Annotated in this window: 81 protein-coding genes; 47 read left to right on the forward strand and 34 right to left on the reverse strand. The window is 72.7% G+C overall.

Annotated elements, in window-relative coordinates; translation table 11 throughout:
- Both ABD671_RS20350 and ABD671_RS20355 read left to right on the forward strand, forming a co-directional pair.
- On the forward strand, nucleotides 1-719 hold a 719-nt coding region (locus ABD671_RS20350), incomplete at its 5' end, for an HNH endonuclease (protein ID WP_344735319.1).
- A gap of 112 nt (nucleotides 720-831) precedes the next feature.
- Nucleotides 832-1,191: a hypothetical protein gene (locus ABD671_RS20355; protein ID WP_344735320.1), complete on the forward strand. Its 360-nt coding sequence runs from the start codon at nucleotides 832-834 to the stop codon at nucleotides 1,189-1,191.
- Between the two features lie 28 nt (nucleotides 1,192-1,219).
- On the opposite strand, the gene ABD671_RS20360 is transcribed toward ABD671_RS20355, so the two are convergent.
- Nucleotides 1,220-2,194, reverse strand: a complete 975-nt coding sequence (locus tag ABD671_RS20360; RefSeq protein WP_344735321.1) for a hypothetical protein — start codon at nucleotides 2,192-2,194, stop codon at nucleotides 1,220-1,222.
- A 140-nt stretch (nucleotides 2,195-2,334) separates the two neighbouring features.
- Here ABD671_RS20360 and ABD671_RS20365 point away from each other — a divergent pair, with 140 nt between their 5' ends.
- The gene (locus ABD671_RS20365) at nucleotides 2,335-2,631 is read left to right on the forward strand and encodes a hypothetical protein (protein WP_344735322.1); all 297 of its coding nucleotides are present in this window, start codon (nucleotides 2,335-2,337) and stop codon (nucleotides 2,629-2,631) included.
- Nucleotides 2,632-2,692: 61 nt separating this feature from the next.
- Here ABD671_RS20365 and ABD671_RS20370 read toward each other — a convergent pair whose 3' ends face one another.
- On the reverse strand, nucleotides 2,693-3,436 hold the full coding sequence (locus tag ABD671_RS20370) for a DinB family protein (RefSeq protein ID WP_344735323.1): 744 nt from the start codon (nucleotides 3,434-3,436) through the stop codon (nucleotides 2,693-2,695).
- Nucleotides 3,437-3,488: 52 nt separating this feature from the next.
- On the reverse strand, nucleotides 3,489-3,725 hold the full coding sequence (locus ABD671_RS20375; protein ID WP_344735324.1) for a hypothetical protein: 237 nt from the start codon (nucleotides 3,723-3,725) through the stop codon (nucleotides 3,489-3,491).
- A gap of 82 nt (nucleotides 3,726-3,807) precedes the next feature.
- Between ABD671_RS20375 and ABD671_RS20380 the strand changes: the two genes are divergently transcribed.
- Nucleotides 3,808-4,677, forward strand: coding sequence for a sigma-70 family RNA polymerase sigma factor (locus ABD671_RS20380; protein ID WP_344735408.1), 870 nt, complete (start codon nucleotides 3,808-3,810; stop codon nucleotides 4,675-4,677).
- Nucleotides 4,678-4,873: 196 nt separating this feature from the next.
- Entirely contained in the window at nucleotides 4,874-5,167 is a 294-nt protein-coding gene (locus ABD671_RS20385; RefSeq protein ID WP_344735325.1) for a hypothetical protein, read from the forward strand.
- A 12-nt stretch (nucleotides 5,168-5,179) separates the two neighbouring features.
- Here the strand turns inward: ABD671_RS20385 and ABD671_RS20390 are convergent, their stop codons facing one another.
- The 3 genes from ABD671_RS20390 to ABD671_RS20400 all read right to left on the reverse strand — a co-directional run bounded on the left by ABD671_RS20390 (nucleotide 5,180) and on the right by ABD671_RS20400 (nucleotide 9,242).
- Nucleotides 5,180-6,049: a class I SAM-dependent methyltransferase gene (locus ABD671_RS20390; protein WP_344735326.1), complete on the reverse strand. Its 870-nt coding sequence runs from the start codon at nucleotides 6,047-6,049 to the stop codon at nucleotides 5,180-5,182.
- Nucleotides 6,046-6,951, reverse strand: a complete 906-nt coding sequence (locus tag ABD671_RS20395; RefSeq protein WP_344735327.1) for a hypothetical protein — start codon at nucleotides 6,949-6,951, stop codon at nucleotides 6,046-6,048. Before ABD671_RS20395 ends, ABD671_RS20390 begins: the two co-directional genes overlap by 4 nt.
- 137 nt (nucleotides 6,952-7,088) lie before the next feature.
- The gene (locus ABD671_RS20400) at nucleotides 7,089-9,242 is read right to left on the reverse strand and encodes a hypothetical protein (protein ID WP_344735328.1); all 2,154 of its coding nucleotides are present in this window, start codon (nucleotides 9,240-9,242) and stop codon (nucleotides 7,089-7,091) included.
- A gap of 351 nt (nucleotides 9,243-9,593) precedes the next feature.
- Between ABD671_RS20400 and rpsA the strand changes: the two genes are divergently transcribed.
- Nucleotides 9,594-11,051 (forward strand): 30S ribosomal protein S1, encoded by a 1,458-nt coding sequence (gene rpsA, locus ABD671_RS20405; RefSeq protein WP_344735329.1) that lies wholly within the window; start codon nucleotides 9,594-9,596, stop codon nucleotides 11,049-11,051.
- On the opposite strand, the gene ABD671_RS20410 is transcribed toward rpsA, so the two are convergent.
- Complete coding sequence (locus ABD671_RS20410; RefSeq protein WP_344735330.1) at nucleotides 11,035-11,250, reverse strand: hypothetical protein; 216 nt, start codon at nucleotides 11,248-11,250, stop codon at nucleotides 11,035-11,037. The two genes, rpsA and ABD671_RS20410, sit on opposite strands and share 17 nt — an antisense overlap.
- Nucleotides 11,251-11,345: 95 nt before the next feature.
- On the opposite strand from ABD671_RS20410, the gene ABD671_RS20415 reads away from it, so the two are divergent.
- Complete coding sequence (locus ABD671_RS20415; RefSeq protein ID WP_344735331.1) at nucleotides 11,346-12,293, forward strand: helix-turn-helix domain-containing protein; 948 nt, start codon at nucleotides 11,346-11,348, stop codon at nucleotides 12,291-12,293.
- Here ABD671_RS20415 and ABD671_RS20420 read toward each other — a convergent pair.
- Entirely contained in the window at nucleotides 12,278-13,573 is a 1,296-nt protein-coding gene (locus ABD671_RS20420) for a class I adenylate-forming enzyme family protein (protein WP_344735333.1), read from the reverse strand. The genes ABD671_RS20415 and ABD671_RS20420 overlap by 16 nt on opposite strands.
- Before the next feature lie 43 nt (nucleotides 13,574-13,616).
- On the opposite strand from ABD671_RS20420, the gene coaE reads away from it, so the two are divergent.
- On the forward strand, nucleotides 13,617-14,201 hold the full coding sequence (gene coaE, locus ABD671_RS20425; RefSeq protein ID WP_344735335.1) for a dephospho-CoA kinase: 585 nt from the start codon (nucleotides 13,617-13,619) through the stop codon (nucleotides 14,199-14,201).
- A gap of 72 nt (nucleotides 14,202-14,273) precedes the next feature.
- Here coaE and ABD671_RS20430 read toward each other — a convergent pair whose 3' ends face one another.
- Nucleotides 14,274-15,239, reverse strand: coding sequence for a sigma-70 family RNA polymerase sigma factor (locus ABD671_RS20430; RefSeq protein ID WP_344735337.1), 966 nt, complete (start codon nucleotides 15,237-15,239; stop codon nucleotides 14,274-14,276).
- A gap of 300 nt (nucleotides 15,240-15,539) precedes the next feature.
- Entirely contained in the window at nucleotides 15,540-17,684 is a 2,145-nt protein-coding gene (locus ABD671_RS20435; protein WP_344735340.1) for a S9 family peptidase, read from the reverse strand.
- A 37-nt stretch (nucleotides 17,685-17,721) separates the two neighbouring features.
- On the opposite strand from ABD671_RS20435, the gene ABD671_RS20440 reads away from it, so the two are divergent.
- The 3 genes from ABD671_RS20440 to ABD671_RS20450 are packed head-to-tail and all read left to right on the forward strand — an operon-like array spanning nucleotide 17,722 to nucleotide 19,849.
- On the forward strand, nucleotides 17,722-18,402 hold the full coding sequence (locus tag ABD671_RS20440) for a LamB/YcsF family protein (protein ID WP_425574943.1): 681 nt from the start codon (nucleotides 17,722-17,724) through the stop codon (nucleotides 18,400-18,402).
- Nucleotides 18,402-19,010 (forward strand): 5-oxoprolinase subunit B family protein, encoded by a 609-nt coding sequence (locus ABD671_RS20445; protein WP_344735344.1) that lies wholly within the window; start codon nucleotides 18,402-18,404, stop codon nucleotides 19,008-19,010. The genes ABD671_RS20440 and ABD671_RS20445 overlap by 1 nt, the downstream gene beginning before the upstream one ends.
- A complete protein-coding gene (locus ABD671_RS20450; protein WP_344735346.1) occupies nucleotides 19,007-19,849 on the forward strand; it encodes a 5-oxoprolinase subunit C family protein in 843 nt (280 codons plus the stop codon). The genes ABD671_RS20445 and ABD671_RS20450 overlap by 4 nt, the downstream gene beginning before the upstream one ends.
- 5 nt (nucleotides 19,850-19,854) lie before the next feature.
- On the opposite strand, the gene ABD671_RS20455 is transcribed toward ABD671_RS20450, so the two are convergent.
- The gene (locus ABD671_RS20455) at nucleotides 19,855-21,255 is read right to left on the reverse strand and encodes a DNA polymerase IV (RefSeq protein WP_344735348.1); all 1,401 of its coding nucleotides are present in this window, start codon (nucleotides 21,253-21,255) and stop codon (nucleotides 19,855-19,857) included.
- Nucleotides 21,256-21,440: 185 nt separating this feature from the next.
- Here ABD671_RS20455 and ABD671_RS20460 point away from each other — a divergent pair, with 185 nt between their 5' ends.
- Complete coding sequence (locus tag ABD671_RS20460) at nucleotides 21,441-22,412, forward strand: DUF4192 domain-containing protein (protein ID WP_344735350.1); 972 nt, start codon at nucleotides 21,441-21,443, stop codon at nucleotides 22,410-22,412.
- Between the two features lie 89 nt (nucleotides 22,413-22,501).
- Nucleotides 22,502-23,965, forward strand: coding sequence for a glutamate-cysteine ligase family protein (locus ABD671_RS20465; protein WP_344735351.1), 1,464 nt, complete (start codon nucleotides 22,502-22,504; stop codon nucleotides 23,963-23,965).
- A gap of 47 nt (nucleotides 23,966-24,012) precedes the next feature.
- Here ABD671_RS20465 and ABD671_RS20470 read toward each other — a convergent pair whose 3' ends face one another.
- Nucleotides 24,013-24,489 carry a hypothetical protein gene (locus ABD671_RS20470; RefSeq protein WP_344735352.1) on the reverse strand — a complete coding sequence of 159 codons (477 nt, stop codon included), beginning with the start codon at nucleotides 24,487-24,489 and terminating at the stop codon, nucleotides 24,013-24,015.
- An 85-nt stretch (nucleotides 24,490-24,574) separates the two neighbouring features.
- Here ABD671_RS20470 and ABD671_RS20475 point away from each other — a divergent pair, with 85 nt between their 5' ends.
- The 3 genes from ABD671_RS20475 to ABD671_RS20485 all read left to right on the forward strand — a co-directional run bounded on the left by ABD671_RS20475 (nucleotide 24,575) and on the right by ABD671_RS20485 (nucleotide 27,519).
- Nucleotides 24,575-24,949, forward strand: a complete 375-nt coding sequence (locus tag ABD671_RS20475) for a universal stress protein (protein WP_344735353.1) — start codon at nucleotides 24,575-24,577, stop codon at nucleotides 24,947-24,949.
- 37 nt (nucleotides 24,950-24,986) lie between these two features.
- Nucleotides 24,987-25,556 carry an HhH-GPD-type base excision DNA repair protein gene (locus ABD671_RS20480; protein WP_344735354.1) on the forward strand — a complete coding sequence of 190 codons (570 nt, stop codon included), beginning with the start codon at nucleotides 24,987-24,989 and terminating at the stop codon, nucleotides 25,554-25,556.
- A 343-nt stretch (nucleotides 25,557-25,899) separates the two neighbouring features.
- A complete protein-coding gene (locus ABD671_RS20485) occupies nucleotides 25,900-27,519 on the forward strand; it encodes an RNA polymerase sigma factor (RefSeq protein WP_344735355.1) in 1,620 nt (539 codons plus the stop codon).
- A gap of 79 nt (nucleotides 27,520-27,598) precedes the next feature.
- Here ABD671_RS20485 and ABD671_RS20490 read toward each other — a convergent pair whose 3' ends face one another.
- The 4 genes from ABD671_RS20490 to ABD671_RS20505 form a co-directional block, all read right to left on the reverse strand.
- Entirely contained in the window at nucleotides 27,599-27,835 is a 237-nt protein-coding gene (locus ABD671_RS20490) for an NINE protein (protein WP_344735356.1), read from the reverse strand.
- A 141-nt stretch (nucleotides 27,836-27,976) separates the two neighbouring features.
- Nucleotides 27,977-28,813 (reverse strand): EamA family transporter, encoded by an 837-nt coding sequence (locus ABD671_RS20495; RefSeq protein WP_344735357.1) that lies wholly within the window; start codon nucleotides 28,811-28,813, stop codon nucleotides 27,977-27,979.
- Entirely contained in the window at nucleotides 28,810-29,286 is a 477-nt protein-coding gene (locus ABD671_RS20500) for a DUF456 domain-containing protein (protein WP_344735358.1), read from the reverse strand. Before ABD671_RS20500 ends, ABD671_RS20495 begins: the two co-directional genes overlap by 4 nt.
- 87 nt (nucleotides 29,287-29,373) lie before the next feature.
- Nucleotides 29,374-29,607 (reverse strand): DUF7455 domain-containing protein, encoded by a 234-nt coding sequence (locus ABD671_RS20505; RefSeq protein WP_344735359.1) that lies wholly within the window; start codon nucleotides 29,605-29,607, stop codon nucleotides 29,374-29,376.
- Between the two features lie 534 nt (nucleotides 29,608-30,141).
- Between ABD671_RS20505 and ABD671_RS20510 the strand changes: the two genes are divergently transcribed.
- A complete protein-coding gene (locus ABD671_RS20510) occupies nucleotides 30,142-32,235 on the forward strand; it encodes a DNA gyrase/topoisomerase IV subunit B (RefSeq protein WP_344735360.1) in 2,094 nt (697 codons plus the stop codon).
- Nucleotides 32,232-32,621 carry a hypothetical protein gene (locus tag ABD671_RS20515; RefSeq protein ID WP_344735361.1) on the forward strand — a complete coding sequence of 130 codons (390 nt, stop codon included), beginning with the start codon at nucleotides 32,232-32,234 and terminating at the stop codon, nucleotides 32,619-32,621. The genes ABD671_RS20510 and ABD671_RS20515 overlap by 4 nt, the downstream gene beginning before the upstream one ends.
- A 25-nt stretch (nucleotides 32,622-32,646) precedes the next feature.
- Here the strand turns inward: ABD671_RS20515 and ABD671_RS20520 are convergent, their stop codons facing one another.
- The 4 genes from ABD671_RS20520 to ABD671_RS20535 are packed head-to-tail and all read right to left on the reverse strand — an operon-like array spanning nucleotide 32,647 to nucleotide 38,158.
- Nucleotides 32,647-33,144, reverse strand: a complete 498-nt coding sequence (locus ABD671_RS20520) for a beta-class carbonic anhydrase (RefSeq protein ID WP_344735362.1) — start codon at nucleotides 33,142-33,144, stop codon at nucleotides 32,647-32,649.
- Entirely contained in the window at nucleotides 33,141-34,943 is a 1,803-nt protein-coding gene (locus ABD671_RS20525) for an MFS transporter (protein WP_344735363.1), read from the reverse strand. The genes ABD671_RS20520 and ABD671_RS20525 overlap by 4 nt, the downstream gene beginning before the upstream one ends.
- A 10-nt stretch (nucleotides 34,944-34,953) precedes the next feature.
- Nucleotides 34,954-35,676 (reverse strand): LppX_LprAFG lipoprotein, encoded by a 723-nt coding sequence (locus tag ABD671_RS20530; RefSeq protein WP_344735364.1) that lies wholly within the window; start codon nucleotides 35,674-35,676, stop codon nucleotides 34,954-34,956.
- Nucleotides 35,677-35,680: 4 nt separating this feature from the next.
- Complete coding sequence (locus ABD671_RS20535; RefSeq protein ID WP_344735365.1) at nucleotides 35,681-38,158, reverse strand: DNA gyrase/topoisomerase IV subunit A; 2,478 nt, start codon at nucleotides 38,156-38,158, stop codon at nucleotides 35,681-35,683.
- Nucleotides 38,159-38,220: 62 nt separating this feature from the next.
- Between ABD671_RS20535 and ABD671_RS20540 the strand changes: the two genes are divergently transcribed.
- From ABD671_RS20540 to ABD671_RS20555, 4 genes are all read left to right on the forward strand, one after another.
- Nucleotides 38,221-40,935, forward strand: a complete 2,715-nt coding sequence (locus ABD671_RS20540) for a bifunctional acetate--CoA ligase family protein/GNAT family N-acetyltransferase (RefSeq protein WP_344735366.1) — start codon at nucleotides 38,221-38,223, stop codon at nucleotides 40,933-40,935.
- A gap of 26 nt (nucleotides 40,936-40,961) precedes the next feature.
- Complete coding sequence (locus ABD671_RS20545; protein ID WP_344735367.1) at nucleotides 40,962-41,561, forward strand: DUF5998 family protein; 600 nt, start codon at nucleotides 40,962-40,964, stop codon at nucleotides 41,559-41,561.
- A 4-nt stretch (nucleotides 41,562-41,565) separates the two neighbouring features.
- Entirely contained in the window at nucleotides 41,566-42,696 is a 1,131-nt protein-coding gene (locus ABD671_RS20550; RefSeq protein WP_344735368.1) for an alkaline phosphatase family protein, read from the forward strand.
- An 82-nt stretch (nucleotides 42,697-42,778) separates the two neighbouring features.
- Nucleotides 42,779-44,086 carry a phytase gene (locus ABD671_RS20555; protein ID WP_344735369.1) on the forward strand — a complete coding sequence of 436 codons (1,308 nt, stop codon included), beginning with the start codon at nucleotides 42,779-42,781 and terminating at the stop codon, nucleotides 44,084-44,086.
- Between the two features lie 14 nt (nucleotides 44,087-44,100).
- Here ABD671_RS20555 and ABD671_RS20560 read toward each other — a convergent pair whose 3' ends face one another.
- Complete coding sequence (locus tag ABD671_RS20560; protein ID WP_344735370.1) at nucleotides 44,101-44,784, reverse strand: thymidine kinase; 684 nt, start codon at nucleotides 44,782-44,784, stop codon at nucleotides 44,101-44,103.
- Nucleotides 44,785-44,836: 52 nt separating this feature from the next.
- Between ABD671_RS20560 and ABD671_RS20565 the strand changes: the two genes are divergently transcribed.
- Nucleotides 44,837-45,661 (forward strand): sulfurtransferase, encoded by an 825-nt coding sequence (locus ABD671_RS20565; RefSeq protein ID WP_344735371.1) that lies wholly within the window; start codon nucleotides 44,837-44,839, stop codon nucleotides 45,659-45,661.
- A 15-nt stretch (nucleotides 45,662-45,676) separates the two neighbouring features.
- On the opposite strand, the gene ABD671_RS20570 is transcribed toward ABD671_RS20565, so the two are convergent.
- Both ABD671_RS20570 and sepH read right to left on the reverse strand, forming a co-directional pair.
- Nucleotides 45,677-47,680, reverse strand: a complete 2,004-nt coding sequence (locus ABD671_RS20570; RefSeq protein WP_344735372.1) for an SDR family oxidoreductase — start codon at nucleotides 47,678-47,680, stop codon at nucleotides 45,677-45,679.
- Between the two features lie 95 nt (nucleotides 47,681-47,775).
- A complete protein-coding gene (gene sepH, locus ABD671_RS20575; RefSeq protein ID WP_344735373.1) occupies nucleotides 47,776-48,777 on the reverse strand; it encodes a septation protein SepH in 1,002 nt (333 codons plus the stop codon).
- A gap of 123 nt (nucleotides 48,778-48,900) precedes the next feature.
- Between sepH and ABD671_RS20580 the strand changes: the two genes are divergently transcribed.
- Entirely contained in the window at nucleotides 48,901-49,536 is a 636-nt protein-coding gene (locus ABD671_RS20580) for a trimeric intracellular cation channel family protein (protein ID WP_344735374.1), read from the forward strand.
- A 12-nt stretch (nucleotides 49,537-49,548) separates the two neighbouring features.
- Here ABD671_RS20580 and ABD671_RS20585 read toward each other — a convergent pair whose 3' ends face one another.
- From ABD671_RS20585 to ABD671_RS20595, 3 genes are read right to left on the reverse strand one after another with little or no spacing between them, the layout of a single operon-like run.
- Complete coding sequence (locus tag ABD671_RS20585; protein ID WP_344735375.1) at nucleotides 49,549-50,673, reverse strand: hypothetical protein; 1,125 nt, start codon at nucleotides 50,671-50,673, stop codon at nucleotides 49,549-49,551.
- Nucleotides 50,670-51,200: a SigE family RNA polymerase sigma factor gene (locus ABD671_RS20590; protein ID WP_344735376.1), complete on the reverse strand. Its 531-nt coding sequence runs from the start codon at nucleotides 51,198-51,200 to the stop codon at nucleotides 50,670-50,672. The genes ABD671_RS20585 and ABD671_RS20590 overlap by 4 nt, the downstream gene beginning before the upstream one ends.
- A 27-nt stretch (nucleotides 51,201-51,227) precedes the next feature.
- The gene (locus ABD671_RS20595) at nucleotides 51,228-52,445 is read right to left on the reverse strand and encodes an MFS transporter (protein ID WP_344735377.1); all 1,218 of its coding nucleotides are present in this window, start codon (nucleotides 52,443-52,445) and stop codon (nucleotides 51,228-51,230) included.
- A 64-nt stretch (nucleotides 52,446-52,509) separates the two neighbouring features.
- Here ABD671_RS20595 and ABD671_RS20600 point away from each other — a divergent pair, with 64 nt between their 5' ends.
- The 3 genes from ABD671_RS20600 (at nucleotide 52,510) to ABD671_RS20610 (ending at nucleotide 54,893) form a co-directional block, all read left to right on the forward strand.
- Nucleotides 52,510-53,628, forward strand: coding sequence for a ferrochelatase (locus ABD671_RS20600; RefSeq protein ID WP_344735378.1), 1,119 nt, complete (start codon nucleotides 52,510-52,512; stop codon nucleotides 53,626-53,628).
- Nucleotides 53,625-54,452, forward strand: a complete 828-nt coding sequence (locus tag ABD671_RS20605) for an inositol monophosphatase family protein (protein WP_344735379.1) — start codon at nucleotides 53,625-53,627, stop codon at nucleotides 54,450-54,452. Before ABD671_RS20600 ends, ABD671_RS20605 begins: the two co-directional genes overlap by 4 nt.
- Before the next feature lie 150 nt (nucleotides 54,453-54,602).
- Nucleotides 54,603-54,893: a DUF4193 domain-containing protein gene (locus tag ABD671_RS20610; RefSeq protein ID WP_344735380.1), complete on the forward strand. Its 291-nt coding sequence runs from the start codon at nucleotides 54,603-54,605 to the stop codon at nucleotides 54,891-54,893.
- A gap of 62 nt (nucleotides 54,894-54,955) precedes the next feature.
- Here the strand turns inward: ABD671_RS20610 and ABD671_RS20615 are convergent, their stop codons facing one another.
- Nucleotides 54,956-55,261: a DUF4235 domain-containing protein gene (locus ABD671_RS20615; RefSeq protein ID WP_344735381.1), complete on the reverse strand. Its 306-nt coding sequence runs from the start codon at nucleotides 55,259-55,261 to the stop codon at nucleotides 54,956-54,958.
- Between the two features lie 99 nt (nucleotides 55,262-55,360).
- Complete coding sequence (locus ABD671_RS20620) at nucleotides 55,361-55,867, reverse strand: DUF3093 domain-containing protein (RefSeq protein WP_344735382.1); 507 nt, start codon at nucleotides 55,865-55,867, stop codon at nucleotides 55,361-55,363.
- A 52-nt stretch (nucleotides 55,868-55,919) separates the two neighbouring features.
- On the opposite strand from ABD671_RS20620, the gene dut reads away from it, so the two are divergent.
- The 4 genes from dut to ABD671_RS20640 are packed head-to-tail and all read left to right on the forward strand — an operon-like array spanning nucleotide 55,920 to nucleotide 58,235.
- The gene (gene dut / locus ABD671_RS20625; protein WP_425574944.1) at nucleotides 55,920-56,414 is read left to right on the forward strand and encodes a dUTP diphosphatase; all 495 of its coding nucleotides are present in this window, start codon (nucleotides 55,920-55,922) and stop codon (nucleotides 56,412-56,414) included.
- Nucleotides 56,415-56,473: 59 nt separating this feature from the next.
- Complete coding sequence (locus ABD671_RS20630; RefSeq protein WP_344735383.1) at nucleotides 56,474-57,151, forward strand: DUF3710 domain-containing protein; 678 nt, start codon at nucleotides 56,474-56,476, stop codon at nucleotides 57,149-57,151.
- An 11-nt stretch (nucleotides 57,152-57,162) separates the two neighbouring features.
- On the forward strand, nucleotides 57,163-57,531 hold the full coding sequence (locus ABD671_RS20635) for an OB-fold nucleic acid binding domain-containing protein (protein ID WP_344735384.1): 369 nt from the start codon (nucleotides 57,163-57,165) through the stop codon (nucleotides 57,529-57,531).
- Nucleotides 57,528-58,235: a DUF3159 domain-containing protein gene (locus ABD671_RS20640; protein WP_344735385.1), complete on the forward strand. Its 708-nt coding sequence runs from the start codon at nucleotides 57,528-57,530 to the stop codon at nucleotides 58,233-58,235. The genes ABD671_RS20635 and ABD671_RS20640 overlap by 4 nt, the downstream gene beginning before the upstream one ends.
- On the opposite strand, the gene ABD671_RS20645 is transcribed toward ABD671_RS20640, so the two are convergent.
- A complete protein-coding gene (locus ABD671_RS20645) occupies nucleotides 58,208-58,705 on the reverse strand; it encodes a VOC family protein (RefSeq protein ID WP_344735386.1) in 498 nt (165 codons plus the stop codon). The genes ABD671_RS20640 and ABD671_RS20645 overlap by 28 nt on opposite strands.
- 100 nt (nucleotides 58,706-58,805) lie before the next feature.
- Here ABD671_RS20645 and galE point away from each other — a divergent pair, with 100 nt between their 5' ends.
- Complete coding sequence (gene galE / locus ABD671_RS20650; protein ID WP_344735387.1) at nucleotides 58,806-59,828, forward strand: UDP-glucose 4-epimerase GalE; 1,023 nt, start codon at nucleotides 58,806-58,808, stop codon at nucleotides 59,826-59,828.
- A 79-nt stretch (nucleotides 59,829-59,907) separates the two neighbouring features.
- Here the strand turns inward: galE and ABD671_RS20655 are convergent, their stop codons facing one another.
- Together ABD671_RS20655 and ABD671_RS20660 are read right to left on the reverse strand one after the other, a co-directional pair.
- Nucleotides 59,908-60,579, reverse strand: coding sequence for a potassium channel family protein (locus ABD671_RS20655; protein ID WP_344735388.1), 672 nt, complete (start codon nucleotides 60,577-60,579; stop codon nucleotides 59,908-59,910).
- Complete coding sequence (locus tag ABD671_RS20660; RefSeq protein ID WP_344735389.1) at nucleotides 60,579-61,241, reverse strand: potassium channel family protein; 663 nt, start codon at nucleotides 61,239-61,241, stop codon at nucleotides 60,579-60,581. Before ABD671_RS20660 ends, ABD671_RS20655 begins: the two co-directional genes overlap by 1 nt.
- A gap of 32 nt (nucleotides 61,242-61,273) precedes the next feature.
- Here ABD671_RS20660 and ABD671_RS20665 point away from each other — a divergent pair, with 32 nt between their 5' ends.
- The 3 genes from ABD671_RS20665 to ABD671_RS20675 all read left to right on the forward strand — a co-directional run bounded on the left by ABD671_RS20665 (nucleotide 61,274) and on the right by ABD671_RS20675 (nucleotide 65,605).
- Nucleotides 61,274-63,319: an APC family permease gene (locus ABD671_RS20665; RefSeq protein ID WP_344735390.1), complete on the forward strand. Its 2,046-nt coding sequence runs from the start codon at nucleotides 61,274-61,276 to the stop codon at nucleotides 63,317-63,319.
- Nucleotides 63,316-64,446, forward strand: a complete 1,131-nt coding sequence (locus ABD671_RS20670) for a class I SAM-dependent RNA methyltransferase (RefSeq protein ID WP_344735391.1) — start codon at nucleotides 63,316-63,318, stop codon at nucleotides 64,444-64,446. Before ABD671_RS20665 ends, ABD671_RS20670 begins: the two co-directional genes overlap by 4 nt.
- Nucleotides 64,447-64,690: 244 nt before the next feature.
- Nucleotides 64,691-65,605, forward strand: a complete 915-nt coding sequence (locus tag ABD671_RS20675) for a hypothetical protein (RefSeq protein ID WP_344735392.1) — start codon at nucleotides 64,691-64,693, stop codon at nucleotides 65,603-65,605.
- Between the two features lie 95 nt (nucleotides 65,606-65,700).
- On the opposite strand, the gene ABD671_RS20680 is transcribed toward ABD671_RS20675, so the two are convergent.
- The gene (locus tag ABD671_RS20680; protein WP_344735393.1) at nucleotides 65,701-67,203 is read right to left on the reverse strand and encodes a leucyl aminopeptidase; all 1,503 of its coding nucleotides are present in this window, start codon (nucleotides 67,201-67,203) and stop codon (nucleotides 65,701-65,703) included.
- 64 nt (nucleotides 67,204-67,267) lie between these two features.
- On the opposite strand from ABD671_RS20680, the gene gcvT reads away from it, so the two are divergent.
- The 8 genes from gcvT to treZ all read left to right on the forward strand — a co-directional run bounded on the left by gcvT (nucleotide 67,268) and on the right by treZ (nucleotide 77,459).
- Nucleotides 67,268-68,392 (forward strand): glycine cleavage system aminomethyltransferase GcvT, encoded by a 1,125-nt coding sequence (gene gcvT / locus ABD671_RS20685; protein ID WP_344735394.1) that lies wholly within the window; start codon nucleotides 67,268-67,270, stop codon nucleotides 68,390-68,392.
- 4 nt (nucleotides 68,393-68,396) lie between these two features.
- Complete coding sequence (locus tag ABD671_RS20690; protein ID WP_344735395.1) at nucleotides 68,397-68,654, forward strand: hypothetical protein; 258 nt, start codon at nucleotides 68,397-68,399, stop codon at nucleotides 68,652-68,654.
- 7 nt (nucleotides 68,655-68,661) lie between these two features.
- The gene (locus ABD671_RS20695) at nucleotides 68,662-69,516 is read left to right on the forward strand and encodes a PhzF family phenazine biosynthesis protein (protein ID WP_344735396.1); all 855 of its coding nucleotides are present in this window, start codon (nucleotides 68,662-68,664) and stop codon (nucleotides 69,514-69,516) included.
- A gap of 9 nt (nucleotides 69,517-69,525) precedes the next feature.
- Nucleotides 69,526-70,338, forward strand: a complete 813-nt coding sequence (locus ABD671_RS20700; protein WP_344735397.1) for a thymidylate synthase — start codon at nucleotides 69,526-69,528, stop codon at nucleotides 70,336-70,338.
- A gap of 22 nt (nucleotides 70,339-70,360) precedes the next feature.
- Nucleotides 70,361-70,840 (forward strand): dihydrofolate reductase, encoded by a 480-nt coding sequence (locus ABD671_RS20705; protein ID WP_344735398.1) that lies wholly within the window; start codon nucleotides 70,361-70,363, stop codon nucleotides 70,838-70,840.
- A gap of 129 nt (nucleotides 70,841-70,969) precedes the next feature.
- The gene (gene glgX / locus ABD671_RS20710; protein WP_344735399.1) at nucleotides 70,970-73,228 is read left to right on the forward strand and encodes a glycogen debranching protein GlgX; all 2,259 of its coding nucleotides are present in this window, start codon (nucleotides 70,970-70,972) and stop codon (nucleotides 73,226-73,228) included.
- Entirely contained in the window at nucleotides 73,225-75,615 is a 2,391-nt protein-coding gene (gene treY / locus ABD671_RS20715; RefSeq protein ID WP_344735400.1) for a malto-oligosyltrehalose synthase, read from the forward strand. The genes glgX and treY overlap by 4 nt, the downstream gene beginning before the upstream one ends.
- Entirely contained in the window at nucleotides 75,612-77,459 is a 1,848-nt protein-coding gene (gene treZ, locus ABD671_RS20720; RefSeq protein ID WP_344735401.1) for a malto-oligosyltrehalose trehalohydrolase, read from the forward strand. Before treY ends, treZ begins: the two co-directional genes overlap by 4 nt.
- Here treZ and ABD671_RS20725 read toward each other — a convergent pair.
- Entirely contained in the window at nucleotides 77,414-78,421 is a 1,008-nt protein-coding gene (locus tag ABD671_RS20725; protein ID WP_344735402.1) for a glycoside hydrolase family 26 protein, read from the reverse strand. The genes treZ and ABD671_RS20725 overlap by 46 nt on opposite strands.
- 215 nt (nucleotides 78,422-78,636) lie before the next feature.
- On the opposite strand from ABD671_RS20725, the gene ABD671_RS20730 reads away from it, so the two are divergent.
- Genes ABD671_RS20730 through ABD671_RS20740 form a run of 3 tightly spaced genes read left to right on the forward strand, consistent with a single transcriptional unit; the run spans nucleotide 78,637 to nucleotide 82,196 of the window.
- Nucleotides 78,637-79,590, forward strand: coding sequence for an LLM class F420-dependent oxidoreductase (locus ABD671_RS20730; RefSeq protein WP_344735403.1), 954 nt, complete (start codon nucleotides 78,637-78,639; stop codon nucleotides 79,588-79,590).
- Between the two features lie 24 nt (nucleotides 79,591-79,614).
- Nucleotides 79,615-80,514 carry a 4-hydroxy-tetrahydrodipicolinate synthase gene (gene dapA, locus ABD671_RS20735; protein ID WP_344735404.1) on the forward strand — a complete coding sequence of 300 codons (900 nt, stop codon included), beginning with the start codon at nucleotides 79,615-79,617 and terminating at the stop codon, nucleotides 80,512-80,514.
- Nucleotides 80,511-82,196, forward strand: a complete 1,686-nt coding sequence (locus tag ABD671_RS20740) for a ribonuclease J (protein WP_344735405.1) — start codon at nucleotides 80,511-80,513, stop codon at nucleotides 82,194-82,196. Before dapA ends, ABD671_RS20740 begins: the two co-directional genes overlap by 4 nt.
- Here ABD671_RS20740 and ABD671_RS20745 read toward each other — a convergent pair.
- Nucleotides 82,183-83,181: a beta-carotene 15,15'-dioxygenase, Brp/Blh family gene (locus ABD671_RS20745; RefSeq protein ID WP_344735406.1), complete on the reverse strand. Its 999-nt coding sequence runs from the start codon at nucleotides 83,179-83,181 to the stop codon at nucleotides 82,183-82,185. The genes ABD671_RS20740 and ABD671_RS20745 overlap by 14 nt on opposite strands.
- A gap of 222 nt (nucleotides 83,182-83,403) precedes the next feature.
- On the opposite strand from ABD671_RS20745, the gene ABD671_RS20750 reads away from it, so the two are divergent.
- Nucleotides 83,404-84,234 (forward strand): bacteriorhodopsin-like, encoded by an 831-nt coding sequence (locus tag ABD671_RS20750; protein WP_344735407.1) that lies wholly within the window; start codon nucleotides 83,404-83,406, stop codon nucleotides 84,232-84,234.
- Nucleotides 84,235-84,543: the final 309 nt, after the last annotated feature.

An 84,543-nucleotide genomic window follows, 5' to 3' on the forward strand; every position in this document is an offset into this window, starting at 1 on the left:
TGCGGCCGGGGCATGACCACATGACCCACCTCCATGCAGTGCTCCCGATCCGCGAGGGCGTGGCGTGTCTGGCGGCGTTGAAGTCTGCTGCGACCCACGCGGTCGGCACCGGTGAGGCCACCAGTCATTCCCAGGCGATGGCTGATGCCCTGGTGGGCCGGGTGACCGGCCGCCAGCCCCTGACCGAACCCGCGCCCGTCAGCCTGCGTCTGGTGATGACCGCCGAATCGCTCCTCGGCGACACGGACGAGCCGGCCACCCTGACCGATGGGGTCGACCACGCGACGTGGATCGACGCGATCCCCGCACCCGTTGCCCGCCAATGGGTGACCGATGCGATCAGTACCGCTACGGCGGCGGGGCAGCAGGTGCCGGTGAAGCGGTTGTTCACCGCACCGGGCACGCGTGATCTGGTCGCGATCGAGTCCACGGCGCGGTGCTTCCCGGCCGGGCTGGCCGAGTTGATCGCCACGCGGGATGGCTGGTGTCGTACCCCGTACTGCAACGCCCCGATCCGCCACCTCGACCACATCACCCCCCACGCCTGCGGCGGGCCCACGTCACTGACGAACGGTCAGGGCCTGTGTGTGCAGTGCAACCACGCCAAGGAAGCCCCCGGCTGGCACCACCACCCACCACCACCCGAGACACCCGGGGCACCGATCCGGATCACCACCCCCACCGGCCACCACCACACCGCCCGAGATCCCGCGCCCTGATCGTGATCACGATCCGACTCGATGCCGCAACGCGTGCATCCGAGGGTGCGACGAAGGTCAGACCTGTTCGAAACCAGCTGGCGGTGACGAAGACGTGTGCGACTGTTGCCCGATGAAGTGGTTCGGCAAGAAGAAGGCTCCAGCGGAACCTGAGCTGAGCACCGAAGACGCGGTGATCATTCACTACTCCCTCTCCGGCGACGAGTACGGAACTGTCGAGGAGCGGGAAGCGATCCGCGCCTTGGAGGGCCGAGTCGCTGCGATCCTCCAGGCACTTCAACTCGGTGTGCATGACGGGAATGAGTTCGGTGGAGGCGAAGCCATCATCTTTTGCTTCGGACCGGATGCCGGCCGATTGTTCGCAGCCATCGAGGCCGAGCTTCGAGCATTTCCCGCACGCCCCGCCGTCGCGCGCCTCGTCTACAAGGTCGGGTCCGACCGCGATGTGCGCGAGGAACGGGTCGAACTCTAGGCGGCCCGGCGGGCCATACCGCCCTGACCTAGATCGTGCGATGCGGTCGCCGATCTAGCGTCGCTATGACGCGTCCTGGATCGTCGATCAGGTCGAACAGGCCCGCCACTCGCATCGCCCATTGCTCCGGGTCGTCTCCTTCGTCAAACGATGCCGCTGAGGCGAATTGGTCGCGGAGATTGACCGGCAGACGCTCGGTCAACTCCCTGGCCAACTCGCGGCCCGCGTTTGCTCGCGGCGACGGCAGTCGTACAACGCGGGCGAGGTACCCATTCGTAGCGACTACGGCGTCCGAGGCAGCGAAGAGCGTCTCGGCTGCCCGGCCAACCCAGTCGTTGTGTCTGGTTCCCGTGAGCGGCACGGCGACCTGCTGGACGCTGGCGATCGCGTCTCTGCCAAGCGCCAAGGAGAGCCCGCCGGGATCTTCGTGATAGTTGAGGTAGCGAGCTACATCAACTCCTGATGGGCAGACGTCCTCAAGCATCACGTCACCGACGAAGTCACTGGGGTCAATCAGCCAGTCGGTCCGAACCACCACCGTGGGCGTCAGATGCACTCGATAGAGGAAGAACTGGCGCCCCCTGTCGTCCTGATCCGTGATTCGACGCAGCATGTTCTGAATTGCAGCCTCGTAGGTGCCGACGTGGAGGGCCCTCTTTCGCTGACGATCAGCCCATTCGGCGACCCTTTCGTCTCCGCCCATCAATCTTCGGACTGCTGCAGTCAGCTCAGATACTGTGTCGTAAGCCTTCGTCGGCCAGTCCTGCTGCGTGCTGGTGTGGTACCAGTGGAGACTTCCAACTGCTTCATCAGTGAGTGCCGCATCCGTCAGATCGACCGTCACGCGAGCAGAGCGCTCTCGCTCGCAGTTCGTGCCGCACCCAGGGCAGGTCTCCCCACCGTGATTCCAGCGATCAATCCAGTCGAGGTCGACCATCCACCGGTGCTCGCATTCTTCGCACAGCATCTGCCGCTCGCGCGAGAAGTCGATCTTCCGCTCCACGAGCCAATCCTCGGTAACCATGCTCCTTCAATCCAGAGCTCAAGGCCGACGTGCCACGACTTGGTCGTTCTGGCCCGCGCAGATACGCCTCGCTCGTCCAGCGGTGATTCCTACGAGAAGTTGTGCCCTACTCTCCTCCCGTGCCCGCCCGCCCCGAGGTCGTCTGCATCTGCGGATCGATGAGGTTCCGGGCAGAGATGCGCGCGGCGATCAGTGGGCTGACGATGGCCGGGGCCATCGTCCTCGCCCCGACGGAACTCGATTCCGCGCCGAGCGAGGAGGAGAAGGCAGTGCTCGACGCGCTCCATCTGCGGCGCATCGACCTGGCGGATCGGGTCGTCGTGGTAGCGCCGGACGGGTACATCGGTGAGTCGACGCGTCGCGAGATCGCCTACGCGCGTCGCCACGGGAAGCCGGTCGACGCCATCGACCGGTGAGTTGGATCGGTGGGTGAACTGCCTACCAGTCGGAGAACACGACGACGCGCGCCAGCGCCCCTCAGCCCCTGGCAGCGAGGTCGGTGCCGAGCGCGTCCAGGTCGCGCACCGCGAACCTCAGGTGCTCCCATTCCTCGCGCAGGATCGTGTGCAGGCAGTGCAGGACGTCGACGGTGTGCTCGCTCGACCAGGGGTGAGTGCGGCGGGTGGTCAGCTCCTCGGCCGTGACGTCGGCGATGAAGGCGCGCACCAGCTCCTGCCGGCTGGCCCGCGCCGCGAGGACGTCGGCCCAGGCCGGGATGCCGTCGGCGAAGACCGAGGTGTCGTAGCCGTCGGTGGCGAACTCGGCGTTCGGCTGCCCGAGCGGGTGGTAGGGCTGCTCGATGCCCAGGACGGCGCCGCGCAGCCACACGTCGGTGGCCATCACCAGGTGGCGCAGGGTCTGGGCGAAAGACCACTCCCCGTCGACCTGCCGATCGCGGGCCTCGGCCGGAAGGCCCTCCGCCCGCTCTACGGCCGCCGCCCAGGCCGCCTCGACGGCGTCCCAGGCGGCGAGGAGCCCGGCCGGGTCCGAGGCCGTGCGCAGCGAGCGGCCGGGGAAGCGGCGGTCGAGCTCGGCCTCGACGTAGGGGACGACGTCGACGCCGTTGACGAGCAGAGCTTCGCCCTCGTCGAGCCACGGGGAGTCGAGATCGAGTCCGGCGACGTCGACACCGCGCATGACGACACCGCTGAGGTCGCAGCGATCGAAGCGGGCGCCGCGCAGCGAACGGTCGAGGAACGTCTCGGGCTGGGTTTCGGTCACGGTCCGACCCTGCCATCTCCCGCCGACACTCGGCATCCGGCGACGGGGAGGATCAGCCCTCCGGCAGCGCCGCGAACCGCTCCTTCACGCCGCGGTACCAGTCCATCGAGCGCTTGGGGTGCTTCCAGCGCCCTTTCATCTCCTCCCGGGCCGGCACGTGCACGGCGTCGCCCGCCGCGACGGCGTCCTTGAGGTGCCGGTCCTGGGCCTTGATGACGTCGTCGGCCGTGGCGCCCACGAGGGCGAGGTCGCAGGGGCCGCCGAGGTCGTGGCAGGTCATCGTCTTCATGGATCCTCCGAAGGTGCGGTCACACACGCCGCTCGGCGTGCGTCACTCAGGTGACGGATCCCGAGATGGAAGTGTGACCGCCATGCCCGACGCCCCCGACCCGACGCTCCTCTTCGAGGCCGAACGCCCGCGCCTGCAGCGCATCGCCGCCCAGGTGCTCGGCGATCCCGCCGAGGCCGAGGACGTCGTCCAGCAGGCCTGGCTGCGCTGGGACGCCGCCCGCGCGACCACCGAGATCGCCAACCCCGCCGGCTGGCTGACCACCGTGACGACCCGGCTCTGCCTCGACCGGTTGCGCCAGCGGTTGCCGGTGCCGGAGGCCGACCTCGATGCCGAGCTCGCCGAGCTGGCGGGCGGCTCCGACCCGGCCGACGACGTCGCCCTCGCCGACACCGTCGGGATCGCGTTGCAGGTCGTGCTCGACCGGCTGAGCCCCCGCGAGCGCGTCGCCTTCGTGCTGCACGACACCTTCGGCTTCGACTTCGACACGATCGCCGACGTGCTCGGGGCCAACCCGGCCGCCGCTCGCAAGCTCGCCTCGCGGGCACGGGCGAAGGTGGCGCGCCCCGACGGCCACGACGCGCTGGCCGACTGGGAGATCGTCGACGCCTTCCTCGAGGCCGCGCGCGGTGGCGACCTCGGTCGGCTGCTGCAGCTGCTGGCACCCGACGCCGTCGTCACGGCCGATGCGGTCGCCCTCACGGTCGGCACCCCGGAGCGCATCGAGGGCCGCGACGCCGTCGCCGCGTTCTTCGACGGTGCCGCGAAGGCGGCCTTCCCCGCCTACCTCGGCGAGCGCCCCGGAGCGGCCTGGATCCAGCACGGCGAGGCCCGGGTGGCCTTCGACTTCACGATCATCGACGGCCGGGTCGCCCGGATCGTGTTCCGCGCCGATCCTGCGGTGCTCGCCGACGTCGTCCGGCGCGACGGCGCGACGCGGCGCGAGAGATGAGTTCGAATCTCATCTGACCCGACACCCCCGACCGCCCTACAGCGACGCGGTGACGACGGGATCGGTTGGCGCCGACTCCCACCCCACCGGCCCGACGCCGACGGTTACCGATCCGGACCACCGGCTCGTCTACAGGGAGATCCGACGGCGGCTGGTCTCGCTCCGTTAGCGCCTGAGCGCACGTACGGTGGTCGGCATGGACGAGGTGCGAGGGTCCGACGTCTACCGGGCTCGGATCGGCGAGATCGCGGACAGCCGCCTGGTCACGGCGATGCTGGTCCTCATCGAGGTGGCATCCGCCGTCGTCCAGCCCGATGCCTGGGAGGGACGCTATCGAGTCCTCGTCGGGCCGTTGGACGGATCGTGGGAGGTCGGAGTGAGGGAGGCGCGCACCCGGCGTGCGGCGAAGAGGGAGTTGGCTGAGGTGCAGACACTGCTCTCCCGCCTCAGCGCCGACGAGGCTCGTCGCGCATTGGAACTCACGGCCTGACTGCGCCCCGCCTCACCGGCCCGTCGACCCCAGCACGCTCCCGAAGATCGCGGTGCCCGGCCCGAACCGGCCACGCGTGCGCGACCAGCCGCCCCAGACGCGGTCGTGGTGCTCGGGCCACTCGGGTTCGAGCAGGTCGGTGATGACGAAGCCGTTGCCGGCGAGCAGGGCCACCCAGTCGCCGAGCGTGCGGTGGTGCTCGACGTAGGCGACCTCTCCGGTGGCGTCGTCCACCTCGACGTAGGGGGTGCGGTCCCAGTAGCTCTGGCTCATCGTCAGGCCGGGCTCACCGGGGTCGTCGGGGAACATCCACCGCGTCGGGTGGGTGATGGAGAAGACGAAGCGCCCTCCGGGCCGCAGCACCCGGGCGGTCTCGGCGACGGCGACGTCGATGTCGGCCACGAACTGCAGGGCGCCGAAGGAGGAGAAGACGATGTCGAAGGAGGCGTCGGCGAAGGGGAGCGCGGTCGCGGTCGCCCGAACGGTCGGGACGACGACGCCGGTGTTCTCGTCGATGCGCCGCGAGTGCTGGAGCTGCCGGTGTGAGACGTCGAGCCCGATCGAGCGACCGCCGTGCACCCGCACCCAGCGCGAGCACTGCCCGCCGCCCGAGCCGACCTCGAGCACGTCGCGGTCGGCGACCGGCCCGAGGATGCTGGCGACGTCCTCGGTGAGCCCCTCCGGCCCCCACACGAACCCGCAGTCGCCGAGGAACTCCCCGTGCGTGGCCTGGTACTCGTCGGCGTAGCGGTCCCAGTCGGCGGAGTTGGCGCGGCGCGATTCGTCCTCGCCGGCGCCACGGCGCTCCACCCGCACGGGCGCGGACGGCGTGTGGTCGCGCGAGTCGGGAGCCACCGGGGGAGTGGCGGGCGAGGAGCTCACGCCCCGGCCTCCGCGGCCTGCGTGCGACGACGTCCGCCGGGGATGCGTCCGGCGAGGTCGCCGAGCGGAGTCGCGGCCCGGCCGAGGGTGTCGGCGGCGGCCGCCAGCTGCGGGACGACGTCGGCGAGCTCCTCGAGCCGCGGCTTGATGTGCTCGAGCGTGGTGCCGAGCGAGACCAGCTGATCGAGCGTGCCGCCGTCGGCGAGCAGCTTCTCCAGGAACCCGTCGTCGGTGAGGATGCGGTCGGCGAGCCCGTTGGGCCGCAGCAGCTGCTCGAGGACGCCGCCGGGCTCGGTGAGCCGGTCGAGGGTGCCGCCGCTGCGCAGCAGCCGGTCGAGCAGCCCCTCCTCCTCGATGAGCCGGTCGAGCGCGCCGCCCTCGGCGAGCAGCCGCTCCAGCGCGCCGTCGGGGCGCAGCAGCCGGTCGACCGGCCCGTCCTCGGCGAGCAGCCGCTCGAGGTTGCCGTCGACGGCGGTCAGCCGCGCCAGCGGACCGTCCTCGCCCAGCAGCCGGTCGATGACGCCGTCCCGCTGGAGCATGCGGCCGAGCGGCCGTGCGGGGTCGAGCAGCTCGGCGGCGAACTCCGCCAGCCGCACCGGCCCGCCCTCGGCGAGCAGGATGTCGGCGAGCTGCTGCACGTAGCCGCCCTCGCCGATGACCCGCTGCACCATCTCGGCGTACCCGCCCGGACGCCGGATCGGCCCGTCGGGCGCGGCGAGGCGACCCACGGCCAGCGTGGCCTGGGTGCCGGCGACGGCCAGGCGCAGCGGCAGCAGCGCGGCATCGCGGACGACGGGCACGGCGAGTGCCAGCAGACCGGACGCCGGGCGCGGGGCCGGTGCGTCGAGGTCGGCCTCGTCGAGAGCGGGGAGCAGGGCGGAGTCGGACACGCGGGCGCTCACGGGAGAACGGTACGGGATCGGCCGGGAAGAAAACTCCCCCTGGACCCGGAGGTCCAGGGGGAGCCCGCCCCGCCAAGGTGCGGTCTTCTCAGGGGGAACGGGGCCGGAGCGGTGGCGGGACCGCCCGGCCCGTGGGGTCAGCCGCGCCGCGCCGCAGCGGTGCGCGGGTGGTTGGGTCCGCTCTTCGGGTCGAGCGGGTCGCTGCCCGCCTTCACCTCGCGACCGTCGGAGACGCCGCCGTCGTCGGTGTCGCGGTCGCAGGGGTTGGTGCGGTACTTGCGGATCTCGATGCCGTCGCCCAGGCCGTCACGGTCGGTGTCGAACCGGTTGGGGTTGGTGGGGCAGCGGTTGTAGCGGGTGTTGGCCGAACCGGTGAGCTCGACCTTGTCGTCGAGCCCGTCGCCGTCGGTGTCGGCCCGGGTCGGGTTGGTGCCGTAGGTCTTCACCTCGGCGCCGTCCTTGAGGCCCTCGTTGTCGGTGTCGGCGTCGGCGGGGTCGGTGCCGTAGGTCTTGACCTCCGCGCCGTCCTTCAGCTTGTCGCCGTCGGTGTCGGTCTTGAGCGGGTTCGAGCCGTAGGTGATCAGCTCGGGACCGTCCTTGAGGCCGTCGCCGTCGGTGTCGGGGTTCAGCGGGTCGGTCTTGGTGGTCTTGACCTCCTGGCCGTCGCCGAGCTTGTCGCCGTCGGTGTCGGCCTTGGTGGGGTCGGTGCCCAGCACCGCCTCCTCGGCGTCGGTGAGCCCGTCGCCGTCGGTGTCGGGCGAGGCCGCGGCCTTGTCGTCGCTGCCCTTGTTCGGGTCGGTGCCGGCGGTGATCTCCGCGCCGTCGCCGACACCGCCGTCGTCGCTGTCGGCGTCGAGGGGGTTGGTCGGCGCGTTGCCGAAGCCGCTGTTCGCCGAGCCGGTGACCTCCTGGAGGTTGGTCAGGCCGTCGACGTCGGGGTCCTCCTGGGCGTCGCCGGTGCCGTCGCCGTCGGTGTCGGCCTTGTTCGGGTCGGTGCCGGTGAGCTTGATCTCCTGGCTGTCGCTGAGCCCGTCGTTGTCGGTGTCGGCCTTCGTCGGGTCGGTCGGCTGGTTGCCGTAGCCGGTGTTCAGCGAACCGGAGAACTCCTGGAGGTTGGTCAGCCCGTCGCCGTCGAGGTCCTCGGCCGCGTCGCCGGTGCCGTCGCCGTCGGTGTCGGGGTTCGTCGGGTCGGTGCCGACGATGGCCTCCTGGCCGTTGGTCAGGCCGTCCTTGTCGTCATCGTCGTTCGGGCCGCTGACGGTGCCGCACTGGACGCCGCCCGCGGGCGCCGCCGCGGTGGCCGTCATCGGGAAGAGGTCGACCTCGGCGATGTCGACGACGCCGGCGAGGGTGACCTTGAGGTGGATGGCCGACACGCTGGCGCTGACGCCGAGTCCGTCGGCGGCGCGGGTGATCGTCGGGGTGCCGATCGAGAGCTCGATGAGCTGGCCGAGCGCGCCCGGCAGGCTCACCGGGTCGCCGGGCACGACGGTCTGGCCGCCGAGGGTGACGATCGGGGTCGTGTAGGTGACCTTCGTGCCGGCCTTCGTGCCGTCGGCCTCGGCCACCAGCAGCGGCTTGCTGGTGACCTCGAGGAGCTTGTTGCCGGCCAGTCGCAGGGACGCCGTCGAGCCGGTCACCGCGGAGACGACCGTGGCGCCGCCGTTGGGGGAGCCGTTGGGCGCGAAGGAGGTGCCCTGCTTGACCGACGCCGTGCCCGGCAGGTCGATCAGGCCGGGGCCGAGGTCGAGGGTGCTGAGCACGGAGACGTCGGCGGTGGAGACCTCCGAGGTGCTCAGCGGCACGGTCGTGAGGCAGGTCTGGTCGTCGCGGAACCGGGCGTGGGCGCTGACGTTGGAGACGCCGAGGTCGAGCACGCCGGGGATCGTCAGCGGCACGCTGCCCGCGATGAGGGAGGCCTGGGTGGCCTTCGGGTTGTCGGGGGCGGCCTGCTGCTCGGCGCTGGAGAGCAGGTCGAGCGGGATCGCCGTCAGCGCGGTGCCGTCGAGGTTCTTGGCGCTGGCCGTCACCCGCGGCGCGGTCGGCTTCAGCGCGCCGTCGGCCCGGCCGAGGATGACGTCGGCGGCGGCGACGCCCGCGGCGGGCACGTTGAGCGCCTTCACGTGCAGCACCTGGCCGGACGCCGCGGCGGTGGCGCCGGCGGGCACGGGCAGGGCCGCGGCCGACGCCGGGGCCGCCAACGGCACGCCGACCAGGCCGTAGAGGGCGAGGGTGGACAGGCCGACGGTGGCGGCGAGGTTGCGCCGACCCCGGGGGGAACGGGTCGTCATGGGGAGGGTCTCCTGCTGCTGGGCGGGGGGTCCTTGCACGCTAGCCGACCGGCCCCCGCCCGCCGACCTCACAGGCCCCTCTCAGCCTCAGCGGTCCAGACCACGGCCGGACCATGGCGCCCGTGCCCGCGCGGGCGTCCGCGAATGGACTCCGACGAGCGCGGAGGCGTACGCTGAAGCGTTGCGTCAGCAGTCCGTCGTGTCCCAGACCGAGCGGATATGGCTCGCTATCGATCCCGGTGGGAATCTCGCGCTCCTCGCGGGCGCCCCGGCGCCGGAGTCCGATGGATAGTGAAACAGGGCTCCCGGCGCGTTCGCACGACTTCTGCCCATCGAGGAACTACTTCCCTTATGACGAGCACCATCTCCGCAGCGACGGACTTCGACGCGCCCCAGGTGGCGGTCAACGACATCGGGTCCGAAGAGGACTTCCTGGCCGCTATCGACCAGACGATCAAGTACTTCAACGACGGCGACATCGTCGCCGGCACCATCGTCAAGGTCGACCGTGACGAGGTCCTGCTCGACATCGGCTACAAGACCGAGGGCGTCATCCCCTCGCGCGAGCTGTCGATCAAGCACGACGTCGACCCCTCCGAGGTCGTCGCTGTGGGCGACGAGGTCGAGGCCCTGGTCCTCCAGAAGGAGGACAAGGAAGGCCGCCTGATCCTGTCCAAGAAGCGCGCCCAGTACGAGCGCGCCTGGGGCACCATCGAGCAGGTCAAGGAGGAGGACGGCGTCGTCGAGGGCACCGTCATCGAGGTCGTCAAGGGCGGCCTCATCCTCGACATCGGCCTGCGCGGCTTCCTGCCCGCCTCGCTGGTGGAGATGCGCCGCGTGCGCGACCTGCAGCCCTACGTGGGCCAGAAGCTCGAGGCGAAGATCATCGAGCTCGACAAGAACCGCAACAACGTCGTCCTCTCGCGTCGTGCGTGGCTCGAGCAGACCCAGTCCGAGGTTCGCCACGGCTTCCTGACCCAGCTCCAGAAGGGCCAGATCCGCAAGGGCGTCGTCTCCTCGATCGTCAACTTCGGTGCGTTCGTCGACCTCGGCGGCGTCGACGGTCTGGTGCACGTCTCCGAGCTGTCCTGGAAGCACATCGACCACCCCTCGGAGGTCGTGGCCGTCGGTGACGAGGTCACCGTCGAGGTGCTCGACGTCGACATGGACCGCGAGCGCGTCTCGCTGTCGCTCAAGGCGACGCAGGAAGACCCGTGGCAGCACTTCGCCCGTACCCACCAGATCGGTCAGATCGTGCCGGGCAAGGTCACCAAGCTGGTGCCCTTCGGTTCGTTCGTCCGTGTCGAGGAGGGCATCGAGGGCCTGGTGCACATCTCCGAGCTGGCCGAGCGCCACGTGGAGATCCCCGAGCAGGTCGTCCAGGTCAACGACGACGTCATGGTCAAGATCATCGACATCGACCTCGAGCGTCGTCGCATCTCCCTCTCGCTCAAGCAGGCCAACGAGACCGCGGTGTCCACCGACATCGAGGAGTTCGACCCCACGCTCTACGGCATGGCGGCCACCTACGACGAGCAGGGCAACTACGTCTACCCCGAGGGCTTCGACCCCGAGACGGGCGAGTGGCTCGAGGGCTACGACGAGCAGCGCGCGATCTGGGAGGAGCAGTACGCCCAGGCCCACGCCCGCTGGGAGGCCCACGTCAAGCAGCAGGCCGAGGCCAAGCAGGCCGAGGTCGAGGCCGGCGAGGCCACCTCGTACTCCTCCAGCACCGCTGAGGAGGGTGGCAGCCTCGCCTCCGACGAGGCCCTGCAGGCCCTGCGCGAGAAGCTCACCGGCGGGAACTGACGCCGAGCTCGGCCACGGCCGAGCCCCTGATCGAGAGCCCGGTCGCCCCACGGCGGCCGGGCTCTCGGCGTTCCCGAGATCGGGTCGCGTGCTGGCGCGGCATCGAGGCGAAGGCGTCGGCACGGACCCACCGCACCAGGACGAGGGCGCCGACCCCGAGGACGGCGAGGGCGAGGAGGGAGACCAGGAGATCGCTCATGGCAGAGATTCTCCGCTCGTCCAGATCCTGCCACGAGTGGCAGAGATGCCGGTATTCGTCGATTTCCTGCCAGTGGGCGGCGTAGGCTGGCCAGCATGCTCCGAGACGTCGTCGCCCTGGCCTATCCCGGTATCGCCCCCTTCGAGCTCTCGGTGCTCTGCGAGGCCTTCGGACTCGACCGCAGCGACGACGGCGTCCCGCGGTTGAGCTTCGCGGTCTGCTCGCCCGAGCGTGGTCCGATGCCCACCACGGTGCCCGGCTTCTCGATCATGGCCGACGACGACCTCGACCGGCTCGCCGAGGCCGACCTGGTCGGCGTCCCGGCCCTCCCGCGCGAGGCACCCCTCGATCCGCGGGTCGTCGAGGCGGTCGCGGCGGCCCACGCGCGGGGGGCGCGCATCCTCTCGGTCTGCTCCGGTGCGTTCGTGCTCGGCGCCGCCGGCCTCCTGGACGGCCGCGAGTGCACCACCCACTGGAAGTACACCGACGAGCTCCAACGCCTCCACCCGACCGCGCGCGTGGTGCCCGAGGTGCTCTACGTCGACGCCGGCTCGGTGGTCACCAGCGCCGGCACCGCGGCCGGCCTCGACGCCTGCCTGCACGTGTGGCGGCAGGAGTTCGGCTCGGCGGTCGCGGCCATGGTCGCGCGCCGCATGGTCGTGCCGCCCCAGCGCGACGGCGGTCAGGCCCAGTTCATCGCCCGCCCCGTGCCCGACCGGGCCGCCGACACCTTCGCACCGCTGCTGGCCTGGATCGAGGAGCACCTCGACGACGACCTCGGGGTCGAGGTGCTCGCCCGCCGGGCCCACATGTCGCCGCGCACCTTCGCCCGCCGCTTCCGCGAGGAGGTCGGCACCACCCCGCACGCCTGGGTCACCGCCGCCCGCGTGCGGGTGGCCGAGGAGTTCCTCGAGCGCAGCGACCTGACCATCGACCTCATCGCCTCCCGCGTCGGCTTCGGGACGGCGGCCGCCCTGCGCCAGCACTTCACCCGCGCCCGCGGGGTCAGCCCCCAGGCCTACCGCCGTCAGTTCGCCTGCTGAGGCGGGCCCTCCAGCAACGCCCGCAGGTCGTCGCGGCGCACCTTGCCGGTGAGCGTGCGCGGCAGGTCGTCGACCAGCAGCCACGTCTTGGGCCGCTTCGGCGGCGCCAGCCGCTCGCGGGCGAAGGCGCCCAGCGACTCCGCGGTGGCGGCGTCGCTGCGCGGCACCACCGCGGCGCAGACCCGCTGACCCCACTGGGGGTCGTCGACGCCGAGCACCGCCACGTCGGCGACGTCGGGGTGCTCGCGCAGCGCCTCCTCGACCTCGAGGGGGTAGACGTTGACGCCGCCGGTGATGACGAGGTCCTCGCGGCGCCCGTCGAAATGGAGGTAGCCGTCGGCGTCCAGCCGCCCCAGGTCGCCGACGGTGAAGGCGGGTCCGGACGGCGTCTCCCGCCATGCCGCGGCCGTCTTCTCGGGAGCGCCCCAGTAGCTGAACCGGGCGTGCTCGGGCACCACGCACCAGATGAGGCCGTCGTCGTCGACGCTGAGCTCGCGGCCCGGCCGCGCCCGGCCGACGGTGCCCGGGCGCTGCTGCCACTCCTCGCTGCGGCAGGCGGTGAACTGTCCCTCGGTCGAGCCGTAGAACTCCCAGGTCGTGCCCGGCGGGAAGGTGGCGATGAGGCGCTCCTTCAGCTCGCGCGGGCAGGGGGCGCCCGCGTGCGCGACCAATCGGAAGCAGGAGAGGTCGGGCGTGCCGACGGCGTCCCAGTGCGCGAAGAGCCGCTGCAGATGCGTCGGCACGCAGAACATCGTCGTCGGCCGGTCGCGCTCGATGGCGGCGGTGACGGTGGCCGGGTCGAACGGCCCCGGGATCACCACCCGGCCGCCCACCAGCAAGGTGCCGGTGGCGAAGCGCAGCGGCGCGGAGTGGTAGAGCGGGCTGAGCACCAGGTTCACGTCGTCGGCCGCGAACCCCCACAGGTCGCGCTCCTCGGCCACCAGCGCGGCGGCCGCGGCGTCGTCGAGCAGACCCGACCACACGCCCTTCGGCACCCCGGTCGTTCCGCTCGTGCAGTGCATGGGCCGGGCGCGGGGGAGTCGCCCCGGCACCCGCGGGAACCGCTCGGCCACGGCGGCGAGCACCTCGTCGTCCTCCACGCGCAGGGCGGGGGAGAGCGGGCCGAGGATCCGCTCGCGCTCGACCGCGGTCAGGCGCGGGTCGAGCGGGATCGGGACGACGCCCTCGCCCAGCAGGCCGAGCACGACGTCGAGGTAGGTGGCCGACCCCGGCGTCAACAGCGCCACCCGGTCGCCGGGCCGCAGGTCGGGGAGCCTCACCCGTCCAGTATCGCGGAGCGGGCGACGCCGTAGGTTGTGCCCCATGCGCGTGGGACTCACCGGCGGGATCGCCTCAGGCAAGAGCTCCGTGGCGAGGATCCTCGCCGAGCAGGGGGCGGTCGTCATCGACGCCGACCAGTTGGCGCGCGAGGTCGTCGAGCGCGGCACACCCGGCCTCGCGCGAGTCGTCGAGGCGTTCGGCCCCGAGGTGCTCACCCCCGAGGGCGACCTCGACCGGCCCGCCGTGGGCCGCCTGGTCTTCGGCGACGAGGAGAAGCGCCGCGTGCTGGAGGGGATCGTCCACCCGCTCGTCTTCGAGCGCTATGCCGAGCTGGAGCAGAACGCGCCCGAGGGCGCCGTCGTCGTCCACGACATCCCGCTGCTCGCGGAGTCCGGACGCGCGGAGGGGTTCGACGCCGTCCTGGTGGTCGACGCGCCGCCGGAGCTCCAGATCGAGCGGATGCTGCGCGACCGCGGCATGACCCGTGAGGACGCCGAGGCCCGCATCGCGGCCCAGGCCACCCGCGAGCAGCGCCTGGCCATCGCCACCCACGTCATCGAGAACACCGGCACGCTGGCCGAGCTGGAGGCCCGGGTGCTCGAGGTGCTCGCCGACCTGCGCGACTGACCGGCCGCAGGACGCACGAAGGCCCGTCGCCCCTACGGAGAGGGCGACGGGCCTCGATCGTGTCGACCGGCGTCAGGCCGCCAGGTCGGGGTCGGCGAAGCGGCGCAGCTTCTGCAGCGCCTCCCGCTCGAGCTGGCGCACCCGCTCGGCGGAGATGCCGTGCTTGAGGCCGATGTCGGCCAGCTTGTGCTGGCGGCCGTCGACCAGGCCGTAGCGGCTGCGGATGATGTCGGCCGCCCGCTCGTCGAGCTGGCCGACCAGGCTGTTGAGCCGCTCGCGGGACTCGACGTCGAGCACCGTCAGGTCGGGACCGGGGGCGGTCTCCTGGGCCATCAGGTCGCCGAGCGAGGTGTCGCCGTCCTCGTCGACCGGGGTGTCGAGCGAGACGTGCTCGCGGCCCCACGAGAGCAGGTCGAGCACGCGCTCGAGCTCCATGCCGAGCTCGGCGGCGATCTCGGCCGGCTCGGGGTCGCGGCCCAGCTGGCGCTCCAGGGTGCGGCGGGCGCCGCCGACCTGGTTGAGCTCCTCGACCACGTGCACGGGGAGCCGGACGACGCGGGCCTGCTGGGCGATGCCGCGCGTGATCGCCTGGCGCACCCACCACGTGGCGTAGGTGGAGAACTTGTAGCCCTTGGTGTAGTCGAACTTCTCGACCGCCCGGATGAGGCCGGTGTTGCCCTCCTGGATCAGGTCGAGCATCGGCATCTGGGCCCGGCCGTACTTGCGGGCGATGGAGACGACGAGGCGGAGGTTGGCGGTGATGAACTGGTCGACCGCGCGGCGCCCCTCCTCGGCGAGCCACTCGAGCTCCTCCTGGGTGGCCTGACCCGGCGCGCCGCCCTTGCGACGGCCGATGCGGCCCTCGGCGAGCAGGTGCTCGGCCATCAGGCCGGCCTCGATGGTCTTCGACAGCTCGACCTCGGCGGCGGCGTCGAGGAGCGGGTTGCGTGCGATCTCGTCCAGGTACAGCCCGACGCTGTCGCGACCCTCGATCTCGCGGGTGGCCGAGCGCGTCGTCGTCGTTGCAGTGCTAGCCATGGGGGACCCTCCTCGTAGGCGGAGTCCGTTCTCCGGATTCCGTTCTCCTCAACGCCCTCCCTTGTCCTCCGATTCCCGATTCCGGAAACCATCGAAGGGGTGGGCCTTCAGTGGGGACCGACGAACCACGGCGGGCGGTAGTTTCCCGACGACCCGAATCTCAGGGACTTCTCAGGGCTCCCCCGTGGGGGATGCCGATCGGCGTCCGATCGAGACGTGCCGGCGAGGCGACAGTCCTGATCGTGCTTCGGTACGACGGCCCGGTCGGATGGGTGGAGGGCCCGGGTTGTGCTGCGGGTCTCAACCGGTCTGGGCCAGTCCCATCCGGTCGAGCATCCAGGCGAGGGTGAACGCTCGGTCGTGCCAGGCCTTGTACCGGCCCGAGACCCCGCCGTGTCCGGCCGCCATCTCGGTGCGCAGCAGCACGTCGGGACGCCGATCGGGGCGGCTGGCGCGCAGCCGGGCGACCCACTTCGCGGGCTCGACGTAGAGCACCCGGGTGTCGTTGAGGGAGGTCTCGGCCAGGATCGGCGGGTAGTCGCCGTCGGTGACGTTGTCGTAGGGCGCGTAGGAGGCGATGTAGTCGTAGACCTCGGGGTCGGCCTCCGGATTGCCCCACTCGTCGTACTCGGTGACCGTCAGCGGCAGCGAGGCGTCGAGCATGGTGGTGAGGTTGTCGACGAACGGCACCGCCGCCACGACCCCGCCGAAGAGGTGCGGCGCCATCGTGGCGACCGCGCCCATCAGCAGCCCGCCGGCGCTGCCGCCCTCGGCTACCAGCGTGGACGGCGTCGACCACCCGGTGGCCACGAGGTGCTCGGCGCAGGCGATGAAGTCGGTGAAGGTGTTGCGCTTGCGCAGCAGCTTGCCGTCGTCGTACCAGCGGCGTCCCATCTCGCCGCCGCCGCGCACGTGGGCGATGGCGAACGCGCCGCCGCGGTCGAGCAGGCTGAGCCGCGCCACCGAGAAGTACGGGTCGGTGCTCATCTCGTAGGAGCCGTAGGCGTAGAGGTGGGTGGGCACCGGGCCGCTCGCGGTGGCGCCGACCCGGGCGACGATCGAGATCGGCACCTGCTCGCCGTCGGGCGCGGTGGCCCACAGCCGGTGCTCCTCGTAGTCGGCGGGATCGAAGCCGCCGAGCACCTCCGACTGCTTGAGCAGCCGCAGCTCGCGGGTGCGCACGTCGTAGTCGTAGACCGAGGACGGCACCGCCATCGTCGTGTAGCCCAGCCGCACCGTGGGCTGGTGGAAGCCGGGGTTGCCGCCGGCGCCGATCGTGTAGATGTCGCGGTCGAACTCCACCCGGTAGTCGTCGGCGACCCCGTGCGGGCCCTCGCCGAGCTCGAGGATGCGCAGCTGGGTCAGGCCCTCGCTGCGCTGGTGCACCACGAGGTGGGTGGCGAACGCGTCGACGTCCTCGATGCGCACCGCCGGGTCGTGGGGGATCAGCGCCCGCCACCCGGACGCCGGGGTCGGGGCGATCGGCGCGAGCCCGACCTCGAAGTCGGGGCCGGTGGCGTTGTGGGTGACCACGAAGACGTCCTCGCCGCCGATGACCGCGTGGTCGAGGGAGTACTCCACGCCCTCGACGCGCTCGGCGAAGACCCGCCAACCGGCGTCGGGGTCGTCGGCGTCGAGGAAGCGGTACTCCGAGGTGTTCTTCGAGCCGGCGGCGATCACCAGGAAGCGGTCGCTGCGGGTGCGGCCGACGCCGACGAAGAAGCGGGCGTCGGGCTCGTGGAAGACCAGTTCGTCGTCGCTCTGCGGGGTGCCGAGCCGGTGCCGCCACACGCTGTCGGGGCGCCAGGACTCGTCGACCGTGGAGTAGTAGAGGTTCTCCCCGGCGCGGTCCCAGGTGCCGCCGCCGAGCACGCCGACCAGCTCGTCGGGGAGCAGGTCGCCGGTGGCGAGGTCCTTGACCCGCACGGTGTAGCGCTCGTCGCCGACCGTGTCGACGGCGTAGGCCAGCAGGGCGCCGTCCGGGCTGACGCTCGACCCGCCGAGGGAGAAGAAGTCGTGGCCCTCGGCCAGGGCGTCGAGGTCGAGCAGCACCTCCTCGCCCGGCAGCGCGGGCTGGTCGGGGGTGCAGTCCTCGGCCGGCACCGGCGGCGTCCAGTCGTCGGGGTCGAGCACCGGCACCCGGCAGCTCGCGCCGTACTCGCGGCCCGCGAAGCTGCGCCCGTAGTACCAGTGCCCGCGGCTGCGGGTGGGCACCGAGAGGTCGGTCTCGCGGGTGCGGCCCTTGATCTCCTCGAAGATCGCGGTGCGCAGGTCGGCGAGGTGCGCGGTCTGCTGCTGGGTCCAGGCGTTCTCGGCCTCGATGTAGGCGAGGACCTCGGGGGACTCCTTGTCGCGCAACCACTCGTAGTCGTCGGTGCGGACCCGGCCGTGGATCTCGCGGGTGGTCGGACGGCGTTCGGCGATCGGCGGCTGCTCGGACTGCATGCGGCGACCCTACGGCCCGGGCACTACCGTCAGGCCGGTGCAGGTCGATCTGAACGCCGACCTCGGTGAGGAGGTCACCGACGACGCCGCGCTGCTGGCGGTCGTCAGCAGCGCCAACGTGGCGTGCGGCTACCACGCGGGCTCGAACGCGATCATGCGCGAGGTGTGCGCCGAGGCCGCCGTCCGCGGGGTCTCGGTCGGGGCGCAGGTCTCTTACGCCGACCGCCCGAACTTCGGTCGCGTCGCGCTCGACGTCGCCTACGCCACGCTGCGCGAGCAGGTCGCCGACCAGGTCGGGCAGCTGCGCGACGCCGCGGCCGCCGCCGGTCTCGAGGTGCGCTACGTCAAGCCCCACGGCGCCCTCTACCACCGCACGCTGGACGACGAGGAGCAGGCGCGCGCCGTGCTCGACGGCTCCGACGACCTGCCCGTGCTGGGGATGCCGGGGCGGCTCCTCGAGTTCGCGGCGGCCGCGGGTCGCCTCGTGCACCGCGAGGGCTTCCCCGACCGCGCCGAGCTGCCGTCGGGCCGGCTCGTGCCCCGCGATCGGCCCGGGGCCGTCATCGAGGAGGGGGCGCTGATCTGCGCGCGGGCCGTCGAGCTCGCCGCCCGCGTCGACTCCGTGTGCGTGCACGGCGACCATCCCGGCGCCGTCGACCACGCGCGCGCCGTCCGTCGTGCCCTGGAGGCGGCCGGCTACCGGCTGCGAGGCCTCTGATGCGGCGCGCGGGTCCCCGCGGCGTCCTGCTCGACGTGCCGGACGCCGGCGCGGCCGCCGCCACCGCCGCCCGGGTGCGCGCGCTCGCGGAGGAGGGGCTGCTGCCCGAGGTCGCCGTCGTGCCCGGAGCCGCCAGCGTGCTGGTCGAGGCCGTCGAGACCGATCTCGCCGACGCCGTGCTCCCCGCGCTCGCCGCATGCGTGGTCGCGGGGGAGCCGAACGGCGCGGGGCCGCTCGTCGAGGTGCCGGTGAGCTGGGACGGGCCCGACCTCGACGCGGTCGCCGGCTACTGGGGCTGCTCGCCGACCGAGGTCGTCGCCCGGCTGGAGGCCCACGAGTTCCGCAGCGCGTTCTGCGGGTTCGCCCCCGGCTTCGCCTACCTCGCCGGCCTGCCCGAGGCCTGGGCGCTGCCCCGGCTGGCCAGCCCGCGGCCGCGGGTGCCGGCGGGATCGGTCGCGCTCGCGGGCACCTGGGCGGGCGTGTACCCGACGGCGTCCCCGGGCGGCTGGCAGCTGGTGGGGCGCACCGAGGTCGTGCTCTTCGACGCCGACGCCGACCCGCCGGCCCTGCTGGCCCCCGGCACGCGCGTGCGGTTCGTCGGCCGATGAACCGGCTGGAGGTGCTCGCCACCGGGCCGCTGACCACGGTGCAGGACCGCGGCCGCCCCGGGTTCGCCGCGATCGGCGTCCCGCGGGCCGGTGCCCTCGACCGTGGGGCGGCCGCCCAGGCGCTGCGGCTCGTCGGCGCCGCGCCGTCGGCCGCCGTCCTGGAGTCGCTGCTGGGCGGTCTCGAGGTGCGGGTGCGCGATGCCTGCTGGGCGGCGGTGACCGGAGCCGTCGCCGCGGTCGAGGTGGAGGGCCGACCCGTGCCGTGGGGCCGCGCCGTGCGGGTGCCCGCCGGCGCCCGGCTGCGTGTCGGGACGGCGTCCCACGGCCTGCGCACCTACCTTGCGATCGGCGGCGGCGTCGCGCTGCCGCCCGTGCTCGGCAGCCGCGCCACCGACACCCTCGCGTGGGTCGGTCCGCCCGCGATCGCGGTCGGCGACGTGCTGCCCCTCGACGCAGCGGCAGGTCCGCCCGGCATCGGCGACGCCCTCCCGCCCGTGACCGCCCCGATCCTGCGACTGCACCCGGGGCCGCACGCCGGGCGGTTCGCGGACGGCGTCCTCGACGGGCTGCTCGGGGCGGCCTACCGGGTCGCGTCGGACTCCGATCGCATCGGGTTGCGGCTGCACGGGCCGGCGATCGCGCGGACGGCTGCGGAGCTCCCGAGCGAGGGCATGGTGCTCGGCGCCGTGCAGGTGCCGCCCGACGGGCAGCCGGTGGTCTTCCTGGCCGACCACCCGACGACCGGCGGCTATCCGGTGGTCGGCGTCGTCGACCCCCGCGACGTCGACCGGTGCGCGCAGGTGCGTCCCGGCGACGTCGTCCGGTTCGCGCGGGCCTGAGACTCTCAGGTGTCGGAGGCCTCCTCGCCTCCGTCGTCCTGCGGGCGCCAGGGCGTGAGCTCCGGATCGTCGACGCGGAAGCTGCGCACCGGGCCGGCGGGGGAGTCGCGGGTCTCGAAGCGCACGGTGACGACGCCGCGGCCCGTGCCCCAGACCCAGCCGCGCCCCAGGGTCGTGTGCTCGACGTCGTGGCCCGGCGCCCAGGAACGTTCCGCGCGATCGGGCAGGACGACGTCGTCCGCCTCGGCGTCGGCAGGTTCGTCGCCGTCGTCGCCGTCGTCGGACGCCGCGGTGTCGGCCGTGCCCAGGAGGTCGGGGCCGAAGAGGTCCTCCTGCACCCAGTCGGCCAGCCCGGAGACGCCGACGCCGAGCAGCCGGACGCCGCCCACGGTCACCTGCTGGTCGATGAGGTCGCCGAGCAGGGTGCGGGCCAGTCGGGCGATGGTCGCGGCCTCGTCGGTGGGCGAGGGCAGGGTGGAGGAGCGGCTGAGGGTGGTGAAGTCGTGCAGGCGCACCTTGAGGGTCACCGTGCGGCCGGAGAGGCCGTTCTTCCGCAACCGGGCGGCGACCTCGGTGGCCTGACGGGTCACCAGCGCCTCGAGCAGGCGACGGTCGACGAGATCGGTGTCGTAGGTGCCCTCGACGCTCACCGACTTGGCCTCCCGCTCGGCCACGATCGGCCGGTCGTCCTCGGCGCGGGCGAGATGGAACAGGCCGGTGCCGTGCGCCCGCCCGACCAAGGAGGTCAGCTCGTCGAGGGTGACCGACTCGAGGTCGGCGACGGTGTGGATGCCCGCACGCCGCAGGCGTTCGGCCGTGGCCGGTCCGACGCCGGGGATCACCGAGACGTGCATCGGGCGCAGCAGGTCGCGCTCGGTGCCCGGTGCCACCACGACGAGCCCGTCGGGCTTGTCGAGGTCGCTGGCGACCTTGGCGATGAACTTGCTGGTGCCGACCCCGATCGAGGCCGTCAGGCCGCCGGTGGCCTCGTGCACGCGGCCTCGCAGCTCCTCGGCGAAGGCCGTGACCTCCTCGATGCCCAGGCCCCCCAGCGCCGGATCGGTGGCGACCGCGAGGTCGACGAAGGCCTCGTCGAGCGAGAGCGGCTCGACCAGCGGGGAGACCGCCCGCAGCACCTCCATCACCGCACGGCTCGTCGAGCGGTAGGCGTGGAAGCGACCCGAGAGGAACGCGGCGTGCGGGCAGCGGGAGCGGGCCTCGCGGGTCGACATGGCCGACCGGACGCCGTAGCGGCGGGCCTCGTAGGACGCCGTCGCCACCACGCCGCGACCGCCGACGCCCCCGACGACCACCGGCTTGCCGCGCAGCGAGGGCTTGTCGCGCTGCTCGACGGCCGCGAAGAAGGCGTCGAGGTCCAGATGCAGGACCGAGGCGTGGGCGCGCACGAGCGGAACCTACCCGCCGGCACCGACAGCGGGCGTCGGCCACCACCAGGCACCTCCAGCCGCCACCGGCCATCACCAGCCGGGGGAGGCCGCCGATCCTCCACAGGCACCCCCGCGGCACCGGCCCTCCACAGATCCCGATCACCGGCTGTCCCGCGACCCGTCCCGCGGCCGACGGTGGTCGCATGACCGAGACCACCGCCCCCACCCTGCGCCTGACCGCCCACGACCCGGCCGACCTCGTCGCCTGCTCGCTCGTGACCCTCGGGTTCGAGCCCACCGAGTCCCTCGTGATGCTGACCTTCGCCCCGGGCCGGCGCACCTTCCACGCCCGCCTCGACCTCCCTGACCCGCCCGACCGCGCAGCCGTCGAGGCCGTCACGCAGGTGCTGCGCCGCCCCGCGGTCCAGCACGGCGTCGAGCGGGTCGCGTTCCTCTACTTCAGCGCCGACGCCGCGCGCTGCCTGCCGCTCGTGCACCCGCTCATCGACGCCTTCCTCGAGGCGGGCATCGGGGTGATCGACGCCGTCCGCTACCACGACGGGCGGCTCCACGGCCTCACCGGCGACGATGACGACCTCCCACCCGACGGGCTGCCCATCGACCCGTGGGGTCACCGGTTCCTCGCCGAGGCGGTGCACGCCGGCCACGTGGTGCTGCCGCGGCGCACCGATCTGGTCGACTCCCTGCGCCCCGACGTCGACGCCTGGACCGCGCTGCGGCCGATCTGGAAGGACGCCCCGGCCGCGTTCAACCCGCTGCTCGGCCCCGCGCGCCTGCGCGAGGCGGTGCTGGCGGCCGTGGCCACCCTGGAGGCCGGGGAGGCGCTCGATCCGATCGTCGTCGTCCGGCTCATCCGCGCGGTGCGCTCCTACCGGGGGCGCCGGCACGCCTGGTGCGCACCCTCGCGCGCCGAGGCCCGGGCCCACCTCGACCTGTGGATCCACCTGGTGCGGTGCGCTCCGTCCGGCTGGGTGGTCGGCCCCGCCGCGCTCGCGGCGCTCGCCGCCGCCTACGTCGGCGACGGCGCCCTGGCCTGGTGCGCGGTCGACCGGGCGATCGAGGACGAGCCGGCCGACCCGGTGGCGGCGATGGTCGCCGAGGGCCTCGCTGCCGCCGTGCCGCCCGAGACCTACGCCCCGGTCACCGGTCCCTGAGCGGCAGGCCCGGGGAGCTGTCGGCCGGCTGGTCCGGACCTCACCTGAGAGGCTCCCCGGGTGGCGCCGATGCCCCCTAGGTTGTCGTCATGGGAGAAGAGGTCGAGGCGCAGGAGTTCACCCGGGCCGACCGCACGCGCCACCGCGAGAAGATCCGGCGTTGCCTCGACGTGCTGGCCCGCATGCTGCGCGAATCGCGGTTCGATACCGACCGACCGCTGACCGGGATGGAGGTCGAGCTCAACCTCATCGACGCCGCCGGCGACCCGGCACCGAAGAACGCCGAGGTGCTGCTCGCCATCGACGACCCGGACTTCCAGACCGAGTTGGGCCGGTTCAACGTCGAGATCAACGTCGCGCCGGCGGCGCTGGCCGACGGCGCGCTGACGGGGTTCGAGACGACGCTGCGCGACTCCCTCAACGCCGCCGAGGAGCACGCGGCCGGGGTCGGTGCCCACCTGGTGATGATCGGCATCCTCCCGACGCTCCAGGCCGAGCACCTGGGGGCCGAGTACCTGAGCGACAACCCCCGCTACCACCTGCTCAGCGAGCAGATCCTGGCCGCCCGCGGCGAGGACATCGCGATCCGCATCGCCGGGCCGGAGCGGCTGGAGACCACCGCCGACTCGATCCTGCCCGAGGCGGCCTGCACCAGCACCCAGTTCCACGTGCAGACCTCACCGGCGGAGTTCGCCGCCTACTGGAACGCCTCCCAGGCGATCGCCGCCGTGCAGGTGGCCGTGGCCGCCAACTCGCCGTACCTGCTGGGCCGCGAGCTGTGGCGCGAGACCCGGCTGCCGCTGTTCGAGCAGTCCACCGACACCCGCAGCGAGGAGCTCAAGGCGCAGGGCGTGCGGCCGCGGGTGTGGTTCGGCGAGCGCTGGATCACCTCGGTCTTCGACCTCTTCGAGGAGAACGTGCGCTACTTCCCGGCGCTGCTGCCGGTCGTGGAGGAGGAGGACCCGCTCGCCGAGCTCGAGGCCGGCCGCACGCCGTCCCTCGCCGAGCTGCGCCTGCACAACGGCACGATCTACCGCTGGAACCGCCCGGTCTACGACGTCGTCGACGACGTCCCGCACCTGCGTGTGGAGAACCGGGTGCTCGGTGCCGGCCCCACGGTGCTCGACACGGTGGCCAACGCGGCCTTCTACTTCGGTCTCGTGCGCGCCCTCGCCGAGAGCGAGCGCCCGCTGTGGTCGCAGATGTCGTTCAGCGCCGCCGAGGAGAACGTCCACACCGCCGCGCACCACGGCATCGACGCGCTGGTCTACTGGCCCGGCCTCGGGCACGTGCGCGCCACCGAGCTGACCCTGCGCCGGTTGCTGCCGCTCGCCCACGAGGGGCTGGAGCGGTGGGGTGTGGCCGCGGCCGAGCGCGACCGCTACCTCGGCGTCATCGAGCAGCGCTGCCTCACCGGCGTCAACGGCGCCGAGTGGTTCGTTCGGCAGGTGCGGGCCCGTGGCGGTGCCGACCGCACCCAGGTGCTGCGCGACGTGCTGCTCGACTACCGCGCCCGCATGCACACCAACGAGCCGGTGCACACCTGGCACTGACACCCGGCACCGACGCCCGGCACCGACGCCCGGTACCGACGCCGGGGCTAGGCCCGCATCCGTCGCCACGACCGTCCGGCGCCGGTGCACGGGTCGCGCCAGCCGTGCCGGGTGACGACGACGAACCGGTGCACCACGCCGGTCTCGGCCCGCGCCGCCCGGGAGGCGGCCGCCCACCGCACGTCGGCCTCGTGGAGGTCGAGCGGCCCCGGCCGGGTCAGCCACAGCAGGCGCTCGGGCACGTCGTGGGTCGCCCGCAGCAGCGCCTCGACGACGTCGGTGCGCAGGGCGTGGTCGAGGGGGCCGCCCGGGGAGTCGAGGCCGGCCAGCCCGAAGACCGTCTCCGGACCACCCGGCCGCCCGGCATGGAGAACCGGGCTGAAGACCCGACGCGGCTCCGAGCGGGCGTGCTGGGCGACGGCAGCGCGCAGCAGGGTGCGTTCGGCGTCCGTCGGCGGGCTGTCGGCTGTCAGTGCGATCGGCAGGGCGGCCGGCGGAACGGGCGAGGGGGGAGAGGCGGTCACGTCGGGAGCCTGCCCCGGTGCCGTCGGCCCGCCGCGCCCGTCCACAGCCGAGCCGCGCGCCCTCGACCTGGACTAGGTTGGTCGCATGGACGACGTGTTGGCGACGGTCGTGGTCGGCTACCTGGCCAAGCCCGAGGGCGAGGCCGCGCTCGAGGCGGCGATCGAGGAGACCCGTCGTCGCGGCGGCCGGCTCCTGGTCCTGTGGGCCACCCGCGAGACCGACGGCGATGTCGAGGCGCTGCGCGCACGGCTCGCGGCCACCGGGCTGCCCTTCGACCTCCACCCGCCGACCGGCGCCGAGCCGGCCGACGACCTGCTGGCCGCGGCGGAGGCGAACGCGGCGTCCCTGCTCGTCTTCGGCCTGCGACGCCGTTCGCCCGTCGGCAAGCTGATCCTGGGCAGCAACGCGCAGCGGCTCCTGCTCGACGCCACCTGCCCCGTGCTGACCGTGACGGCCTGACCCCGGCCCCTGCCCGCGCGTCCGGCAGGATGGGGCCATGGGCTTCCACATCACCGGCGACGCCGCGGCCGACCAGGTGCTCGACGACTCCCCGTTCGCGCTCCTCGCGGCGATGATGCTCGATCAGCAGTACCCCATGGAGCACGCCTTCCGCGGCCCCGCGAAGGTGCTCGAGCGGTTCGGCACCCTCGACCCGTCCGCCATCGCCGCGGCCGACCCCGAGGAGTTCGCCGCCCTGTGCTCGCAGCCGCCGGCGATCCACCGGTTCCCGGGGTCGATGGCCGCGCGGCTCCAGGAGCTCGCGCGCATCGTCGAGGAGCAGCACGGCGGCGACGCCAGCCGCATCTGGGACGAGGCGACCAGCGGCGCCGACCTCCTCAAGCGGGTGCAGGCCCTGCCCGGCTTCGGCCGTCAGAAGGCGCAGATCTTCGTCGCGCTGCTGGCCAAGCAGCTCGGCGTGCGGCCCGAGGGGTGGGAGAAGGCCACTGGCGACTACGCGCTCGAGGGCTACCGCTCCGTCGCGGACGTCGTCGACGCCGTCAGCCTGCAGAAGGTGCGCGACCACAAGAAGGAGATGAAGGCCGCCGCCAAGGCCGCGAAGGCCTGATCAGGGCCGCATCGGGCCCTCTCGGGAGTCGAGAGGGCACTCGATGCAGGAACCTGCGGTGTGCCGATTCCGAAGCGGCGCCGTCATGTGGCACTGTTGGTGAGGTCAGCCGGTCCGCCTTCCCCCATTGAAGGCGGGCCGGCTGACCCCTATCCGGCTTCGTCGCCCTCGCGGTTCCGGATGGGTCGGACCCCGCCACTGGTCTGGAGGTGTGCGATCCGGCCGGCGACGCGGCGACCGAAACCGGCGCTGGTGCACGGTCGCGCCCAGGGGCGTGGCAGAATGAGACCGCGGCCCTTGACGACTCCGGGATTCGCCGCGCCCATCAGCTGCTTCACGAGAGGTGTTCGTGTCCTCGAACGCGCGCAAGATCCCTGCCGAGGTGCTCTCCCACCCCGCCGTCGCCGACCTGATCGCGCGCGGCACGCCGTCCGGGAGCGTCACGCCCGAAGAGGTCCGACGGGCCAGTGAGGACGCATCGATCGAGCCCAAGCACCTCAAGCCACTGCTCGCGCACCTGAGCGGCCTGGGCATCTCGGTCGACCTCGGCGCGCCGGCCGCCCGTGCGGTCGCGGCCACGACCACCCGCAAGACCGCCACCGCGAAGACCACCGCCGCGGCCGCCAAGAAGGCGGCGGCCGCCGCCGAGGACGACGCACCGGCGCCGGCGAAGAAGGCCGCGGCCAAGAAGGCGCCGGCGAAGACCGCCGCCAAGCCGGCTGCGAAGACCGCCGCCACCAAGACGGCGGCGAAGGCCGCCCCCGCCGACGAGGCGGAGCTGGAGGAGGTCGAGCTCGAGGAGATCGAGATCGACGACCTCGAGGTCGTCGAGGTCGAGGACGACGCCGAGGAGACCGGCGACGAGGCCGTCGCGGCCGCCGCGCCCACGATCGGACCCGACGGCAAGAAGATCCTCCCCGACATCTCCGACGACCAGTTCGAGAAGGACGTCAAGTCCGACCCGACGATCGAGGAGGACGAGAAGGAGGCCTCCTTCGTCGTCTCCGCGGCCGATGACACCGACGAGCCCGAGCAGCAGGTCATGGTCGCGGGCGCGACCGCAGACCCGGTCAAGGACTACCTCAAGCAGATCGGCAAGGTCCCGCTCCTCAACGCCGAGATGGAGGTCGAGCTCGCCAAGCGCATCGAGGCGGGCCTCTTCGCCGAGGAGAAGCTGGGCAAGGGCGGCAAGATCACCGAGAAGCTCCGCGAGGAGCTGGAGTGGATCGCCGAGGACGGCCGCCGGGCCAAGAACCACCTCCTCGAGGCGAACCTCCGCCTGGTCGTCTCGCTGGCCAAGCGCTACACCGGCCGCGGGATGCTCTTCCTCGACCTCATCCAGGAGGGCAACCTCGGTCTGATCCGTGCGGTCGAGAAGTTCGACTACACCAAGGGCTACAAGTTCTCGACCTACGCCACCTGGTGGATCCGCCAGGCCATCACCCGTGCGATGGCCGACCAGGCCCGCACCATCCGCATCCCGGTGCACATGGTCGAGGTCATCAACAAGCTCGCCCGCGTCCAGCGCCAGATGCTGCAGGACCTCGGCCGCGAGCCCACGCCCGAGGAGCTCGCCAAGGAGCTCGACATGACCCCCGAGAAGGTCATCGAGGTCCAGAAGTACGGCCGCGAGCCCATCTCGCTGCACACCCCGCTCGGCGAGGACGGCGACTCGGAGTTCGGTGACCTGATCGAGGACTCCGAGGCGATCGTCCCGGCCGACGCCGTGTCCTTCACCCTGCTCCAGGAGCAGCTGCACGCCGTCCTCGACACGCTCTCCGAGCGCGAGGCGGGCGTGGTGAGCATGCGCTTCGGTCTCACCGACGGCCAGCCGAAGACCCTCGACGAGATCGGCAAGGTCTACGGCGTCACGCGTGAGCGCATCCGTCAGATCGAGTCGAAGACGATGTCGAAGCTGCGCCACCCGAGCCGCTCGCAGGTGCTGCGCGACTACCTCGACTGACGACCTGGACTGAGCGCGACCCCGAACAGCGCGAAGGCCCCCGACCGGATCGGTCGGGGGCCTTCGTACGTCTGGGACGTCAGGCGAGCGGATTGCCCGCCGCGTCGGTGTCGATCTTGCCGATGAGGATCAAGATGCCCTCGATGAAGCCCCACAGCGAGCCGGCGCCGAGGGTCACGACGCTGACGACGAGCTGGATGGCGCCCTTCTTGGCGTTGCCGAGGTAGAAGGAGTGGGCGCCGAGGCCGCCGAGGAAGATGCCGAGCAGGGCGGCCACGATCTTCGACTTGGCGGGCGCAGGGGTGGAGGTGGACATGGTGTCTCCGTCTCTGGGGGTGCTGGGTGGTCGGCCCGTGAGGTGGGCCAGGCGGGACTCTAAGTCGCGTGACGCGTGTTGCGGTGGCGTTTCGCGACCCGGTCTAGTCGTGAGGCACCTCGCCACGCCGAACGGGAACTTTCAGCCCGCGGCCACGCACACCACGGCGACGGCGCACAGGCCGAGGCCCAGGCCCTGGGAGCGATGGATCCGTTCGCGCAGCACGGTGGCCGCCAGCAGCACCGTCGCGGCGGGGTAGAGGGCCGCGATGACGGCGACGACGGTCAGATAGCCGTGGTGGGTGGCGGTGAGGAACAGGGCGACGGCGCTCGACCCGAGGAGCCCGCACCAGGCGCCGCCCAGCGCGGCTCGCCCGCGTGGCCGCCAGGCTGCCCCGGCTGCGAGCGCGCCGACGATGAGGACGAGGACGGCGACGGCCTGCATCGCCGCCAGCGGCAGCACGCCGGAGTCGGCGGGGATCTGCGCGGTCGTCGCGAAGAGCAGGCCGAAGCCGGCACCGGCGCCGAGGCCGTCGAGGAGACCGGAGGGTCGGGCGGCCTCCTCGGCCCCCGCGGGCGCGGCCGCGACCAGCCAGATGCCGGGCAGGGCGATGAGCATCCCGAGCAGGACGACGATCGAGGGGCGCTCGCCCTCGAACAGGCCGACGGCGACGGGGATGACGGCCGCGACCACCCCGGACGCCGGCGCGACCACGCCCATCCGGCCCCGGGACAGCCCCCGATAGAGGAACGCGACGCCGGCGCCGTTGCCCAGACCGGCCACCGCGCCCCATCCGGCGTCCTCCCAGCGCGGGTCACCGCCCAGCAGCAGCCCGAGGGCGACGATGAGCGCCATCCCCGAGGCCTGGCCGACCACGCCGACCGCCCACGGCGAGGTGCGGCGGGAGAGGACGCCGCCGAGGAAGTCCGAGAGCCCGTAGGCCGCGGCCGAGGCCAGGGCGAGGGCGATCGCGATCACGCGACGACCACCCCGACACCCCAGACGACGGCGGCGGCGACGCCGGCGAGCAGTTCGATGAGGATCGAGAGGCCGACCGCCCGCAGCGCGTGCACCGTGGAGGGCCACGCGTCGGCGGCGCCCAGCCGGCGGTACTCGGCGAGGTAGACCCCGACCGGGAAGCCGACGAAGATGCCCACCACCGGGATCACGAAGAAGCCGACGACCGCGCCCAGCGCCCCCCACCACTGGGTGGAGCCGGGGATGCCCGCGGCCTGGAGACGGCGTCCGGGGATCGTGTACTTCACGACGCTGCCCACGAGCATGATCACGAGCGCGAGGCCCGCCACGCTCCAGGCGGTGGCCCCGCCGGTGGCGATCGCCCACCCGATGACGGCCGCCGCGATGAGCAGCAGGCCCGGCAGCACGGGCACGAGCACGCCCGCGAGACCGACGGCGATGAGCAGCGCCACGAGGACGTCGACCAGGGTCACGCGTCCACCCTCTCATCCGCGTCCCCGGGGACGACGAAGGCCCCGGAGCGGGCGCTCCGGGGCCTTCGACGATGCTGGTGGTGGGACTCAGATCTCCGCGTCGGTCGCGCCGGCGGCAGGGGTCCCGGTGAGACGGTGGGTCTCGTCGACGACGTTGACGGCGAGCTCCTTGAGCTTGTCGCCGTGCTCGCGGGCGTGGTGGGCGCAGAACAGGAGCTCGCCACCGGTCCGGAGCTCGACACGGAGGTAGGCCTGAGCTCCGCAACGGTCACAGCGGTCCGCAGCGGTCAGCGCGGAGCTGGGGGCAACGGCAGTAGTCACATCGGCCTCATTTCTTCAGTGCTCGGTGTCGTGGTCAACGTAGCTGCGGGGTCCAAGATTCCCGGGGCCGTGTGGCGCATCTGACACCTCATCCCATCATGCTGGTGCTTCCCGGCACTGGCATTTCCCACACCCGTGATCAGGAGTTCTCGGGGTGGTAACGATGGCTACGGCCGGGAAACGGTGCTTCTGAGCGATCGATCGGACGAATTTCCGATCTCCTGCTCCTCCAGTGTGCGGGCGGCGCTGCCCGGCTGCCGGAGTTCGACCGACCCGTGGATCGATCGTGGCCGAGTCGTGACTCGCGAGTGCCCGGCATGAGTGCCGGCGGGCCCGCCGTCCGCGCTGCGACCGGGGCGGCGCGCGATGCGGCGCCGTCGTGTCGGTGGTGCATGGACTTGTCGAGCAGCGAGTGCGCCCAACCTAGACCGCCGCGTGCGCCCGGCCGCGCAGGCGCGCCTGCGCAGGGTGACGGCGTGTCGTCGATTAGATTGGAGGGGAGCCGAGCCTCCGCCCTGAGGAGCGGCTCGGTGCATGTCCCGACCCTCGCGCAGGAGCCCCACGATCGCCGACAACACCTACAACGCCGCGCACCTCCTCGTCCTGGAGGGGCTCGAGGCCGTCCGCAAGCGGCCCGGCATGTACATCGGCTCGACCGACACCCGCGGCCTCATGCACTGCCTGTGGGAGATCATCGACAACGGTGTCGACGAGGCGCTCGCCGGCGCGGCGACCCGGGTCGAGGTCACCCTGCACCCCGACGGGTCGGCCGAGGTGCACGACGACGGCCGTGGCATCCCGACCGACAAGGAGCCCAAGACCGGGTTGCCGGGTGTCGAGGTCGTGGCCACCAAGCTGCACGCGGGCGGCAAGTTCGGCGGCGGCTCCTACGTGGCCACCGGCGGTCTGCACGGCGTCGGCCTCTCGGTGGTCAACGCGCTGTCGTCCCGCATGGACATCGACGTCGAGCGCGCCCCCGCCGTCCAGGGACTCTCCTTCCAGCGCGGCGTCCCGGGCGTCTTCGACACCGACGGGCTCGGCGGCGCCTTCGCCCCGCAGTCGGGGCTGACCCGCAAGGGCGGCAAGGTCGCCAAGGGCCGCAGCGGCACCCGCATCCGGTTCTGGCCCGACCGGCAGATCTTCACCAAGGACGCCCGCTTCGTCTACGACGAGCTGGTCACCCGCGCCCGCCAGACCTCCTTCATCGTGCCGGGCCTCGAGCTCGTGCTGCGCGACCTGCGCGGCGAGGAGCCGGTCGAGGAGTCCTTCCGCCACGCCGGCGGCATCGGGGAGTTCGCGGAGTTCCTCGCACCCGACGAGGCCGTCACCTCGGTGCTGCGCCTCCAGGGCGTCGACACCTTCACCGAGACCGTGCCGATGCTCGACGACAAGGGCCACATGACGCCCCAGGAGGTCGAGCGCGAGCTCCACGTCGACGTCGCCGTCCGCTGGGGCCTGGGCTACGACACCGAGCTGCGCTCCTTCGTCAACGTCATCGCCACCCCCAAGGGCGGCACGCACGTGAGCGGCTTCGAGGCGGCCCTGACCAAGACCTTCAACGACGTCATGCGCACCGCCAAGGTGCTCAAGGCCGCCGACGCCGATGTCATCAAGGACGACGTCCTCGAGGGCCTCACCGGCGTCGTCACCGTGCGGCTCGCCGAGCCGCAGTTCGAGGGTCAGACCAAGGAGATCCTCGGCACGCCGGCCGCGCGCACCATCGTCCGCAAGGTCGTCGCGCAGGAGCTGAAGAAGTTCCTCACCTCCACCAAGCGCGAGGAGAAGGCCCAGGCCAAGCTGGTCATGGAGAAGGTCGCCGGCGCGGCCAAGACCCGCCTGGCCGCACGCCAGCACCGCGAGAACCAGCGTCGCAAGAACGCCCTGGAGTCCTCCAGCCTGCCCGCCAAGCTCGCCGACTGCCGCAGCTCGGACGCCGACCGCACCGAGCTGTTCATCGTCGAGGGCGACTCCGCGCTCGGCACCGCCAAGCTCGCGCGCAACTCGGAGTTCCAGGCCCTGCTGCCGATCCGCGGCAAGATCCTCAACGTCCAGAAGGCCTCGGTCGGCGACATGCTCAAGAACGCCGAGTGCGCCTCGATCATCCAGGTCGTCGGCGCCGGTTCGGGGCGCACCTTCGACCTCGACGCCGCCCGCTACGGCCGCATCATCTTCATGGCCGACGCCGACTCCGACGGAGCCCACATCCGCTGCCTGCTGGCCACCCTGTTCTTCAAGTACATGCCCGACCTGATCCGCGAGGGCCGGGTGTTCTCCGCGGTGCCGCCGCTGCACCGCATCGAGATCTCCAACCCCAAGAAGGGGCAGGAGAAGTACGTCTACACCTACTCCGACGACGAGCTGCAGCGGAAGCTCGCGGAGCTGCGCAAGAAGAACGTGCGGTGGAAGGACCCCATCCAGCGCTACAAGGGTCTGGGCGAGATGGACGCCGACCAGCTAGCCGAGACCACCATGGACCCGCGCCACCGCACCCTGCGCCGCATCACCATCGACGACGCCGACGCGGCCGCCTCGGTCTTCGAGCTGCTCATGGGCACCGATGTCGCTCCGCGCAAGGAGTTCATCGTCCAGGGCGCCTACGACGTCGACGTCGAAGCGCTCGACGCGTGATCTCGCCGCGCGACCGGGCCGCGGTCACCGCGCTGCTGAAGAAGCGCGGGGCCAAGGCGCGGCGCGGGCACCTGCGCCTGGCCGTCGGCGACCTGTACTGGTACGTCGTCCTGCGGGCCTCCGGGGCGGGGGCGGCCGCCTCCTGGACCCTCGAGATCGGCTGCTGGGTGCCCGAGCTCACCCCCGAGCCCGAGGGCGGGGCGATCGACTGTCCGCTGCTGCTCGACGTCGCGGTCGGCGGTGATCAGGACGTCGTCGCCGCCGCGGAGGCCGTCGTCGACGGCCTGGCCGCGGTGGGCACGCTCGGGGAGCTGCCGGCCTGGATCGCCGCCCACCCGTCCGCGCTGGTCGACCGCGTGCTGCGGGACCGGCTGGAGGCTCGCTGAGCCGACCGCCCCCCGAGCGGGTCGGTCAGTACTTCTGCTCGAGCAGACCCGTGTCGACGTCGTAGATGAAGCCACCGACCTTGATGTGACCGGGCACGAGGGGGTGGCTGGTGACGCGGTGGATGTCCAGGCCCAGGGTCGCGACCTGGTCGTCGATCACGTGGAAGTGCTGCCAGGTGGCGTCGACGCCGGCCGACGCGGTGACCTTCTCGCGCAGCGCCTCCTCGGAGTTGTTGGCGACCGCGCACCGGGTGTGGGGCACCACGAGCACCCGGTCGACGTTGAGCAGGTGCACGCCGAGGACGATGGCCTCGAGTGCCGCCTCGGTGACCCGGCCGCCGGGGTTGCGGAAGATCTTGGCGTCGCCGGGCTGCAGACCGATCATGCGCAGGGGATCGATGCGGGAGTCCATGCAGGTCACGATGGCCACGCCGGCGCGTGCGATGCCGTCGAACCCGCCGAAGGCGAAGTCGGTGGCGAACTCTTTGTTCGCCGTCAGCAGGTCGTCGAAGTCGGGAGTCACGAGAGGAACGGTAACGGTGCGGAAGCGTCGTCCGCACGCGTACGCGCGCCTTTGAACACCACCAGCGCCAAGACGGCGGCCGCGGCCGCGATGATCGCCGCGCCCGCGAAGACCGTCTGCTCCTGGGCGATCCCGGCCGCGCGCAGCAGGTCGCTGAAGGCGTCGCAGCGGCTGACGCCGTTGCAGACCTCCTGCACCGGCGGGATGTCGGCCTGCTCGGCGTAGTAGCGCCGCAGCCCCAGGGTGGTGAGCGCGGAGATGCCCACGAGCATGCCGACCATGCGGGCCACGACGACCATCGCGCTGGCGACCCCGTGCACCGCATCGTCGGTGCTGGCGAGCACCGCCGCGTTGACCGGGGCCAGCGCCAGCCCGAAGCCCAGGCCGCCGAGCACAAGCGGCACGGTGGCGAACCAGCCCTCCAGGCTCGTGACGTCCCAGCGGCTCATCAGCACGAAGGCGACCGAGGCCAGCGCCATGCCGATCGCGGTGACCACCCCGGCGGGCACGGTGCGGGTGAGGTAGCCGCCGACGACCGCGCCGACCGGCAGCGCGACCAGGAAGCGCACCAGCACGAGGGCGGCCATCAGCTGGGAGTCCTCGTAGACGGTGGTGCGGGCGAAGAGCGGCACGTCGATGAGGGCGGCGATCAGGGCGGCGCCGACGAGGAAGCTCACCGCGACCGCACCCCAGGCCGGCATGGCGGCGAGGGCGCCACGGGGGAGCAGCGGTGCGGGCGAGCGCCGCAGGTGGACGACGAACGCCGCCGCCGCCAGGACGGCCCCGCCGAGGTACCACCAGCCCTGGTCGGAGAAGACCTGGATCTTGGGGTCGGCGGTGGCGAACGCGAGGATCACCCCGCCCAGGGCGAGCGCGAGGTAGGTGGCGCCGAGCGCGTCGGCCTCGCGCAGGCTGCGGCCCCACCCGCACAGGTCGACCAGCGGCCGCGGCGCGGTGAGGCACCGCGCGACGAGCAGCACGAGGGCGCCGATGGTGGTCAGGCCGAGCGGCGTGACCCAGCGGCCGTCGCCCAGCACGCCGAGGGCGTCGACCGGGATGAACAGCTGGCCCCAGGTGATGTCGCGCAGCAGCTGGCTCGGTTCGACGAACACCAGGCCTCCGGCGCCGAGCAGCACGACCACCAGCAGGACGCCGATCGGGTCGGGCAGCCGCGCCCGGTCGCGCGAGCCGACCGCGGGGTCGGCCACGCCGGGGGTCGTGCGGGTGGCGACCCGCAGCGCAGCCGCGAGCACGAGACCGACGGCGAGGTTGAGCGCGAAGATGGCCCGCCAGTCGGCTACGGCGAGCACGACGGCGCCGTACAGCGGGCCGAGCACCGAGCCGATCTCCTGCACCGCGCTGACCAGCCCGAGCGGCACTCCGCGCCGCTCCCGGGGGTACAGGTCGGCGACCAGGGCGAGGGTGGCCGGCACGAGACCGCCGCCGCCCAGCCCCTGGAGGAAGCGACCGGCGACCATCGAGGTCATGTCGTAGGAGAGCGCGGTGACCAGGGAGCCGAACGCGAAGACCACGAGCGAGGCCACCAGCACCGGCGCCCGGCCGCGCAGGTCGGCGATCCGGCCGATGAGGGGCAGCATCGCGACGTAGCCGAGCAGGAACCCGGAGATGATCGGGGCCGCCCGCTGCAGCTGGTCGGGGGAGAGCCCGACGCCCTGCATCATGTCGACCAGCGCGAGGACGACGACGTAGGTGTCGGCCGCCGCGAAGGCCACCGCCCCGGCGGCGAGCCCGAGGAGGACCCGCGCCGTGCGCGGCACGGCCTCGACCGGAGTGCTCACCGCCGCCGGCTCACTTCGGCGCGGTGATGTCGGGGGTCGAGCCGTAGTCGCTGAACGCGATCGTGTAGGTGCTCGAGGTGCCCTTGTCGTAGAAGTCGCCGGTGACGACCATCTCCTGGAGCTGGTCGTCGTCGTCGATGGTGTAGGTGACCTCGAAGGTGCCCGTGGCGCTGGGGATGATCGCCTGCGCCGCGGTCTCGTCGATGGTGCCGGTGTACTCGGTGAGGATCTGCTTGTTGTCCTCGCCGCCGCGCACCTGGTCGCCCCGCTCCGGGTCGGTGGTGGCCGTGAGCAGCGAGGAGAACCCGCCGTCGGTTGAGAGCAGAGCGGCCGGGTCGGGCGCGCCGTAGTCGCCGGGGTCGATGGTCTGCCAGCCGGTGGTCAGCGGCAACTGCGCGTAGGTCTTCCCGTCGATGGCCACGACCGGCACGGTCGGCTCGAACCCGGCGTAGGCCACCTTGATCTCGCCCTTGAAGGCCGGCGCGTGCGTGCCGTCGCCGTCGGCCGAGATCAGCGCGGAGACGCCGTCGGGCAGGTCGCTGGAGGTGAGGGTGAGGTGGACGCCGCTGGTGTCGTCGAAGTTCTTCTTCGCCGCCGCCAGGACGTCGGCGGGCGAGGCGTCCGAGGCGCCGCCGCCGGAATCGCCGCTGCACGCCCCCAGGCTGAGGACGGCGGCGGCCAGCACGCTGGCGGTGAGTGGGAGTCGTCGGATCGTCGGCGTTGACGTCGGCATGCGGTCAGCCTTCCACAGGGGGTGTAGCGACCCGGACGGCGACGGGCCCGGCGACCGCCACGATCGGCTGTGCCGCCGGGATGCCGGAGCCGTCGCGGCGTCCGGTCGGCTCGGGCAGCGGCACGGGAGCGCCGCTGGCAGCGGCCGCCCGGGCCGGCGCCGGGCCGACCCAGGCCAGGACGAGGGTGTCCTCGCCCTTGAGGAAGCGGTGGCAGCGCACGCCGCCGGTGGCGCGACCCTTGCCGGGGTACTCCGAGAACGGGGCGACCTTCACCGCACCGGGCTCGGTGCCGGGCAGGGCGGTGGAGGAGCCGGAGGCGGTCACGACGACCACGCCCTCGGGGGCGTCGGGGGCGACGGCGCCGAACCAGCGCACCTTCTCCCCGGCGGCGACCCGGATGCCCGCGATGCCGCCGCCCGAGCGGCCCTGGGGGCGCACGGCGTCGGCGCCGAAGTGCAGCAGCTGGGCGTCGGTGGTGACGAAGCACAGCAGCTCGGAGCCGGTGGTCAGCTCGACCGCGCCGACGACCTCGTCGCCGTCGGCCAGGCGGATGACCTCCCAGTCGTCGCGACCGAGCACCTCGGGATTGACCCGCTTGACCACGCCCTGCGCGGTGCCGAGCGCGAGCCCGGGACCCTCGGTGGGCAGCGCGGAGAGCGCCAGCGCCCGCTCGCCGGCGTCGAGCGAGAGCAGCTCGGAGAGCGGCAGGCCGCCTTGGAGGTTGGGGTCGTTGGCCGAGGCGGGCAGGGCCGGCAGGTCGAGCACGGAGAGCTTGACGACGCGTCCGCGGTTGGTGACCACGCCGATCTCGCCGCGAGCGGTGGTGCGCACGACCGAGACGACCACGTCGTGGTTGGCGCGGTCGCCGCCCGAGCCCGGGGCCTCGTCGCTGCTGGAGCGGGCCAGCAGCCCGCTGGAGGAGAGGAAGGCGAAGCAGGGGTCGTCGGCGACCTCCAGGGCCTGGGCTGTGGCGGCCACCGCCGTGCCGGCCGACTCCAGCAGCACCGTGCGCCGCGGGGTGCCGAAGGTCTTCGCGACCTCGGCGAGCTCGTCTGCGACCACCTCGCGCAGCCTGTTCTCGTCGCTGAGGATGGCGTCGAGCTCCTCGATCTCGCGGCGCAGGGTCTCCTGCTCCTTCTCCAGCTCGATGCGGCTGAAGCGGGTGAGGCGGCGCAGCTGCATCTCGAGGATGTACTCGGCCTGCGGCTGGGAGAGGTCGAAGACCCCCATCAGGCGCTCGCGGGCCGCGCCGGAGTCGTCGCTGGAGCGGATGACCGCGATGACCTCGTCGATGTCGAGGAGCGCGATGAGCAGGCCGTCGACGAGGTGCAGCCGCTCGGCCTTGCGGTCGCGGCGGTACTGCGAGCGCCGGCGGACGACGTCGTAGCGGTGGGCGAGGAAGACCTCGAGCATCTCCTTGAGGCTCAGCGTGCGCGGCTGGCCCTCGACGAGCGCGACGGCGTTGATGCCGAAGGAGTCCTCCATCGGCGTCTGCTTGTAGAGCTGCTCGAGCAGCGCCTCGGGCACGAAGCCGTTCTTCACCTCGATGACCAGGCGCAGGCCGTTCTCGCGGTCGGTGAGGTCCTTGAGGTCGGCGATGCCCTGGAGCTTCTTGGACTGCACGAGGGTCTTGATGCGCTCGACGACCTTCTCGGTGCCGACGCCGTAGGGCAGCTCGGTGACCACGATCGCCTTGCGGCGTCCGAGCGTCTCGACGCGGGCGGTGGCGCGCATGCGGAAGCTGCCGCGGCCGGTCTCGTAGGCCTCGCGGATGCCGTCGAGGCCCACGATCTTGCCGCCGGTGGGCAGGTCGGGCCCCGGGATGAAGCGCATCAGGCCGTCGACGTCGGTGTTCGGGTGCTTGATGAGGTGGCGCAGCGCCTGCACGACCTCGACCAGGTTGTGCGGGGCGCAGTTGGTGGCCATGCCGACCGCGATGCCCGTGGTGCCGTTGACCACGAGGTTCGGGATGGCCGCGGGCAGCACCGACGGCTCCTCCTCGCGACCGTCGTAGTTGGGCCGGAAGTCGACGGTGTTCTCGTCGATGCCGGCCGTCATCGCCACCGCGGCCGGGGCCATGCGGCACTCGGTGTAGCGCATCGCGGCCGGCGGGTCGTCGGGGGAGCCGAAGTTGCCGTGGCCGTCGACCATCGTGACCCGCATCGACCACGGCTGGGCCAGGCGCACGAGGGCGTCGTAGATGGCGCCGTCGCCGTGGGGGTGCAGGCGGCCCATGACCTCGCCGACGACGCGGGCCGACTTCACGTGCCCGCGGTCGGGGCGCAGGCCCATGTCGTTCATCGTGTAGAGGATGCGGCGCTGCACCGGCTTGAGGCCGTCGCGCGCGTCGGGCAGCGCACGGGAGTAGATGACCGAGTAGGCGTACTCCAGGAAGGACGACCGCATCTCGTCGCCCACGTCGATGTCGAGGATGTGCTCCTCGAAGTCGTCGTCGATCGGAGGGGGAGTGCGGCGTGCCATGGCGGCATTGTGTCGCGAGCCGCCGACGAACCCGCAGGGGGCACGCCGTATAGATTCGCCCCGTGGACTCCACGGTGCAGCCGACCCCGCCCGACGCCCCGACGCCGCCGCGTCACTGGGAGGCCGACGTGCTGCTCCGCGACGGCGGCACCGCCCACATCCGTCCGATCACCCCGGACGACGCCGAGCTGCTCGTCGAGTTCTACGCCCGGGTCTCCGACACCTCGAAGTACTACCGGTTCTTCTCGCCGATGCCCGAGCTGTCCGACCGCGACGTGCGGCGCTTCACCACCGTCGACCACCACGACCGCGTCGCGCTGGTGCTGACCCTCCAGGGGCAGATGATCGCGGTCGGCCGCTACGACGTCGTCCGGCCCGGCGAGGCCGAGGTCGCCTTCCTCGTCGAGGACAAGCACCAGGGCCGCGGCATCGGCCAGCTGCTGCTGGAGCACCTGGCCCAGGCCGCCCGCGAGCGCGGCCTCGACCGGTTCATGGCCGAGGTGCTGCCCGACAACGTGCGGATGATCCAGACCTTCCGCGACGCCGGCTACCGCGTGGCCAGCGAGTACGAGGACGGCGTCCTGGTGCTCGAGTTCCCGATCACGCCCACCGACACCGCCATCGGCGTCATGCAGGACCGCGAGCACCGCGCCGAGGCGGCGTCCATCGAACGCTTCTTCAACCCGCGCAGCGTCGCGGTCATCGGCGCCTCGCGGCGCTCCGACACCATCGGCCAGACGCTGGTGCGCAACCTGGTCACCGGCGACTACACCGGCCGCGTCTACGCCGTGAACCCCTCGGCGCGCGCGGTCTCCGGGCTGCCGACCTACAGCTCGGTCAGCGAGATCCCCGACGAGGTCGACGTCGCGATCGTCGCCGTGCCCGCCGAGGCGGTGCAGGACGTCGTCCTCGACTGCGCGGCCAAGGGCGTGCACGGCCTGGTCGTCATCTCCTCCGGCTTCGCCGAGACCGGCGAGGAGGGCCGCCAGCGCCAGCGCCGCCTGGTCGGCCTGAGCCGCTCCTACGGCCTGCGGCTGATCGGTCCCAACTGCCTGGGCGTCATCAACACCGACCCCGCCGTCTCGATCAACGCCTCGCTCTCCTCGGTGATGCCGCCGCGCGGTCGCGCCGGGTTCTTCTGCCAGTCCGGTGCGCTCGGCTCGGCGATCCTGGAGAAGGTGCAGAACCGCGGCCTGGGCCTCTCGACCTTCGTCAGCGCCGGCAACCGCGCCGACGTCTCCGGCAACGACCTGCTGCAGTACTGGGAGGAGGACGACTCCACCGAGGTCGTGCTGCTCTACCTGGAGTCGATCGGCAACCCCCGCAAGTTCTCCCGCATCGCCCGCCGGGTCTCCCAGCGCAAGCCGATCATCGCCGTGCGCTCCGGCCGCACCACCCAGGGTGTGCCGATGGGCCACGCGGTGCGGCGCATCGCCGCCCCGCCGCAGGCCGTCGACGCGATGTTCCGCCAGGCCGGCATCATCCAGGTCGACACCCTGGAGGAGATGTTCGACGTGGCCCAGCTGGTGGCCCACCAGCCGCTGCCGCGCGGACGCCGGGTGGCCATCGTCGGCAACTCCGACGCCCTCGGCCTGCTGGCCGCCGACGCCGCTGCCGCCGTCGGGCTGGTCGTCAACCGCTCCGTCGCGCTCGGCGCCGACGCCACCGCCGAGGACTTCGAGGACGCCCTCGACGCCGCCATCGACTCACCCGACGTCGACTCCGTGGTGGCGGTCTACATCCCGCCCCTCAACGTCTCGGGCGAGGAGGTCGCCAACGTGCTCGCCGCGATCGGCGAGCAGTCCGACAAGCCGCTGGTCTCCACCTTCCTCGGGGTCGAGGGCGTTCCGGAGCTGCTGCGCGTGCCCGACGTCGCCGGCTCGACCGCCGGTCGCGGCTCGGTGCCGTCCTACCCGGCGGTCGAGGCCGCCGTCCGGGCGCTCGCGCGGGTCGTCGAGTACGCCGTGTGGCTGCGCACCCCCGACCCAGCCGACCTCGAGGAGGCCGAGGCCGACGAGGCCGCCGCCCGCGCGGTCATCTCCGACCTGCTCGCGCGCCACCCCGAGGGCGCCGAGATCCCGCACGACGAGCTCACCGCGCTGCTGAAGGCCTACGCCATCGACCTGTGGCCGACCTACCCGGTCACCGAGCTCGACGAGGCCGTCGCGGCCGCCGAGTCGCTCGGCTGGGACGTCGTCCTCAAGGCCACCGCCGAGCACCTGCGCGAGCGGCCCGACCTGGCCCACGTGTGGCGCAACATCGACGGCCCCGGGGCGATGAGCGATGCCTGGGGCGCGCTGCACGAGCTGGTCGGCGACCCCGAGCGCGCCGGCTTCGTGGTGCAGAAGAACGCCCCGCCGGGCGTGCCGATCACGATCCGCAGCATGGAGGACCCCCTCTTCGGGCCGGTCGTCAGCTTCGGCATCTCCGGCCCGGTCATCGAGCTGCTCGCCGACAAGGCCTACCGCATCCCGCCTTTGGGCCCGCGCGACGCCGCCGCGATGGTGCGCGAGATCAAGTCGGCGCCGATGCTCTTCGGCTACCGCGGCAGCGACGTCGTCGACGTCGCCGAGGTCGAGCGGCTCATCCTGCGCGTCGCCCAGCTCCAGAACGACCTGCCGCAGGTCAGCCAGCTCGAGCTCGGGCTGGTGCTCGCCGGTGCCGACGGCTCCAGCGTGCTCACCGCCACCGGCCGGGTCGACGCCGTCGCCGACGCCCGCTCGGACTGGTTCGTGCGCCGCATGCCGACGCCGGTGGGCGACACCCTGCCGACCTGAGCGGCGGGCCTGACAGACTCACCCCCATGCGTGCCAGCATCGACCGCGCCACCTCCGACGACCGCGACCGCAGCCGGGAGCTGCGATCGAGCATCGACCGCACCGGCTACTACCCCGAGGTCGTCGGGGACGCCGTCGAGTCGGCCGTCGCGGGCGAGGCCGTGGTCTCCTTCTTCGTCCAGCACGAGCCGACCTTCGAGCACGACGAGGTGCGCCGCCACCTGAGCGTCGTCGTCCTCACCCCGACCCGACTCGTGCTCACCCACACCGACGAGCACCCGGGCGACGACCTGCTGCCCGAGCCGTACACCTCCACCTCCACCGAGGCCATCCGGCTCTCGGCGGTGAAATCGGTGGTCGTGACCCGCATGGTCACCAATCCGACGAAGGGCCCGAGCCGCCCGGCCGAGGTCAACCTCACCGTTGGCTGGGGCGGGGTCAGCCGCCTCGACCTCGAGCCCGCGGGCTGCGCCGACCCCGACTGCGACGCCGACCACGGCTACACCGGCGTGCTGGCCTCCGACGACTTCACCCTGCGGGTCTCGGCCGCCGCCGACGGCCACGACGCCGTCGCCGGGGTGCTCGCGTTCGCCGAGGCCCTCTCGGCGCGCACCCACCTCGCGTGACGACGTGACCGATCTCGACCTTCCGGGGTTCCTCGGTCCCGGCTACGGCGCGCACTCGCTCGGCGACGTCGTCCCGGCGGTGGCCGCCGCCCTCGGGACGCCGCTCGGCGACGCGCCCACGGGGCTGAGCCTGCCGCCGGCGCCGTCGTACGTGGTCTTCCTCGTCGACGGCCTCGGCGCCCGCCTGCTCGACCGCTATGCGCACGCGGCGCCGTACCTCTCCTCATTGCGCCGGCTCGCCCCCGCCACCGCCGGCATCCCCTCGACGACGGCCACGAGCCTGACGTCGTTCGGCACCGCGCTGCCGCCGGGCACCCATGGCGTCGTCGGCTTCAGCTCGCGGATACCCGGCACCGAACGGCTGCTGCTCACGCTGCAGTGGGACAAGGGCGTCGACCCGCTCGAGTGGCAGCCGCACCCCACCGCCTTCGACCGGCTACGCGCCCTCGGGGTGGCCGTCACGGTGGTCAACAAGCGCGAGTTCGCCGGCAGCGGACTCACCGTCGCCGCCCACCGCGGCGCCGAGTTCGTGGGTGCCGACAAGGTCGGCGAGCGGATCGCCGCCGCCGTCACGGCGACCGGCACGACGCCGTCCCTCACCTACCTCTACGACGGCGACCTCGACTGGACCGGACACCGCTACGGCGTCTCCTCCAGCCAGTGGCTCCAACAGCTCGCGATGATCGACGCCGAGGCCGAGCAGCTGCGCGAGGCGCTGCCACCGCAGACCCGGCTGGTCGTCGTCGCCGACCACGGCATGGTCGACAGCCCCACCGAGGCCCGCACCGACATCGACGCCGTCCACGAGCTGCGCGACGGGCTCGCCCTCTTCGGCGGCGAGGCCCGCTTCCGGCAGCTCTACTGCCAGCGCGGGGCGATCGACGACGTCGTGACCACCTGGCGCACGGTGCTGGGGGAGCGGGCCACCGTGCTCACCCGCGACGAGGCGATCGACCTCGGCTGGTTCGGTGCGGTGGCGCCGTCCGTGCGACCGCGCATCGGCGACGTGCTCGTGGCCAGCCACGGCGACCACGCCGTCGTCTCCACCGTCGACTGGGCCTACGAGGCCGGCCTGGTCGGCCTGCACGGCTCGATGACGCCCGAGGAGATGCTCATCCCGGTGCTGGTCGACTGAGGCTCCCAGGTGTCGGGATCGTTCCATCACGGTCCACCCGCACGACGACGGAGGTCCACCCGCGCTGCCTAGCGTCGCGCGGGTGACCCGACCCCGCCTGCTCCCCACCGCCCTCTGCCTCGCCGGTCTGGCCGGCCTCGTCCCCTGCTCGCTCCTGGCGCCCGACGGCGCCACCGCCTCGACCAGCGCCTCGACCACCGCCTCGACCGCGGCCCGGACCGCCGAGATCCGGGCCTCGGCGCAGACGCGGGCCTTCGTCGACGACGCCAGCGGCACCCCCGCGAACGCCGACGCCGACGACCCCGCCATCTGGGTCGATCGGCGCCACCCCGAGCGCAGCGTCGTCCTCGGCACGCTCAAGGAGGGCGGCCTGGCCGCCTTCGACCTGCGCGCCCGCACGCTGCAACTCGTCGCCGCCCCCGCGGCGCCCACCGAGGACGCCGCCCCGGGACGCTTCAACAACGTCGACGTCGTCGGCGACCTCGCGATCGTCAGCGACCGCGGCCGCGACCGCATCCGGGTCTTCCGGATCGACCCCCGCGGGTCGCGGGCCGGCGATCAGGTGCTGACCGAGGTGACCGCCCCCGATGCGGCCCCGGTGTTCTCCGCTGACGAGGCGGCGGTCGACGACCAGCGCACCGCCTACGGGCTGGCCGCCGCCCGCGACCCGCGCTCCGGCGTCCGCTGGGTCGCGGTGACCCAGCGCCACGAGGCGCGCATCGCGCTCCTCGCCCTCACCGGAGCCGGGTCCGACAGCGTCGGCACGCGGAGCCTCGACACCCTCGAGCTGCCCTCGGCCTTCGACCTGCCCGACGGCACGCAGTGGAGCCCGTGCGAGGACCCGGGCGAGGACCCGCAGCTCGAGGGATCGGTGATCGACGCCGAGCGTCGCGTGCTCTTCACCGCGCAGGAGGACGTCGGCATCTGGCGCATCCCCCTGACCGACACCGGCTTCGGCACGCCCCGCCTCATCGAGAAGGTCACCTCGTTCGGGGTGCCCGCCACCTACGACGAGACCGCCGAGGAGTGCGTCGCCGACGGCACCGACCCCGGGTACGGCGGGCGCTGGCTCGTGGCGGACGCCGAGGGCCTGGCGCTGGCCGGTCGCACCCTGTTCGCCTCCAGTCAGGGCGACTCGCGCTTCGTGCTGTTCGGCGCCGACCGGACCCGCGACCTGCGGATCGTCGCCGGTGGCGGCCTGGACTCGGTGGAGCACTCCGACGGCTCGGCCATCACCCCCGCCGACCTCGGACCCCGCTTCCCCCAGGGCCTCCTCGTCGTCCACGACGGTGAGCGCGCGCCCGCGGCCACCGACGAGCAGGGCGAGGAGTTGGCCACCACCGGCTTCGCGTTCGTGCCGCTCCAGCGGGTGCTGCGGGTACTGCGCTAGCCGAACTCGCCGAGCTAGCCGAACGGCAGCGGCTCGGGCGCCAGGCTGACGGCCTTCGCCCGGGCCGCGGTGAGCCGACGGCGATGGTGCTGGCGGCAGAGCACCTCGTAGGCGACATCGGTCTCGGCCTCCGAGGCGGGGAGCTTCGGCTGGCCGGGGTCGTCGGTGCCCTCGACGTCGCCGACCACGATCACGTCGCCCTCGGTGACCATGACGCCGTTCTCGGTGCGCGCGTTGTGGGTGGCGCGCTTGCCGCACCAGCACAGCGCCTCGACCTGGAGGGTGTGCATGCGGTCGGCCAGCTCGACCAGCCGCGCGGAGCCCGGGAAGAGCTGGGTACGGAAGTCGGTGAGGATGCCGAAGGCGAAGACGTCGATCTGGAGCTCGTCGACGATCTTGGCGAGATCGTCGATCTGGGCGGCGGTGTAGAACTGCGCCTCGTCGCAGATGAGGTAGTCGACGCGCTGACCGCGGGTGAGCAGGTCGACCACGTGCCGCCAGAAGGCGAAGTCGCCGTCGACCTCGCGGGCCTCGTGCGTGAGTCCGAGTCGGCTGGACAGCAGGCCCTTCCCGGCACGGTCGCGGGTGACGAAGATCTGCCCCACCCGACCGCGGGCGGCGTGGTTGTGGTTGGTCTGCAGGGCCAGGGTGCTCTTGCCCGAGTCCATCGTGCCCGTGAAGAAGTGCAGTTCCGCCACGGGGCGTGATCCTGTCACGGACCGCTGACGATCGGCGCGGCAGGATGGGCCCATGACCGGACCGCTCGTCTCCGTCGCCGACCTCCGCGCCCTGCTCGCGGGGCCGGCCGACGCCGTCCCGACCGTGCTCGACGTGCGCTACCGCCTGGGCGGACCGCCCGGCGAGCGGGAGTACGCGCTGGGGCACGTGCCGGGCGCCGTCTACGTCGACCTCGACACCGCGCTGGCCGCGCCGCCGGGGGAGGGCGGGCGGCACCCGCTGCCCGATGCGGGCGTCTTCGAGGCCGCGATGCGGGCCGCCGGGGTGCGCGACGGGCACCCGGTCGTGGTCTACGACGACTGGTCGGGCCACGCCGCGGCCCGTGCCTGGTGGCTCCTGCGCTTCCACGGCCACACCGACGTGCGGGTGCTCGACGGTGGCTGGGGCGCCTGGACGGCGTCCGGGGGCGCCCGGCAGGCGGTCGCCCCGACCCCCGTGCCCGGCGACTTCACCGCCCGGCCCGGCGCGATGCCCGCGGTCGAGGCGGACGGCGTCCTGGAGGTGCCGGTGATCGTCGATGCCCGCGCCCCCGAGCGCTACCGCGGCGAGGTCGAACCGGTCGACCCCGTGGCCGGGCGCATCCCCGGGGCCGTCAACGTGCCCACGAGCACCAACCTGCGCGCCGACGGCACCTTCCGCGGCGCCGAGGAGCTGCGTGCCCTCTACGCCGCCGCCGGCGTCACCGGCGAGGACGACGTCGTCGTCTACTGCGGGTCGGGCGTCACCGCCGCCCACGACGTGCTGGCCCTCGAGGTCGCCGGCATCGGCGCCGCCCTCTACCCCGGCAGTTGGAGCGGCTGGATCACCGATCCGGAGCGGCCGGTGGAGCGGGGGTAGAGCGCCTGTTCCCGATCACCAGTGCACGCCCTTGAACACCCGGGCGAGCATGATCTGCTCGGACTCCCGGGCACCGCCCTCGGCGGTCGCGCCCTTGGCGGCGGCGGAGTCCGGGAAGACGTGGTAGGCCATGTTGAGCACCCGGAAGGCGAGCTTGGGGGCGACGGTGTGCGCGATGGCGCCGGCGTTGCCGAGCATCGTGTTGATCTCGTGGGGCCGGTCGACCATCGCCTTGATGAGCAGGTCGGCGGCCTGGGCCGGGCTGATCGTGGGGAACTTGTCGTAGATCTTGGTAGGCGCGATCATCGGCGTCCGCACGAGCGGCATGTGGATGCCGGTGAAGGTGATGCCCTCGCCGATCAGCTCCGAGGAGACGACGTTGCTCCAGGCGTCGAGGGCGGCCTTGGAGGCGATGTAGGCCGAGAACCGCGGCGGGTTGGTCTGGACGCCGATCGAGCTGACGTTGACCACGTGGCCGCCACCGCTCGCCCGCATCGCCGGGATGAGCCCGATGACGAGCCGGATCGCGCCGAAGTAGTTGAGCTGCATCGTGCGCTCGAAGTCGTGGAAGCGGTCGTGGGAGAGCTTGAGCGATCGACGGATCGACCGGCCGGCGTTGTTGACCACGAAGTCGACCGAGGGCAGGTCGGCGGTGAGCTGCTCGCACAGGGCGTCGATGGCCTCGAGGTCGGAGAGGTCGCAGGGGTACACCAGCGCCTTCCCGCCCCGCAGCTCGATGTCGGCGCGGGTCTCCTCCAGCTTGTCCTTGCCGCGCGCGACGAGCACCGGGATGCCGCCGGCCTGCGCGACCTTGAGCGCCGTCACCTGGCCGATGCCCGACGACGCACCCGTGATGACGACGTACTTGTCCTTCAGCGTGGCCCGCGCGTCGGCGTCGCGGCCGACGGAGTCGTCGAGGTACTCCTCCCAGTAGCCCCACAGGGTGCGCGCGTAGCTCTCCAGGTCGGGGACGCCGATCCCGGAGCCGGCCAGCGCCTTCTCGGTGGCGCGGGAGTCGAAGACGGCGGTGAAGGAGGTGTGCCCCAGCACCTCCGCCGGGACGCCGAAGCGCGAGGTCACCAGGTCGAGCGCCGACTGCACGCCGGGGTTCTTCAGCAGGCTGTTGAGCACGGTGAGCGGCCGCAGACGCCGGGGCACCAACGCCAGCGGCGCGGCGTAGCGGCGGTCGACGGGCGTGGCGAACCGGGGCGCTCCGGCGGCGCCGCAGAACGCGTTGATCATCTCCACGACCGGCTGCGGCTCGGGATTGACGAGGTGGAAGGCCTGCCCGTCGAGGTCGGGCACGTGCGCGAGGTGGTCCATCGCCTTGGCCACGTAGTCGACCGGGACGACGTTGGTGTCGCCGAGGTCGACCCCGACCAGCGGCAGCCACCCGGGCAGGCTGTCGCGCATCAGCTTCATGAGCGGGAAGAAGTAGTAGGGGCCGTCGACCTTGTCCATCGCCCCGGTCTCGGAGTGCCCCACGACGATCGCGGGCCGGTAGACCCGCCACGGCACCTCGGCCTCCTCGCGCACGATGCGCTCGGACTCGTACTTCGTGCGGTGGTAGGGCGAGGGGAGGTGCTGGCCCTCGGCGAACATGTCCTCGGTGAACCGGCCGGCGTACTCGCCGGCCGCCGCGACGGACGAGACCTGGTGGAAGCAGCCCGCGCCGAGCTCCTCGGCCAGCTCGAGCGCGTGCCGGGTGCCGCCGACGTTCATCGCCTCGTTGGTGGCGTCGTCGGCGGTCATGTCGTAGATCGCGGCGAGGTGGAAGAAGTGCTCGATCGAGCCGGCGTGCTCGGCCACCCAGTCGGGGTCGACGCCGAGGCCGGGGGAGGAGAGGTCGCCGACGACCGGGACGACGCGGTCGGAGCCCCAGCGGCGCAGCAGGGTCTGGATGCGGCCCAGCGACCCGGCCCGGACGAGCACGAAGATCTCGCCCTCGCGGTGGTCGACGAGCTCCTCGACGAGGTGACGTCCGATGAACCCTGTGGCGCCGGTCACGAAGTACGACATGGGCGGAGACTAGCCCGCCCGGGGCCGGGACATCAGCCCCTTCGCCGGACGGCCCGCGCCGCCGATACCGGCGGGGGTGTCACTCCCGCGCAGGGTCACTCCTGCTTGCCGCCGCCGAACATGATCTCGTCCCAGCTGGGCACCGAGGCGCGGCCGCGGCGGTTCTTGGCCGGACGGCGCACCGGCGTCGGCTCCTCGGCGGGCTCCTCGACGACCGGCTCGGACCGTTCCTGGACGACGTGCTCGGCAGCGGGCGCGGCCGGGGCCTCGGCCTGGGTCTCGGCAGCAGGCTCGGCCGGGGGCTCGGCGGCGGGCGCGGCCGGCTCCTCGATCCGCGGGGCGCTCGGGGCGTCGAGCAGGGTCTCGATCGGGTGGGAGTCGGCCTCCTCCAGCAGTCCCAGCGCGTCGTCGCCGAGCGGCAGCTCGTCATCGGAGGAGCGCGCGGTGGCGAGACGGCGCAGCCGGGCGTCCTCGAGGTCGTTGCGCGGCGCCGGGGCCTCCTCGAGCTGGTCGCCGATGAGCCAGCGGGCGTCGTCGTTCTCGACGACCACGAAGTTGCCGGGCAGGTCGAAGCCGAACTGGGCGGTGCCGGTGCGCTTGATGGTGGCGAAGCCGGCGGTGAGGGTCCAGCGGCCGTCCTCGCGACGCCAGGCGTCCCACTCGACCGAGTCGGGGGCGACCTGCTGGGCGCGCAGGTGGGCGGCGACGGCGTCGCCGAGCACCCGGGGCGCGCTCTGGGCCTCCGGCGAGCCCGGACGACGGCGCACCGAGGAACGCTGGGCGCGCTCGGCGACGTGCTGACGCTCGGCGAGCACGGGGCCGGCGTACGGCATGATCTTCTCGACGCTCGTCTGGGCGATGGCCGCGACCGCCTCCGGCGTCTCTCCGGCCCGGATGCGGGCCTGGATGTCGCGGGGTCGCAGGACGCTGTCCATCTCAATCTCCAACTGGCCGAGGCGTGAGGTCTCGCCGCGCAGGGCGGCGCGCAGCCGGTGGTCGACCGACAGGTGGTACTCGGTGCCGTGGTCGTCGACGAGCAGCAGGGCGCCGTCGGTGCTCCCGGCCAGGGTCAGGCGCACCGGGGCCACCTCCTGCACCGGTGCTGGTGTACCCGGGGGCAGGTTCCGGGCGGTCGACTCGTGTTCCACGGTGGGCCGAGCCTACGCCAGCCGGGCCCCGCATCCGCGCAGGCGAGGCGGGACGTCGTTAGGGTCGCGTCTGTGACGTCCGGCGAGCCCAGCGTGACCCTCGTGGTCCTCGACCTCGTGGGCATCGCGGTCTTCGCGATCTCCGGGGCGCTGGTCGCGGTGCGCAAGGAGCTCGACGTGTTCGGGGTGCTCGTGCTCGCGGGCGCCACCGGACTCGGCGGCGGCTTCCTGCGCGACGTCCTCATCGGCGCGACCCCACCCGCGGCACTCGCCGACTGGCGCTACCTGCTCGTGCCGGTGGCGGCCGGGCTGGCCACCTTCGTCTACCACCCGGCGTTCGGCCGGATGGAGCGGCTGGTCACGGTGTTCGACGCCGCGGGCCTCGCGCTCTTCTGCGTCGCCGGGGCGCTGAAGGCGGTCGACTACGGCCTCGGCCCGCTCCCCGCTGCGCTCATGGGCATGACCACCGGCATCGGCGGCGGCATCGTGCGCGACGTGCTGGCGGGCCGGGTGCCGGTGGTGTTCCGCGGCGAGCTCTACGCGATCCCCGCACTCGCCGGCGCCGGGGTCGCCGTCCTCGGCCTGCGGCTCGACCTGCCCACCCTGGCGGTGGCGGTCGGCGGGGCCGCGGTCTGCCTGGTCTGGCGGCTGCTCGCGGTCTGGCGAGGCTGGCAGGCCCCGATGCCCTCGGGGCCCGCCAGCGTGTAGGTCAGCGCCTGGTCAGCCGATCGGCGTGCCGACCGGCAGCTGGAGGCCGTCCGGGTCGGGCAGGGTCACCTCGGTCGAGCAGGCTCCCGGGCTGCCGCTGGTGACCGAGCAGCGCAGCAGCGCGTAGGGGCCCTCTCGCTTCTCGTCCGCGATGACGGCGACCGTGTCGTCGTCGAGCCAGCGGTAGACGGTGGAGAAGAAGGCGTAACGGCGCCCGACGTCGGGCGTCTCGTCGGCACCGTCGAGGGTCACGATGCGGATCGTGTCGGCGTCGGGGGCGAAGGCCGAGCCGTCGGGGGAGAGGACCCCGGTGCTCTCGAGCACCGCCGGGCCGTCGCCCGGCGGCCGGGCGAGGTCCCAGCTGGGCCCGGCCAGCAGCCCGTCCTCGTAGCGCGCGATCGTGCCACCCCGAGCGTCGACGAAGGTCTGGCCGCCGGGCAGGCGCCCCGCGAGCGCGACGACGCGCGGCTCCTCATCGGGCGCGGGGATGCTCACCTCGACCGGGCCCTCGGCCGTCACCAGGTAGGCCCGGCCCGCGTCGAGCGAGACGAGCGCGCTCTGCTCCGAGCGCTGGTCGTCGAGGTCGATCGTCAGCACCCGACCGGTGCCGCTCACGGTGTCGTGGAAGTGCACGACCGCGCGGCCGGCGTCCTGGGGAGCGGCCCACGCCAGCCACCGACCGTCGGTCGCGAGGCGGACGAAGGCGCCCGTCAGGGCGGGGCCCTCGGTCGAGAGGAGGGTGGCGGTGCCGGTGGAGCCGTCGATCAGGCGCACCCGGCCGTCGGTGCCGACGACGCCGAAACCGTCGCCGACCTCGACGTAGGTCGCGATGCCGCCGTCCGGCGTGATCGTGCGGTCGCCGACGTGCAGGACGCCGTCGAGGGCGTAGGAGAGCGGCCGGTCGCCGGGAGACACCGAGCCGGCGGGATCGACCGCCCGCGGCGCGTCCGGCGAGGTCAGCAGGGCGACGCTCCCGCCGATGAGGCCGGCGAGTGCGAGCCCGGCCACGGCGGTACCGGCCCGGCGACGACGGCGCAGCCGGGTGCCGGAGCGGACGACGGCGTCGAGGTCGACGGGTCGGAAGGACGGCGCGTCGGCGCGGCGTCGCAGCAGGTCGGGCAGGTCGGTCGGGGTCATCGGGTCACCGTCCGGAGGTCGGGAAGGGTCGGGTCGAGGCGGAGCTTGGCCAGCGCGGCTGCGGTCTGGCTCTTCACGGTGCCGACGGCGCAGCCGAGGATCTCGGCGGTCTGCGCCTCGGAGAGGTCCTCGTAGAAGCGGAGGACGAGGGCGGCTCGCTGGCGGGCGGGCAGACGGCGCAGGGCGTCGGCCAGGGCGCTGGCCTCGCTCACCTGCTCGCCGTGGTCGTCGAGGAGCCGGTCGGCCCGCTCGGCGGCCTGGGCGCTCGGCACCTCGCCGCGGAAGCCGCGACGTCGGAACCAGCTGATCGCGGTGGTCGTGATGGCGCGGCGCACGTAGGCCTCCGGGTTGCCCTGGGAGCGCACCTTCGACCAGCGGGCGTAGGTCTTGGCCAACGCCTCCTGGACGAGGTCCTCGGCCTGGCCGACATCGCCCACCACGAGGTAGGCGTAGCGGTGCAGGGCGTGCTGCCGGGTGGCGACGAACGTCGCGAAGTCGGCGTAGCCGCCGGTGGGATCCCGTTCCACGGGTCCTCCTGTCGTCGGGGTCTGCCCTTACGACGCGACGGGGGTGCGCGGAGGTTCGGCGGGAGCCGGGACGACGTCGCGCGGCAGGGTGAGCGCGGCGATCGCGGCGACGACCCCGGCGGTCAGCGAGACCAGATAGGCGGCGGAGGCTCCGTGGTGGTCGACGACGAACCCGCTGAGGGTGGCGCCCGGCGCGACACCGGCCACGACGCCGGTCTGCATAATCGCCATCCCCTCGGTCAGGCGGGAGGTCGGCACGCGACTCTCGGTGAGAGAGAGCGCGGCCACCATCGTCGGTGCGATCGCCACGCCGCCGAGCAGGAGCAGGAGCCCCATCAGCGGCAGGGAGTCGACGAAATAGAGCGGCACCATGGCCAGCGCCATGCCGGCCGCGCCGATCTGCACCCGCACCGTCGGGCCGCGACGCCAGGCGATGGTGCCGGTGACCACGCCGGCGGTGAGGCTGCCCAGGGCCCACAGGGCGAGGAGGCCGCCCGACCAGGCCCGATGGCCCTGCTCGTCGGCGAAGGCGACGGTGGTGACCTCGGCGGCGCCGAAGAGGATGCCGAGCGCGGCGAAGACGACCGCCAGCGGTCCGACCGTGCGCCAGGGCAGCGGCGGTCGGACGCCGTCGACGCTGGTACGGGCGTGGGCGGGCGGCTCGGTGGATCGCAGCGCGGCGAAGACGAGTCCGCCCGCCGTGCCGGCGATGATCGCGACCGCCAGGCCGAGCACCGGATGCACGGCGGTGGCGAGCACGGTGACGAGGATCGGGCCGAGGATGAACACCGCCTCGTCGGCCACCGACTCCAACGCGTAGGCGGTCTGCACGTCGGCCGGCGAGTCGAGCACGTGGCTCCACCGGGCCCGCACGCACGAGCCGATCTGCGGGAGGCTCGCTCCGCCGATCGCGGCCGCGACGTAGGTGACGATCAACGGCCAGTCGGCCTGCACGCTCACCACCAGCACGCTCATGGCCACACCGAAGGCGACGCTGGCGACCGACAGCACGCGCCCCTGACCGAGCCGGTCGAGCAGGCGGCCCTGGGCGATCGAGAGCACCGCGTTGGCGATCATGTAGGCGGCCGAGACCGCTCCGGCCACGCCGTAGGAGCCCTCCCGCGCCTGCACCAGCAGCACGACGCCCAGGCCGGTCATCGAGATCGGCAGCCGGGCGACCAGACCGGTCGCGCAGAAGGCCGCCGCTCCCGGGCGGCGGAGCACTCCCCGGTAGGACGCCAGCATGCCCCGAGGTTAGGAGGATCACCTGGCCTCCGGCGAATCGGTTCGCCTGCCTACGATGAAGGACATGACCGGCCCCGACGTGCGCCCCTACGACGCGCTGCTCCTCGTCTCGTTCGGAGGGCCCGAGAAGCCCGACGACGTCGTCCCCTTCCTGGAGAACGTGACCCGTGGTCGCGGGATCCCCCGAGAGCGTCTGGAGGAGGTCGGGGAGCACTACTTCCTCTTCGGAGGCCGCTCGCCGATCAACGACCAGAACCGCGAGTTCATCGAGGCGCTGCGCGCCGACTTCGACGCCGCGGGCATCGACCTGCCGATCTACTGGGGCAACCGCAACTGGGACCCCTACCTGGCCGACACGCTGACCCAGATGGCCGCTGACGGCATCACCCGCGCCGCCTGCTTCGTCACCAGCGCCTACTCCTCCTACTCCAGCTGCCGCCAGTACCGCGAGAACCTCTTCGACGCCACCGCGGCGGCCGCCGAGCGCGGAGCGACCGCACCGCAGCTGGACAAGCTGCGGCACTACTTCAACCACCCGGGCTTCGTCGACGCCAACGTCGACGCCGTCCTGGCCGCGCTCGCCGACCTGCCCGACGACGTCCGTGACGGCGCCCGGCTGCTGTTCGTCACCCACTCGGTGCCCACCGCGATGAACGACGCCAGCGGCGACCCGGCCGCGGGTGGCGGCGCCTACGTGCGCCAGCACCTCGACGTGTCGGGGGTGATCACCGACCGTGTCGCCGAGGCCACCGGCGTGCGTCACGAGCACGAGCTGGTGTTCTGCTCCCGCTCCGGCGCCCCGCACATCCCGTGGCTCGAGCCCGACGTCAACGACCGCATCGAGGAGCTCGTCGCCGCGGGCGACGCCCCGGCGGTCGTCGTCGTGCCGGTCGGGTTCGTCTCCGACCACATGGAGGTCATCTACGACCTCGACACCGAGGCCAAGGAGACCGCCGAGAAGCTCGGCCTGCCGTTCCGCCGGGCCGCGACCGCCGGTCTCGACCCCCGGTTCGTGGCCACCGTGCGCGACCTGCTGCTCGAACGGGCCGCTGCCGAGCGCGACGAGCAGCCCGCTCGCGCCGCCGTCGGTGCCACGGGCGTCATGTGGGACCGCTGCCCGGTGGGCTGCTGCGCCAACGCGCGCGGCGAGCGGCCGACCCTGTGCGGCTCGGACCCGGCGTGAGCCGGGAGCTCGCCGACCTCGCCCTCGACGTCGCCCGCGCCGCCGCCGACCTCATCACCGCCCAGCGGGCCGGCGGGGTCGCGGTCGCAGCCACCAAGACCAGCGACATCGACATCGTCACCGAGACCGACCGCGCCGCCGAACGCCTCATCCGCGAGCGGCTCGCGGCCGTCCGACCCGACGACGCCTTCCTCGGCGAGGAGGGCGACGACGTGCCGGGCACGAGCGGTGTGCGCTGGGTCATCGACCCCATCGACGGCACCGTCAACTTCCTCTACGGCCTGCCGCAGTACGCGGTCTCGATCGCGGCCGAGCAGGACGGCGAGGCGGTGGCCGGCGTCGTCCTCAACGCCGCGACGGGCGCGGCCTACCTCGGCTGGGTCGATGAGGAGGGGGCGCACGCCACTCGCGACGGCGTCCCGCTGACCGGGCCCGCGCCGCAGCCGCTGGACAAGATGCTCGTCGCGAGCGGTTTCAGCTACGACCGCGAGGTGCGGCTGCTCCAGGCCCAGGCGATGGTGCGGTTCCTCCCGCAGATCCGCGATCTGCGGCGCCTGGGTTCGTGCGCGCTCGACCTGTGCCACATCGCGGAGGGCGTGCTCGACGCCTACGTCGAGGAGGGTGTCAACCTCTGGGACCACGCGGCCGGCGGGCTGATCGCGCGCGCGGCCGGCGCGCGCACCGAGCTGTTCCCCGGAGCCGGTGGCCTGACCCTGCTCCTCGCAGCGCCCGCGGCGGTCTTCGAGGAGCTCCGCGCGGTCGTGCTGGCCTGCGGTTTCGTGGCCGGCGAAGGCCCGTGGGCGGAGCCGATCGAGCAGGTCTAGAGCGGGAATAGTCGCCCGTCACGAGATGTTCACGAGCCGCGCCACCAACCGGTGTGCGCGATCCGGCATCCATGGTGCACAATCTGGCGCCGACGACGGGAACACCCATCCCGACGTGGTGGGAGAGCCGGCCGGACGAGGGAGTGAGAGATGGCGACTGATTACGACGCGCCGCGCAAGAACGAAGAGGACCAGTCCGAAGAGAGCATCGAGGAACTCAAGGCCCGGCGTCACGACAAGAACTCCGGCAAGGTCGACGAGGACGAGACCGAGGCGGCCGAATCCTTCGAGCTGCCCGGCGCCGACCTCTCGCACGAGGAACTCGCGGTCGAGGTCAAGCCGAAGCAGGACGACGAGTTCACCTGCATGAGCTGCTTCCTGGTGCATCACCGGTCGCAGCTGGCCGACACCAAGAAGATGATCTGCCGCGACTGCATCTGACGTACGTCGGGCCCGTCCCCTGGAGCACCAGGGGGCGGGCCCGTCGTCATGTCGGGGACGGCTCAGCGGCCGTCCTTGGCGAGCTGCGGCGGCAGGTTGCCGGTGGACTTCACGTAGTACTCCGCGGCCCGGCGCTGCGCGATCATGCGGGCCAGGGCGATGGTCGCCCCGGTGGCCGCCGCCCACGCGACCGCCTCGCCGACCGCGACGTCGGGGTCGGCCGGGTTGACCGGGGGCTTGCGGCCGGTGGCCGCCTTCCAGGTCGTGTCGAGCACCCTCTTGGAGACCTGCGCCGCGGCGACGGAGGCCACGAGCGCGAGGATCGAGAAGGCACGGGAGTTGCCGGGAGCGGAGCCCTTCTTCGCCATGCCGCCCACCCTAGTGGGGCCGCCGGCGGCCGGTGCCACCCCCTCGTGATCCGTCGTGCCCAGTCGAGCCCAGTCGAGCCCGATCAGGATCAGTCGGGCTCAGCCGCGCTCGGCGCGCGCGGCCGCGGTGATCGCCGCGGCCAGCTCGGTGGGACGCCGCGTGCTCAGCAGCCAGTACGGCGTGGGGTCGCGCGGGTCGTCCAGGCGCACGCGCACCGAGCGCTTGCGGTAGGGCCGCAGCAGCAGGTACGCCCGCACGTCGGCGTCGCGGCCGAACGCGAGCCGGGTGGCCTCGGCGTCCAGCGGCTCGACCGAGGAGATGTAGCGCACGGGGAGGCGTGCACGCCCGGCGCGCAGCTCGCCGTCGGCCACGGCGATGGTGGCCGCGCCGTAGGAGAGGAACAGCGCCGCCATGAGGCCGACCGCCACCGCGGTGATGATCCACGCGCCGGTGGCCGGCACGGCCACGATCACCGCCAGCCACAGGGTCGCGATGAGCATGGTGCCCTGCGCCCACCAGCGGATCGGCACGCTGAGCCGTTCGCGGTAGGCGGCGGGGGCGTGGCCCGGGGCGATCTCCTCGCCCGGGCCCGTCGGGCTGGTCACGCCGTCGAGTTTCCCATCCCCGCTCACACCTCCATCCTCTAGGGTCCGCCGGGTGAGCACTGCGGCAGGTCCCGGATCGGTCCCCGGACGCGCGGAGGTGGGGGTCGCGCTGGTGCGCCTCGACTCCGATCTGCCGTTGCCGGCCTACGCCCACCCCGGCGATGCCGGCGCCGACCTGCACACCGCGGTCGACGTCCGGCTCGAGCCGGGGGAGCGGGCGCTGGTGCCGACCGGCATCGCCATCGCCCTGCCGGAGGGGTACGTGGCGCTCGTCCACCCGCGGTCGGGGCTCGCGGCCCGGCACGGGCTCTCGATCGTCAACACCCCGGGCACCGTCGACGCCGGCTACCGCGGCGAGATCAAGGTGCTGCTCATCAACCTCGACCCGCGCGAACCCCTCGAGCTCGCCCGCGGCGACCGCATCGCCCAACTGGTGATCCAGCGCGTCGAGCGGGCCCGGTTCGACGTCGTGGAGGTCCTCCCCGACTCGGTGCGCGGGGCGGGCGGCTACGGTTCTACCGGGGGATTCGGCCCGGCCACGAGCTGAGGCGCCGGGTCCGCCCCGCCGCGAACCCCGATCCGACACCGCCACAGAGAGCCGAACCCGTGAGATTGCGCCGCAAGTCCGCCGCGTCCGACGCCGACACCCCCGACGTCGACCTCGAGGCCGCCGAAGCCGAGTCCGACGCGACCGAGTCCGCCGTCGAGTCCACCGTCGAGCCCACTGCCGCGCTCCCCGTCGACGTCGAGGACCTCACCGACGAGGAGATCGCCGAGCGGGTCGACCTCGGTTCGCTGCTCGTCGCACCCGCGCCCGGCAAGGAGCTGCGGCTCCAGGTCGACGAGGCCAGCGGCACGGTGCAGTCGGTGCTGATCGCCGGCGCCGACGGCGTCGCCGAGCTGCGCGCGTTCGCCGCTCCCCGCAACGGCGACCTGTGGTCGGAGGTGCGTCCGGCGATCGCCGCCGACATGGCGCGTCGCGGCGGCACCGCCACCGAGACCGACGGCCCCTTCGGCGTCGAGCTGCGCTGCGAGATCACGGCCACCCTCGAGGACGGCCGCACCGGCACCCAGCTCTCCCGCATCATCGGCGTCAACGGGTCGCGGTGGCTGTTGCGTGCCACCCTGCTCGGGGAGCCCGCCCGCGGCGGCGACTCCGCCGCCGAGTGGGAGGCCGTGCTGGGCGGCGTCGCCGTCCGCCGTGGCCAGGGCGCGCTGCCGCCCGGCGAGGCGCTGCCGCTGGTGCTGCCCGAGCAGGCGCGTCGTCTCGAGCCCGGTCAGTAGGAGCCCGCCCCATGGGTGAGAAGAGCCGGCTGCGCCGCACGATCAGTGCCTGGGCCAACAGCACCGACCAGCACGCCCGCGACATGCGGCGCACCTACACCGAGCCGGGGCTCGACTGCATCGCCGACGCCCCCGACCGCGAACGCGTGCGGTTGCGCGGCACCCTGCGCACCGTGACGCTGCGCCCGCGCGGCGGCGTCCCCGCACTGGAGGGGGAGCTCTACGACGGCACCGGCGCCGTCACCATCGTGTGGCTCGGCCGCCGTCAGATCCGCGGCATCGTGCCCGGCGTCTCGATGCTGGTGGAGGGGCGCATCGGGCGCCACGGCCACGACACCCAGCGCATCATCTTCAACCCGCGCTACGAGCTGATGCCGTGAGCGAGGCGCGCGACCACGAGGTCGAGGTGCACGACACGGTCGAGGCCGTCGTGCGCAGCCAGCTCGCCAAGGCCCTCGGCGGACGCCGCGGCATGGTCGAGGCGGCGGTGCCGACGATCGTCTTCACCGTGCTGTGGCTGACCACCCGCGAACTCCAGCTCGCCCTGGGCGTGAGCGTCGGCAGTGCGCTGGTGATGCTGGTCGCCCGCCTGGTGCAGCGTTCCAGCGTGCAGTTCTGCCTCAACGCGCTCTTCGGCATCGGGCTGGGCTGGTTCTTCGTCTATCTGAGCCAGCGCAACGGCGGCGACGCCGACGACCAGGCGCTGGCCTACTTCCTGCCCGGCCTGCTCTACAACCTCGTCTACGCGATCGGGATGGCGCTCAGCTGCCTGACCCGCTGGCCGCTCGTCGGCTTCGCGGTCGGCAGCGTCACCGGCGACCCGACCGGCTGGCACGACGACCGCCAGATCGTGAAGCTGTGCACCCGCCTGACCTGGCTGCTCGCCGTGCCCTGTGCGCTGCGGGTGCTGGTGCAGGGCCCGATCTGGCTTGCCGCCCACAGCGGCGCGATCGACACCGACGCCGCGGTGGCGGCGCTCGGCATCCTCAAGATCGCGCTGGGCTGGCCGCTCCAGCTCGCGGTGCTCGGCTCGATGCTCTGGCTGCTCAACCGCGATCAGACGCCGGTCGAGCGCGCCGCCTGATCGGCCGCCTCGGCGATCGCTGCCAGGTCGATGCGACGCATGCCCAGCATCGCGCCCATCGCCGCCTGTGCCCGTACCGGGTCGGCGTCGCCCAGCAGGTCGTAGAGGGCCGAGGGCACGATCTGCCAGGAGAGGCCGTAGCGGTCCTTCAACCACCCGCACATCGACTCCTCGCCGCCCTCCACGAGCGCTGTCCAGTAGTGGTCGACCTCCGTCTGGTCGGCGCACGTCACGGAGAACGACACCGCCTCGGTGAACGGGAACTGCGGGCCGCCGTTGATGCCGCGGAAGGGCACGCCGTCCAACTCGAACTCCGCCGCCATCGCGGTGCCGGGCTCGCCCGGACCGGCGTCGCCGTAGCGGGAGATGCGCAGCACGCGGGAGTTCGGGAAGACCGAGGTGTAGAAGCCGACGGCCTCCTCCAGGTCGTCGTCGAACCACAGGCACGGGGTGATGCGGTGGGTGATCATCGGATGTCCTCCTCGCCAGGGCGCCGGTGCGGCGCTGCTCACCTGCTCCGACCGGTGCCGATGCCCGGACTCATCGGTGCGGGCCGATAGGGTCCCGAGCATGCGCGTCCTGGTCTCCGGCGGTGCCGGCTACATCGGATCCCACACCGTACTGGCCCTCATCGAGGCCGGCCACAGCGTCGTCGTCGTCGACGACTTCTCCAACAGCAAGCCGACCGTGATCGCGCGCCTGGAGTCGCTGTCGGGCACCCACATCCCGGTGCACGCCTTCGACCTCACCGACGTCGACAAGACCAACGCGCTGTTCGCGATCGAGGAGATCGACGCCGTCATCCACTTCGCCGGCCTCAAGGCGGTGGGGGAGAGCGTCGCCAAGCCGCTGGAGTACTACCGCAACAACCTCGACTCGACCTTCGCGCTGCTGGAGGCGATGCGCCGTCACGACGTCGCGAAGCTGGTCTTCTCCTCCTCCGCCACGGTCTACGGCGAGAAGGCACCGGTGCCCTACGTCGAGGACTATCCCGACCTCGCCGCCGCCAGCCCCTACGGCCGCACGAAGGTGATGATCGAGCAGGTGCTCACCGACGTCACCCACGCCACCCCGGGCCAGCGGGTGGCGCTGCTGCGCTACTTCAACCCCGTCGGCGCGCACCCCTCGGGTCGGATCGGCGAGGACCCCCAGGGCATCCCCAACAACCTCATGCCCTTCATCGCCCAGGTGGCGGTCGGACGCCGCGAGAAGCTCAGCGTGTTCGGGGGCGACTACCCGACCGCCGACGGCACGTGCGAGCGCGACTACATCCACGTCGTCGACCTCGCCGCCGGGCATGTGGCCGCGTTGGAGCACCTCGACGCCATGAGCGAGCCGGTGCGCGCCTTCAACCTCGGCACCGGCACCGGCACCAGCGTGCTGGAGCTCTTCCACGCCTTCGAGCGCGCCGTGGGCCGCGAGCTGCCCTACGAGATCGTCGAGCGGCGTCCCGGCGACCTGCCGGCCTTCTGGGCCGACGCCACCCGCGCCCACACCGAGCTGGGCTGGCGGGCCACCCGCACCATCGACGACATGTGCGCCGACACCTGGCGCTGGCAGTCGCAGAACCCGCAGGGCTTCCCCGACTCCTGAGCGGCGCGGCCCGGTGGGCTCGGCCAGGCTCGGCCAGGCTCGGCCAGGCTCGGCCAGGCTCGGCCAGGCTCGGCCTGGCTCAGCCGCCGTGGGAGGACGGCGCGAGCATGCGCTCGAGCTCGTCCTCCTTGTCGGCCGGGACGACGAAGAGCAGCTCGTCGCCGGCCTCGATCGGCTGCTCGGGCGTGGGCACGTAGACCTGGCCGTCGCGGATGATGGTGACCAGCGCGCAGTTGTCGGGCAGCGGCACCAGGCCCGCCGGCTTGCCGACGTAGGGCGAGTCGGCCGGGAGGGTCATCTCGGCGAGGTTCGCGTCGCCCTGGCGGAAGGTGAACAGCCGCACGAGGTCGCCGATGCTCACCGCCTCCTCGACGAGCGCCGACATGATGCGCGGGGTCGAGACGCTGACGTCGACGCCCCAGGCCTCGGTGAACAGCCACTCGTTGCTCGGGTGGTTGACTCGGCCCACCGTGCGCGGCACGCCGAACTCGGTCTTGGCGAGCAGCGAGGCGACCAGGTTGGCCTTGTCGTCGCCGGTGGCCGAGATGAGGATGTCGCAGCGCTCCAGGCGCGCCTCCTCCAGCGAGGACATCTCGCAACAGTCGGCGAGCAGCCACTCGGCGTCCGGGACCCGCTCGGGCTTGATCGACTCCGGTGCCTTGTCGATGAGCAGGACCTCGTGACCGTTGCCGATCAGCTCGCGGGCGATCGAACGCCCCACGGCGCCCGCTCCGGCGATGGCGACGCGCATCAGTGCTCCTCGGGGCCGGCGCTCAGCACGGCGTAGGCGTGGTCGGCGGTGTCCTCGCGCATGACGAGGTGGAGGTAGTCGCCCTCCTGCAGGACGCTCTCGCGGGAAGGCAGCATGCCCTCGCCGAGGCGGTCGATCCAGGCGATCCGGCTGCGCGACTGCTCCTGGAAGATGACGGTGCGGTGCCCGATCCAGGCGGGCGGCACGGGCACCTGGTCGACCCGGATCGTGCCGGAGGGGTCGCGGAAGTCCGGCTCGGCGCCGGCCGGCAGCAGACGGCGCAGCACCTGGTCGGCGGTCCACTTCACGGTGGCGACGGTGGTGATGCCCAGCCGCTGGTAGACCTCGGCACGGCCGGGGTCGTAGATGCGGGCGACGACCTGCTGGATCCCGAAGCTCTCCCGCGCCACCCGGGCGGCGATGATGTTGGAGTTGTCGCCGCTGGAGACCGCGGCGAACGCGTCGGCCCGGCGGATGCCGGCCTTCTCCAGCACCGCCTGGTCGAACCCCATGCCGGCGACCTTGTCGCCGTTGAAGCCCGGGCCGAGCCGGCGGAAGGCGTCGGGGTCGCTGTCGATGATCGACACCGTGTGGTTCCGGTCTTCCAGGGAGCGGGCCAGGGTGGAGCCCACGCGTCCGCAACCCATGATCACAACGTGCACGCTCAGAACCGTATCGCCTAGGGTGGCCGGTCGTGAGTGTCGGTGACGTCTCCAAGCGGATCCTGCTGGGCCGCAAGCTCCGCAGCTCCCAATTGGGGGAGACGCTGCTGCCCAAGCGCATCGCGCTGCCGGTCTTCGCCTCCGACGCCCTCTCCTCGGTCGCCTACGCGCCCGACGAGGTCTTCATCATGCTCTCCCTGGCCGGCGCGTCGGCCTACGTGTGGTCGTGGAAGATCGCCATCGCGGTGGCGCTGGTGATGACCGCCGTCATCGCCTCCTACCGCCAGACCGTGCACGCCTACCCCAGCGGAGGCGGCGACTACGAGGTCGCCACGGTCAACCTCGGCGCGACGGCCGGCACCACCGTCGCCAGCGCGCTGCTCGTCGACTACGTGCTCACCGTGGCGGTGTCGATCTCCTCAGGCGCCCAGTACGCAGCGGCGGCGATCCCCGTGCTCGAAGGACACGAGGCCACCTTCGCGGTGATCCTCGTGGTGATCCTGATGTCGATCAACCTGCGCGGCATCCGCGAGTCGGGCTCCTTCTTCGCCGTCCCCACCTACGCCTTCATGGTCGCCATCCTCGGCATGTGCGCCTTCGGGCTCGTGCGGCTCATCGCCGGCGACCTGCCCCAGGTCGAGAGCGCGAAGTTCGACATCATCCCGGCCGAGGGCATGGACGGCCAGCTCACGACCCTCGCGCTGCTGTTCCTGCTCGCGCGCGCGTTCTCCTCCGGCTGTGCCGCGCTCACCGGCGTCGAGGCGATCTCCAACGGCGTCCCGGCCTTCAAGCGGCCGAAGTCGAAGAACGCCGCCACCACCCTCCTCCTGCTCGGCCTGATCGCGATCACGATGATGGTCAGCGTCATCGTGCTCGCCAAGGAGATGGGGCTGCGCTACGTCGACCCCCGCGAGGTCGACCGGCTCACCGTCAACGGCGTGCCCGAGCCGCTCAGCTACAGCCAGAACGCCGTCATCGCCCAGATCGCCAAGGCGGTCTTCTCCGACTTCCCACCCGGCTTCTACCTGGTCATCACCGTCACCGGGATCATCCTGGTGCTGGCCGCCAACACGGCCTTCAACGGCTTCCCCGTGCTCGGGTCGATCCTCGCCAAGGACGGCTTCATGCCCCGGGCGCTCGGCTCGCGCGGCGACCGGCTCGCCTACAGCAACGGCATCGTCGTCCTGGCCGTCATGGCGATCGTCCTGATCTGGCTCTTCGACGCCGAGACGACCCGGCTCATCCAGCTCTACATCGTCGGCGTGTTCGTCTCCTTCAACCTCAGCCAGCTCGGCATGATCCGGCACTGGACGCGGCATCTGCGCACCGAGACCGATCCGGCCGCACGACGGCGCATGGTGCGCTCGCGGGCCATCAACGCGATCGGCCTGTCGTTCACCGCCGTCGTCCTGGTGATCGTGCTCATCACCAAGTTCCTCGCGGGCGCCTGGATCACCATCCTCGCGATGATCTTCTTCTTCCTCCTCATGCGCGGCATCCGCAGCCACTACGCCAGCGTCGAGGCCGAGCTCGCCGCCGACGAGGACGACAAGGTGCTGCCCACGCGCGTGCACGCGATCGTGCTGGTCTCCAAGCTGCACAAGCCGACGCTGCGCGCCCTGGCCTACGCGCGGGCGAGCCGGCCGAACGTGCTCGAGGGCGTGTACGTCTCCGTCGACGCCGAGTCGACCAACCGGCTGCTGGAGGAGTGGGACCAGCGCGGCATCGAACTGCCGCTCAAGGTGCTGCACTCGCCGTACCGCGAGCTCGTGCGGCCGATCGTGCTCTACACCGCCGAGATCCGGAAGGCGAACCCGCGCGGCGTCGTCGCCGTCTACATCCCCGAGTACGTCGTCGGCCGCTGGTGGGAGCAGCTGCTGCACAACCAGACCGCGCTGCGGCTCAAGGGCCGGCTGCTGTTCAGCCCGGGCGTCATGGTCATCTCGGTGCCCTACCAGCTGCACTCCTCCGAGATCGCGCGCGAGCGGCGGCGCCGCGACGACCTGCGCGTCCACGCCGGCGACCTGCGCTCCGGGCGTGTGCGCGACGCCGGCCGCAACCGACAGATCGACCGATGACGCGGCGCGCCCCAGGACGCCGTCCCACCCGGGCCCGTACCGCCAAGGGCGCCTCCCGGGTCGGGGAGCGCTTCGAGGGCGTCGTCGGGCCGGTCGCCCACGGCGGCTACTGCGTCGTCCGACTGGGCGAACCGGAAGCGCGGGTCGTCTTCACCCGGCACTGCCTCCCCGGAGAGCGCGTCGTCCTGGAGATCACCGAGGGCACCGACGGCGACCGTTTCTGGCGCGCCGACGCCGTGGAGATCCTCGAGGCCTCACCCGACCGGGTCGAGGCCCCCTGCCCGGTCGCCGGCCCCGGCGGCTGCGGCGGCTGCGACTTCCAGCACGTGACGGCGTCCGCCCAGCGCGAGCTCAAGGCCGCCGTCGTCCGCGAGCAGTTGCAGCGGCTGGCGAAGCTCGACGTCCCCGTCGTCGTCGAGGACGTCTCCGGCGGCGACCCCGCGCTCGCTGCCGGACTGCGCTGGCGCACCCGGCAGCGCTACGTCGACCTGGGGGAGGGGCGGCGCGGCATGCGGCTGCACCGCTCACACGACGTCGTCGAGATCGCCGACTGCCTCATCGCGGGTCCGCCGAGCGACCACACCGTCGACGGCATCGCCTTCGACGTCGCCGCCGACGGCTTCTGGCAGGTGCACCCGAACGCCGCCTCCACCCTGGTCTCCTGCGTGCTCGACATGCTCGACCCGCAGCCCGGCGAGCGTTCGCTCGACCTCTACGCCGGCGTCGGGCTGTTCGCCCGGTTCCTGCGCGAGCGGGTCGGCCCCGACACCCGCGTGGTGGCCGTCGAGGCCGACCGCGAGGCCTGCGTGCGGGCCCGGCGCAACGTGCCGCGTGCCGAGGTCGTGAACGGCGCGGTGCACGCCGTCCTGGCCTCGGCGCTCGACGAGCCGTTCGACCTCGTCGTCCTCGACCCGCCGCGGGAGGGCGCCAAGCGCGCCGTCGTCGAGCAGATCGTCGACCGGCGCCCCCGCGCCGTCGCCTACGTGGCCTGCGACCCCGCCGCCCTGGCCCGCGACCTCGCCCTCTTCGCCGAGCACGGCTACCGCCTCGAGCGGCTGCGCGCCTTCGACCTGTTCCCGATGACGCACCACGTGGAGTGTGTCGCGTTGGTGGTGCAGGGGGAGTAGGGCCTCGTCCGCGGCGGCAGGTTTCCCCGGGTCACAGGGGTCACAGGGGTCACGAGAGTCACCGGGCGGCCGGTGACTCTGTCGTTGGTCAGCCGAAGTTTCGTACGCCAACCGACAGACTCAGCTGACCAATCCGTGGTCATCCACAGATTCGAGAGCGCCTGATTCGGGACGGCGTGTCGCCGGGCACACCGGTGCCATGACCGAGAATCCCGTTCTTCCGCCCGCACTCGACCGCGGGCCGGTGCTGCTCCGGCGCGACCTGATCGCCGATGGGTACAGCGACCACACGATCGCCCGTCTCGTGCGAGGGGGTGTGTTGACCAAGCTGCGGTACGGAAGCTACGTCGCCAGCGAGATCTGGGAGCGCAGCAGCAAGGCCGAGCGGCATCTGCTGGTCGCTCGGGCGGTGCTCGTCCGAGCGGAGTCCAGTGCCGTGCTGTCCCACGTGACCGCGCTCGTTGCGCACGGAGCTCCCCTCTGGGGGCTGCCGATCGACGAGGTGCACCTCACCCGCACCGACGAGAAGGCGGGCCGCAGGATGGCGGGTGTCGTCCAGCATCGGGGTCGGCTCGAGCGCGCCGAGTTGGTCGACGTGGCGGCGATGCCAGTGACCTGCCCGGCGCGGACCGCCCTCGACGCGATGGCGGTCCTACCCGCAGAGGTCGCGCTGGTCGCGATCAACCATCTGCTGAACGTCGGCACGGTTTCCCAGGAGGAGTTGGCGCAAGCCGGGTCGGACGCCAACCACGCTCCCGGCAGCCTACGGCGGCAGGTCGTCCTGCGGCTGGTCGATGATCGGATCGAGAGCGTTGCGGAGTCGCGCTTCTGGTATCTGCTCTTCCGTGCAGGGTTGCCGATGCCGATCCCGCAGTACGCCGTCTTCGACGGCCGTCGGGTGCTCCTCGGTCGGGTGGACTTCGCCTGGCCCGAGTACGGACTCTTCGTCGAGATCGACGGTCGCGGGAAGTATCGGGAGCATCGACGCGACGGGGACGACGTCGTCGACACGGTTCTCCGTGAGAAGGACCGGGAGGATGCGATCAGGGCTGCGACCGGGTGGCGATGTCTGCGGCTGACATGGCGCGACCTCGAGAATCCCGAGCGGACGGTCGCCCTGGTCCGGGACGCCCTCGCGGGCCGGATGCATCACCGATGATCGCCGTCCTGGAACGGGATTGGTCAGCTGAGTCTGTCGGTTGTGGGGTCAAGACTTGCCTGACCAATGGCAGGAGTCACCGGGCGGCCGGTGACTCAGACGACCGCCCCGCCCCAACCCCCCCGCACGAACTCCACCAGCGTCGCGACCCCGACACCCGTGGCGCCGGCGGTGAGGTGACCTGAGGGGGAGGAGACGAAGGAGGGGCCGGCGATGTCGAGGTGGGCCCAGGGGAGGCCGGCGGTGAACTCGCGCAGGAACGCGGCGGCGAAGAGGCCGCCGCCCCAGCGCACCCAGTCGTGCTGGGCGAGGTCGGCGATCTTGCTGGAGCGGATGCGCTGCGCCATCTCCTCGGGGATCGGCATGGCCCAGTGGGGCTCGCCGGCGGCGGCCGCGGCGGCGAGGACGTCGTCGACGACGGTGTCGGAGCCCATGACGCCGGTGATCTTGTCGCCGAGCGCCATCACCATGTGCCCGGTCAGCGTGGCGACGTCGAGGACGACGTCGGGCTCGACCTCGGTGGCGCGCACGAGCGCGTCGGCCAGGATCAGGCGGCCCTCGGCGTCGGTGTTGGAGATCTCCACGGTCGTGCCGCCGTAGATCGTCAGCACGTCGCCGGGGCGCATCGCGGCGCCGGAGACCATGTTCTCGGCCATCGGCACGAAGGCCGAGATGCGCACCGGCAGCTCGAGCCGTGCCGCCAGCAGCGTGGCCTGGACGACGGCGGCGGCGCCGGCCATGTCCGACTTCATCGTGGTCATGCTGTTGCCCGGCTTGATGGTCAGGCCGCCGGAGTCGAAGGTGATGCCCTTGCCGACGAGCGCCACGTGGCCGACGGGGTTCTTCGGCGTGTAGGTGATCTCGACGAGGCGCGGCGGCGCGGCCGATCCGCCGCCGACGCCGAGGATGCCGCCGCAGCCCAGCTCGGCGAGCTGCTTCTCGTCGAAGACGGTCGCCTTCACCTTCGACCCGCGCCCCAGCGCCTTGCAGGCGGCGACGACCGCGTCGGCGAAGACCGGCGGGGTGAGGTCGGCGGGCGGGGTGTTGACCCAGTCGCGGGTGGTCACGACGGCCTCGGCCAGCAGCCGCGCCTCGTCGAACGCACGCACGGCCTCCTGGCGACGCGCGATCGGGCTCACGACCACCAGTTCGCCGGCGGCCGCGACGTCCTCGCGACTGTCCTGGCGGTAGGCGGTGAAGCGGTAGCCGCCGAGCAGCCAGCCCTCGGTGACGGCGGCGATCAGCTCAGGGGAGTCGGCGGGGAGGGCGAGCGCCACGGACGCCGCGTTGGTGACCGCCCGCGCGGCGCTGCCCGCTGCGGCCCGGACGCCGTCGGCGCTCACCTCGGCACCGAGGCCGACGAGCACGAGCAGCGGCGAGCCGAGCGCACCCGAGGTGGGCACCTTCGTGACCTCACCGGCTCGACCGCGCACCCCGAGGGAGGCCAGCAGGGGCCGCAGCTTGCGGCCGTACGCCGCCGCGACCTCCTCGCCGCCGGGCGCGAGGGTCGGTGCGGACGACCCGCTCAGCACGCCGACGACGACGGCGTCGGCCTTGGTCTTGGCGGGGTTGGCGGCACGCAGCGCGTAGGACGTCACCGGCGCAGGATATCGGCGGGCCCCGCGCCCTCGGACCGTCGGCGCCCTGGGGTAGGTTCCGGCCATGGCCGACGACGTCGATCCCGTGCTGCTCACCTCGCCCCTGCACGACCGCCACGAGGCGCTCGGCGCCAAGTTCGGGGCGTTCGGCGGATGGTCGATGCCGCTGGAGTACCCCACCGGCGTCGTCAAGGAGCACACGGCCGTGCGGGAGGCCGTCGGCCTCTTCGACGTCAGCCACCTCGGCAAGGCCACGGTCGAGGGCCCGGGCGCCGCCGACTTCGTCAACGCCACCCTGAGCAACGACCTGCGCCGCATCGGCCCCGGCCAGGCGCAGTACACGTTGTGCTGCGACGCCGCCACCGGCGGCATCGTCGACGACCTCATCGCCTACCTCGTCGCCGACGACCACGTGCTGCTGGTGCCCAACGCCGCCAACACCGCCGAGGTGGTGCGCCGTCTCCAGGCCGAGGCGCCCGCGGGGGTGCAGGTCGTCGACCGGCACCGCGAGCAGGTCGTGCTCGCCGTCCAGGGTCCGCGCTGCGACGCCGTCCTGACCGCGGTCGGCCTGCCGGTCGGCCACGACTACATGAGCTTCGCCGTCGCTCCGTTCGGCGGTGCCGAGGTGATCGTCTGCCGCACCGGCTACACCGGCGAACGCGGCTACGAGCTCGTCGCGCCGGTCGACGTCGCGCTCCCGCTGTGGGACGCCCTCGTCGAGCACGGCACCGAGCACGGCCTCGTGCCCGCCGGGCTCGGCGCCCGCGACACCCTGCGCACCGAGATGGGCTACCCGCTGCACGGCCAGGACATCTCCCTCGACGTCACGCCGGTGCAGGCCCGGCTCGGCTGGGCCGTCGGCTGGCAGAAGCTCGCCTTCTGGGGCCGTGAGGCGCTGCTCGCCGAGAAGGCCGCCGGCCCCGCCCGCGTGCTCCGCGGCATCCGGGCCACCGGCCGCGGCATCCCGCGCCCGCACATGAGCGTCTCGCTGACCGCCGACGTGCCGGTCGGCGAGGTCACCTCCGGCACCTTCAGCCCGACGCTGCGCACCGGCGTCGGCCTGGCGCTGGTCTCGACGGCGGTCGCCGCCGACGCCGAGGTCGGCGTCGACATCCGCGGTCGGCGCGAGATCTTCGCCCTCACCGCGCCGCCCTTCGTCCCCTCCCACGTCCGCGACGAGGAGTCCTGAGCCGATGAACCTCCCCGACGTCCCGCCGACCTTCCGCCCGCCCTCCCCGGCCGAGCGGCCGTGGGCCTGGCGACTGCTCGACGCCGCCGGCGCCGAGGTGAGCCTCGAGGGCGACCTCGGCCAGCAGCGCTTCCCCAGCCAGGGCGACGCCGAGTCGTGGGTCGGCGAGGTGTGGCGCGAGCTCGCCGAGGCCGGCGTCGCAGCCGTCACGCTCTACGAGCTCGACCGCGAGGTCTACGGCCCGATGTCGCTCGAGGCCTGAGCGGGGCATGAGCGCCCGCGCGTTCCGCCAGGTCGACGTCTTCGGCTCGACCCCGCGCGGGGTGAGCGGCAATCCGGTCGCCGTCGTCCACGACGCGGAGGGTCTCGACGACGCCGCGATGGCCGCCTTCGCCCGCTGGACCAACCTCTCGGAGACCACCTTCCTGCTCCCGCCCACCGACCCGCGGGCCGACTACCGCCTGCGCATCTGGACGCCGGGCGGCGAGCTGCCCTTCGCCGGGCACCCGACGCTGGGGTCCGCGCACGCGTGGCGCGAGGCCGGCGGCGTCCCCCGCACGCCCGGCCGCCTCGTGCAGGAGTGCGAGGTCGGACTCGTCGAGCTGCGCGAGGACGACGCCGGGCTCGCCTTCGCCGCGCCGCCGCTGCGCCGCAGCGGGCCGGTCGAGGCGTCCTTGCGCGACCGCATCGCCGACGTGCTGGGTCTGGAGCCCGCGCAGGTGCTCGAGGCGCAGTGGGTCGACAACGGCCCGGGCTGGATCGGCGTCCGGCTGCCCGACGCGGCCACCGTGCTCGGGCTCGCCCCCGACTTCGCCCGCTTCGACGACCTGCGCCTCGGCGTGGTCGGTCCGCACCCGGCCGGAGCGGAGGCCGCGGTGGAGGTGCGGGCCTTCGTGCCCGGCATCGGCGTCCCGGAGGATCCCGTCACCGGCAGCCTCAACGCGGGCCTGGCCCAGTGGCTGGCCGGCACCGTCCTGCCGCCCGACTACGTCGCCGCCCAGGGCACGGTGCTGGGGCGCGCCGGGCGGGTGCGGGTGCGCAGCGAGGGGGAGGCGCGGTGGATCGGGGGCGACACGGTCACCACGGTGCGGGGGAGCGTCGATCTGTCCGGCGCGCCGCACTAGATTGATCCCATGCGGGCCTATCTCGACCTCGTCCAGCGCATCCTCGACGAGGGCGTGGAGAAGACCGACCGCACCGGCACGGGCACGCTGAGCGTCTTCGGCCACCAGATGCGTTTCGACCTCGCGGCCGGCTTCCCGCTGGTGACCACCAAGAAGGTGCACACCCGCTCGGTCTTCGGCGAGCTGCTGTGGTTCCTGCGCGGCGACACCAACATCGCCTGGCTGCACGAGCGCGGCATCTCGATCTGGGACGAGTGGGCCGACGAGAACGGCGACCTCGGTCCGGTCTACGGCAAGCAGTGGCGCTCGTGGCCCGCACCCGACGGGCGGCATATCGACCAGCTCGCCGAGGTCGTCGAGCAGATCCGCACCAACCCCGACTCCCGCCGCCACGTCGTCTCGGCGTGGAACGTCGCCGACGTCCCCGACATGGCGCTGGCGCCGTGCCACACGCTCTTCCAGTTCTACGTCGCCCCCGGCGTGGACGGCGCTCCGGGTCGCCTCAGCTGCCAGCTGTACCAGCGCTCGGCCGACGTGTTCCTCGGCGTGCCGTTCAACATCGCCTCCTACGCCCTGCTCACCCACCTGGTCGCCCAGGTGACCGGACTGCTGCCGGGCGATTTCGTGCACACCTTCGGCGATGCCCACCTCTACCTCAACCACCTCGAGCAGGCGCGCCTGCAGCTGACCCGCGAGCCGCGACCGCTGCCGACCCTCCAGCTCGACCCGACCATCACCGACCTCGACGCCTTCGACCTGCCGCACATCGAGCTCGTCGGCTACGACCCGCACCCGGCGATCTCCGCGCCGGTCGCGGTCTGAGCGCGGGGGAGCAGGCGCAGGCATGAAGCGCGTCATCTGCGTGGCCGCGGTCGCCCGCAACGGCGTCATCGGCGCCGGTCCCGACATCCCGTGGTCGGTGCCCGGCGAACAGCGCCTCTTCAAGGAGGTCACCTGGGGCCACGTGCTGGTCATGGGCCGCACGACCTACGAGTCGATCGGGCGCCCGCTGCCGGGACGCACCACGATCGTGCTCACCCGCGACCGCGCCTACGACCCCGGCCACCCGGAGGTGCTGGTGGCCCACTCTCTCGAGCAGGCGCTGATGAAGGCCGCCCTGCACGAGGGCGAGGTGATCATCGCCGGCGGCGCCCAGGTCTACGCGGCGGCGCTGCCGCTGGCCAGCGAGCAGATCCTCAGCATCATCCCGCTCGACCCCGAGGGCGATGCCCACTACCCGGCCTTCCGTGAGGCCGAGTGGGAGGAGACCGACCGCGAGGTCTTCGAAGGCTTCGAGCGGGTCTGGCTGCGCCGCATCGTCTGACCCCGGCGTCCCGGATCGATCGGCCGCATCACCCACGCTCGGGTGACACGGCTCGGCCGTCGGCCTGATTGGATCGTTCCAGAGCCGGTGGCAGGTCGCCGGGACGTTCCGACCCCGGAGGCATGCCCCATGGAGATCTGGCCCGGCACCCCCTACCCGCTGGGAGCCACCTACGACGGCAGCGGCACCAACGTCGCGCTGTTCAGCGAGGTCGCCGAGCGGGTCGAGCTGTGCCTCTTCGACGAGGACGACGACGGCGCGCTCGTCGAGCAGCGCATCGAGCTCACCGAGGTCGACGCCCACGTCTGGCACGCCTACCTGCCCGCCGTCCAGCCCGGGCAGCGCTACGGCTACCGCGTCCACGGCCCCTGGGACCCCGCCCGCGGCCTGCGCTGCAACCCCGCCAAGCTGCTGCTCGATCCCTACGCCAAGGCCACGACCCGCGACCTCGACTGGGACCCCAGCCTGTTCTCCTACCCCTTCGGCGAGGAGGACGGCCACAACGACGACGACTCCGCGGCCCACATGATGCTCGGGGTCGTCATCAACCCGTTCTTCGACTGGGAGGGCGACCGGCGCCCCGAGCACCCCTACAGCCGCACCGTCATCTACGAGGCGCACGTCAAGGGCCTCACGCGCCTGCACCCCGAGATCCCCGAGGAGCAGCGCGGCACCTACGCCGCGATGGCGCACCCGGCGATCGTCGAGCACCTGCAGCGGCTGGGCATCACGACGGTCGAGCTGATGCCGGTGCACCAGTTCATCCAGGACGACGCCCTGCTCCAGCGCGGCCTGCGCAACTACTGGGGCTACAACACCATCGGGTTCTTCGCCCCGCACGCCGACTACTCCGCCGCCGACCGCGCCGAACCCGGCCGGGGCGCGCAGGTGCAGGAGTTCAAGGCGATGGTGAAGGCCCTGCACGCGGCGGGCATCGAGGTCGTGCTCGACGTCGTCTACAACCACACCGCCGAGGGCAACCACCTCGGGCCCACGCTGAGCCTCAAGGGCATCGACAACGAGGCCTACTACCGGCTGGTCGAGGACGACCCGCGGTACTACATGGACTACACGGGCACCGGCAACAGCCTCAACGTGCGGCACCCGCACGCGTTGCAGCTGATCATGGACTCGCTGCGCTACTGGGTCACCGAGATGCACGTCGACGGGTTCCGCTTCGATCTCGCCGCCACCCTGGCCCGGGAGTTCTACGAGGTCGACCGGCTCGCGACCTTCTTCGAGCTCGTGCAGCAGGACCCGGTCGTCAGCCAGGTCAAGCTCATCGCCGAGCCCTGGGACGTCGGCCCGGGCGGCTACCAGGTGGGCGGGTTCCCGCCGCAGTGGTCGGAGTGGAACGGCAAGTACCGCGACACCGTGCGCGACTTCTGGCGCGGAGAGCCCGCGCTCGGCGAGTTCGCGAGCCGGCTCGCCGGGTCGGCCGACCTCTACGAGCACTCCGGACGCCGTCCCTTCGCCAGCATCAACTTCGTCACCGCCCACGACGGCTTCACGCTGCGCGACCTCGTCTCCTACGCCGAGAAGCACAACGAGGCCAACGGCGAGGACAACAACGACGGCGAGAGCCACAACCGCTCGCAGAACTTCGGGGTCGAGGGCGAGACCGACGACGCCGACGTGCTGCGTGCCCGCGCTCTGACCCAGCGCAACATCCTCACGACGCTGCTGCTCTCCCAGGGCGTGCCGATGCTGCTGCACGGCGACGAGGTCGGCCGCACCCAGCACGGCAACAACAACACCTACGCCCAGGACTCCGAGATCGCCTGGATGCACTGGGACGGGATCGACGAGCCGCTGCTGGAGTTCACCGCCGCCGTCGCGCGCCTGCGCGCCGAGCACCCCACCTTCCGGCGGCGCCGCTTCTTCACCGGCACGAAGGTCTCCGAGCCCGAGAGCGTCGAGAGCGCCGGGGCCGCCGGGGTCGCTGATGCCACCGATGCCACTGATATCACTGGGCAGAGCCGGCTCGACGACATCGTCTGGCTGCACCCCGAGGGCCGGGCGATGCAGGACGGCGACTGGAGCGAGGGCCACGTGCTCGGCATGTTCCTCAACGGCCAGGGCATCGCCGGTGCCGACGAACGCGGTCGGCCGGTGACCGACGACCACTTCCTCCTCTACTTCAACGGCGGCGCGGACGACGTCGCGGTGAAGCTGCCCGGTGCCCGGTTCGCCGAGAAGTGGCAGGTGGCGCTCGAGACCGCCGGCACCCACGCCGACGACGGCGTCCTGGAGGCCGGCGCGACGATCGAGGTCTGCGCGCGCAGCGTCCTGGTGCTCCAGGAGTACGCCGCCCCGCCAGCGGCGGTCGACCACTCGGTCGAGGCCTCCCTCGCCGCAGCCGCCGCCCGCCGCGAGGAGGCGAAGTGACCCGGCGTCCGGTCTCGACCTACCGCCTCCAGTTGACCGCCGACTTCGACCTGCACCGGGCCGCGGCCACCGTGCCCTACCTGCGTGCGCTCGGCGTCGACTGGGTCTACCTGAGCCCGATCCTGGCCGCCGAACCGGGATCCACGCACGGCTACGACGTCGTCGCGCACGACCGCCTCGACCCCGAGCGCGGCGGCGAGGAGGGGCTGCAGGCCCTCGCCGACGCCGCCCACGGCGCCGGTCTCGGCGTGCTCGTCGACATCGTGCCCAACCACGTCGGCGTCGCGACGCCGTCCGAGGACCCCTGGTGGTGGGAGGTGCTGCGCGACGGGCGCACCGCCGAGCATGCCCACGTCTTCGACATCGACTGGGACGCCGCGGGCCAGCGGCTGCGCCTCCCGGTGGTCGGGGACGACGACCTGGCGCCCACCGGCGGGACGATCGGTCACCTGACGCTGCACGACGGCGAGCGCGGACTCGAACTGCACTACTGGGACCAGGCCTTCCCGGTCGCCGCGGGCACGTCGAGCGGCCCCGACGACGATCCGGATGCCGTCCATGCGCGGCAGCACTACGAGCTGGTGTCGTGGCGCGAGGCCGACGATGCGCTGAACTACCGGCGCTTCTTCGCCGTCAGCACCCTGGCCGCGGTGCGGGTCGAGGAGCCGGCGGTGTTCGCCGAGACCCACGTCGAGATCGGCCGGTGGTTCGCCGAGGGGCTGGTCGACGGGCTGCGGGTCGACCATCCCGACGGCCTGCGCGACCCGCGCGGCTACCTCGACGACCTCGCCCGGCTCACGGGCGGCGCCTACACGCTGGTGGAGAAGATCCTCGAGCCGGGGGAGCGGCTGCCGCACACGTGGGCCTGCGACGGCACGACCGGCTACGACGCGCTCGCCGTCATCGACCGGGTGCTGACCGAGCCGGCGGGGGAGGAGCCCCTGACCGCGATCGAGGCCCGGCTCGCCGGTCACCCCGGCACGCCGGTCGACCTCGGCGCGATGGTGCACGACCTCAAGCGCGAGGTCGCCGACGGCATCCTGCACAGCGAGGTCAAGCGCATCGTGCGCGACCTGCGCCGCCACCTGCCCACCCTGCCCGCCCATCGGGCCGAGGACGCCGTCGCGGAGCTGCTCGCCTGCTTCCCGGTCTACCGCTCCTACCTGCCCGAGGGCGTGGAGCACCTCGACGAGGCGTTCGCGCGCGCCCGCGCCGCCCGCCCCGATCTCATGTCCACCTTCGCCGTCCTCGACCCGTGGCTGCACGACCCCGACCTCGCGGCCGCCAAGCGGTTCCAGCAGACCTCCGGCATGGTGATGGCCAAGGGCGTCGAGGACTGCGCCTTCTACCGCTACGCCCGGCTCACCTCGCTCAACGAGGTCGGCGGCGACCCGGCCGTCTTCAGCCTCGACGTCGAGGCGTTCCACGCCGCGATGGTCGAGCGACAGGGCAGCTGGCCGCAGGCGATGACGACGACCAGCACCCACGACACCAAGCGCGGCGAGGACGTCCGCGCGCGCATCGCGGTGCTCGCCGAGATCCCCGATCAGTGGGAGGCCGCGCTCGACCGCCTGCTGGCCGCCACGCCCACCCCCGACCCCGTGTTCGGCTCGCTGCTCTGGCAGGCCGTCGTCGGCGCGTGGCCGGGCGGCGACCCCGCGACGACCGCCGTCGACTACCGGGCCCGGCTGCACGCCTACGCCGAGAAGGCGATGCGCGAGGCCGGCCGGCACACCACGTGGACGGCGCCGCAGCCCGCGTTCGAGGACGCCGTCCATGCCGCGGTCGACGCGGCCTTCGACGACCCGGCCGTCCACGAGGTCGTGATGCAGCTGCTCGACCTCGTCGTCGACCCCGGCTGGAGCAATGCCCTGAGCGCGAAGCTGATCGCGCTGACGATCCCCGGCGTCCCCGACGTCTATCAGGGCAGCGAGCTGTGGGAGCAGTCGCTCGTCGATCCCGACAACCGGCGTCCGGTCGATCTCGCCGCGCGGGCCGCGCTGCTCGACCAGAGCGCGCCCGGCACCGCCTCGGGTCTCGACGACGACGGCGCCGCCAAGCTGCACCTCGTGGCCACGGCGCTGTGGCTGCGCCGCGACCGGCCCGAGCTGTTCACCGGCTACACCCCGGTGCCCGCCGAGGGCGCAGCCGCGCGTCACCTCCTCGCCTTCGACCGCGGTGGCGCGATCACGCTGGCGACCCGCTTCCCGCTCGGGCTGCGGCGGACCGGGGGATGGGGGGAGACGGTCGTGGTGCTCCCGCCCGGCCGCTGGCGCGACGTCCTGCATGCGGGGCCACCCGTCGAGGGACGGGTGCGCGTGGCCGACCTCCTCGGCCCCGCGCCGATGGCCCTCCTGATCCCCGCCGACCTCGAGGAGCCCTCGTGACCGCCCGCGACCCGTTCGGCCGCACCGACCGCCGCTCGACCCACGCCACGCGCGGCGTCCTCGACGTCTGGGCACCGCGTCCCGACCGCGTGCGCCTGCTCCTCGACGGCGAGGTGCGCGCGATGGTGCGCGACGACGCCGGGTGGTGGACCCCCGCCGAGCCCGTGCGGCTCGAGCAGGAGGCCGACTACGGCTACCTGCTCGACGACGACCCGACGCCGCGACCCGACCCGCGCTCGCGGTGGCAGCCCGACGGCGTCCACGGCCTCTCGCGCACCTACGACCCCGGCAGCTTCGCCTGGACCGACCGAGCCTGGACCGGCCGCCAGCTCGCCGGCTCGGTGATCTACGAACTGCACGTGGGCACCTTCACCCCCGAGGGCACCCTCGCCGCGGCGGCCGATCGGCTCGACCACCTCGTCGACCTCGGCGTCGACCTCGTCGAGCTGCTGCCGGTCAACGCCGTCAACGGCACCCACAACTGGGGCTACGACGGCGTCGGCTGGTTCGCCGTCACCGAGAGCTACGGCGGCCCGGCGGCCTACCAGGCCTTCGTCGACGCCTGCCACGCCGCCGGCCTCGGCGTCGTCCAGGACGTCGTGCACAACCACCTCGGCCCCTCGGGCAACTACCTGCCGCTCTTCGGGCCCTACCTCAAGGACGGCCGCAACACCTGGGGCGACCTGGTCAACCTCGATGCCGACGGGGCGGCCGAGGTGCGTCGCCTCATCCTCGACGACGCGGCGATGTGGATCGGCGACATGCACGTCGACGCGCTGCGCCTCGACGCCGTCCACGCGCTCTCCGACGCCAGCCACCGGCACCTGCTCGAGGAGCTCGCCACCGAGGTCGATGCCTGGTCGGCGCACCTGCGCCGCCCGATCACCCTCATCGCGGAGTCCGATCTCAACGACCCGCGCCTCATCACCCCGCGCGAAGCGGGCGGCTACGGCCTGCACGCCCAGTGGAGCGACGACTTCCACCACGCCGTGCACGTGGCGGTGAGCGGCGAGACCGACGGCTACTACGCCGACTTCGAGCCGCTGACGGCGTTGCAGAAGGTGCTCACCCGCGGGTTCTTCCACGACGGCACGCACTCGAGCTTCCGTGGCCGCCCCCACGGCGTCCCGATCGACACGGCGACGACGCCCACGTGGCGGCTCGTCGTGTGCGCCCAGAACCACGACCAGATCGGCAACCGCGCCCGCGGCGACCGGCTCACCGAGCACCTCGACGAGGGGCTGCTGGCCTGCACGGCCCTGCTGGTGCTCACCTCGCCGTTCACCCCGATGCTCTTCCAGGGTGAGGAGTGGGCGGCCTCCACCCCGTTCGCGTTCTTCACCTCCCACCCCGAGCCGGAGCTCGGCCGCGCCACCGCGGAGGGGCGCCTCGCGGAGTTCGAACGCATGGGCTGGGACCCCGCCGACGTCCCCGATCCGCAGGACCCCGCCACCTTCGAGCGCTCGAAGCTGGACTGGCGCGAGCGCGAGGACGGCGTCCACGCCCGCACCCTCGCGCGCCACCGCGAGCTCATCGCCCTGCGGCGCTCACGCCCCGAGTTCACCGATCCGGCGTTCACCGCCACCACCTGCGAGGTCGACGAGGCGGCGCGTCTGGTGCTGGTGCGACGACGCGACACGCTGGTCGCGGTCAACCTCGGCGACCGGCCGGCCACCGTCGCGGCCGCCGGTGCGGGCCTGCTGTTCGCCACCGAGGCGCAGGTGCGGCTCGCGGACGGCGTCCTGACCCTGCCCGCGCACAGCGGCGCTGTCCTCGCGCCGGCGGCGACCGATGCGGGTCAGGCGGTGCCGAGTCCGGCCTTGAACGCGTCGATCGAGGCCTGACTCGACAGCACCCGCCAGTCGGCCTCCTTGGCGAAGTCGAACCACGTGACGGTGCGGATCTCGGGGCGGGCGGCCACGTAGTCGAACATCCCGCGCACCCAGGCCGCCTTGTCGCCGCCGGCGCCCTCGGGGCAGCCGGTCTCGTCGATGTGCAGCGGCTTGGCGGTGAGCTTCAGCATCCGGTTCACCGGCCCGGAGAAGGTCTCGCTGAACGACAGCCACGACGACCACGACTGCGTCGTCCCCCAGTTGTAGCCGTCGAGGCTGACCGAGTCGACCCAGGCGTCGCCGGGGTAGAAGGTCTCGAAGCGCGGCATCGCCGGGTCGGGGTCGACGTTGGGGTTCCACCGGAAGCGGGCGTTGGTCGCCCCGACCCGATCGAAGATCGCCACGACGTGGCGCCAGGCCGCGACGTAGCTCGCGGCGGTGTTGCCGTTCACCCCGACACCCCACGGGTACCAGGAGCCGTTGCCCTCGTGCATGAGCCGCAGCACGACCCGGCCGCCGTAGGCCTTGATCTGCTGGGCCCAGCGGGTCAGGTAGGCGTCGTGGACGCCGGCGCTGATCGCGGCGTGGCGGTAGAGCGGCTGGGTGACGCCGTTGGAGGGGTTCCAGGGCTCCCAGGTGATGACCGGGGTCGAACCGTAGGACGCCAGCGCCCGCGCCTGGTCGGCGGGGAAGTCCGAGCCGGCCGACCAGGCCACGTAGCTGGTGGCCGAGGTCGGCGTGTAGCCGAGGGTGGCAGCGGTGCGCAGGAAGGCGTCGCCGTCGAAGGGCAGGCCGGGGGAGGCCAGGCCCAGCACCAGGCCGCGGCTCGCGCGCGCCGCCCGGCGTCCGGAGGCCGAGGCCGCGCCGCTCGGCAGCGCGGCCGGGAGCGCCGTCCCGACCACCGCGGCGGCGCCGAGACCGAGGAGGCCGCGCAGCACGGTGCGCCGCGGCGCAGCGGTCAAGGGGTGGTCCACGCGATCCTCCGTCGTCGAGGGCCGGCGGCCCGGGGTCATCCTGCCGCGACCTTCGGCTCGGCCACGGCGGATCGAAGGGGAAACAACAGTTCGTTCACGGGATGAGACGGATTCGCAACAGATCGGTAAGTACCTGTGGACGTGCTGTGGCCGACCGGCCCCCGGCCTGCACCGGCCCGGACGGGCGTCCTGGACCCGGATGGCAGGGTGGGGGCATGGAACTGCGCGTCTTCACCGAGCCCCAGCAGGGGGCCACCTACGACGATCTGCTCACCGTCGCCCAGGAGGCCGAGCGCCTCGGCTTCGGGGCGTTCTTCCGCTCCGACCACTACCTCGGCATGGGGACGCCGGGCCTGCCCGGTCCCACCGACGCCTGGACGACGCTGGCGGGCCTGGCCCGGGAGACCTCGACGATCCGCCTCGGCACGCTGATGACGAGCGCCACGTTCCGCTACCCGGGCCCGCTGGCGATCCAGGTGGCCCAGGTCGACCAGATGAGCGGCGGCCGGGTCGAGCTCGGCCTCGGTGCGGGCTGGTTCACCGCTGAGCACGAGAAGTACGCCATCCCGTTCCCCGACACCCGCACCCGCTTCGACCGGTTCGAGGAGCAGCTCGCCGTCGTCACCGGGCTGTGGGGCGCCGACGCCGGGGCCGACGGCACGGGGGAGGGGTTCAGCTTCAGCGGCGAGCACTACACCGTGCAGAACTCGCCTGGGCTGCCCAAGCCGACCCAGCGCGGCGGCCACGCCGGCGGCGTCCCGATCCTCATCGGGGGCGGCGGCAAGAAGCGCACCCCGGCGCTGACCGCCCGCTACGCCGACGAGTTCAACCTGCCCTTCATGCCCTTCGACGACGGCCTCACCCAGATCGGTCGCGTGCGCGCCGCGTGCGAGGAGATCGGCCGCGACCCCGACTCCCTCGTCTACTCCAGCGCGCTGGTGCTGTGCGTTGGCGAGACCGAGGCCGAGGTGGAGCGCCGCGCCGCGGCGATCGGACGCGAGGTCGGCGAGCTGCGCGAGAACGGCCTCGCGGGCACGGTCGAGGAGGTCGTCGACAAGATCGGGCGCTACCGCGAGTCCGGCCAGACCCGGCTCTACCTGCAGACCCTCGACCTCACCGACCTCGATCACCTGCGTCTCGTCGCCGCCGCGGTGATGCCCGCACTGTGAGCCTGGACCGATAACCTGACGACCATGACCGCTGCCCCCGCCGCGCCGTTCGGGCGCATGCTGACCGCGATGGCGACCCCGTTCCACGCCGACGGGACCCTCGACCTCGACGGGGTGCAGCGGGTCGCCAAGCACCTCATCGCCTCCGGCCACGACGGCCTGGTCATCTCCGGCACCACCGGCGAGTCGGCCACCACCACGCAGGAGGAGGACGGCGAGGTGCTGGCCGCCGTCCGCGACGCGGTCGGTCCCGACGTCCACCTCGTCGCCGGTGTCGGCACCAACGACACCCGCACCTCGCTGTTCTTGGCCCGTCAGGCCCGCGAGCGCGGCGCCGACGCCGTCCTGCTCGTCACGCCGTACTACAACAGGCCCGGCCAGCGCGGCATCCTCGAGCACTTCCGTCAGGTCGTCGAGGCCGCCGAGCTGCCGGTCATGCTCTACGACGTGCCCGGCCGCACCGGCAGCCAGATCGCCCTGGAGACCTACGAGGCGGCCCTCGCGTGGGAGCCGGTCATCGCGGTCAAGGACGCCGTCGGCGACATGCCGCGCGCGGCCCGCCTCGCCCAGATGGGGTACGCCGTCTACTCCGGTGACGACGTCAACACCCTCGGCTTCCTCGCCCACGGCGCGTGCGGTCTGGTCTCCGTGGTCGGCCACGCCGCGGGTCGCGAGCTCGCGGCGATGATCGAGACGTTCCTGGCCGGCGACCACGCCGGTGCGCGGGAGATCTACCTGCGGCTGATGCCGGCCTTCGCCGGGATGATGGGCGTGCCCAACTACGGGGCCACCACCGCGAAGGGAGCGCTGCAGCTGCTCGGCGTCCTCGACAACCGCGCCGTCCGCTCGCCGTTGGCGGCGCTCGACGACGAGGAGTACGCCGACCTGCGCGCCGCGCTGACCGCCGCGGGGCTGCTCGCATGAGCCACAGCCACCCCGAGCTCGGCACGCCCGGTCCGCTCGCCGAGAACGGCCTGCGGGTCACGCCCTTCGGCGGCCTCGGCGACGTCGGCCGCAACATGACCCTCTTCGAGTACGCCGGCCGGCTGCTCATCGTCGACTGCGGCGTGCTGTTCCCCGAGGACCACCACCCGGGCGTCGACCTGATCCTCCCCGACTGGTCCTCGATCCGCGATCGCCTCGACGCCGTCGAGGGCCTCGTGCTCACCCACGGCCACGAGGACCACATCGGCGCCACGCCGTTCCTGCTGCGCGAGCGGCCCGACATCCCGCTCATCGGCTCCCAGCTGACCCTGGCGCTGCTCGACAGCAAGCTGCGCGAGCACCGGCTGCGCGAGACCATCCACCACCAGGTCAAGGAGGGCGACAAGCTCACCCTCGGACCCTTCGAGCTGGAGTTCGTGGCGGTCAACCACTCGATCCCCGACGCCCTGGCGGTCGCCATCCGCACCGGCGCCGGGCTCGTGCTGCACACCGGCGACTTCAAGATGGACCAGCTGCCGCTCGACGGCCGCATCACCGACCTGCGGGCCTTCGCGCGCCTCGCCGACGAGGGCGTCGACCTCTTCCTGGTCGACTCCACCAACGCCGAGGCCCCGGGCTTCACCCCGGCCGAGCGCAAGATCACCCCGGTCATCGACCAGGTCTTCCGGGAGTCCCAGCAGCGCATCATCGTGGCCTGCTTCGCCTCCCACGTGCACCGCGTCCAGCAGGTGCTCGACGCCGCCTACGCCCACGAGCGCCAGGTGGCCTACGTCGGCCGCTCGATGGTGCGCAACATGGCGATCGCGCGCGATCTGGGCTACCTCAAGGTGCCGCCGAACACGCTGGTCGAGGCCAAGCAGTTGGCCGACCTGCCTCCGCAGCACCAAGTGCTCATCTCCACCGGCTCCCAGGGCGAGCCGATGTCGGCGCTCTCGCGCATCGCGCAGCGCAACCACAACTTCGTGCACATCGAGGAGGGCGACACCGTCCTGCTCGCCTCGAGCCTCATCCCCGGCAACGAGAACGCCGTCTACCGCGTGATCAACGGCCTCTCCCGCTGGGGCGCCCGGGTGGTGCACAAGGGCAACGCGATGGTGCACGTCTCGGGCCACGCCAGCGCCGGTGAGCTGCTCTACTGCTACAACATCGTGGCCCCGCGCAACGTGATGCCCGTGCACGGCGAGATCCGCCACCTGCTCGCGAACGGGACCCTGGCCCGCGAGACCGGCGTCGAGAACGTCGTCATCGCCGAGGACGGCATGGTCGTCGACCTCGTCGACGGCGTCGCCTCGGTGGCCGGCAAGGTCGACTGCGGCTACGTCTTCGTCGACGGCTCCTCGGTCGGCGACATCACCGAGTCCGACCTGAAGGACCGTCGCATCCTCGGCGAGGAGGGCTTCATCTCCGTCATCGTCGTCGTCGACTCCGTCACCGGGAAGGTCTCCTCCGGCCCCGAGATCCACGCCCGCGGCAACACCTTCGAGGACGCCGACTTCGAGGAGATCAAGCCCGCGATCGTCGACGCCCTCGACCGGGCGATCGCCGAGGGCAACACCGACGCCTACCAGCTCCAGCAGACCGTGCGCCGGGTCATCGGCCGCTGGGTCAGCTCGGCGCACCGGCGTCGGCCGATGATCATCCCGGTGGTCATCGAGGCCTGAGCCGCCCCGGACGCCGTCCGGCGGCGTCGATCCACAGCACCACCAGCATGTGGGGCACCGTCAGCGCCAGCAGCACCAGCAGGCTGCGGCCCAGGGCGGCCGTCGGCTCCGGATCGGCCAGGGTCAGGGCCACCAGCACCGCCGCGGCACCCGCGGCCGCCAGCGTCGGCCACGCCGCCAGCGCGGCGAGATGCCGGACGGCGGCGCGGTGGTCGCCGTGCGCCTCCAGCCGCGCCGTCGTCGGCTCGAGCGCCATCAGCCGACCGAGGTGGCGCAGGCCGTGCCAGCAGCCGAACCACACCCCGAAAGCCACCAGGGGAGGGGCCAGTGTGCCGAGGAGCGCGATGATCGCGAGGTCGCCGAGCACCTCCCGGCGTCCGGCCCGCGCGGCCGCGATCGCGGTCACCGCCGCCGCCACACACCACCCGCCCGCGAGCGCGAGCCGGACCACCGGCTCGGCGAGCAGACCGCCCAGCCCCGGCGTCACGGCGTCGGCCACCTCGCGCAGCTGATCCCCGACCCGGGCCAGGGGCAACAGCAGCGCCCCGGTGCCGGCCAGCGCGGCGGCGGCCGCCACCGGTCGCGGCGGCGTCCAGCCGGTCACGGCCCGCTGCACCTCGGCCTCTCCTTGGGCGAAGTGCAGGAGCGAGAGCGCGAGCACGGCGGCCAGCGCGAGCGGGCCGACCAGCACCAGCAGCCCCCATGCGGCCAGGGCGATGGCCGCGTAGACCCCCGCGGCCACCGGCGCCGACCAACCGCTCAGCCGTGCGGTCAGCAGGTGGTCGAGCGAGCCGTGGGGGAGGCCGAGCAGCAGCCCGATCGCGGCGAACCCGAGGGCGAGCGCGGCCACGACATCGTCCGGGAGCGGTGCGACCCGCAGCAGCAGCCCGACGCCGACGGCGGCGAGCAGCAGGCGCCGCGAGAGCCGGACCGCCGCCACCAGGGCAGGTGCGGCCGTCGCGGGCGTCGTCGTCGACAGGGCCATGCGGGTCACCTCGCTACGCGATGGGCGTACCTCGAATCTACACAGCCTGTTGAAGAACCTGTTGATGTTTTGGAGGCGAGGGTCATACTCGACTCACCGGCAGACTCTCAGGCACCGCCACGAGATTCCCCACCTGAACTGCGGAAACGCGGAACCGCCTCCTCTGGTCGCGATGGCGCGACCAGGGCCGCACCTCCCTTAAACCTCAACGGAGGATGTTCAGTGATTCCCGATCAACTCACCAGCGGCCAGTACCAGACGGTCTACAACCTCTTCTCGCTGGTCATCGCCGCGCAGTTGTTCACCGCCCTCTACCTGGTCGCCGCGCAGCCGCGCGTGCTGGCGCGGTACCGACAGGCGCTGCTCGTCTCGGCGACGGTGTGCGGCATCGCCGCCTACCACTACTTCCGCATCTTCAACTCCTTCCGGGACTCCTTCGTCACCGACGCGACCGGCGGCAACGGCGTCTACACCCAAGCGCCGGGGGAGTCCTTCAACGAGGGCTACCGCTACGTCGACTGGTTCCTCACCGTGCCGCTGCTGCTCGTCGAGCTCGTCGTGGTGCTGGCGCTGGCCAAGAAGCTGCAGACGTCGCTGCTGCTGCGCCTGGTGCCGGCCTCGGCCCTGATGATCCTGCTCGGCTACCCCGGTGAGATCTCCGACAGCGATGCGACCCGCAACATCTTCGGCCTGCTCTCCACGATCCCGTTCCTCTACATCCTCTTCGTGCTGTTCGTGGAGCTGACCCGCTCGCTCGACCGCCAGCCGGAGACGGTGCGCAACACGGTCTCGAAGATGCGCATCCTGCTGTTCGCGACCTGGGGCGTCTACCCGATCGCCTACCTCCTGCCGCTGCTCGGCTTCGACGGCGCGACCGCCTGGGTCGGCAAGCAGGCGGGCTACTCGATCGCCGACATCCTCGCCAAGTGCCTCTACGGCCTGCTCATCTACCGCATCGCCCGGCTCAAGTCGTTCGCCGACGACCCGGCGTTCGCGCTGGAGGAGGGCGGGCACGAGGGCGTCGACGCGCCCCGATCGCGGGTCAACGCCTGACCCGCACCCGACGCCGTCCCCGGCGCGGCCCCATCCCGCGCCGGGGGCGGGCGGGTCGGGCCGATCCCCGGGCCCGACCCGCAGGCTTCACCCGCATCACCCGCAGGATCAGGACGCCGACCGGTCGCCGCCGGTCGGCGTCCTGGCGTTCCGGGCTCTCCTGGCTCCCCGGCGGCCCGAGGACAGGCGAAACTGCCCGGATCCGGCTCGGAACGGCCCGAATCCGGCTGGTTTCCCCGCGCGGTTCCTGGGGGTGAGTGCAACACCGGCCGAGTGAGGGGTGTGTTGCATGTCGGGTCTGGTGTTCTC

The organism is Nocardioides fonticola (assembly GCF_039536805.1).
GTDB lineage: Bacteria > Actinomycetota > Actinomycetes > Propionibacteriales > Nocardioidaceae > Nocardioides > Nocardioides fonticola.

Coding starts and splice junctions, on each gene's coding strand:
- ABD671_RS20355 (WP_344735320.1), top strand. CDS start 832: ATGAAGTGGTTCGGCAAGAAGAAGGCTCCAGCGGAACCTGAGCTGAGC.
- ABD671_RS20375 (WP_344735324.1), bottom strand. CDS start 3,725: ATGAAGACGATGACCTGCCACGACCTCGGCGGCCCCTGCGACCTCGCC.
- ABD671_RS20380 (WP_344735408.1), top strand. CDS start 3,808: ATGCCCGACGCCCCCGACCCGACGCTCCTCTTCGAGGCCGAACGCCCG.
- ABD671_RS20385 (WP_344735325.1), top strand. CDS start 4,874: ATGGACGAGGTGCGAGGGTCCGACGTCTACCGGGCTCGGATCGGCGAG.
- ABD671_RS20400 (WP_344735328.1), bottom strand. CDS start 9,242: ATGACGACCCGTTCCCCCCGGGGTCGGCGCAACCTCGCCGCCACCGTC.
- rpsA (WP_344735329.1), top strand. CDS start 9,594: ATGACGAGCACCATCTCCGCAGCGACGGACTTCGACGCGCCCCAGGTG.
- ABD671_RS20410 (WP_344735330.1), bottom strand. CDS start 11,250: ATGAGCGATCTCCTGGTCTCCCTCCTCGCCCTCGCCGTCCTCGGGGTC.
- ABD671_RS20415 (WP_344735331.1), top strand. CDS start 11,346: ATGCTCCGAGACGTCGTCGCCCTGGCCTATCCCGGTATCGCCCCCTTC.
- coaE (WP_344735335.1), top strand. CDS start 13,617: ATGCGCGTGGGACTCACCGGCGGGATCGCCTCAGGCAAGAGCTCCGTG.
- ABD671_RS20430 (WP_344735337.1), bottom strand. CDS start 15,239: ATGGCTAGCACTGCAACGACGACGACGCGCTCGGCCACCCGCGAGATC.
- ABD671_RS20435 (WP_344735340.1), bottom strand. CDS start 17,684: ATGCAGTCCGAGCAGCCGCCGATCGCCGAACGCCGTCCGACCACCCGC.
- ABD671_RS20445 (WP_344735344.1), top strand. CDS start 18,402: ATGCGGCGCGCGGGTCCCCGCGGCGTCCTGCTCGACGTGCCGGACGCC.
- ABD671_RS20450 (WP_344735346.1), top strand. CDS start 19,007: ATGAACCGGCTGGAGGTGCTCGCCACCGGGCCGCTGACCACGGTGCAG.
- ABD671_RS20460 (WP_344735350.1), top strand. CDS start 21,441: ATGACCGAGACCACCGCCCCCACCCTGCGCCTGACCGCCCACGACCCG.
- ABD671_RS20465 (WP_344735351.1), top strand. CDS start 22,502: ATGGGAGAAGAGGTCGAGGCGCAGGAGTTCACCCGGGCCGACCGCACG.
- ABD671_RS20475 (WP_344735353.1), top strand. CDS start 24,575: ATGGACGACGTGTTGGCGACGGTCGTGGTCGGCTACCTGGCCAAGCCC.
- ABD671_RS20480 (WP_344735354.1), top strand. CDS start 24,987: ATGGGCTTCCACATCACCGGCGACGCCGCGGCCGACCAGGTGCTCGAC.
- ABD671_RS20490 (WP_344735356.1), bottom strand. CDS start 27,835: ATGTCCACCTCCACCCCTGCGCCCGCCAAGTCGAAGATCGTGGCCGCC.
- ABD671_RS20510 (WP_344735360.1), top strand. CDS start 30,142: ATGTCCCGACCCTCGCGCAGGAGCCCCACGATCGCCGACAACACCTAC.
- ABD671_RS20530 (WP_344735364.1), bottom strand. CDS start 35,676: ATGCCGACGTCAACGCCGACGATCCGACGACTCCCACTCACCGCCAGC.
- ABD671_RS20535 (WP_344735365.1), bottom strand. CDS start 38,158: ATGGCACGCCGCACTCCCCCTCCGATCGACGACGACTTCGAGGAGCAC.
- ABD671_RS20545 (WP_344735367.1), top strand. CDS start 40,962: ATGCGTGCCAGCATCGACCGCGCCACCTCCGACGACCGCGACCGCAGC.
- ABD671_RS20565 (WP_344735371.1), top strand. CDS start 44,837: ATGACCGGACCGCTCGTCTCCGTCGCCGACCTCCGCGCCCTGCTCGCG.
- ABD671_RS20570 (WP_344735372.1), bottom strand. CDS start 47,680: ATGTCGTACTTCGTGACCGGCGCCACAGGGTTCATCGGACGTCACCTC.
- ABD671_RS20585 (WP_344735375.1), bottom strand. CDS start 50,673: ATGACCCCGACCGACCTGCCCGACCTGCTGCGACGCCGCGCCGACGCG.
- ABD671_RS20595 (WP_344735377.1), bottom strand. CDS start 52,445: ATGCTGGCGTCCTACCGGGGAGTGCTCCGCCGCCCGGGAGCGGCGGCC.
- ABD671_RS20600 (WP_344735378.1), top strand. CDS start 52,510: ATGACCGGCCCCGACGTGCGCCCCTACGACGCGCTGCTCCTCGTCTCG.
- ABD671_RS20610 (WP_344735380.1), top strand. CDS start 54,603: ATGGCGACTGATTACGACGCGCCGCGCAAGAACGAAGAGGACCAGTCC.
- ABD671_RS20615 (WP_344735381.1), bottom strand. CDS start 55,261: ATGGCGAAGAAGGGCTCCGCTCCCGGCAACTCCCGTGCCTTCTCGATC.
- ABD671_RS20635 (WP_344735384.1), top strand. CDS start 57,163: ATGGGTGAGAAGAGCCGGCTGCGCCGCACGATCAGTGCCTGGGCCAAC.
- ABD671_RS20645 (WP_344735386.1), bottom strand. CDS start 58,705: ATGATCACCCACCGCATCACCCCGTGCCTGTGGTTCGACGACGACCTG.
- galE (WP_344735387.1), top strand. CDS start 58,806: ATGCGCGTCCTGGTCTCCGGCGGTGCCGGCTACATCGGATCCCACACC.
- ABD671_RS20655 (WP_344735388.1), bottom strand. CDS start 60,579: ATGCGCGTCGCCATCGCCGGAGCGGGCGCCGTGGGGCGTTCGATCGCC.
- ABD671_RS20670 (WP_344735391.1), top strand. CDS start 63,316: ATGACGCGGCGCGCCCCAGGACGCCGTCCCACCCGGGCCCGTACCGCC.
- gcvT (WP_344735394.1), top strand. CDS start 67,268: ATGGCCGACGACGTCGATCCCGTGCTGCTCACCTCGCCCCTGCACGAC.
- ABD671_RS20690 (WP_344735395.1), top strand. CDS start 68,397: ATGAACCTCCCCGACGTCCCGCCGACCTTCCGCCCGCCCTCCCCGGCC.
- ABD671_RS20695 (WP_344735396.1), top strand. CDS start 68,662: ATGAGCGCCCGCGCGTTCCGCCAGGTCGACGTCTTCGGCTCGACCCCG.
- ABD671_RS20700 (WP_344735397.1), top strand. CDS start 69,526: ATGCGGGCCTATCTCGACCTCGTCCAGCGCATCCTCGACGAGGGCGTG.
- ABD671_RS20705 (WP_344735398.1), top strand. CDS start 70,361: ATGAAGCGCGTCATCTGCGTGGCCGCGGTCGCCCGCAACGGCGTCATC.
- glgX (WP_344735399.1), top strand. CDS start 70,970: ATGGAGATCTGGCCCGGCACCCCCTACCCGCTGGGAGCCACCTACGAC.
- ABD671_RS20730 (WP_344735403.1), top strand. CDS start 78,637: ATGGAACTGCGCGTCTTCACCGAGCCCCAGCAGGGGGCCACCTACGAC.
- dapA (WP_344735404.1), top strand. CDS start 79,615: ATGACCGCTGCCCCCGCCGCGCCGTTCGGGCGCATGCTGACCGCGATG.
- ABD671_RS20740 (WP_344735405.1), top strand. CDS start 80,511: ATGAGCCACAGCCACCCCGAGCTCGGCACGCCCGGTCCGCTCGCCGAG.
- ABD671_RS20745 (WP_344735406.1), bottom strand. CDS start 83,181: ATGGCCCTGTCGACGACGACGCCCGCGACGGCCGCACCTGCCCTGGTG.